This window comes from Pseudomonas sp. NBRC 111124, assembly GCF_001320245.1.
Classification (GTDB): Bacteria; Pseudomonadota; Gammaproteobacteria; order Pseudomonadales; family Pseudomonadaceae; genus Aquipseudomonas.
In genome coordinates this window covers 1-114,891 of record NZ_BCBA01000048.1, presented here as the reverse complement: position 1 = coordinate 114,891, position 114,891 = coordinate 1, and the positions used below count along the sequence as shown (strand labels likewise).

General features: G+C 62.7%; 99 protein-coding genes and 1 tRNA gene (1 of these 100 only partly in view). 45 read left to right on the top strand and 55 right to left on the bottom strand.

Going from position 1 to position 114,891, the window contains the following annotated elements; all coding sequences use genetic code 11:
* Positions 1-1,372, bottom strand: partial view of a pyruvate dehydrogenase (acetyl-transferring), homodimeric type gene (aceE, locus tag APH28_RS19655; protein ID WP_060512192.1) — the 5' portion only. It extends 1,274 nt beyond the left edge of the window; the window shows 1,372 of its 2,646 coding nt (coding positions 1-1,372); its start codon is at positions 1,370-1,372; the stop codon falls past the left edge of the window.
* A gap of 383 nt (positions 1,373-1,755) precedes the next feature.
* On the opposite strand from aceE, the gene glnE reads away from it, so the two are divergent.
* The 8 genes from glnE to APH28_RS19615 all read left to right on the top strand — a co-directional run bounded on the left by glnE (position 1,756) and on the right by APH28_RS19615 (position 11,761).
* Positions 1,756-4,689 carry a bifunctional [glutamate--ammonia ligase]-adenylyl-L-tyrosine phosphorylase/[glutamate--ammonia-ligase] adenylyltransferase gene (gene glnE, locus APH28_RS19650; RefSeq protein WP_060512191.1) on the top strand — a complete coding sequence of 978 codons (2,934 nt, stop codon included), beginning with the start codon at positions 1,756-1,758 and terminating at the stop codon, positions 4,687-4,689.
* Positions 4,690-4,800: 111 nt separating this feature from the next.
* Positions 4,801-5,850, top strand: a complete 1,050-nt coding sequence (gene waaF, locus APH28_RS19645) for a lipopolysaccharide heptosyltransferase II (protein ID WP_060512190.1) — start codon at positions 4,801-4,803, stop codon at positions 5,848-5,850.
* Positions 5,851-6,909 (top strand): lipopolysaccharide heptosyltransferase I, encoded by a 1,059-nt coding sequence (waaC, locus tag APH28_RS19640; protein ID WP_060512189.1) that lies wholly within the window; start codon positions 5,851-5,853, stop codon positions 6,907-6,909.
* A complete protein-coding gene (locus tag APH28_RS19635; protein WP_060512188.1) occupies positions 6,909-8,033 on the top strand; it encodes a glycosyltransferase family 4 protein in 1,125 nt (374 codons plus the stop codon). The genes waaC and APH28_RS19635 overlap by 1 nt, the downstream gene beginning before the upstream one ends.
* A complete protein-coding gene (rfaP, locus tag APH28_RS19630; protein WP_060512187.1) occupies positions 8,030-8,836 on the top strand; it encodes a lipopolysaccharide core heptose(I) kinase RfaP in 807 nt (268 codons plus the stop codon). The genes APH28_RS19635 and rfaP overlap by 4 nt, the downstream gene beginning before the upstream one ends.
* Positions 8,836-9,570, top strand: coding sequence for a lipopolysaccharide kinase InaA family protein (locus APH28_RS19625; RefSeq protein ID WP_060512186.1), 735 nt, complete (start codon positions 8,836-8,838; stop codon positions 9,568-9,570). The genes rfaP and APH28_RS19625 overlap by 1 nt, the downstream gene beginning before the upstream one ends.
* The gene (locus APH28_RS19620) at positions 9,567-10,319 is read left to right on the top strand and encodes a lipopolysaccharide kinase InaA family protein (protein ID WP_060512185.1); all 753 of its coding nucleotides are present in this window, start codon (positions 9,567-9,569) and stop codon (positions 10,317-10,319) included. The genes APH28_RS19625 and APH28_RS19620 overlap by 4 nt, the downstream gene beginning before the upstream one ends.
* Entirely contained in the window at positions 10,319-11,761 is a 1,443-nt protein-coding gene (locus tag APH28_RS19615) for a lipopolysaccharide kinase InaA family protein (RefSeq protein ID WP_060512184.1), read from the top strand. The genes APH28_RS19620 and APH28_RS19615 overlap by 1 nt, the downstream gene beginning before the upstream one ends.
* Here APH28_RS19615 and APH28_RS19610 read toward each other — a convergent pair.
* From APH28_RS19610 to APH28_RS19575, 8 genes are all read right to left on the bottom strand, one after another.
* Complete coding sequence (locus APH28_RS19610; protein ID WP_060512183.1) at positions 11,722-14,541, bottom strand: dermonecrotic toxin domain-containing protein; 2,820 nt, start codon at positions 14,539-14,541, stop codon at positions 11,722-11,724. The two genes, APH28_RS19615 and APH28_RS19610, sit on opposite strands and share 40 nt — an antisense overlap.
* Before the next feature lie 66 nt (positions 14,542-14,607).
* A complete protein-coding gene (locus tag APH28_RS19605; RefSeq protein WP_060512182.1) occupies positions 14,608-14,793 on the bottom strand; it encodes a hypothetical protein in 186 nt (61 codons plus the stop codon).
* A complete protein-coding gene (locus tag APH28_RS19600) occupies positions 14,790-15,902 on the bottom strand; it encodes a PepSY domain-containing protein (RefSeq protein ID WP_060512181.1) in 1,113 nt (370 codons plus the stop codon). Before APH28_RS19600 ends, APH28_RS19605 begins: the two co-directional genes overlap by 4 nt.
* 56 nt (positions 15,903-15,958) lie before the next feature.
* Positions 15,959-18,391: a TonB-dependent siderophore receptor gene (locus tag APH28_RS19595; protein WP_060512180.1), complete on the bottom strand. Its 2,433-nt coding sequence runs from the start codon at positions 18,389-18,391 to the stop codon at positions 15,959-15,961.
* A gap of 219 nt (positions 18,392-18,610) precedes the next feature.
* Entirely contained in the window at positions 18,611-19,567 is a 957-nt protein-coding gene (locus tag APH28_RS19590; protein ID WP_060512179.1) for a FecR domain-containing protein, read from the bottom strand.
* The gene (locus tag APH28_RS19585) at positions 19,564-20,082 is read right to left on the bottom strand and encodes an RNA polymerase sigma factor (RefSeq protein WP_060512178.1); all 519 of its coding nucleotides are present in this window, start codon (positions 20,080-20,082) and stop codon (positions 19,564-19,566) included. The genes APH28_RS19590 and APH28_RS19585 overlap by 4 nt, the downstream gene beginning before the upstream one ends.
* Before the next feature lie 101 nt (positions 20,083-20,183).
* Entirely contained in the window at positions 20,184-20,894 is a 711-nt protein-coding gene (locus tag APH28_RS19580; protein WP_060512177.1) for a PolC-type DNA polymerase III, read from the bottom strand.
* Positions 20,891-22,828, bottom strand: a complete 1,938-nt coding sequence (locus tag APH28_RS19575; protein ID WP_060512176.1) for a DUF294 nucleotidyltransferase-like domain-containing protein — start codon at positions 22,826-22,828, stop codon at positions 20,891-20,893. Before APH28_RS19575 ends, APH28_RS19580 begins: the two co-directional genes overlap by 4 nt.
* A gap of 207 nt (positions 22,829-23,035) precedes the next feature.
* On the opposite strand from APH28_RS19575, the gene APH28_RS19570 reads away from it, so the two are divergent.
* Entirely contained in the window at positions 23,036-23,485 is a 450-nt protein-coding gene (locus APH28_RS19570; protein WP_256250107.1) for a response regulator, read from the top strand.
* Positions 23,486-23,604: 119 nt separating this feature from the next.
* Here APH28_RS19570 and APH28_RS19565 read toward each other — a convergent pair whose 3' ends face one another.
* Positions 23,605-25,782, bottom strand: a complete 2,178-nt coding sequence (locus tag APH28_RS19565; protein ID WP_060512174.1) for a malate synthase G — start codon at positions 25,780-25,782, stop codon at positions 23,605-23,607.
* 451 nt (positions 25,783-26,233) lie between these two features.
* Here APH28_RS19565 and APH28_RS19560 point away from each other — a divergent pair, with 451 nt between their 5' ends.
* Positions 26,234-26,752: a glycine cleavage system protein R gene (locus APH28_RS19560; protein WP_054885257.1), complete on the top strand. Its 519-nt coding sequence runs from the start codon at positions 26,234-26,236 to the stop codon at positions 26,750-26,752.
* 216 nt (positions 26,753-26,968) lie between these two features.
* Here the strand turns inward: APH28_RS19560 and rarD are convergent, their stop codons facing one another.
* Genes rarD through APH28_RS19540 form a run of 4 tightly spaced genes read right to left on the bottom strand, consistent with a single transcriptional unit; the run spans position 26,969 to position 30,464 of the window.
* Positions 26,969-27,856, bottom strand: coding sequence for an EamA family transporter RarD (gene rarD, locus APH28_RS19555; RefSeq protein WP_060512173.1), 888 nt, complete (start codon positions 27,854-27,856; stop codon positions 26,969-26,971).
* Between the two features lie 55 nt (positions 27,857-27,911).
* On the bottom strand, positions 27,912-28,886 hold the full coding sequence (locus APH28_RS19550; protein ID WP_060512172.1) for a serine/threonine protein kinase: 975 nt from the start codon (positions 28,884-28,886) through the stop codon (positions 27,912-27,914).
* A 49-nt stretch (positions 28,887-28,935) separates the two neighbouring features.
* The gene (locus tag APH28_RS19545) at positions 28,936-29,700 is read right to left on the bottom strand and encodes a TOBE domain-containing protein (protein WP_060512171.1); all 765 of its coding nucleotides are present in this window, start codon (positions 29,698-29,700) and stop codon (positions 28,936-28,938) included.
* A 26-nt stretch (positions 29,701-29,726) separates the two neighbouring features.
* Complete coding sequence (locus tag APH28_RS19540) at positions 29,727-30,464, bottom strand: ComF family protein (protein ID WP_060512170.1); 738 nt, start codon at positions 30,462-30,464, stop codon at positions 29,727-29,729.
* 89 nt (positions 30,465-30,553) lie between these two features.
* Here APH28_RS19540 and bioB point away from each other — a divergent pair, with 89 nt between their 5' ends.
* The 10 genes from bioB to APH28_RS19490 all read left to right on the top strand — a co-directional run bounded on the left by bioB (position 30,554) and on the right by APH28_RS19490 (position 43,564).
* Positions 30,554-31,612, top strand: coding sequence for a biotin synthase BioB (bioB, locus tag APH28_RS19535; protein ID WP_060512169.1), 1,059 nt, complete (start codon positions 30,554-30,556; stop codon positions 31,610-31,612).
* 1 nt (position 31,613) lies between these two features.
* Entirely contained in the window at positions 31,614-32,786 is a 1,173-nt protein-coding gene (bioF, locus tag APH28_RS19530) for an 8-amino-7-oxononanoate synthase (protein ID WP_060512168.1), read from the top strand.
* Complete coding sequence (locus APH28_RS19525; RefSeq protein ID WP_060512167.1) at positions 32,779-33,510, top strand: alpha/beta fold hydrolase; 732 nt, start codon at positions 32,779-32,781, stop codon at positions 33,508-33,510. The genes bioF and APH28_RS19525 overlap by 8 nt, the downstream gene beginning before the upstream one ends.
* Positions 33,503-34,321 carry a malonyl-ACP O-methyltransferase BioC gene (gene bioC / locus APH28_RS19520; RefSeq protein ID WP_060512166.1) on the top strand — a complete coding sequence of 273 codons (819 nt, stop codon included), beginning with the start codon at positions 33,503-33,505 and terminating at the stop codon, positions 34,319-34,321. Before APH28_RS19525 ends, bioC begins: the two co-directional genes overlap by 8 nt.
* A 10-nt stretch (positions 34,322-34,331) precedes the next feature.
* On the top strand, positions 34,332-35,012 hold the full coding sequence (gene bioD / locus APH28_RS19515; protein ID WP_060512165.1) for a dethiobiotin synthase: 681 nt from the start codon (positions 34,332-34,334) through the stop codon (positions 35,010-35,012).
* 124 nt (positions 35,013-35,136) lie between these two features.
* Positions 35,137-35,433 (top strand): hypothetical protein, encoded by a 297-nt coding sequence (locus APH28_RS19510; RefSeq protein WP_060512164.1) that lies wholly within the window; start codon positions 35,137-35,139, stop codon positions 35,431-35,433.
* A 302-nt stretch (positions 35,434-35,735) separates the two neighbouring features.
* The gene (locus tag APH28_RS19505; protein WP_060512163.1) at positions 35,736-37,541 is read left to right on the top strand and encodes a phenylacyl-CoA dehydrogenase; all 1,806 of its coding nucleotides are present in this window, start codon (positions 35,736-35,738) and stop codon (positions 37,539-37,541) included.
* 498 nt (positions 37,542-38,039) lie between these two features.
* A complete protein-coding gene (locus APH28_RS19500) occupies positions 38,040-40,175 on the top strand; it encodes a cytochrome-c peroxidase (protein ID WP_156340927.1) in 2,136 nt (711 codons plus the stop codon).
* 181 nt (positions 40,176-40,356) lie between these two features.
* Positions 40,357-41,640: a diguanylate cyclase gene (locus APH28_RS19495; RefSeq protein ID WP_060512161.1), complete on the top strand. Its 1,284-nt coding sequence runs from the start codon at positions 40,357-40,359 to the stop codon at positions 41,638-41,640.
* A 145-nt stretch (positions 41,641-41,785) separates the two neighbouring features.
* Positions 41,786-43,564, top strand: a complete 1,779-nt coding sequence (locus tag APH28_RS19490; protein ID WP_060512160.1) for an acyl-CoA dehydrogenase C-terminal domain-containing protein — start codon at positions 41,786-41,788, stop codon at positions 43,562-43,564.
* A gap of 245 nt (positions 43,565-43,809) precedes the next feature.
* Here APH28_RS19490 and APH28_RS19485 read toward each other — a convergent pair whose 3' ends face one another.
* Positions 43,810-44,733, bottom strand: a complete 924-nt coding sequence (locus APH28_RS19485; RefSeq protein ID WP_060512159.1) for a LysR family transcriptional regulator — start codon at positions 44,731-44,733, stop codon at positions 43,810-43,812.
* A gap of 212 nt (positions 44,734-44,945) precedes the next feature.
* Here APH28_RS19485 and APH28_RS19480 point away from each other — a divergent pair, with 212 nt between their 5' ends.
* A complete protein-coding gene (locus APH28_RS19480; protein ID WP_060512158.1) occupies positions 44,946-46,226 on the top strand; it encodes an aspartate aminotransferase family protein in 1,281 nt (426 codons plus the stop codon).
* 139 nt (positions 46,227-46,365) lie between these two features.
* Positions 46,366-46,524: a YqaE/Pmp3 family membrane protein gene (locus APH28_RS28215; protein ID WP_033696002.1), complete on the top strand. Its 159-nt coding sequence runs from the start codon at positions 46,366-46,368 to the stop codon at positions 46,522-46,524.
* Positions 46,525-46,557: 33 nt separating this feature from the next.
* Here APH28_RS28215 and APH28_RS19475 read toward each other — a convergent pair whose 3' ends face one another.
* The 17 genes from APH28_RS19475 to rpsU form a co-directional block, all read right to left on the bottom strand.
* Positions 46,558-48,381, bottom strand: coding sequence for a S9 family peptidase (locus APH28_RS19475; protein WP_060512157.1), 1,824 nt, complete (start codon positions 48,379-48,381; stop codon positions 46,558-46,560).
* Positions 48,347-49,495, bottom strand: coding sequence for a pyrroloquinoline quinone biosynthesis protein PqqE (gene pqqE, locus APH28_RS19470; protein WP_060512156.1), 1,149 nt, complete (start codon positions 49,493-49,495; stop codon positions 48,347-48,349). The genes APH28_RS19475 and pqqE overlap by 35 nt, the downstream gene beginning before the upstream one ends.
* A complete protein-coding gene (gene pqqD, locus APH28_RS19465; RefSeq protein ID WP_060512155.1) occupies positions 49,467-49,742 on the bottom strand; it encodes a pyrroloquinoline quinone biosynthesis peptide chaperone PqqD in 276 nt (91 codons plus the stop codon). The genes pqqE and pqqD overlap by 29 nt, the downstream gene beginning before the upstream one ends.
* Complete coding sequence (gene pqqC / locus APH28_RS19460) at positions 49,739-50,476, bottom strand: pyrroloquinoline-quinone synthase PqqC (RefSeq protein WP_177334278.1); 738 nt, start codon at positions 50,474-50,476, stop codon at positions 49,739-49,741. The genes pqqD and pqqC overlap by 4 nt, the downstream gene beginning before the upstream one ends.
* 27 nt (positions 50,477-50,503) lie before the next feature.
* Positions 50,504-51,415, bottom strand: a complete 912-nt coding sequence (gene pqqB, locus APH28_RS19455; protein WP_060512153.1) for a pyrroloquinoline quinone biosynthesis protein PqqB — start codon at positions 51,413-51,415, stop codon at positions 50,504-50,506.
* An 80-nt stretch (positions 51,416-51,495) separates the two neighbouring features.
* The gene (gene pqqA / locus APH28_RS28210; RefSeq protein WP_003243383.1) at positions 51,496-51,567 is read right to left on the bottom strand and encodes a pyrroloquinoline quinone precursor peptide PqqA; all 72 of its coding nucleotides are present in this window, start codon (positions 51,565-51,567) and stop codon (positions 51,496-51,498) included.
* A gap of 169 nt (positions 51,568-51,736) precedes the next feature.
* Complete coding sequence (gene pqqF / locus APH28_RS19450) at positions 51,737-54,016, bottom strand: pyrroloquinoline quinone biosynthesis protein PqqF (RefSeq protein WP_060512152.1); 2,280 nt, start codon at positions 54,014-54,016, stop codon at positions 51,737-51,739.
* A 53-nt stretch (positions 54,017-54,069) separates the two neighbouring features.
* Entirely contained in the window at positions 54,070-54,864 is a 795-nt protein-coding gene (locus tag APH28_RS19445; RefSeq protein WP_060512151.1) for a carbon-nitrogen hydrolase family protein, read from the bottom strand.
* A 15-nt stretch (positions 54,865-54,879) separates the two neighbouring features.
* The gene (locus APH28_RS19440; protein WP_060512150.1) at positions 54,880-56,562 is read right to left on the bottom strand and encodes an NAD(P)/FAD-dependent oxidoreductase; all 1,683 of its coding nucleotides are present in this window, start codon (positions 56,560-56,562) and stop codon (positions 54,880-54,882) included.
* Positions 56,563-56,723: 161 nt separating this feature from the next.
* A complete protein-coding gene (locus tag APH28_RS19435) occupies positions 56,724-57,038 on the bottom strand; it encodes a DNA-binding transcriptional regulator (protein ID WP_060512149.1) in 315 nt (104 codons plus the stop codon).
* A complete protein-coding gene (locus tag APH28_RS19430; protein ID WP_060512203.1) occupies positions 57,016-57,378 on the bottom strand; it encodes a hypothetical protein in 363 nt (120 codons plus the stop codon). Before APH28_RS19430 ends, APH28_RS19435 begins: the two co-directional genes overlap by 23 nt.
* A gap of 170 nt (positions 57,379-57,548) precedes the next feature.
* On the bottom strand, positions 57,549-58,010 hold the full coding sequence (locus APH28_RS19425) for an Lrp/AsnC family transcriptional regulator (RefSeq protein ID WP_060512148.1): 462 nt from the start codon (positions 58,008-58,010) through the stop codon (positions 57,549-57,551).
* A gap of 122 nt (positions 58,011-58,132) precedes the next feature.
* A tRNA-Ile gene (locus tag APH28_RS19420) sits at positions 58,133-58,209 on the bottom strand.
* A 16-nt stretch (positions 58,210-58,225) separates the two neighbouring features.
* Entirely contained in the window at positions 58,226-61,969 is a 3,744-nt protein-coding gene (locus APH28_RS19415; protein WP_082432346.1) for an EAL domain-containing protein, read from the bottom strand.
* 118 nt (positions 61,970-62,087) lie between these two features.
* Positions 62,088-63,938 carry an RNA polymerase sigma factor RpoD gene (rpoD, locus tag APH28_RS19410; protein WP_060512147.1) on the bottom strand — a complete coding sequence of 617 codons (1,851 nt, stop codon included), beginning with the start codon at positions 63,936-63,938 and terminating at the stop codon, positions 62,088-62,090.
* A 67-nt stretch (positions 63,939-64,005) separates the two neighbouring features.
* Positions 64,006-65,988: a DNA primase gene (gene dnaG, locus APH28_RS19405; RefSeq protein WP_060512146.1), complete on the bottom strand. Its 1,983-nt coding sequence runs from the start codon at positions 65,986-65,988 to the stop codon at positions 64,006-64,008.
* 286 nt (positions 65,989-66,274) lie between these two features.
* Positions 66,275-66,490, bottom strand: a complete 216-nt coding sequence (gene rpsU, locus APH28_RS19400) for a 30S ribosomal protein S21 (protein ID WP_003255575.1) — start codon at positions 66,488-66,490, stop codon at positions 66,275-66,277.
* A 204-nt stretch (positions 66,491-66,694) separates the two neighbouring features.
* On the opposite strand from rpsU, the gene tsaD reads away from it, so the two are divergent.
* Positions 66,695-67,720, top strand: coding sequence for a tRNA (adenosine(37)-N6)-threonylcarbamoyltransferase complex transferase subunit TsaD (gene tsaD, locus APH28_RS19395; protein ID WP_060512145.1), 1,026 nt, complete (start codon positions 66,695-66,697; stop codon positions 67,718-67,720).
* A 15-nt stretch (positions 67,721-67,735) separates the two neighbouring features.
* Here the strand turns inward: tsaD and plsY are convergent, their stop codons facing one another.
* Complete coding sequence (plsY, locus tag APH28_RS19390) at positions 67,736-68,305, bottom strand: glycerol-3-phosphate 1-O-acyltransferase PlsY (protein WP_060512144.1); 570 nt, start codon at positions 68,303-68,305, stop codon at positions 67,736-67,738.
* Between the two features lie 74 nt (positions 68,306-68,379).
* Here plsY and folB point away from each other — a divergent pair, with 74 nt between their 5' ends.
* Both folB and folK read left to right on the top strand, forming a co-directional pair.
* Complete coding sequence (gene folB / locus APH28_RS19385) at positions 68,380-68,736, top strand: dihydroneopterin aldolase (RefSeq protein ID WP_027917471.1); 357 nt, start codon at positions 68,380-68,382, stop codon at positions 68,734-68,736.
* The gene (gene folK / locus APH28_RS19380) at positions 68,727-69,236 is read left to right on the top strand and encodes a 2-amino-4-hydroxy-6-hydroxymethyldihydropteridine diphosphokinase (protein WP_060512143.1); all 510 of its coding nucleotides are present in this window, start codon (positions 68,727-68,729) and stop codon (positions 69,234-69,236) included. The genes folB and folK overlap by 10 nt, the downstream gene beginning before the upstream one ends.
* Before the next feature lie 109 nt (positions 69,237-69,345).
* Here folK and APH28_RS19375 read toward each other — a convergent pair whose 3' ends face one another.
* The 11 genes from APH28_RS19375 to APH28_RS19325 all read right to left on the bottom strand — a co-directional run bounded on the left by APH28_RS19375 (position 69,346) and on the right by APH28_RS19325 (position 83,333).
* Positions 69,346-70,440: a multifunctional CCA addition/repair protein gene (locus APH28_RS19375; RefSeq protein ID WP_060512142.1), complete on the bottom strand. Its 1,095-nt coding sequence runs from the start codon at positions 70,438-70,440 to the stop codon at positions 69,346-69,348.
* A 54-nt stretch (positions 70,441-70,494) separates the two neighbouring features.
* Positions 70,495-72,063 (bottom strand): SpoVR family protein, encoded by a 1,569-nt coding sequence (locus tag APH28_RS19370; protein WP_060512141.1) that lies wholly within the window; start codon positions 72,061-72,063, stop codon positions 70,495-70,497.
* Positions 72,060-73,331, bottom strand: coding sequence for a YeaH/YhbH family protein (locus tag APH28_RS19365; protein WP_060512140.1), 1,272 nt, complete (start codon positions 73,329-73,331; stop codon positions 72,060-72,062). Before APH28_RS19365 ends, APH28_RS19370 begins: the two co-directional genes overlap by 4 nt.
* A gap of 142 nt (positions 73,332-73,473) precedes the next feature.
* A complete protein-coding gene (locus APH28_RS19360) occupies positions 73,474-75,396 on the bottom strand; it encodes a PrkA family serine protein kinase (protein WP_060512139.1) in 1,923 nt (640 codons plus the stop codon).
* Between the two features lie 283 nt (positions 75,397-75,679).
* Complete coding sequence (gene glpE / locus APH28_RS19355) at positions 75,680-76,009, bottom strand: thiosulfate sulfurtransferase GlpE (RefSeq protein ID WP_060512138.1); 330 nt, start codon at positions 76,007-76,009, stop codon at positions 75,680-75,682.
* A gap of 41 nt (positions 76,010-76,050) precedes the next feature.
* On the bottom strand, positions 76,051-76,890 hold the full coding sequence (locus tag APH28_RS19350; RefSeq protein ID WP_060512137.1) for a symmetrical bis(5'-nucleosyl)-tetraphosphatase: 840 nt from the start codon (positions 76,888-76,890) through the stop codon (positions 76,051-76,053).
* Positions 76,890-77,270 carry a Co2+/Mg2+ efflux protein ApaG gene (gene apaG / locus APH28_RS19345; protein ID WP_027917463.1) on the bottom strand — a complete coding sequence of 127 codons (381 nt, stop codon included), beginning with the start codon at positions 77,268-77,270 and terminating at the stop codon, positions 76,890-76,892. Before apaG ends, APH28_RS19350 begins: the two co-directional genes overlap by 1 nt.
* Before the next feature lie 142 nt (positions 77,271-77,412).
* Complete coding sequence (gene rsmA / locus APH28_RS19340) at positions 77,413-78,213, bottom strand: 16S rRNA (adenine(1518)-N(6)/adenine(1519)-N(6))-dimethyltransferase RsmA (protein WP_060512136.1); 801 nt, start codon at positions 78,211-78,213, stop codon at positions 77,413-77,415.
* A complete protein-coding gene (gene pdxA, locus APH28_RS19335; protein ID WP_060512135.1) occupies positions 78,210-79,199 on the bottom strand; it encodes a 4-hydroxythreonine-4-phosphate dehydrogenase PdxA in 990 nt (329 codons plus the stop codon). Before pdxA ends, rsmA begins: the two co-directional genes overlap by 4 nt.
* Positions 79,196-80,515, bottom strand: a complete 1,320-nt coding sequence (locus APH28_RS19330; protein ID WP_060512134.1) for a peptidylprolyl isomerase — start codon at positions 80,513-80,515, stop codon at positions 79,196-79,198. Before APH28_RS19330 ends, pdxA begins: the two co-directional genes overlap by 4 nt.
* Positions 80,496-83,333: an LPS-assembly protein LptD gene (locus APH28_RS19325; protein ID WP_060512133.1), complete on the bottom strand. Its 2,838-nt coding sequence runs from the start codon at positions 83,331-83,333 to the stop codon at positions 80,496-80,498. The genes APH28_RS19330 and APH28_RS19325 overlap by 20 nt, the downstream gene beginning before the upstream one ends.
* A gap of 130 nt (positions 83,334-83,463) precedes the next feature.
* Between APH28_RS19325 and APH28_RS19320 the strand changes: the two genes are divergently transcribed.
* From APH28_RS19320 to APH28_RS19310, 3 genes are read left to right on the top strand one after another with little or no spacing between them, the layout of a single operon-like run.
* The gene (locus tag APH28_RS19320) at positions 83,464-84,483 is read left to right on the top strand and encodes an aminoglycoside phosphotransferase family protein (protein ID WP_060512132.1); all 1,020 of its coding nucleotides are present in this window, start codon (positions 83,464-83,466) and stop codon (positions 84,481-84,483) included.
* Entirely contained in the window at positions 84,480-85,151 is a 672-nt protein-coding gene (murU, locus tag APH28_RS19315; RefSeq protein ID WP_060512131.1) for an N-acetylmuramate alpha-1-phosphate uridylyltransferase MurU, read from the top strand. The genes APH28_RS19320 and murU overlap by 4 nt, the downstream gene beginning before the upstream one ends.
* A 1-nt stretch (position 85,152) precedes the next feature.
* Positions 85,153-85,917, top strand: coding sequence for a TerB family tellurite resistance protein (locus APH28_RS19310; protein ID WP_060512130.1), 765 nt, complete (start codon positions 85,153-85,155; stop codon positions 85,915-85,917).
* Positions 85,918-85,949: 32 nt separating this feature from the next.
* On the opposite strand, the gene APH28_RS19305 is transcribed toward APH28_RS19310, so the two are convergent.
* Complete coding sequence (locus APH28_RS19305; protein WP_060512129.1) at positions 85,950-86,948, bottom strand: alpha/beta hydrolase family protein; 999 nt, start codon at positions 86,946-86,948, stop codon at positions 85,950-85,952.
* A 95-nt stretch (positions 86,949-87,043) separates the two neighbouring features.
* Between APH28_RS19305 and APH28_RS19300 the strand changes: the two genes are divergently transcribed.
* From APH28_RS19300 to trpE, 9 genes are all read left to right on the top strand, one after another.
* Positions 87,044-89,437 (top strand): PAS domain S-box protein, encoded by a 2,394-nt coding sequence (locus tag APH28_RS19300; protein WP_060512201.1) that lies wholly within the window; start codon positions 87,044-87,046, stop codon positions 89,435-89,437.
* A gap of 10 nt (positions 89,438-89,447) precedes the next feature.
* The gene (locus APH28_RS19295) at positions 89,448-90,077 is read left to right on the top strand and encodes a response regulator transcription factor (protein ID WP_060512128.1); all 630 of its coding nucleotides are present in this window, start codon (positions 89,448-89,450) and stop codon (positions 90,075-90,077) included.
* A gap of 140 nt (positions 90,078-90,217) precedes the next feature.
* Positions 90,218-91,342: an ABC transporter ATP-binding protein gene (locus APH28_RS19290; RefSeq protein WP_060512127.1), complete on the top strand. Its 1,125-nt coding sequence runs from the start codon at positions 90,218-90,220 to the stop codon at positions 91,340-91,342.
* A 40-nt stretch (positions 91,343-91,382) separates the two neighbouring features.
* Positions 91,383-92,417, top strand: coding sequence for an ABC transporter substrate-binding protein (locus APH28_RS19285; RefSeq protein ID WP_060512126.1), 1,035 nt, complete (start codon positions 91,383-91,385; stop codon positions 92,415-92,417).
* Positions 92,418-92,477: 60 nt separating this feature from the next.
* Complete coding sequence (locus tag APH28_RS19280) at positions 92,478-93,725, top strand: ABC transporter permease (protein WP_060512125.1); 1,248 nt, start codon at positions 92,478-92,480, stop codon at positions 93,723-93,725.
* Positions 93,726-93,736: 11 nt separating this feature from the next.
* Positions 93,737-94,564 (top strand): ABC transporter permease, encoded by an 828-nt coding sequence (locus APH28_RS19275; RefSeq protein ID WP_060512124.1) that lies wholly within the window; start codon positions 93,737-93,739, stop codon positions 94,562-94,564.
* 93 nt (positions 94,565-94,657) lie between these two features.
* Complete coding sequence (rpe, locus tag APH28_RS19270) at positions 94,658-95,332, top strand: ribulose-phosphate 3-epimerase (RefSeq protein ID WP_060512123.1); 675 nt, start codon at positions 94,658-94,660, stop codon at positions 95,330-95,332.
* Entirely contained in the window at positions 95,329-96,147 is an 819-nt protein-coding gene (locus APH28_RS19265) for a phosphoglycolate phosphatase (protein WP_060512122.1), read from the top strand. Before rpe ends, APH28_RS19265 begins: the two co-directional genes overlap by 4 nt.
* Positions 96,148-96,217: 70 nt before the next feature.
* A complete protein-coding gene (gene trpE, locus APH28_RS19260; protein ID WP_060512121.1) occupies positions 96,218-97,699 on the top strand; it encodes an anthranilate synthase component I in 1,482 nt (493 codons plus the stop codon).
* 117 nt (positions 97,700-97,816) lie between these two features.
* Here trpE and estP read toward each other — a convergent pair whose 3' ends face one another.
* A complete protein-coding gene (gene estP, locus APH28_RS19255) occupies positions 97,817-99,697 on the bottom strand; it encodes an esterase EstP (RefSeq protein WP_060512120.1) in 1,881 nt (626 codons plus the stop codon).
* Between the two features lie 375 nt (positions 99,698-100,072).
* Here estP and APH28_RS19250 point away from each other — a divergent pair, with 375 nt between their 5' ends.
* The 4 genes from APH28_RS19250 (at position 100,073) to APH28_RS19235 (ending at position 103,326) form a co-directional block, all read left to right on the top strand.
* The gene (locus APH28_RS19250) at positions 100,073-100,666 is read left to right on the top strand and encodes an aminodeoxychorismate/anthranilate synthase component II (RefSeq protein WP_060512119.1); all 594 of its coding nucleotides are present in this window, start codon (positions 100,073-100,075) and stop codon (positions 100,664-100,666) included.
* A gap of 9 nt (positions 100,667-100,675) precedes the next feature.
* On the top strand, positions 100,676-101,725 hold the full coding sequence (gene trpD, locus APH28_RS19245) for an anthranilate phosphoribosyltransferase (protein ID WP_060512118.1): 1,050 nt from the start codon (positions 100,676-100,678) through the stop codon (positions 101,723-101,725).
* The gene (trpC, locus tag APH28_RS19240; protein WP_060512117.1) at positions 101,722-102,555 is read left to right on the top strand and encodes an indole-3-glycerol phosphate synthase TrpC; all 834 of its coding nucleotides are present in this window, start codon (positions 101,722-101,724) and stop codon (positions 102,553-102,555) included. The genes trpD and trpC overlap by 4 nt, the downstream gene beginning before the upstream one ends.
* Positions 102,556-102,621: 66 nt before the next feature.
* Positions 102,622-103,326 (top strand): lipoate--protein ligase family protein, encoded by a 705-nt coding sequence (locus APH28_RS19235; RefSeq protein WP_060512116.1) that lies wholly within the window; start codon positions 102,622-102,624, stop codon positions 103,324-103,326.
* Here the strand turns inward: APH28_RS19235 and crp are convergent.
* Positions 103,323-103,967 (bottom strand): cAMP-activated global transcriptional regulator CRP, encoded by a 645-nt coding sequence (gene crp, locus APH28_RS19230; protein WP_060512200.1) that lies wholly within the window; start codon positions 103,965-103,967, stop codon positions 103,323-103,325. The genes APH28_RS19235 and crp overlap by 4 nt on opposite strands.
* Positions 103,968-104,158: 191 nt before the next feature.
* On the opposite strand from crp, the gene APH28_RS19225 reads away from it, so the two are divergent.
* Entirely contained in the window at positions 104,159-104,581 is a 423-nt protein-coding gene (locus APH28_RS19225; RefSeq protein ID WP_004376171.1) for an OsmC family protein, read from the top strand.
* A 38-nt stretch (positions 104,582-104,619) separates the two neighbouring features.
* Here the strand turns inward: APH28_RS19225 and APH28_RS19220 are convergent, their stop codons facing one another.
* The 6 genes from APH28_RS19220 to hemJ form a co-directional block, all read right to left on the bottom strand.
* Positions 104,620-105,660 (bottom strand): hypothetical protein, encoded by a 1,041-nt coding sequence (locus tag APH28_RS19220; RefSeq protein ID WP_060512115.1) that lies wholly within the window; start codon positions 105,658-105,660, stop codon positions 104,620-104,622.
* A gap of 10 nt (positions 105,661-105,670) precedes the next feature.
* Positions 105,671-106,318, bottom strand: a complete 648-nt coding sequence (gene coq7, locus APH28_RS19215; RefSeq protein ID WP_060512114.1) for a 2-polyprenyl-3-methyl-6-methoxy-1,4-benzoquinone monooxygenase — start codon at positions 106,316-106,318, stop codon at positions 105,671-105,673.
* 66 nt (positions 106,319-106,384) lie between these two features.
* A complete protein-coding gene (locus APH28_RS19210; RefSeq protein WP_003255518.1) occupies positions 106,385-106,723 on the bottom strand; it encodes a histidine triad nucleotide-binding protein in 339 nt (112 codons plus the stop codon).
* A 63-nt stretch (positions 106,724-106,786) separates the two neighbouring features.
* Positions 106,787-107,569 (bottom strand): SDR family oxidoreductase, encoded by a 783-nt coding sequence (locus APH28_RS19205; protein ID WP_060512113.1) that lies wholly within the window; start codon positions 107,567-107,569, stop codon positions 106,787-106,789.
* Positions 107,570-107,636: 67 nt separating this feature from the next.
* Positions 107,637-108,593, bottom strand: coding sequence for a nitronate monooxygenase family protein (locus APH28_RS19200; RefSeq protein WP_060512112.1), 957 nt, complete (start codon positions 108,591-108,593; stop codon positions 107,637-107,639).
* 23 nt (positions 108,594-108,616) lie between these two features.
* Complete coding sequence (hemJ, locus tag APH28_RS19195) at positions 108,617-109,042, bottom strand: protoporphyrinogen oxidase HemJ (RefSeq protein WP_060512111.1); 426 nt, start codon at positions 109,040-109,042, stop codon at positions 108,617-108,619.
* A 142-nt stretch (positions 109,043-109,184) separates the two neighbouring features.
* Between hemJ and argC the strand changes: the two genes are divergently transcribed.
* Both argC and erpA read left to right on the top strand, forming a co-directional pair.
* Positions 109,185-110,219, top strand: a complete 1,035-nt coding sequence (gene argC / locus APH28_RS19190; RefSeq protein ID WP_060512110.1) for an N-acetyl-gamma-glutamyl-phosphate reductase — start codon at positions 109,185-109,187, stop codon at positions 110,217-110,219.
* Positions 110,220-110,365: 146 nt separating this feature from the next.
* A complete protein-coding gene (erpA, locus tag APH28_RS19185; protein ID WP_060512199.1) occupies positions 110,366-110,716 on the top strand; it encodes an iron-sulfur cluster insertion protein ErpA in 351 nt (116 codons plus the stop codon).
* A 58-nt stretch (positions 110,717-110,774) separates the two neighbouring features.
* Here erpA and APH28_RS19180 read toward each other — a convergent pair whose 3' ends face one another.
* Entirely contained in the window at positions 110,775-111,866 is a 1,092-nt protein-coding gene (locus APH28_RS19180) for an anhydro-N-acetylmuramic acid kinase (protein ID WP_060512109.1), read from the bottom strand.
* 3 nt (positions 111,867-111,869) lie between these two features.
* The gene (locus tag APH28_RS19175) at positions 111,870-113,288 is read right to left on the bottom strand and encodes a peptidoglycan DD-metalloendopeptidase family protein (protein ID WP_060512108.1); all 1,419 of its coding nucleotides are present in this window, start codon (positions 113,286-113,288) and stop codon (positions 111,870-111,872) included.
* A gap of 215 nt (positions 113,289-113,503) precedes the next feature.
* On the opposite strand from APH28_RS19175, the gene tyrS reads away from it, so the two are divergent.
* On the top strand, positions 113,504-114,703 hold the full coding sequence (gene tyrS / locus APH28_RS19170; protein ID WP_060512107.1) for a tyrosine--tRNA ligase: 1,200 nt from the start codon (positions 113,504-113,506) through the stop codon (positions 114,701-114,703).
* Positions 114,704-114,891 lie beyond the last annotated feature (188 nt).

The window sequence follows — 114,891 nt, the reverse complement described above, 5'->3', positions numbered from 1 at the left end:
GCTGAGGCACGAAACCACCCAGGGCATTGCGGCGCTCGGCCAGGTACTTGGCTTCGGCAGAACCTTCTTCGGGCTTGAAGAACGGCAGGTTCTCAAGGTCGGCATCCTTGACCGGGATGTCGAAGCGGTCACGGAAGTGACGCAGGCTGTCGACGTCGACCTTCTTGGTGTTGTGCGCGGTGTTCTTGGCTTCGCCAGCACCGGTACCGTAACCCTTGATGGTCTTGGCCAGGATGACGGTCGGCTGGTCCTTGTGGTTCACAGCCTGGTGGTACGCTGCGTAGACCTTGTACGGGTCGTGGCCGCCACGGTTGAGCTTCCAGATCTCGTCGTCGGACAGGTCTTCGACCATGGCCTTGAGTTCTGGCGTGTTGAAGAAGTTCTCACGAACGTACGCGCCGTCTTTGGCTTTGTAATTCTGGTACTCGCCGTCGATGACTTCGTCCATGCGGCGCTGCAGGGCACCGTTGGTGTCCTTGGCGAACAGTGGGTCCCAGAAGCGGCCCCAGACGACCTTGTTGACGTTCCAGCCACCGCCACGGAACACGCCTTCGAGTTCCTGGATGATCTTGCCGTTGCCGCGAACCGGGCCGTCGAGGCGCTGCAGGTTGCAGTTGATGACGAAGATCAGGTTGTCCAGCTTCTCGCGGCCAGCCAGGGCGATTGCGCCCAGGGATTCCGGCTCGTCGCACTCGCCGTCGCCCATGAAGCACCAGACCTTCTGCTTGCCGGCCGGGATGAAGCCACGGGCTTCCAGGTACTTCATGAAGCGTGCCTGGTAGATAGCCTGGATCGGGCCCAGACCCATCGAAACGGTCGGGAACTGCCAGAAGTCAGGCATCAGCCATGGGTGCGGGTACGAAGACAGGCCGTTGCCGTCCACTTCCTGACGGAAGTTGTTCATCTGGTCTTCGTTGATGCGGCCTTCCATGAAGGCACGGGCGTAGACGCCTGGCGATGCGTGGCCCTGGAAGAAGATCAGGTCGCCGCCGTGTTCTTCCGTTGGCGCCTGGAAGAAGTAGTTGAAGCCGATGTCGTACAGGGTGGCACTGGAAGCGAAGCTGGAGATGTGGCCGCCCAGGTCCGAATCCTTCAGGTTGGTGCGCATCACCATGGCCAGCGCGTTCCAACGCACCATCGAGCGAATGCGGCGTTCCATGAACAGGTCGCCAGGCATGCGTGCTTCGTGGGTGACAGGGATGGTGTTGCGGTATGGCGTGGTGATTGCGTACGGCAGCTGGGAGCCACTGCGGGTGGCCAGCTCGCCCATGCGGGTCATCAGGTAATGAGCGCGGTCTTCGCCTTCTTTGTCGAGGACCGACTCCAGGGCATCCAGCCATTCCTGGGTTTCGATTGGATCGAGGTCTTGCATGGCTTGCTCCAGGGCGGAAAGGCCACCAGAATCGGGGGCCTGAGTTTGCGACTGGCCTTATGGGCAGACGTCGTGAATTCTTGGATTACCGGGGTGTCTCCCGGCGCCGTGTAGTTTTACTACATTTGCTCCGGCATTTCATGCTTTTGCACGTCATGGGTAGTAGTAAAACTACACAAATGCGACGTTTGGTCGCACCTTGGCTTGTGAGGAAAAACGTTCATGTTGGTTGGCGGTGTGTCGCGAACAGGTGGATCTTGATGTTTCTTGCCAATGATTCGTTTTTTTCAGCTATTTCCAACTTTTGTATGACAGTCCAACCGAGGTCCGGCTTCCTCTTGGCCGCTTTTTCCCCTCCATTTCACGCCGATCAAGGATAGACCATGCGCCTACCTTTGCCGCTCGAACTGCCTGCTTCCCTGCAACCGCTGGTCGTTCGCAACCAGCAGTTCCTGAGCGATGCCGTGGCAGGCCACGCTGATCTCTACCTGAACACTTGGTCCCCGTTGCACCGGCAACAGTTCGATCAGGTTGCCGCTGCCAGTGACTTCGTACTTGGCGTGGCCCAGCGCGAGCCGGGCATGCTCTTCGCCCTGATCGCCAGCGGTGAACTGGACCGTCGTTACGCCCCGGGCGAGCTGCGCGGGCACATCGCTGCCGTAGCCCAGGCCGCGCAGAGTGAAGATGAGCTGGCGCGTAACCTGCGCCGTGAGCGCAACCGCCAGCAGCTGCGCATCATCTGGCGTGACATTACCCGCCAGGCCGATCTCGGCGAAACCTGCCGCGACCTGTCTGACCTCGCCGACGCGGCCATCGACGAAGCCTACCAGTGGCTGTACCCGCGCCACTGTCAGCAGTTCGGCACACCGATCGGCAACCGCAGTGGCCAGCCGCAGCACATGGTGGTGTTGGGCATGGGCAAGCTGGGCGCGGTGGAGCTGAACCTGTCGTCGGATATCGACCTGATCTTCGCCTTCCCCGAAAACGGCGAAACCGAAGGGGTGAAACGCTCGCTGGAAAACCAGGAGTTCTTCACCCGCCTGGGCCAGCGTCTGATCAAGGCACTCGACCCGGTCACCGTCGACGGCTTCGTGTTCCGTGTCGACATGCGCCTGCGCCCCTACGGCTCGGCCGGCGCGCTGGTGCTCAGCTTCAATGCGCTGGAGCAGTACTACCAGGACCAGGGGCGCGACTGGGAACGCTATGCGATGATCAAGGCGCGGGTGGTGGCCGGTGACCAGGCTGCTGGCGCGCAACTGCAGGAAATGCTCAAGCCATTCGTGTACCGACGCTACCTGGACTTCTCGGCGATCGAAGCGCTGCGCACCATGAAGCAGCTGATACAGCAGGAAGTGCGGCGCAAAGGCATGGCCGACAACATCAAGCTGGGTGCCGGTGGCATCCGCGAGGTCGAGTTCATCGCCCAGGCCTTCCAACTGATCCACGGGGGCCGTGACCTGAGCCTGCAACTGCGGCCTCTGCTCAAGGTGCTGGCAACCCTGGAAGGCCAGGGATACCTGCCACCCGCCGTGGTCGCAGAGCTGCGCGAAGGTTATGAGTTCCTGCGATATACCGAACACGCGATCCAGGCCATCGCCGACCGCCAGACGCAGATGCTGCCGGACAGCGAGCTCGACCGTGAGCGTGTTGCCTATATGCTTGGCTTTGCCGACTGGCAGAGCTTCCACGATCAACTGATGTACTGGCGCGGTCGGGTCGACTGGCACTTCCGCCAGGTCATCGCCGACCCGGATGAAGACGAAGGTGAAGGCGAGCTGGTAGTGGGTGGCGAGTGGTCGCCACTGTGGGAACAGGCCCAGGATGAAGATGCCGCGGGTCGCCAGCTGGAAGAGGCCGGCTTCAAACAGCCAGCTGAAGCCCTGCGCCGCTTGGCCGGGCTGCGCGCCAGCCCGCAGCTGCGCTCGATGCAGCGCATCGGCCGCGAGCGCCTGGATGCCTTCATCCCGCGCTTGCTGGCCCAGGCCGTGGAGCATGACAACCCGGACCTGGTGCTGGAGCGCGTGCTGCCGCTGGTCGAAGCTGTGGCGCGGCGTTCGGCTTACCTGGTGCTGCTGACTGAAAACCCTGGCGCCCTGCGGCGCTTGCTGACCCTCTGCGCGGCCAGCCCGTGGATCGCCGAGCAGATCGCCCGCTACCCGTTGCTGCTCGATGAGCTGCTCAACGAAGGCCGCCTGTTCAGCCCGCCACTGGCGCCGGAGCTGGCCGCCGAGCTGCGCGAGCGGCTGACGCGTATCCCTGAGGATGATCTGGAACAGCAGATGGAAGCGCTTCGCCACTTCAAGCTGGCCCACAGCCTGCGTGTGGCCGCGTCCGAGATCAGCGGCAACCTGCCGTTGATGAAAGTCAGCGATTACCTGACCTGGCTGGCCGAAGCCATTCTCGACCAGGTGCTGGCCCTGGCCTGGCGCCAGACCGTGGCCCGCCATGGGCAGCCCAAGCGCAGCGACGGCAGCCTGTGCGACCCGGGCTTTATCATCATCGGCTATGGCAAGGTCGGCGGCCTGGAGCTGGGCCATGGTTCGGACCTGGACCTGGTGTTCATTCACGATGGCGACCCGCAAGCGGAAACCGATGGTGCCAAGCCTATCGACGGTGCTCAGTTCTTCACACGCCTGGGCCAGCGCATCATCCATCTGCTGACCGCCCAGACCAACTCCGGCCAGTTGTATGACGTCGACATGCGTCTGCGCCCGTCCGGCGCGGCGGGGCTGCTGGTCAGCTCGCTGGGGGCGTTCGAGCGCTATCAGCAGAGCGAGGCCTGGACCTGGGAGCATCAGGCCCTGGTGCGCGCCCGTGTGCTGGTGGGCTGCAAGCAGGTGGCGACGGCGTTCGAGGGCGTGCGCGCCAAGGTCCTGGGCCAGGCCCGGGACCTTGCCAAGTTGCGCAGCGAAGTGAGCGAGATGCGTGGCAAGATGCGCGACAACCTCGGCACCAAGGCCACGCTTGCCGGTACTGCGGCCAACGCCTTCGATGCCGGTGTGCCGTTCGATATCAAGCAGGATGCCGGCGGTATCGTCGATATCGAATTTATGGTGCAATACGCCGCTTTGGCCTGGTCTCACGAGCACCCGGCCATACTCCGATGGACCGATAACATCCGCATTCTGGAAGAGCTGGAGCAGGCAGGTTTGATGCCGGCCAGTGACGCGGTGCTGTTGCGTGAGGTGTACAAGGCGTTCCGCTCGGCGTCGCACCGCCAGGCCCTGCAGAAGCAGGCTGGGGTGATCGATGCGGCGCAGTTTGCCGATGAGCGCCGCCAGGTGCGGCGGATCTGGGGTGAGCTGGGGCTGACCTGAAGGCCCGGAAAGGGCCCGAGTGGTACACTGTCGTCCACATAGCCTGAATATAAAGAGGGGAGGCCAGGCTGTATGCAGCCTGTAGCCTCCCCGAGCGTTTCTGGACTAAGCATGAGAATACTGATCATTGGCCCCAGCTGGGTCGGCGACATGGTGATGGCGCAGACCTTGTTCCAGTGCCTGAAACAGCAGCACCCCGACTGCGTGATCGACGTGCTGGCGCCCGAGTGGAGCCGGCCGATCCTCGAACGCATGCCCGAAGTGCGCCAGGCCTTGAGCTTCCCGCTTGGCCACGGCGCGCTGGAGCTGGCCACGCGGCGGCGCATCGGCAAGTCCCTGGCCGGCGAGTACGACCAGGCCATCCTGCTGCCCAACTCGCTGAAGTCGGCGCTGGTGCCGTTCTTTGCCGGCATCCCCAAGCGTACTGGTTGGCGCGGCGAAATGCGTTTCGGCCTGCTCAACGATGTGCGCAAGCTGGACAAGGCCCGTTACCCGTTGATGATCGAGCGCTTCATGGCCCTGGCCTACGCGCCTGGCACCGAGTTGCCGCAGCCATATCCACGCCCGAACCTGCAGATCGAGGCGCAAAGCCGTGAAGCCGCCATGGCCAAGTTCGGCCTGGCGCTGGATCGCCCGGTGCTGGCGCTGTGCCCTGGTGCCGAGTTTGGTGAGGCCAAGCGCTGGCCGGCCGAGCACTATGCCGCCGTGGCCGACGCGATGATCCGCCAGGGCTGGCAGGTGTGGCTGTTCGGCTCGAAGAATGATCACCCGGTCGGCGAGCAGATCCGCGACCGCCTGATCCCGGGTTTCCGTGAAGAGTCGTATAACCTGGCGGGTGAAACCTCGCTGGCTGAGGCCATCGACCTGATGTCTTGCGCCGACGCCGTGGTCTCCAACGACTCCGGCCTGATGCATGTGGCCGCCGCGCTGAATCGCCCGCTGGTCGCGGTGTACGGCTCCACCTCGCCAGGCTTCACGCCGCCGCTGGCCGAACAGGTTGAAGTGGTGCGCACTGGCATCGAGTGCAGCCCGTGCTTCGACCGCACTTGCCGCTTCGGGCATTACAACTGCCTGCGCTTGCTGGAACCCGGCAAAGTCATCGCCGCCCTGCACAGCCTGGGTGGTCCGAACCTGATCGATACCGTGGCCGAGGTCGACTAAGTGCGGGTACTGATCATCAAGACCTCGTCGCTGGGTGATGTGATTCACACCCTGCCGGCGCTTACCGATGCCGCCCATGCCATCCCGGGCATCCGCTTTGACTGGGTGGTGGAAGAAGGCTTCGCCGAGATCCCCAGCTGGCACCCGGCGGTCGACCAGGTCATCCCGGTGGCAATCCGCCGCTGGCGCAAGAACATCTGGCAGACGATCAAGAGCGGCGAGTGGAAGGCGTTCAAACAGCGTGTTCGCGAGCGCAAGTATGACCTGGTGATCGATGCCCAGGGCCTGGTCAAGTCGGCCTGGCTGACCCGCTACGTCAAGGCGCCGGTGGCCGGACTGGACCGGTTCTCGGCCCGTGAAGGCTGGGCCAGCCGCTTTTACGACCGGCCGTTGTCGGTCGCTGTTGGCCAGCATGCCGTTGAGCGTGTGCGCCAACTGTTCGCCATGGCCCTGGCCTACGACCTGCCCGAAGGCCTCGGCCAGTACGGCCTTGACCTCGACCGCCTGCAATTGCCACCGGCTGCGCCCTATGTGGTGTTCCTGCATGGCACGACCTGGGCGACCAAGCACTGGCCTGAAGCCTATTGGCGCGAACTGGCCGAGCGCATGGGCCGGCGCAAGCTGCAGGTTCGCCTGCCTTGGGGCAACCCCGCCGAAAAGGCCCGGGCCGAGCGCATTGCCCAGGGCTTGAACAACTGCCAGGTGCTCCCCAAATTGAACCTTGTCGGCGTTGCCCGTGTGCTGGCGGCGGCCAAGGCCTGTGTGGCGGTAGATACCGGCCTTGGCCACCTGGCCGCAGCACTGGATGTGCCGACCATTTCGCTGTTCGGCCCGACCAACCCAGGCCTGACCGGCGCCTACGGACGGACCCAGATTCATCAGGCCAGTGATTGGCCATGCGCTCCCTGCCTGCAAAAGAAATGCACCTACAAACCGAGCGCCGACGACCTGCGCCGGTTCGATCTGAAACGCGAGTGGCCGCTGTGCTTCACTCGCCTGAATCCCGAGCATGTAGCGAGCCGCCTGAGCGCGCTGCTGCTGGCTGAGGATGTTCGTTGATGCAACTGGCTTTCGTGCTTTACAAATATTTCCCCTTCGGCGGGCTGCAGCGCGATTTCATGCGCATTGCCCTGGAATGCCAGAAGCGGGGCCACCAGATCCGCGTGTACACGCTGATCTGGGAAGGTGACATTCCGCCGGGCTTCGAAGTGCTGGTGGCGCCGGTGAAGGCGATCTTCAACCACCGCCGCAACGAGAAGCTCAGCGCCTGGATGGCCGCAGACCTGGCCAAGCGCCCGGTGGACCGCCTGATCGGCTTCAACAAGATGCCGGGGCTGGACGTGTACTACGCCGCCGACGGCTGCTTCGAAGACAAGGCGCAGACCCTGCGCGGCGGCCTGTACCGTCGCTGGGGCCGCTACCGTCACTTTGCCGAGTATGAGCGTGCGGTGTTCGCCAAGGACGCCCATACCGAAGTCCTGATGATTTCCGAAGTGCAGCAGCCGCTGTTCATCAAGCACTACGGCACCCCGGTGGAACGCTTCCACCTGCTGCCGCCAGGCATCTCCCAGGACCGCCGGGCGCCGGCCAATGCCGCCGAGATCCGCGCCGAGTTCCGCAAGGAATTCAACCTGGGCGATGATGACCTGTTGCTGGTGCAGATCGGTTCGGGCTTCAAGACCAAGGGCGTCGACCGTAGCCTCAAGGCCCTGGCCGCGTTGCCGTCGGCGTTGCGTAAGCGCACCAGATTGATGGTCATCGGTCAGGACGACCCCAAGGTGTTCCAGCTGCAGAGCGCCACCCTGGGCCTGGGCGAGCAGGTGCAGTTCCTCAAGGGCCGCAGCGACATCCCGCGCTTCCTGCTGGGTGCCGACCTGCTGATTCACCCGGCCTACAACGAGAACACCGGCACGGTGCTGCTCGAAGCGCTGGTGGCCGGCTTGCCGGTGCTGGTGTCCAAGGTCTGCGGTTATGCCCATTACATCGCCGAGGCCGACTGCGGCCTGGTGTTGGACGAGCCGTTCGAGCAGGAGCAGCTCAATGGTTACCTGCAGCGCATGCTCGAAGACGGGCAGGCCCGCGCCTACTGGTCGCGCAACGGCTTGGCCTTTGCCGACAGCGCTGACCTGTACAGCATGCCGCAGCATGCTGCCGATGTGATTCTGGGGCAGGAGAACGCATGAAGCTGATAGTGGCCGAACCCTTCAAGCGCCTGTGGGCCGGGCGTGATGCCTTCGAGGCCGTGGAAGCGCTGCAAGGCGAGGTCTATCGCGAGCTGGAAGGGCGCCGCACGCTGCGTACCGAAGTCGATGGCGAAGGCTTTTTCGTCAAGATTCACCGCGGCATCGGCTGGGGCGAGATCTTCAAGAACCTGTTCACCGCCAAGCTGCCGGTGCTCGGTGCCGGCCAGGAATGGCGGGCCATCCAGCGCCTGCATGAAGTGGGTGTGCCGACCATGACCGCCGTGGCCTATGGCGAGCGTGGCAGCAATCCGGCCAGCCAGCATTCGTTCATCATCACCGAAGAGCTGGCGCCCACCATCAGCCTGGAAGACTTCAGCATCGACTGGGTCAAGAACCCGCCCGAGCCGCGCCTGAAGCGCGCGCTGATCGCTGAAGTGGCGAAGATGACCGGCGGCATGCACCGCGCCGGGGTCAACCACCGTGACTGTTACATCTGCCACTTCCTGCTGCACACCGACCGGCCGGTGACGCCGGAAGACTTCAAACTGTCGGTCATCGACCTGCATCGCGCCCAGACCCGGGCGAAAATCAGCCGCCGCTGGCGCGACAAGGACCTGGCCGCGCTGTACTTCTCGGCGCTGGACATCGGCCTGACAAAACGCGACAAGCTGCGCTTCCTGCGCGGTTACTTCCAGCGCCCGCTGCGGCAGGTGCTGGCCGAGGAGGCCGCGCTGCTCGCCTGGCTGGAACGCAAGGCGCAGAAACTCTACGACCGCAAGCAACGCTATGGGGATGCACTCTGATGGCGAGTTGGACACTGGCGCCAGGCTACGAACATCTGGCGTCGGACTTCGGCAGCCTCGATGCGGTCTTTGCCCTCAAGGGCGAACACCTCACGCGTGACCCGCTCAGCGAGGTCATCCGCATCGAGCGTGACGGGGTCAACTACTACGTCAAGCGCTATACCGGCGCCGGCAAGCACATGCGCCGCTACCTGGGCCGGCCACGCATCAAGGCCGAATGGCAGAACCTCAAGCAGTTTGCCAAGTGGGAGATTCCCACCGCCGAAGTGGTGGCCTGGGGCTTGGAACGCAAGGGCCTGGCCTTTGGCCGGGGTGCGATGATCACCCGCGAACTGCCACGTACCGAAGACCTCTCGGCGCTGGCCGAGCGCAACGATCCGCGCCTGGCCGACCGGCTCTGGGTCGACAAGCTGAGCCGTCAGCTGGCGCGCCACACCCGGGTGATGCACGAACACCGTTTTGCCCACAACGACCTGAAATGGCGCAACCTGCTGGTTGACGACCTGGGCACGCTATTCTTCATCGACTGCCCGACGGGCGACTTCTGGCGTGGCTTCATGTGGCGCCACCGCATGATCAAAGACCTGGCCTGCCTGGACAAGGTTGCCAAATATCACCTGTCGGCGACCCAGCGGCTGCGTTTCTACCTGCAGTACCGTGGGCGCCAGCGCCTGAATGTGCGCGACAAGCGGCGCATTCGCCAGGTGCTGAGCTTCTTCGAGGGAAGGGAATGACCGATTACCTGGCCAGCGCGGACCTCGCGCTGCTCAAACGCCATGGCTTGAACGACTTCGAAGCGCTGTGGGCGCTGCAGCTCGACGCCGTGGACGAACCCAACACCGGCCGCGGCGGCTGGAGCAGCGTCTATCGCCTGGAGCTCGAAGGCAAAGGTTATTACCTCAAGCGCCAGAGCGACTACCTGACCCGCACCTTGCACCGGCCGTTTGGCGAACCGACGTTCGCTCGCGAGTTCCGCAATATCAGTCGTTACCAGAAGCTGCGCATCCCGGCCTTGCAAGCGGTGTTCTACGGCGAGCGCAAGCAGAACGGCCAGCACCGGGCGATCCTGATGACCCGGGCGCTGGACGAGTGGAGCGACCTGGAGGGCCTGCTGGCCCAGTGGCCGCAGCTCACCGATGACGCCCGGGCGGGCATTCTCAAGGGCTGCGGCCAACTGGCGCGCACCCTGCACGGTGCCGGCCAGGTGCACGGCTGCTTTTATCCCAAGCACATCTTCCTGCGCCAGCGCCGCGAAGGCTGGGAAGCGCAGCTGATTGACCTGGAAAAGACCCGGCCGCTGCTGTTCGGCATGCGCGATCGCCTGCGCGACCTGGAGCCGCTGCTGCGCCGTGCCGGCGCCTGGAGCGAAGCGGACGTGCGCCAGTTGCTGGCCGCCTACCTGCAGCAGCCTGCCGACAGCGCCTTGGTCGGCACCTGGCTGCAACGCCTGACGCAACGCCGTCGTGAAAAAGAGGCCCGCTGATGCGCTTGTCCCAACTCAAAGACGCCGGGCGCAGCCCGTCTCTGCCCTTGAGCATCACCCTGGCCGATGCCGCCGGCACGGCTGACCTGCAATTGCTCAGTCTGCTGCGGGTGCTGCCCGGCCAGCGTTATGTCGGCGCAGGTATGTGGCGTGGTACCCCGGTGCTGGCCAAGCTGTTGGTCGGCGGCAATGCCGCACGGCACTTCCAGCGCGAACTCGATGGCGTGAAGCTGCTGGCCAAACAAGGCCTCACCACGCCACAACTGCTTGCCGACGGCCTCGAAGAAGGCGAGGGCGGCTGGTTGTTGTTCGAGTTTCTCGACGGCGCCGAAAGCCTGGCCGATGCCTGGGCAGCGGTGGAAAACCTGCCAGTACTGGCTGACGAACAGCACCTGGTGCTGGGCGAGGCCCTCACTGCCGTGGCGCAGATGCATGCCCAAGGCCTATGGCAGGAAGACCTGCACCTGGACAACCTGCTGCGCCACGGCGGCAAGCTGTACCTGATCGACGGCGCTGGCATCAAGGCTGAGACGCCTGGCCAGCAGCTTTCACGCCCGCGCGTGCTGGAAAACCTCGGGGTGTTCTTCGCCCAGTTGCCCAAACGTCTGGAGCCGTTCATCGAAGAGCTGCTGGTGCACTACCTGCTGGCCAATGCCGAGCATGCGCTGCCGCTGGAAGCGCTGCAGAAGCAGGTCGACAAGGTGCGCAACTGGCGGCAGAAGGACTACCTGGAAAAGGCCGGCCGCGAGTGCAGCCTGTTCAGTGTCGAGCGCAGCCTTTCAGGCCTGCGGGCGATCTGCCGCAACGAGGTAGACGCGATGCTGCCGGTGCTGGAGCAAGCGGATGCGCTGATCGACAACGGCCACCTGTATAAAACCGGTGGTGCTGCCAGTGTGGCGCGTATCGAGGTGAACGGCCGCAAACTGGTGCTCAAGCGCTACAACATCAAGAACACCGCTCACTGGTTCAAGCGCTTCTGGCGCCCGAGCCGGGCCTGGCATTCGTGGATCGAAGGGCACAGGCTGGCGTTTCTCGACATCGCCACGCCACGCCCACTGGCGGTGCTGGAGCAACGGGTGATGGGCCTGCGTAGCCGTGCCTACCTGGTCACCGAGTATGTCGATGGCCCGGACCTGACCGCGTGCTTCGCGCCCTACGTAGACAACGGTGACGCACCTGAAGAGCAGGTCGATGCGCTGGTACGCGTGATGCAGCAGCTGATCCGCGAGCGCATCAGCCATGGCGATTTCAAGGGGCACAACCTGTTCTGGGACAAGGGCCAGTGGTCGCTGATCGACCTCGACGCCATGTGCCAGCACGCCACCCAGCTCAGTTTCGCCCCGGCCTATGCCCGTGACCGGGCGCGGTTGCTGCGTAACTGGCCAAGCGGCAGTGCTCTGCATCAGCGGCTCGACCGGCTGCTGCCACGGTTGTCGGAGTAATCTACCGGCAGTGCCAGCCAGTCACTGCTGCGACCCGGTTGGCGCACGCGGATGCGCCACTGGCCATCCTGGCGGCGCAGTACTGCCCAGGCGTGCACTGCGCCCAGGGTATGCTCGGCCAGCACCAGATGGTAATGGCCGGGCAGCAGGTGCCGGCGTACCGGTAGCTGCCTGCCGGCCAGCTGCAGATAGAGTTGCCCGTCGTCATCGAACAGATCGGCTTCTGCCGTTATCGGCAGCCCATCACGTGCGGGCTGCAAGCGACAGTCATCCAGCACTTGCTGCAGGTCCGGTAGCCCGTCGTGCCAGAGCACGGGCGAATCGACAACCCAGGTCCCATCGCGCAGGCGCTTGAGTGGCAGTTGCAGATAGGCATCCGGCTGCCTGGGGTCGAGGGCCCGCCACCGATGGCCATCGAAGTTGACGTTGTAGAGGCGGCCTTGGTTGTCTTTGACGAAGTAGCGATCGGGGCCGGGTGTCTCGCTGATCTGTTCGTACACTTCCTCCCCATGCACGCCGTCGATACGGTAGCGCAGCTTGCTGATGTCGATTGGCGCTTCAATGGTTTTGGGCAGTGGTCGCGGCGGTTGCGGCGGCAGCCCGCGCAGCGCCCTGCGCATCAGCGTCGAGCCGGCGAAACTGTTGAGCCCGTCGGTGGTGTGGCTGAGCGCCGCGATGGCGTGGTGCAGGGCCGCTTCGTGGTCATCCCTGTGCATGGCGTCCAGGCCATCCCAGATGGAAATGGCCATGCGCCCGAATGCCAGGGCCGACATGGCGGGCGCAGGCAGCACCAGGCTGACCAGGTCGAGGATCAGGCGCAGCGTGGCCAGGCCGAACTCCCCCAGCACTTCGTTGTTACTGCGGCTGTTCGCATTGGCTTCGGCCATCAGTGCTTGCACTTCGGCCTTATAGCGGGCCTCGTACAAGTTACCGGTGATGAGCGGCCGCTCGACGTAGGGGCCCAGGCGCCCCTTGCGCATGAGTTTGTCGAACCGCTCGCCATCGGCGTGCGGCGCGCGTTGAATCAGGTATTGGCGTAGCGTGGGCGTGTCGCGCAAGGTCCGCAACAGCTCACGGGTGTTGCGAAACTCGCGCCAGGCGCGGCGGTCGGGAGCGTCGGGGGTGTACACCACCAGTGAATGGACACTCGCGGCTTCGGCATTGAGCAGCAGCACGCCTTGAAGGGTATGCCCTTCGATGAGCAACTGGCGGACTACGATGCGGTGAGTCTCGATGGTCGGGCGCCAGTTGCTGTTGGGGTAGTGGATGATCGCCCTGGCCCAGCGATAGCCCTGTTCCAGCGGATCTTCGAGGAAATGCTTGGCGTAACGGGCCTTGGCCGCTTCAGCGTGCATGCGTGCGCGGTTGATGTTGCCATGGGCTTGCATGCGCCATTGTCCGGCAAAGGAGTCGAGCAACTCATGGCGCAAATAGTGGAGGTAGCCACTCCCGGCATCCAGCTCGCGCACCAACTGTTTGACCTTCAGTGGCGTAAGCCCGGGCAGGGCGCTGCCGTCTTCGTGCTGGACCCGAGCAGTCAGCCAGTAATCCACATCGAACCAGGCGATATTGAGCAGCGCCAGTTCGTCGAGCCTGTAGCTGACCGGCACCAGCTCCACCGTGTCGCCGACGTGTGGCCGGCTCGCTGCGGCAACGTAACTCGACGGTTGCAGCGGATGCAGCAGTGGGCCTCTGCGTCGGGCAAGGGTGACATGGATGCGAATGTGTTCGGCGGGTGTGTGAATACCGTGCTCGCGACGAAGGGCTTGGCCCAGCCGATCGCGGACCCAGGCCAACAGGTGGTTGCGGTTGTTGAACTGCTCAAGGGTCAGGATGCCTGGCGCTGCTGCCTGGGTGATGGCTCCGGCGAGCTCCTGCAGGGTCTGCATGATGTGCGCCAGGCCACGCGCAGAGGCGTTGCGCAGCCAGCTTGGCAGGTGTTTTTCCAGCAGCAGGGCGTAACGGGTGGCCAGCGCGCGCTGGCTGCCCATCAGACCGAGCAATGCCTGCTGCTCGTTGAGCAAGCGCTTGACGTCCTCCGGGTCGGGCGCCTGATCTGGCTCCCATGCCCCGCGCCAGGCGAGCATCAGGCGCTGGCGCTGAACATCGATCAGGTCATGCGCCTGCTGCGCGACCATGTCCTCGGCAAACCATTCATACCGCAGGCGATCGGCCCGCTGGATCAACTGCCGGTCCTCCTGGCGCGGTAGCCATTGCAGCAGCGGCTCGCTCTGCAAGGGGTCGTCCAGGCGTTCGCACAATTCCACATGCAGATCGGCCAAGCTGGCAAACGCTTCGATGCCGTGCGAGAGGCTGCACAGCAGCGCTTTGCCGGTCCTTTCGCCTGGTGTTGCAGCTGTACCTGGCAGGCCATCGGCGATCAGCACCAGCGCGCCGGGCAGTGCTAGCCGGCGATTGGGGCTGAGGCTGCTGAATACCGGGCGGTAGAGCTGGGCGCGGTGCTCTGCGGGCAAGTGCTGGCGCTGCCAGGGCAAGGGTAACGCCAGGCTTGTGCGCAGCAATGCGATGTGGTCGTCATCGAGGGTCTGGTCGGCAAGGCGCAGTTCCAGCTCTGCCAACATTTGTTCATGACGTAGTTGTTGCAGGCGCTGCTGGCGGGTCTGGCCGCTTTCGTCCGCCTCGCTCCAGAACAGCGCCAGGTCACCGAAAAAGCGCTGGCGCAGCGCTGTTGGCGCGAGCCCGGTGGCCAGCTCGGGCTGGCCTCGCTGCAGCTCCGTGATCTGGGTGTCCAGCGCTTCAAGGCGTTGTAGAGGGGTCATGCTTTGGCTCCAGGGGCAAAAGGAGCCAAGCCTGCGGGTAGGGCGCAGCGTGCCGGTGGTAACCCGTTATCGTCGACGCCGGGGCCAGAAGCCACTCAGGCCCAATACGGCCGAGAGGCCCAGGCCGAGCCAGGCGAGGCTGTCCCAGAAGCCGTCGCCAAGCAACGCGGCGAACAGCCCGGCGGCGCTGAGCAATGCAATGAGCGCTGGCCAGGCGAAAATACGCCGGGTCGATTGCGATTTGTGGCTCATGCTCGGGCCTCCCTGGGTCTGCGGTGTTTGCCCCACCACAGGTACACGCCGCTGCCCAATACGATGATGGTCAGGACGTCGAGCACCGCCCAGAGAATCTGCATTGGCCGGCCACCGTAATCGCCGAAATGCAGCGGCTGCGAAAGGCCCATGGCGTCCATGTACCAAGGGCGTTCGCCGACGGCGGTCAGATCCAGAGTGCGGGCGTCGATCAGCACAGGTGTGAACAGGTGCGCGCTCAGGTGCGTGGCACCGTTCATGAACACTGCGTAGTGGTGTTCGCTGGAGAAGCGTGTGCCAGGGAAGGCGATGAAGTCTGGGCGCATGCCGGGGGCGGCCATTTCGGCGATTTCCAGCAGGCGGGTGGCCGGTGCGCGCTCGGTAAGCGGTGGGGCGTCACGGTAAGGGGCGACCATGGCGGCCAGGCTGTCATTGCGCCAGGCCGCAATGACCAGATCGGACAGGGCGCTGATGACACCGGTCACACCCACGGTAAGCGCCCAGGCCAGGGTGACCACGCCGATCAGGTTGTGCAGGTCGAGCCAGCGCAGGCGGCGAGACTTTTCATGGCGCACGGTAGCGAAGTCGAGGCGGCGCATGAACGGTGCGTAGAGCACGGTGCCGGAGACGATCGCGACGACGAACAGCACGCCCATGAAGGCCAGCAGCAGCTTGCCGGGGAGGCCGGCAAACATGTCCACGTGCAGGCGTAGCATGAGCATCATGAAGCCGCCATTGGCAGCGGGCATGGCCACGGCTTCGCCGGTGCGGGCGTCGAGCATGAAGGTATGCGATGAGTTGGGTTCGGTGCCAGCGGTGGCGGCAGTGATTGCGAGCACGCCGTTGGGCTCGTCTTGTTCGAAGCCGAAGTACTGCACGACTTCGCCGGGGCGGTGCTGTTCGGCTTTGATGACCAGTTGTTGCAAGTCCAGATGCGGGGTGCCGGGCGGCATCTCACGCAGCTCGGGTGCGTCGCCGAGCAGGTGTTCGAGTTCGTGGTGGAAGATCAGCGGAAGGCCGGTGAGCGCCAGCAACATCATGAACACGGTGCAGACCAGGCTGCTCCAGGTGTGGATCACCGACCAGCGGCGGAGGGTGGGGCTTTTCATCACGGTACCGAATAGTGTCTGTTGGACCGTGGGGCCGCGAAGCGGCCCCCGTTCACTCAGAACTTATAGGAAGCACTGGCTACGACACTGCGCTCGTCGCCGTAGTAGCAGTAGTAGCTGTCGCAGGTGGAGATGTAGTCCTTGTTGAACAGGTTGGTCGCATTGACCGCCACCGACGCGCCCTTGAGGCTGGTGCTCAGGCGACCGAGGTCGTAGTGCACCGAGGCGTCGAACACGGTGTAGGCGTTGGCCTTGCCCAGGTAGGTGTTGGCCTGGTCGCCGTAGGTGTTGCCGGTGTAGCGCGCGCCACCGCCGATGCCGAAGCCGTCGAGCACGCCGCTGTGCCAGGTGTAGTCGGCCCACAGCGAGGCTTGCTGGTTGGGCATCAGCTGCAGGCGGTTGCCTTTGTAAAGGCCGTCCTGCACTTCTGATTTGGCCAGGGTGTAGGCGGCGGTCAGCTTGAGGTTTTCGGTGACGTCGGAAACCGCCTCCAGCTCCAAACCATGGACTTTCACTTCGCCGGTCTGGCTGGTAACGGTTATGCCGCCGACGTTGTTGGTGACCGATACGTTTTTCTGGGTCAGGTCATACACGGCTGCCGACAGCAAGGTGTTGGAGCCCGGTGGCTGGTACTTGACGCCCAGTTCCCACTGCTTGCCCTCGGTAGGCTTGAACGACTCGAAAGCGGACACGGCAGCGTTGCTGGACGGCTGGAACGACTCGGCATACGACAGGTACGGCACGAAGCCCGAGTCGAACACGTAGCTGATGGCCGCGTTGCCGCTGAATTTCTTGTCGCGCTGGGTATTGGTGGCATCGCCCTGGTTGAGGAACTTGGTGCTGGTGTGCACCCAGTCTTCACGACCACCCAGGGTCAGGCGCCAGTTGCCCAGGGCCATCTGGTCTTGGGCGTACACACCGGTCTGGTAGGTCTTCTGGTCATAGTCGTAGAACGCTGTCGAGCGGTCCGGGCGGGTGATCGGTACGCCGTAGACCGGGTTGACCACGTTGCTGTCCGGCACGTTGAAGCCGAAGATCGACAGGTAGTTGGTGTTGACGCGCTGATGGTCCAGGCCCAGCAGCAGGGTGTGGGTAATGTCGCCGGTGGCGAAGTCGGCCTGGAAGTTGTTGTCCACTGCGAACTGGCTGATGTCTTCATCAGTGTTGGTGGACATGCGGCTGACGGTGCCATCGTCCTTCACCGGCGGCGTACCCGGGTTATAGGAGCCGGGGGTGATGGTCTGGAACGCCAGGTCCGTCTTGGTGTAGCGCAGGTTCTGACGGAACTGCCAGACATCGTTGATGCGGTGCTCGAAGGCGTAGCCCAGTGCGTAGTAGGTGCGGTCGTAGAACTCGTAGTCAGGGTCACCCAGGTTCTTGTGGTGCGAGATCTTGCCGAACGGCATGTCGATCTTGGTGCCCTGGATCGGCCGGAACTGACTGGTGGCGCCGGTATCGTCGCGGGTGAACTGGGTCAGCAGGGTCAGCGAAGTATCTTCGTCGATGTTCCAGGTAAGGCTCGGGGCGATGTTGTAACGCTTGTCGTCAATATGGTCGATCTGTGTGCCGCCATCGCGAATAACACCACTGACGCCGTACAGGAACCGGCCTTCGTCATCGATCTTGCCGGTGCTGGCGAAGTTGATCTGGCGGTGGTTGTCGCTGCCGTACTGCAGTTCGATCTCGTGTTCACTTTCGGCCTGCGGGCGACGGCTGACCATGTCCAGCAGGCCACCGGGTGGTGTCTGGCCGTACAACGAGGAAGCTGGACCGCGCAGCAAGGCCAGGCGGTCGAGGTTCCAGGTCTCGGCTTTGGGGTTGGCGTACACGCCGCGTGGCAGTGGCAGGCCATCGAGAAACTGGGTTGGCTCGAAGCCGCGCACGCGCATCCAGTCGTAACGGGTGTCGCTACCGAAGCTGGCAGAGACGATGCCTGGCATGTATTTCACGGCGTCGTCGAGGCTGTGCACGCCACGGTCGCTCATCTGCTGGCGGGTGGCCACCGAGATCGAGCGCGGTACTTCGACCAGCGCGGTGTCGGTCTTGGTGCCGGCAGCGGTGCGCTTGGCCAGGTAACCGTCGACCGGGCCCCAGGCGCTTTCGGAGGCGCTGGCGGCATTCACGGTGGTTTCTGGCAGGGCCAGGGCGCCCTCCGGCACGGCGACCAGGCTGTAGCTGCCGACGCTGCTCTGCTGCAGTTGCAGGCCGGTGCCCAGCAGGGCGGCCTGCAGGGCGCCAAGGCCGTTGTACTGGCCATTGACCGGGGCCGAGGTACGGCCGCTGACCAGCGCCGGGTCGATAGCCAAGGCGATGCCCGACTGACTGGCGATCTGGTTCAGGGTGCTGGCCAGCGGCGCGGCGGGCAGGCTGTAGGCGCGCGGTGCGGACTGCTCGGCGGCGAACAAAGCGGTGCTGGACAATGGCGCGGCCATGGCGATGGCCAAGGCCATCAGGCTGGGACGCAGGATACGATCAACGGCACGGGACATGCAGCGGTTCCTCGACGGATAAGTGCTAACTGCTTCCTTGCCGAGCGAGCTTCCAGAAGTGACAGGGGGAATCGGAAAAAAAGTGAGAATTATTTGAATCTGGCTTTCGCCTGCCCCGGCCTCTTCGCGGGCTCGCCCGCTCCCACAAGAATTTCCCAGTCTTCGAAGCCGTGATGTCCCTGTGGGAGCGGGCGAGCCCGCGAAGAGGCCGATGCAGGTTTACTTGGGAACGACGGTTACCCACCAAGGCGTATGCCGTTCGATCTTCACCGGCAACGCCGGCACCAGCGAAGCCAGCGCCAGGTCGGTGTCGGTCAGCGGGAAGCTGCCGGTCACGCGCAGGTCCGCCACTTCATCGGCCACGCCGAGGTGGCCGCTGCGGTAAGGGCTTAGTTGTTTCAGCAGGTCGGCCAGGCGCACGTTGTCGACCACCAGCATGCCGCGGGTCCAGGCATCGGCACCGGCTGCTACCGGGCTTATGTGGCCCAGGCCATTGCTGCTCATCAGCACTTGCTGGCCTTCGTGCAGCACCCGTTCGTCGCCGCTGTTGTGCGGCATGGCGGCTACCGACGACTGCAGGACCTCCAGGCGCGTGCCGTTGCCTTCGCGGCGCACCAGGAAGCGCGTGCCCAGCGGGCGCAGGCGGCCATCGTCGGTACGCACCAGCAGCGGGCGTGGGTCGTCGTGGCCAGTTTCCACCGAGATTTCGCCTTGGCGCAGCACCAGCACGCGCTGGTCGCCGTCGTAGTCGATATCCACGGCGGTGTGGGTGTTCAGGCTCAACAGCGTGCCGTCTTCCAGGCGCAGAGTGCGCAGCTCGCCCGTGGCGGTGCGCAGGTCGGCAAGCCAATAGCTGGGCGCCAGTGAAGGTGTGCCGAACCCGGTCAGTACAGCGCCGAGCAGGAACAGGCCGGCCAGCCCGCTGCCGGCCTTGCCTATGCGGCGTCGCAGGCTGACGCGCGATTGCAGCAGGGCCTGACGAGCCGGGCCGGCAGCGGCGCTGACGCGTTGGTCGAGGGCGCCGAGCTGGCGCCAGGCACGGGCATGTTCTTCGCTGGCGGCATGCCAGCGGATGAAATCGCTGCGCTCATCAGGCGTGCCGCTGCCATCGTCCAGGCTCATTTTCCAGGCAATGGCGGCTTCCAGCACCTGCGACGAAACCGGTGTGTTGTTCACGTCGGTTCCCCGTACAGGGCCACGTAGCACTGGCGCATGCCCTGTGCGATGTACTGGCGCACGCGCGACACCGAAACGCCCAGGCGTTCGGCGATTTCGGCGTGGCCCAGGCCATCCAGGCGGTTGTGCAGGAAGGCCGCACGGGCCTTGCTCGATAGCTTGCCGAGCAGGCGGTCGATGGCCTTGAGGTCTTCGAGGATCAGGTGCTGGGTTTCTGGGGAAGGGTGTTCGGCTTCGGGGAGCAACGCCAGCTCGGCCAGGTAGGCCTGCTCCAGCGCTGCGCGGCGGAAGTGGTCGAACATCAGGCCCTTGGCCACGGCGGCGAGGAAGGCTCGCGGCTCGCGCGGGGTGTCCAGCTGCTCACGGCCGAGCAGGCGCACGAAGGTGTCCTGGCTCAGGTCTTCGGCACGCTGACGGCAGGCCATGCTGCGCTGCAGCCAGGCGAGCAGCCAGCCGCGATGGTCGCGGTACAGCGAGCCGACCAGTTCGCCATGTGGGCTGTGGGCAGAAGACATGCAGCGTCCCCCGGAACGAATGCATTAACTAACGATAATTATTCGCGATTGTTGCAGAGGGGAGGGGTGCGGTGCAATGGACGCTTATCGGATTGCCACTATCAGAGGCCGTGGCTATGCGCTTTGCGCCGCCGCCAGCCGGCCAATCGCTGCTCCAGCTGCAACGGGCTGTCGAGCTGCTGGCGTCGGGCCTGGCTGAACAGGATCAGCGCCAGCTCCGCTGTAACCTGCGCATCGGCGCTGGCATGGTGACGCTCGTCCACTTGCAGGCCGAAGCGCGCCACCCAGTCGTCCAGTCCGGCCTCGCGCAGCACGGTGTCGGGGTTGAGCATCGGTGCCAGTTCGGCCACGTCGAGGAAGGGCAACTGCAAGCGGTGGCCCAGGCTCTCTTTCAAGGCACGGGCAAGCATGCGCTGGTCGAACGGTGCATGGAACGCCAGCACTGGGCTGTCGCCAATGAATTCGAGCAGGTCGAGCAAAGCCTCGGCCGGGTCGCAGCCAGCGGCCAGGGCACTTGGGCCGAGGCCGTGGATCAGCACACTGGCATTGGTTTTTTGCTCAGGTCGGTGCAGGGTGCGTTCGAACTGCTGGGCGAAGTCGATGGCCCCGTCCTCGATGGCCACCGCGCCGATCGACAGCACCTGGTCACGATTGGGATTCAGGCCGCTGGTTTCCAGGTCGAGCACCACCCAGCGCTGCTCGCGCAACGCGCACACGCCCAGCGGCTTGGCTTTGGGCAACTGGGCCAGGCGCTGACGCAAGGCGTCGTCCAGCAGCGGGGCGGCCGGGCGCAGCCAGGCGAATAGGCTCATAACTGATACCGCAGCGCCAGGCTGCTCTGCAGGCGCTGGGCCTGGCGCATGGATTCACGCAGGATGCGCCGGTCCAGGTGGTTGAGGCTGTCCGGGTCGAGGCGGTTGGAATACGGCAGGTTGTCGCGGACCTGGCGCTGGTGCTGCTGCATGCGAGTCTGCTGGATGAAGTGGTAGGCCTCTTCATAAGCGGCGCCGTCGAGCGCTTCGATAACCCCTTTTTCGACCAACTGGCGCAGGCGCTCCAGGGTGTTGCAGGCGCCAATGCCATTGGCCAGGGCCAGCAGACGGGCGCCATCGACGAAGGGCGTCAGGCCCTGGACCTTGAGGTCGAGGGTGGCGGCCTTGTCGTTGCCCTGGCGGGTCAGCACGAATTCGCGCAGCCGGCCCACCGGGGGGCGCTGGCGCAGGGCGTTGTCGGCCAGCATGCGCTGGAAGATGCGGTTGTCCGCCACCTGCTCCAGCAGTTGCCGACGCAGTTGTTCACAGCCCTGTTCATCGCCCCAGACTACGCGCAGGTCGAAGTAGATACTCGAACCCAGCAGGTTCTCCGGGCTGGCCTCGCGCACGAAGCCGGCAAAGCGCCTAGCCCATTGCGTGCGTGACAGGCACAACTCGGGGTTGCCGGCCATGACGTTGCCCTTGCACAGGGTGAAACCGCACTGGGCCAGGCACTGGTTGATGTACTGCGCCAAGGGCAGCAGGCGCGCGCGAATGGCCTCGGCTTCGGTGTCGTCGGCGGCTTCAAAGAGAATGCCATTGTCCTGATCAGTGTGCAGTGTCTGCTCGCGGCGCCCTTCGCTGCCGAAGCACAGCCAGCTGAACGGCACGCCGGGGTCGCCCCGTTCGGCAATGGCCAGCTCGATCACCCGGCACACGGTGTGGTCGTTGAGCAGGGTGATGATCTGGGTGATCTGCGTCGAGGAGGCGCCGTGAGCGAGCATGCGCTCGACCAGCTGGCTGATCTCGCCGCGCAGTTGCACCAGCGAATCGAGGCGTGGCGCATGGCGGATGGTACGCGCCAAATGCACCAGGTCGACCCGCTGCAGGGAGAACAGGTCGCGCTCGGAGACCACGCCACACAGGCGCTGGTTGTCTACCAGGCAGACGTGAGCGATATGCCGTTCGGTCATTGCCATGGCCGCATCGAAGGCGCTCGCCTGGGGGCTGAGGTAGAACGGCTTGGCGGTCATGTGCTGCTCGATCGGTGCACCGAGGTCGGCATCGGCGCAAGCCACAACCTGGCGCAGGTCGCGCAAGGTGAAGATACCCACCGGGTAGCGCTGAGGGTCGACCACGACGATGCTGCCGACTTGCTGTTCATGCATCTGCCGCACGGCTTCGCGCAGCGGTGTACCGGGCGCGCAGACCACCGGGTGACGCATGGCCAGTTCGCCCAGCGGGGCATTGAGCGAGTACTGGGTGCCGAGGGTTTCCACTGCACGTTGGCGTACCTGCTGGTTGACCTGGTCGAGCAGGCTGCTGACCCCGCGCAGTGCAAAGTCTCGAAACACTTCCGACATCGAGAAGACGCGGATGAACGCGGCCTTGTTCAGCTGCAGGCAGAAGGTGTCTTCACCGGCCAGGTGCTCGGTGCGCGTGGCCCGCTCGCCAAGCAGCGCCGCCAGCGGGAAGCATTCGCCACCGGTGATCTCGAAGGTGGTTTCCACCCCAGGCTTGACCAGGTGCTGGCGCTCGCCGACCACACGGCCCTGCTTGACGATGTAGAAGTGCTCGACCGGCCCATCCGTGGGTTTGATGATGCTTTCGCCGCTGGCATAGAAACGCAGCTGGCACTGTTCCACCAGGAAAGCCAGGTGGCTCTGCTCCATCTGATTGAACGGCGGGAAACGCTGCAGGAACTGCAAGGTGCCCTGGATGTTCTGCAGTACTGCTGTTCTACCCGCCTGGCTGTAGGCGTCCTTTTTGCTCATGACACTGACCGTATCGCTACGCCGAACTATATATATCTATATATAGGAGCGGCCTTGTTGTTCTCGGGCCCCATGGTCGGCTGGCAGCGGGGTGGTGCCCATTGGACGTAAGTCTAGTGAGCGGTGGCTGTCAAAGACCCGACGAAAGGCGAGCCGGGTTAGAGAGCTTTTGCGGTCCTAACTACTAAGCGGGATTTTTTTGACGAGATGACCATGGCTGAGCATGACGAGATTCTGAGTGACGCCGAACGCGAAGCCCTGGCCGTGGTGAGTGCGCCTGTGGCGCCAAGTCCGGTTGTGCTGGTTGTGGATGACAACCGGGTAAACAGTGAGGCGCTCAAGCTGTACCTGAAAAGCAGGGGCATCGAGAGCATGACGGCTGACGGAGCGCAGGAGGCAATGCTCAAGCTGCATTACGAACCGCGCATTGCCTTGATGATCACTGATTTGCGCATGCAGCCCAACGACGGCCTGGAGTTGATCCGGCAGATTCGTGAGTCGGAGCGGGCGGCGTTGTCGATCATCGTGGTGTCGGGCGACACCGATGTGAAGGAGGCGGTGGACGTGATGCACCTGGGGGTGGTGGATTTTCTGCTTAAGCCGGTAGATCTGGGGAAACTGCTGGGGTTGGTGAAGAAAGAATTGAAGATCGAGTAGTGCAGGACTGGTGCTGCTTTGCAGCCCTTTCGCGACACAAGGCCGCTCCTACAGAAGAATGCGATCCCCTGTAGGAGCGGCCTTGTGTCGCGAAAGGGCCGCAAAGCGGCCCCCTGCGGTTACAGCCCGTTACGCGCCTTGAACTCGCGACGACGACGGTGCAGCACCGGCTCGGTGTAGCCGTTCGGCTGCTTGGCACCTTCGATCACCAGCTCGATGGCCGCCTGGAACGCGACGTTGTCGTCGAAGTTCGGCGCCATCGGGCGGTACTGGGCGTCACCAGCGTTCTGCTTGTCGACCACCGCAGCCATGCGCTTGAGGCTTTCCAGCACCTGCTCCTGGCTGACCACGCCATGGCGCAGCCAGTTGGCCAGCAGCTGGGCCGAGATGCGCAGGGTCGCGCGGTCTTCCATCAGGCCGACATCGTTGATGTCCGGTACCTTCGAGCAACCCACACCTTGGTCGATCCAGCGCACGACATAGCCGAGGATGCCCTGGGCGTTGTTGTCCAGCTCGTTGCGGATCTCTTCAGCCGACCAATTGGTATCGGCCGCCAGCGGGATGGTCAGGATGTCATCGACCGAAGCCGGGGTGCGCGCGGCCAGCTCGCGCTGACGCGCCTGTACATCGACCTTGTGGTAGTGCAGGGCGTGCAGGGTGGCGGCGGTTGGCGACGGTACCCAGGCGGTGTTGGCGCCGGCCAGCGGGTGAGCGATCTTCTGCTCGAGCATGGCAGCCATCAGGTCAGGCATTGCCCACATGCCCTTACCGATCTGCGCACGGCCTTGCAGGCCGGTGGCAAGGCCCACGTCGACGTTGTTGTTCTCGTAGGCGCCGATCCACTTCTCGTTCTTCATGGCACCCTTGCGCACCACGGCGCCGGCTTCCATCGAAGTGTGGATTTCGTCACCGGTGCGGTCGAGGAAGCCGGTGTTGATGAACACCACGCGCTCGGCGGCCGCCTTGATGCAGGACTTCAGGTTGACCGTGGTACGGCGCTCCTCGTCCATGATGCCGACCTTGACGGTGTTGCGCTTCATGCCCAGCAGGTCTTCGACGCGGCTGAAGATCTCGGCGGCGAAGGCGACTTCTTCCGGGCCGTGCATCTTCGGCTTGACGATGTACACGCTGCCGCTGCGGGTGTTCTTGCGGCTGGTGTTGCCGTTGAGGTTGTGCAGGGCGATCAGGTTGGTGAACAGCCCGTCCTGGATACCTTCAGGGATTTCATTGCCCTGGCCATCGAGGATCGCCGGGTTGGTCATCAGGTGGCCGACGTTACGCACGAACAGCAGTGAACGGCCGTGCAGGGTTACGCTGCCACCGTTAGGGGCGGCGTACTCGCGATCCGGGTTCATGGTGCGGGTGAAGGTCTTGCCGCCTTTGCTCACGCTTTCGGCCAGGTCGCCTTTCATCAGGCCCAGCCAGTTGCGATAGACGATGACCTTGTCATCGGCGTCGACGGCGGCGACCGAGTCTTCGCAGTCCATGATGGTGGTCAGTGCCGATTCCATCAGGATGTCTTTGACGCCGGCGGCATCGGTACTACCGACTGGGGTGCTGGCGTCGACCTGGATTTCGAAGTGCAGGCCGTTGTGCTTGAGCAGCACGGCGGTCGGTGCCTTGGCGTCACCGTGGAAGCCGATCAGTTGGGCGTCGTCACGCAGGCCGCTGTTGCTGCCGCCTTTCAGGGCCACGACCAGTTTGCCGCCTTCGATGCGGTAGCCGGTGGAGTCAACGTGCGAGCCGGCCGCCAGTGGCGCGGCTTCGTCAAGGAAAGCACGGGCGAAAGCGATGACCTTGTCGCCACGCAGCTTGTTGTAGCCCTGGCCTTTCTCGGCGCCGCCTTCGTCACTGATGACGTCGGTGCCGTAGAGCGCGTCGTACAGCGAACCCCAACGGGCGTTGGCGGCGTTCAGGGCAAAGCGGGCGTTCATCACCGGAACCACCAGCTGCGGGCCGGCCATGTGGGCGATTTCTTCGTCCACGTTCTGGGTGGTGGCCTGGAAATCGTCAGCTTGTGGCAGCAGGTAGCCGATTTCCTGGAGGAATGCTTTGTAGGCTACGGCGTCGTGTGCCTGGCCTTTGCGTGCCTGGTGCCAGGCGTCGATCTTGGCTTGCAGCTCGTCGCGCTTGGCGAGCAGGGCTTTGTTCTTTGGAGCGAGGTCATTGATGATCTTCTCTGCACCGGCCCAGAACTGCTCGGCGACGATGCCGGTCCCCGGCATGGCTTCGTTGTTGACGAAGTCATACAGGACCTTGGCGACCTGAAGGCCACCGACTTGAACGTATCCAGTCATTGCTTGCCTCACTCTGCTCAGCTATTTCGCTCTTCTGTATTAAGCCTGTAGCGCTTCTCTAAACACGTTCCAGTGCTTGCCCTCGTCGGATGGCACGAGCGCGGCTGGGTGCGGCCTGCCAGACGGGCTGGTAGACAGTGTGCGTATTTTCACAGGCGCCTTGGCAGACATCCAAACGACGTTTTGTAGTCCGCGCCACGGGATACTACATGAAGCAGTAGGCGAGGCAAAATCAGACTAAAAGCGCCGTTATGCGACCAGTTGGTCGCGTATGGTCACGCTGGGAGAACGTATGTTCGCAAAAAACCGGTGGATTGTTCCAGATAAATCTTTAAACAGTACACGATTGTTTGCGCTGATTGCCCTGCGGCAGGTTGCCGCGCCTTGCCTATACTGAATCGATCCCCCGTATTTACGCCGCTTTGGGCGGCCTGACGCAGAGGAAGGGCCTGTGGATCATCTTGTACTCACCGTGATTGCCCCGGACAAAGCCGGCCAGGTCGAGCGCATTGCGCAGTGCATCGCCGACCATAATGGCAACTGGCTGGAGAGCCGCATGTCGCGGATGGCCGGGCAGTTTGCCGGGATCCTGCGGGTGGCGGTGCCGGCGGAAAACTACGACGAGCTGGTGAAATCGCTGCAGGCGCTGGGGCAATACGATATTCGCGTGCTGATCGCCGAGAGTGGCATAGAACCCTCGTGCACGTGGAAACCGATTGCCATGGAGCTCGTGGGCAATGACCGCCCAGGCATCGTGCGCGATATCACCCGCTTGTTGGCGGACCAAGGCGTAAACCTGGAGCGCTTCACCACTGAAGTGCGGCCGGCGCCGATGAGCAGTGAGCCGCTGTTCCATGCCGATGCGCTGCTGGCGCTGCCATTGACCTTGTCGCTGGATGACCTGCAACAGAAGCTCGAGAGCCTGGCGGATGACCTGATGGTGGAGTTGAAGTTACGACCGGAGGACTGAGCGGGTTATCCCGATTTCACGGGGAAGGCCCTGTGGATAAGCTGGGGGCGTAACGCGCCAGCCCAAGCGCGGCAAGCCTTTCCGAGGTCTGAGCAAAAAACGTACAGGAATCAGTCGCTTGTGCACAAAGCACGGGGACGAGGGTGTGGATAACCTTTGGAGATGTTGCTGCAGGCCACGAACGACGTGGCCTGCGCAATTTTGATCGTTTTTTGATCAGGCGCGCTTGCGCAGATTCAGCCAGGCATCGACGCTATAGATCGCCAAGCCCGCCCAAATAAAGATGAACGCCACCAAGCTGCTTGACGACAGTTGCTCATCGAACAGCAGTACCGCCTGCAGCAGCACCAAGGTCGGCGCCAGGTACTGCAGGAAGCCCAGGGTGGTGTAGGGCAGGTGCCGCGCCGCCGCGTTGAAGCACACCAGTGGCACCAGCGTCACCGGTCCCGCTGCCATCAGCCACAGTGCCTCACTGCTGGTGTAGAAGTCAGCGTGTGCGCTCATCGCTGTCGGATGCAGCAGCATCCAGCCCAGCGCCAGCGGTACCAACATCCAGGTTTCCACTACCAGGCCGGGCAGCGCCGCTACCGGTGCCTGCTTGCGAATCAGGCCGTAGAAGCCAAAGCTCAGCGCCAGCGCCAGCGACACCCATGGCAGGCTGCCCACTTGCCATACCTGCTGGGCAACGCCCACCGCGGCCATGGCCACTGCCAGCCATTGCAGGCGGCGTAAGCGCTCGCCGAGCAGCAGCATGCCCAGCAGCACATTGATCAAGGGGTTGATGTAGTAGCCCAGGCTGGCTTCGAGCATGCGGCCGTTGTTCACCGACCAGACATAGGTCAGCCAATTGGCGGCGATCAACGTACCGCTCAGCGCCAGAATTGCTAGCCGGCGTGGGTTTTCACGCAGCTCGCGCCACCAGCCGGGGTGTTTCCACACCAGCAGCAACAGTGAACCGAACAGGGCCGACCAGAGCACCCGGTGGACAATGATCTCCACCGCCGGAACGCTCTGGATAGCTTTGAAGTACAGCGGGAACAAGCCCCAGATGATGTAGGCACCAAGGCCCAGAAGGTACCCGCGGCGCGGGTTTGCAGCGTGCATGGAGAGTCCTTGCTCAATAAAGCGACGCCCATTGTAGACAGAGGCGCGCGTGCATCTAGAACAATTTCAGTGGTTGTTCATCCAGCGCTGCCAGTTGCTCGCGCAAGGCCAGGATCTGGTCACCCCAGTAACGCGGCTGGCCGAACCACGGGAAGCTCGGCGGGAACGCCGGGTCGTCCCAGCGCCGCGCCAGCCATGCGCTGTAGTGCAATTGGCGCAGGGCACGTAACGGTTCGATCAGGGCCAGCTCGCGCGGGTCGAAATCGTGGAACTCATTGTAGCCGTCGACCAACTCGGCCAGTTGACCCAAACGCTCCTCGCGGCTGCCGGCGAGCATCATCCACAGGTCCTGGACGGCCGGGCCCATGCGGCAGTCATCGAGGTCGACCACGTGATACACGTCGTCGCGATGCATCAGGTTGCCGGGGTGCAGGTCGCCATGCAGGCGGATGACCTGATGTGACGTGCGGGCGTAGGCATCCTCGACCCGCTTGAGCAGGTCGCGGGCCACGGACTCGAAGGCGGGTAGCAGATCCTTGGGCACGAAACCGCCATCAAGCAGGGTGTTCAGCGAGGCGTGGCCGAAGTTGTCCACAGCCAGCGCTTCGCGGTGTTCGAACGGGCGCGTAGCGCCCACGGCGTGCAGGCGGCCGAGCAACTGGCCGAGGCGATAGAGCTGGTCGAGGTTGCCGGGCTCTGGTGCATGGCCGCCACGGCGCGGGAACAGCGTGAAGCGGAAACCCTTGTGCTCGAACAGGGTCTGGCCGCCTTGTTGCAGCGGTGCGACCACAGGCACTTCACAGTCGGCGAGTTCGGCGGTGAACTGGTGTTCTTCGAGAATCGCCGCATCGCTCCAGCGGCCAGGGCGGTAGAACTTGGCGATCAGCGGTTGCGAATCTTCGATGCCCACCTGATAGACGCGGTTCTCGTAGCTGTTCAGCGCCAGTACCCGGGCATCGCTGAGAAAGCCCAGGCTTTCCACGGCGTCAAGGACCAGGTCGGGGGTGAGGGTGTCGAAGGGGTGGGACATGGGGGCTCCGGGGTGGGCGACATGTCGGCATGGTAGCGCATTCCAGCGGTTACACCGGAACCCCCAGCAATACATAGGAAGGATGGAACTGCACCTTCACCTTGCTACCTTCCTTGACTGACTGCTCGACCAGCCAACCCGCTTCGGCAAAGGCACATAGCGTCTGCCCGTTGCCCAGCGCCAGCCGCACCTCGTTGTCGCCCTGCGAGTCTGCCAGCACCTCTTCAACGGTGGCGTTCAGCACATTGCTGCCTGCCTCGGCTTCATCACTGGCCGCCAGCAACTGCACCCACCCGGCCTTGAGCAGCGCCACCACCATGGTCCCCAGCGTCAGCTCCAGCCGCGCCGTGCTGTCATGGGTAATCAAGGCGTCGATCTCCAGCCCGCCGCCCAGCGCCAGGCTGACCCGGTCGTGCCGGCCCTCCCTGCGCAACCCGCTGACCTGGCCCTGCAACTGATTGCGCGCACTGGTGCGCAGCATCAGGCGGCCCAGCAGGTCGAGGTCGCTGGACTCTTCCGCTGCTTCCAGAATCTGTGCCTGCAGTGCCTGCACTTTCTGGTACAGGCGCAGCACCCGCTCACCTTCTGGCGAAAGCCTTGCGCCACCACCACCGCGTCCGCCCGTGCTGCGCTCGACCAGCGGTTGGCTGGCCAGGTTGTTGAGTTCATCGATCGCATCCCAGGCCGCCTTGTAGCTGATGCCGGCAGCCTTGGCCGCGCGGGTGATCGAGCCTTGATCGGCTATGTGCTGGAGCAGGGCGATGCGCTGCGGGCGGCGGGCGATGTGCTGGGTGAGGAGGGTGGGCAGGGACATGGTGGCGCCTTTTTGTAACTGACCCGTCAAGCTTGCCCCGGTTTTGCCGTACGTGCCAGGCAATACACATCGATCCTGCGTGCACCGGCCTGACGCAACAGTTGCGCAATAGCCTGCGCGGTAGTGCCAGTGGTCAGCACGTCATCGATCACGGCGACATGCCTGCCCTTGAGCGATGCCTGGTCGGCCAGCGCGAACGCCCGGCGCAGATTGTGGCGGCGGGCCCGTGCATCCAGGTGCTGCTGTGCAGGTGTCTCACGGGTGCGCAGCAGCAACCGCTCTTCGCATTTGATGAGCAGCGCTTTCGACAGCCACCGCCCAAGCATGGCGGCCTGATTGAAGCCTCGCTCGCGCAGCCGGCGCCGGGCCAGCGGTACCGGCAGCAACAAATCTGGCCTGGGCATGCCCTCCTGATAGCGATGGTGCAAGTTGAGGCCCAGCAATTCGGCCATCAAGCGGCCTAGCGGCCATTGATTGTTGTGCTTGAAGCGGCTGATCAGCGTGTCCAGTGGGAACCCATAATGCCAGGGTGCTACGACCTGATCGTAGGCCGGCGGACGTCGGCTGCACTGGGCGCAGATCAGGCCGGCCATCGGCAAGGGCAGCGCGCACCGCAGACAATATTCATCCAGCCAGGGAAGCGCTTGCTCGCAGGCGATACACAACGGGTACCGCTGTTCAGCAAGTGCGCTGCATAACGAGCAGGAGTGGTTAATATTCGTACAGTTGTAAACCAGTGCTTTTAACCAAGGTTGACAGTTCATAGGCCTTCCATGAGTATGCGAGCTATCCGTGATGCGCTGGCGGGCACTTGTGCCTCGGCGCCAGCTACAGCCTAAACAAGGAAACGCCGATGAGCGCCAGCACAACTGCAACAACACGTCACGACTGGTCCCTGCCTGAGGTCAAGGCACTGTTCCAGCAGCCCTTCAATGACCTGTTGTTCCAGGCGCAGACCGTGCACCGCGCGCATTTCGACCCGAACCGCGTACAGGTTTCGACGCTGCTGTCGATCAAGACCGGCGCCTGCCCGGAAGATTGCAAATATTGTCCGCAGTCCGGCCACTACAACACCGGGCTGGAAAAGCAGAAGCTGATGGAAGTTCAGAAGGTGCTCGAGGAAGCCGCGCGCGCCAAAGCCATCGGCTCCACCCGCTTCTGCATGGGGGCGGCCTGGAAGCACCCATCGGCCAAAGACATGCCCTACGTGCTGGAGATGGTCAAAGGGGTCAAGGCCATGGGCCTGGAAACCTGTATGACCCTCGGCAAGCTCGATCAGGAGCAGACCGCAGCCCTGGCCCAGGCTGGGCTGGACTACTACAACCACAACCTCGACACCTCGCCGGAGTTTTACGGCAGCATCATCACCACCCGTACCTACAGCGAGCGCCTGCAGACCTTGGCCTACGTGCGCGATGCCGGGATGAAGATCTGCTCCGGTGGCATTCTGGGCATGGGCGAGTCGCTGGACGACCGCGCAGGCCTGCTGATCCAGCTGGCCAACCTGCCCGAGCACCCGGAGTCGGTGCCGATCAACATGCTGGTGAAGGTTGCCGGCACGCCGCTGGCCGAGGAAGAGGACGTCGACCCGTTCGACTTCATCCGCATGCTGGCGGTCGCCCGCATCCTCATGCCGAAGTCGCACGTGCGCCTGTCCGCCGGCCGTGAGCAGATGAACGAGCAGATGCAGGCATTGGCCTTCATGGCCGGGGCCAACTCGATCTTCTACGGCGAGAAACTGCTGACCACCGCCAACCCGCAGGCCGATAAGGACATGCAGCTGTTCGCCCGCCTGGGTATCCAGCCCGAAGCGCGCGAAGAGCATGCTGACGAAGTGCACCAGGCGGCTATCGAACAAGCCCTGGTCGAGCAACGCAGCAGCGAGCTGTTCTACGACGCCGCGTCTGCCTGAGATGGCCTTCGACCTGGCGGCGCGCCTGGCCGAACGGCGCGCCGCAGACCTGTATCGGCAGCGGCCATTGCTTGAAAGCCCGCAAGGGCCTGACGTCGTGGTCGACGGCCAGCGTCTGCTGGCCTTCTGCAGCAATGACTACCTGGGGCTGGCCAACCACCCTGAGGTAATTGCCGCCTGGCAGGCTGGCGCTGAGCGCTGGGGTGTCGGTGGTGGTGCCTCGCACCTGGTGATCGGCCACAGCGCGCCGCACCATGCAGTCGAAGAGGCGCTGGCCGACCTGACCGGTCGCCCGCGGGCACTGCTGTTTTCCACAGGTTACATGGCCAACCTTGGCGCCATTACCGCGTTGGTGGGGCAGGGCGACACCGTGCTGCAGGACCGCCTGAACCACGCCTCGCTGCTCGACGGCGGGTTGCTCAGCGGGGCCCGTTTCAGCCGCTATTTGCACAACGACCCGGACAGCCTCGCCAACCGCCTGGGCAAGGCCACCGGCAACACCTTGGTGGTCAGCGACGGCGTGTTCAGTATGGACGGCGACCTTGCCGATCTGCCTGCGCTGGCCGATGTGGCTCGTGCCCGCGGCGCCTGGCTGATGGTCGACGACGCCCATGGCCTGGGCACGCTGGGTGCGCAGGGCGGCGGCATCGTCGAGCACTTCGGCCTGGGTGTCGAGGATGTACCGGTACTGGTCGGCACGTTGGGCAAGGCCTGTGGTACCGCAGGTGCCTTTGTTGCCGGCAGCGAGGAACTGATCGAAGCACTGGTGCAATTTGCCCGACCCTACATCTACACCACCAGCCAGCCGCCGGCGCTGGCCTGTGCCACGCTCAAGAGCCTGGAACTGTTGCGCCGCGAAACCTGGCGTCGCGAGCACCTGGCCGCATTGATTCGCCAGTTCCGTGAGGGTGCCGAGCAAATCGGTCTGCAGCTGATGGACAGCCCGACGCCGATCCAGCCGATCCTGATCGGCGACAGTGCCCAAGCCCTCAAGCTGTCGGGCATGCTGCGTGACCGCGGCCTGCTGGTAACCGCTATCCGCCCACCCACCGTGCCCGCCGGCAGTGCCCGCCTGCGGGTCACCCTGAGCGCGGCGCACAGCGAGGCGCAGGTGCAGCTATTGTTGAATGCATTGGCCGAGTGTTATCCACAACTGGAGGCCGCCGATGCGTAACCGTTTGATTCTTCTTCCCGGCTGGGGGCTTGGCACCGCCGCCCTCGAGCCGCTCGCTGCCAGCCTGCGGGCTCAGGATGCACGTCTGCAGGTTGAACTGATGCCATTGCCAGAGCTGGCCGATGCCGATGTGCACGCCTGGGTGGACTACCTTGACCGCAAATTGCCCAGCGATACCTGGCTGGGTGGCTGGTCGCTGGGCGGCATGCTCGCCAGCGAACTGGCGCGCAGGCGTGGCGACCACTGCTGCGGCCTGCTGACGTTGGGCAGCAACCCCAGTTTCGTCGTCCGTACCGACTGGCCTCACGGCATGGCCGAAGACACCTTCGGCACCTTTCTCGACGGTTGCCGCAGCCATACCTCGGTGACCCTCAAGCGCTTCCGCACGCTGTGCAGCGACGGTGCCCTGCAACCTCGCACACTGCTGCGCCAGCTGGGTGTCGGTGTGCCGGACACTGACCCGCTGTACCTGGCCACCGGCCTTGAGGTGCTGGCCAGGCTCGATACCCGTGAGGCCCTGCAGGCTTTTGCCGGCCCGCAGTTGCATCTTTTCGCAGGTAGCGATGCGCTGGTTCCGGCAGAGGCGGCCAAGGCGCTGAGCGAGCTGCTGCCCGACGTGGAGGTCGGCTTGGTCGAAGACAGTTCCCACGCCTTCCTGCTGGAGTACCCGCAGGAACTGGCGGCGGGCATTAAAAGTTTCCTGCATGAGAGTGGCGATGACTGACCTTTCCCGTCCAACCCTGCCCGGCGCATTGCCGGACAAGCGCCAGGTGGCTGCCTCGTTCTCCCGTGCGGCGGCCAGCTACGACAGCGTCGCGGCGCTGCAGCGTGCGGTGGGCGTGAGCCTGCTGGATCAGCTACCCGATGACCTGGCCCCGACGCGCTGGCTGGACCTGGGCAGTGGCACTGGGCATTTCAGCCGTGTGCTAAGCGAGCGTTTCGCACAGGCAACCGGGGTTGCCGTGGATATTGCCGAAGGCATGCTGTGCCACGCACGTGGCGAACAGGGTGGGGCGCAGTATCACGTGGCTGGCGATGCCGAGCGCCTGCCACTGCGTGATGCCTGTGTCGACCTGGTGTTCACCAGCCTTGCGGTGCAGTGGTGCGGTCAGTTCGCCAGTGTGCTGGATGAAGCCCGGCGAGTGCTGCGCCCAGGCGGCGTGCTGGCCTTCAGCAGCCTATGTGTCGGTACCCTTGATGAGCTGCGCGCCAGCTGGCAGGCGGTTGACGGCATGGTGCATGTCAACCGCTTCCGCAGGTTTGATGACTACCAGCGCCTGTGCGCTGCCAGTGGCTTCGCACAGGTCAGCCTGCAGCGTCAGGCCCATGTGCTGCATTACCCAGATGTACGCAGCCTGACCCATGAACTCAAGGCCCTTGGTGCGCACAATCTCAACCCCGGGCGCCCCTCAGGCCTGACCGGTCGAGCGCGCATGCAAGGCCTGTTGCAGGCCTACGAAGCATTTCGCCAGCCCCAGGGGCTGCCTGCCACCTATCAGGTGGTCTATGGTGTGTTGCGCAAGCCACAGGCATAAGAGGAGCGACATGAGCCAGGCCTATTTCATCGCCGGCACCGACACTGATGTCGGCAAGACCACCATCGCCGCCGGGCTGCTGCATGCTGCACGGTTGCAGGGGTTGAGTACCTTGGGCGCAAAGCCGGTCGCTTCGGGTTGCACCATGACGCCCAAAGGCCTGCGCAACAGTGACGCTCAGGCGTTGATCGACGAAAGCTCGATCAAGCTCGCCTATGAAGAAGTCAACCCGTTTGCTTTCGAACCGGCGATTGCGCCGCATGTGGCGGCCCGGGAAGCGGGTGTTGCGCTGGAAGTCACAGTGTTGTCAAAGACCATGCGCCATGTGCTGGAGCAGGAAGCAGACTTCACGCTGATCGAAGGGGCGGGCGGTTGGCGCGTGCCATTGTCCAACCATGCCAACCTCTCTGACCTGGCGATCGCCCTCAAACTGCCGGTGATTCTGGTGGTTGGGGTGCGCCTGGGCTGCATCAACCATGCACTGCTCAGCGCCGAGGCAATTGCCCGCGACGGGCTGCAGCTGGCAGGCTGGGTGGCGAATATCATCGAACCGCGGACGTCGCGGCTGGAAGAAAACCTGGCCAGCCTGGCGGAGCGTCTACCTGCCCCGTGCCTGGGGCGAGTGCCGAAGCTCAAGCAGGCGACAGCGGATGCGGTGGCGGAGCACTTGCATCTCGATCTACTGGATTGAGCATTGGCAGGTATGCCCGTGGCCTTTCAAGTAGCACTGGGCCATTAGCGATTTAAACGGGCCTTTTCGTGCCCGGCCTGCTTTAATTGGGCCTGTTCATATCCAGCGTCATTGGAGTTCTGACATGGAAATCACCGGCAGCACCGCGTACTACGCGGGCCTCAACGCTATCTACAACGGCCAGAACCGTGTTGACCAGGCCGCAGGCCAAATCGCCAACGCTTCGGTCGAGCGCGCCGCCACCAGCCAGTCCAGCGACTTCCAGGCCGAGCGCCTGCGCGGGGTCGACCGCAGCCAGCAAATGGACCTGGCAACCAGCACCGTGCAATTGGCCTTGGGCAAGACCGAGGTCGAACTGGGTGCAAAGGTGGCCAAGGCGTCCGACGAAATGCTCGGGCGGTTCATCGACACCTACGCCTGATCGGCCATTTTTTCCAAGTTATACACAGCCCCTGTGGGAGCGGGCGTGCCCGCGAATGCGTCAGATCAGGCAGCTCTGTTGTCTGCCCTGGCCCTTTCGCGGGCATGCCCGCTCCCACAGGGGCATTGTTTTTTCTGGGGCTGGCATAAACGCCATCTTTCGCGGCGTAAATGGCACTATAGTCCCTTCTTGACATCGGGCGGTCCTAAACGTAAGTTTCAAACAACTGTTTGACCCAAAGCCGACAAGAGCTGGTTGGCCTCAGCGGTCCCCTACCGAACTCATCACAGAGGTTCATCGCAATGCCTGATTACAAAGCCCCCTTGCGTGATATTCGTTTCGTCCGCGACGAGCTGCTCGGCTACGAGGCGCACTATCAGAGCCTGCCGGGTTGCCAGGACGCCACACCCGACATGGTCGACGCGATCCTGGAAGAGGGCGCGAAATTCTGTGAGCAGGTGCTGTCGCCGCTGAACCGTGTTGGCGACCAGGAAGGCTGTACCTGGAGCGAGTCGGGCGTGAAGACCCCGACCGGCTTCAAGGCGGCGTATGAGCAGTTCGTGGAAGGCGGCTGGCCGAGCCTGGCGCACGACGTCGAACACGGCGGCCAGGGCTTGCCAGAGTCGCTGGGCCTGGCCCTGAGCGAAATGGTCGGCGGTTCGAACTGGTCGTGGGGTATGTACCCAGGCCTGTCCCATGGCGCGATGAACACCATCTCCGCGCACGGTACCGCCGAGCAGCAGCATACCTACCTGACCAAGCTCGTGTCCGGCGAGTGGACCGGCACCATGTGCCTGACCGAGCCACACTGCGGTACCGACCTGGGCATGCTGCGCACCAAAGCCGAGCCACAGGCTGACGGCAGCTACAAAGTATCCGGCACCAAGATCTTCATCTCGGCCGGTGAACACGACATGGCCGACAACATCGTCCACATCGTGCTGGCTCGCCTGCCGGACGCTCCGGCGGGCACCAAAGGCATCTCGCTGTTCATCGTGCCGAAGTTCCTGCCCAACGCCGAAGGCGGCGTGGGTGAGCGCAACGGCGTGAGCTGTGGCTCGATCGAACACAAGATGGGCATCCACGGCAACGCCACCTGCGTGATGAACTTCGACGCTGCCACCGGCTACCTGATCGGCCCGGCCAACAAAGGCCTGAACTGCATGTTCACCTTCATGAACACCGCTCGTCTGGGTACCGCGCTGCAAGGCCTGGCCCACGCCGAGGTTGCGTTCCAGGGCGGCCTGAAATACGCCCGTGAGCGCCTGCAGATGCGTTCCTTGACCGGTCCGAAAGCACCCGACAAAGCCGCTGACCCGATCATCGTCCACCCGGACGTGCGTCGCATGCTGCTGACCATGAAGGCTTTCGCCGAAGGCAACCGTGCGATGGTGTACTTCACTGCCAAGCAGGTGGACATCGTCAAGTACAGCCAAGACGAGGAAGAGCGCAAGAAGGCCGACGCCCTGCTGGCGTTCCTGACCCCGATCGCCAAGGCGTTCATGACCGAAGTCGGCTTCGAAGCTGCCAACCACGGTGTGCAGATCTACGGCGGCCACGGCTTCATCGCCGAGTGGGGCATGGAGCAGAACGTGCGCGACAGCCGCATCTCCATGCTGTACGAAGGCACCACCGGCATCCAGGCCCTCGACCTGCTCGGTCGCAAGGTACTGATGACCCAAGGCGAAGCGCTCAAGGGCTTCACCAAGATCGTGCACAAGTTCTGCCAGGCGCAGGAAGGCAATGACGCGGTCAAGGAATTCGTCGCGCCACTGGCCGCGATCAACAAGGAATGGGGCGAGCTGACCATGAAAGTGGGCATGGCCGCGATGAAGGACCGCGAGGAAGTCGGCGCGGCGTCGGTGGATTACCTGATGTACTCCGGCTACGCGTGCCTGGCCTACTTCTGGGCTGACATCGCCCGCCTGGCTGCAGAAAAACTGGCCGCCGGCACCAGCGAAGAAGCCTTCTACACCGCCAAGCTGCAGACTGCGCGCTTCTACTTCCAGCGCATCCTGCCGCGTACACGCACTCACGTGGCCACCATGCTGTCGGGTGCCAACAACCTGATGGACATGAAGGAAGAAGATTTCTCGCTGGGTTACTAAGCCCTGGTGAAGTACTGATAAAAGCCGCTCCTTGGTGAGCGGCTTTTTTTTGCCTTGTTTTTTATCTGTTCTGTCCAGTTTTCCTGCTTTTATTTCTTAATAAGAATAGCTGTCGCAGCGCAACTTTCGTGCACGTGCGGCTCTTATTTTTCACTCATTTTAAATTTGCTATTTCTTCAAGGCTCTCCAACTTCCTCACTGCCTTAAAATATGAATTAGCAAATATATTGCCAGGTTTGACTGCGCGCCATTTTGGCGTCGAGTTCCCCAGGCTGTGGGCTTTTCATGGGGGATGTCACCCAATGTTGGGTGCGATCCCTCACCCAAAGTGAGGAAGTTTTGTGATCAGTATTTATCGGTATGGCTGTGTAAATAAACCGGTATAAAAACCGTGTAATATTTCCATCCGAAATACTTTGTTACAGCTATGGTGGCATTAAGCGCACTTAGTTGCGTGAACGATCAGCCTGAAAAACCTGAGCCGTCGGGAAGTCCATCATGGTCGACTATCTGAGTAACTTGCGAACCCCTCGTCTGGCCTGTGCGTTAGCGATGACACTCGCCGCCGGTCTTACTTTCACCAGCGTTCGGGCAGCGGACCCGGTCGGGACTACCCCGGTCGTGCCGGATGTGCCCAGCCTCCAGTCACTGCGTGGCATGACGCCGCCGGACCCCTCCGGTACCGAAGGTGGCCGCAAGGTCGACCTGATGTCCGATTACGTGATCAACCGCGGGGCAGTGGTGCTTCTGGGCAAGGCCCTGTTCTGGGACATGGCGATCGGCAGTGACGGTGCCACCGCCTGCGCTTCCTGCCACTACCACGCAGGTGTCGATCACCGGGTCACCAACCAGATCAACCCCGGCCAGGCCAATACCAATGCCAACGTGGCGTCGATCTTCAACAAGCCGTTCACGGCTGGCGACATTCCCGGTGATGTGCCGAGCTACACCACGCGCTCCGGCGGTAAGGGCGGCCCGAACTACACGTTGAAAAAAGGCGACTTCCCGACGCACGTGCTGGCCAACCCTCTGGACCGCAACTCGGCGATCGTCTATTCGAGCGATGACGTCATCGGTTCGCAAGGTGTGTTCGACGCCAACTTCGTCAAACCTCGTCAGTCGCGCTTCGACAAATGCACTCAGCAACCGGACGGCGTTTTCCAGGTAGGTGGCATCAACGTACGCCGCGCTACCGGGCGCAATGCGCCGTCGGTGATCAACGCGGCGTTCAACGTACGCAACTTCTGGGATGGTCGGGCCAACAACGTGTTCAACGGCTTGTCCCCATTCGGTAATCGCGACCCTGACGCAGGGATCTTCGTGACCAAGGACGCCAGTGGCGTGGCGGTCAAGGTACGCCTGGCCCTCAAGGATGCCTCGGCGGCCTCGCAAGCGGTCGGGCCTCCTGGCAGCGCGGTTGAAATGTCCTGTGGTGGGCGCACCTTCGCCGACATCGGCCGGCGCATGCTCGACAGCATGATGCTCAAGGGGCAGAAGATCTCGCCCACCGATTCGGTGCTCGGCCCTGTCTCCAGCGCCCGCCGACCGACCTATCGAGAACTGATCAGGAACGCCTTCCAGCCACGCCTGTGGAATGCCACGCAACAAGTCTTGCTGGGCGGCGAGCCCTACTCCCAGATGGAGGCGAACTTCCCGCTGTTCTTCGGGCTGGCGATCCAGATGTACGAGGCCACGCTGATCTCCGACCAGGCGCCGCTGGATGCCTATCTGCAGGGCGATCACACCGCCATGAACGCTCAGCAGGTGCAAGGCATGGAGCTGTTCCTGGGCAAGGGCAAGTGTGTCGCCTGCCATGGGGGGGCAGAGCTGACCAACGCGGGCAGCCGGCTGCTGTTCCAGCCGCGTGAGCGCATCGAGCGTATGGTCATGGCCGATGGCCTGACCACGCTCTACGACAACGGCTTCTACAATACCGGTGTGCGCCCGACCGCCGAAGACTTGGCGCTGGGGGGGGCGGACGCCTGGGGCAATCCGCTGTCCTTCACCCGCGAGTACAACACCCAGCTGCAAGGCGGGAATATCCCTGATCCACTGGATGTCGACGTGTGTACCTTCGAGGCACCGCTGAGTGCAGCAGTACCCTGTGACCCGACCCTCAAGCCCAGTGTCGGTTTCCGCGACTCGGTGGATGGTGCTTTCAAAACCCCGACCCTGCGCAACATCGCCTTGACCGGCCCGTACTTCCACAATGGCAGCCGGGCAACCCTGCAACAGGTGATGGAGTTCTACAACCGCGGCGGCGACCGGCGTGGCGAAGACGCCAGCAACACCAGCGGCTTCGAACACCCGGCCGTCAATCAGCACAACGGTTCCAACCTCGACCCGGACATGACCACGCTGAACCTGACCCCGGATGAAGTGGATGCACTGGTCAAGTTCATGGAAGTCGGCTTGACCGACCCGCGCGTCGCCTGGGAACGGGCACCGTTCGACCACCCGTCACTGATCCTGCCGCAGGGTGAGAAGGGCGATGAGAACTCGGTCGGGCAAAAACCGGCCAGCGCAAGCACCTCTCGGCAAGCGCAGGATGCGGAGTTCCAGCTCAATGCCGTCGGTGCCTCAGGCCGCTCCACTGCCCAGGGGCCACTGCTGCCATTCAACAACGACCTGTAATGCTCCCCAGGCAAGCGCGGCTCCCACAGGGACCGCGCCTGCTTGCAGTCCAGTTGCAAGAAAAGCTCAAGCCCTCCACCCCCGCTGCCGTTAACCCACCGGTGTACTCATCTATTCACGTGTGCTGCCGATGAAGTAAAGGCACAATGCTATTATTGATCTGCCGGGTCGGAGATTGCCCTTGTTTCGTCTAAATGCTGTTCGCGCGAGCCATTTCCTGCCTTCGCTAATTCTGTTGCTGGCTGGGCTTGCGGCGGCTTATGTGAGAGACCTCAGCGTCTTCTTCACATCACTGTTCAACGTCCTTCCCACCTTGGTGCTGCTGCTGGGTGGCGCTTACTGCGCCGTCTATCGCCGCCAGCGTGAGCTGTTCCTGATGGTCACGGTGTACATCGCGTATTTCCTGCTCGACACCCAGACCGACTACTACCGTGACAACGGCCGTGTGCGCGAGGACGCGGCGGTGATCTTCCACCTGGTGTGCCTGTTGCTGCCGGCCCTGTACGGCCTGTTCGGCGCCTGGCAGGAACGCACGCACCTGGCCCAGGACCTGCTGGCCCGCTTTGCCGTGCTGTTCGCCGTCGGCAGTGTGGCGGTGGCACTGGAACAAAGCTTCCCCGAGGCGCTGCTGGGCTGGCTGGCGGAAATCCGCTGGCCATCGCTGCATGGCCAGTGGATGAGCCTGATCCAGATGGTCTACCCGGTGTTCTTCGTGGTGTTCGCCCTGCTGGTGGTGCAATACCTGCGCGAGCCCCGGCCTTTGCATGCGGCGCAGCTGATCGGGCTGGTCGGCATCTTCTGGATGCTGCCCAAGACCTTCATCCTGCCCTTCACCCTGAACATCATGTGCAGCCAGGTGATGTTGATGATTGCCGCAGCGGTATCGCATGAGGCCTACCAGATGGCCTTCCGTGACGAACTGACCGGGTTGCCCGGGCGCCGTGCGTTGAACGAGCGCATGCAGCGCCTGGGCCGCAACTACGTGATCGCCATGACTGACGTCGACCACTTCAAGAAATTCAACGACACCCACGGTCACGATGTCGGTGACCAGGTGCTGCGCCTGGTCGCCAGCCGCTTGTCCAAGGTCAGCGGCGGTGGCCGAGCCTATCGCTACGGTGGCGAGGAGTTCGCCCTGGTGTTCGCCGGCAAGACCGCCGAAGAGTGCGTGCCACATGTGGAAGCGGTGCGCGAGATGATCGCCAACTACACCATGTACCTGCGTGACCAGAACAGCCGCCCGCAAGATGATTCTGCCGGGCGTCAGCGCCGCAGTGGCGGCGCCAGCGGTACGGTATCGGTGACTATCAGCATCGGCGTGGCCGAGCGCCAGGTCGACCATCGCAACCCGGAAGAAGTGCTCAAGTCCGCCGACCAGGCGCTTTATAGCGCCAAGGGTGCCGGGCGTAACTGTGTCATGGTCTATGGTCAACAATCCCAGCGCGGGGCGGTGCGGATGGCGTGACCGGAATAGACTATATGGTCGCGTGATGACCCTATGTCTCGCAAAAGTTGTTCGGTTACACTGGATTCAACCCCGGGTTGCTTTTTTTACCAACCCCGTGCTGCGGTCCGTGTGGCCGCCCCGACCCGACCAGCGAGAGGTTGTCATGGCTGACTATAAAGCGCCCCTGCGCGACATGCGCTTCGTACTGAATGAAGTCTTCAACGTAGCCGAGCTGTGGGCGCAATTGCCCGAACTGGCCGAGGCGGTCGACGCGGATACCGCCATGGCTGTGCTCGAAGAAGCCGGCAAGGTCACCAGCAAAAGCATCGCCCCGCTCAGCCGCGCCGCCGACGAAGAAGGCTGCCACTGGGACAACGGTGCCGTGCGCACGCCAGCCGGTTTCATCGAGGCCTACAACACTTACGCCGAAGGCGGTTGGGTGGGGGTGGGCGGCGACCCGCAGTTCGGTGGCATGGGCATGCCCAAGGCGATCTCGGCCCAGGTCGAGGAAATGGTCAACGCCTCGAGCCTGGCGTTCGGCCTGTACCCGATGCTGACCGCCGGCGCCTGCCTTTCGATCAACGCCCATGCCAGTGAAGCGCTCAAAGAAAAGTACCTGCCGAACATGTATGCCGGCGTCTGGGCCGGCTCCATGTGCCTGACCGAACCGCACGCGGGTACCGACCTGGGCATCATCCGCACCAAGGCCGAGCCCCAGGCCGATGGCAGCTACAAGGTCAGCGGCACCAAGATCTTCATCACCGGCGGCGAGCATGACCTGACCGAGAACATCATCCACCTGGTGCTGGCCAAGCTGCCAGACGCACCGGCGGGGCCCAAAGGCATCTCGCTGTTCCTGGTGCCGAAGTTCATGGTCAATGCAGACGGCAGCCTCGGCGCCCGCAACCCCGCTACTTGTGGTTCGATCGAGCACAAGATGGGTATCCAGGGGTCGGCTACCTGCGTGATGAACTTCGACGAGGCGGTCGGCTACATCGTCGGCGAGCCTAACAAGGGCCTGGCGGCCATGTTCACCATGATGAACTACGAACGCCTGGGCGTGGGCATCCAGGGCCTGGCCTCGGCCGAGCGTTCCTACCAGAATGCTGTGGAATACGCCCGAGATCGCCTGCAGAGCCGCGCGCCGACCGGGCCACAGGCCAAGGACAAGGCCGCCGACCCGATCATCGTCCACCCGGATGTGCGGCGCATGCTGCTGACCATGAAGGCGCTGATCGAAGGCGGTCGTGCTTTCTCTACCTACGTGGCGATGCAACTCGACAGCGCCAAGTACAGCGAAGACCCGGCCACGCGCAAACGCAGTGAAGAGCTGGTGGCGTTGTTGACCCCGGTGGCCAAGGCCTTCCTCACCGACCTTGGCTTGGAGTGCACGGTACATGGCCAGCAGGTATTCGGTGGCCATGGCTACATTCGCGAGTGGGGCCAGGAGCAGCTGGTGCGCGATGTGCGTATCACCCAGATCTACGAAGGCACCAACGGTATCCAGGCGCTGGACCTGATGGGGCGCAAGGTGGTGGCCAGTGGTGGTGCGTACTACAGGCTGTTCTCTGACGAGATTCGCCAGTTCATCGCCAGCGCGGGCGGCGAACTGGATGAGTTTTCCAAGCCGCTGGGCGCCTACCTGGATCAGCTCGACGGGCTGACCGAGTGGGTGCTGGAGCAGGCCAAGGGCAATCCGAATGAAATTGGTGCTGCGTCGGTCGAGTACCTGCATGCCTTTGGCTATGTGGCCTATGCCTACATGTGGGCATTGATGGCGCGGGCGGCCAAGGCAGGCGAGGGCGACGAGGCGTTCTATTCGGCCAAGCTGGGCACGGCGCGGTTCTACTTCGCGCGCTTGCTGCCGCGAGTGAACTCGCTGGTAGCCTCGGTGAAAGCGGGCAGTGAGTCGTTGTACCAGCTGGACGCCGAACAGTTCTGATCGGTGAAAGTGTTTCGAATGACTACTTCTTGTAAGCCTTTTCCTACATGACGTGGTGACTTTTCGCCACTGGTGTCAGATTGGATCCACGGTTAATCTTTCTACATGGACGTTGCGCAGGAAGCGCTAAGGACAGAACAGGGACAACGAAGGATTTCCTGCCAGGATGGTGGGGCGATAGGGATGTCACAGGGAAACAGTCTAGAGAACCCCGCTTCGGCGGGGTTTTCTTTGTCTGCGTTTTTTCAGCCATGCACATCCAGCGGCGCAGCACCCAGCAGCCGGGTGTCGGTCTCTTCCTCCAATAATGTGCGCAGCAGCTCCACCGAAGCCTGCTGGCGCTGGGCATCACGGAACACCAGGCCAACCTTCAGCGGTACCCGCGGCTCACTCAACGGTTTCCACAGCAAACCCTGGTCGCCCTCGGCAGCATCCTTGGCCCGCCCTGGCAGGATGGTCGCCAGCGCAGTGTGCGCCAGGCTGTCGAGAATCCCCGCCATGTTGTTCATCTCGGCTTGCACTTGTGGTCTACGGCCTTGGGCGGCGAGCTGTTCCTTCCAGATCTGGCGGATCTGGAATTCCTCACCGAGCATCAACATGGGCAGTTCGGCGGCCTGCTTGATCGAGACTTTCTTGAAGTCCTTCAATGGGTGGGTATCCGGGATGACAACCTGCAACTCGTCCTCGTACAGCAGTGAGCCGTGTAGCCCTGGCTGGCGCGGTGGCAGGTAGCTGATGCCGATGTCCAGGTTGCCATTGAGCAGCCGCCGCTCGATCTCCAACCCCGACAATTCGTAGATCTGCACCACGAGATGTGGCTGAGCCTTGCGCACACGCTCCAGCAACTGCGGCACGAGGCTTGGCCGCACGGTCTGCAGTACACCAATGGCCAGCGTTCGCAGTGACTGGCCTTTGAAGTTGCGCATGGCTTCATGGGCCCGTTGCAGGCCATCGAGCAACGGCAAGGCATGGTTGTAGAGGGTGTGCGCAGCCAGTGTCGGCAGCAGGCGCTTGTTGCTGCGCTCGAACAGGCTCAGGTCGAGGCTGTGCTCAAGCTGGCGAATCTGTTGAGACAGCGCCGGTTGCGACAGTGACAGGCGTTCGGCGGCGCGGCCGACATGGCCTTCTTCATACACCGCGACGAAATAACGCAGTTGGCGGAAATCCATAAGTAATGCTTATCAAAAAAGCTGAAAAAACGAAATGGCCGCAAAGGCTGCCGACGCCTAGTCTATCGCCGTATTCCAACGGGTTACAGCGATCAATCAGCTCATTGTTACCGCGTTTGAAAAACACTTTTGATAGGAAAGGCAAAATTATCCAGCGCCGGCACCAAGACCGGACCCCTGGCTGCCCTTTACCGTGATTGGTTGGAGCCCCGATGAACCTGTTCAACCTGCGCCGTTCGGCCCCTGCCGCGGTTGCCGAGCCCAAGCGTGCGCCGGTGATCGTGGCGGATGCGCCGCAGTTGTCCCGCGAGCGCCTGATGCCAAGCAACGAGCGTGCGGCGCAAGTGTTCGTGCGTGGTCAGGGCTCTTGGTTGTGGGACAACGAAGGGCATGCCTACCTGGATTTCACCCAAGGCGGCGCGGTCAACAGCCTCGGACACAGCCCGACGGCACTGGTCAAGGCGTTGGGCAACCAGGCCCAGGCGCTGATCAACCCGGGTGCGGGCTACCACAGCCGTGGCCTGCTGGCGCTGGTCAACCGCCTGTGCCAGAGCACTGGCAGCGACCAGGCCTACCTGCTCAACAGCGGCGCCGAGGCCTGTGAAGGGGCGATCAAGCTGGCGCGCAAGTGGGGCCAGCTGCACCGCAACGGCGCCTACCACATCATCACCGCCAGCCAGGCCTGCCATGGCCGCAGCCTGGGCGCGCTGTCGGCCTCCGACCCGCTGCCGTGCAACCGTTGCGAGCCGGGCTTGCCGGGGTTCAGCAAGGTGCCGTTCAACGACCTGGCCGCGCTGCATGCCGAGGTCGATTCGCGCACCGTGGCGATCATGCTCGAACCGATCCAGGGCGAGGCGGGGGTAATCCCGGCGACGCGCGAGTATCTCCAAGGGGTGGAAACGCTCTGCCGGGAGCTGGGCATCCTGCTGATTCTCGACGAGGTACAGACAGGCATTGGCCGCTGTGGGGCATTGCTGGCGGAGCAGACCTACGGCGTGCGTGCCGACATCATCACCCTCGGCAAAGGCCTGGGTGGTGGCGTGCCGCTGGCCGCCTTGCTGGCGCGCGGTACCGCCTGCTGTGCCGAACCCGGGGAACTGGAGGGCAGCCATCACGGCAATGCGCTGATGAGCGCCGCCGGCCTGGCCGTGCTGGAAACCGTGCTGGAGCCAGGCTTCTTCGAGCAGGTGCAGGACAGTGGCCGACATCTGCGCGATGGCCTGAGCCGCCTGGCTGGTCGATACGGTCTGGGGGAAGTGCGCGGCCAAGGCCTGCTTTGGGCACTGCAACTGCAGGAGAACCTGGCCAGGGAACTGGTTGAGGCCGCCTTGCACGAAGGCTTGCTGCTCAATGCGCCGCAACCCGATGTGGTGCGCTTCTCGCCGGCACTGACCGTGAGCAAGGGCAACATCGATGAAATGCTCCTGCGCCTGGCTCGGGCCTTTGCCCGCCTGCACGCGCAACAACAGGCCCGCCGCGAGATGCCGGCCTGATCACGAATTCAACGAACCGTCTGGCGTTTCTGCGCATCGCCCCGTGCCTGTTTCATTTGGCCCGGGGCGTTTTTTTTGCCTGTGGAACCTCTGCGAAGCGCAGCGGGTCTCTGTTGTAACCCCTTCAGGAGAGACACGCATGGACTTCATTCGCATCATCATCGCCATCATCTTGCCGCCGCTTGGCGTGTTTCTGCAGGTGGGGTTTGCCGGGGCGTTCTGGCTGAACATTCTGCTGACCCTGCTGGGCTACATCCCCGGGATCGTGCATGCGGTGTACATCATCGCCAAACGCTGAGGATGCCTGGGGCCGCAAAGCGGCCCCAGGCTGTCAGCTCTCCAGCACTCGGCAATAGAATTTCCACTCTTGTTCCAAAGCATGCGCCAGGTTCTCGGCCTTGCGGAACCCATGCCGTTCCCCTGCATAGAAATGCCCCTCGGCCTCGATGCCATTGGCCTGCAATGCCTTCAGCATCGAGCGCGTCTGCTCCGGCACTACCACCGCATCCAGTTCGCCCTGGAAGAAGATCACCGGCACCTTGATTTGTGCAGCATGCAGCAGCGGTGTGCGCTGGCGGTAGCGCTCGGCATCCTGTTGCGGGTCGCCGATCAGCCAGTCCAGGTAATCCCCCTCGAACTTGTGCGTGGCCCGGCCCAGGGCAACGGGGTCACTGACCCCGTACAGGCTGGCACCGGCGCGGAACACGTCGTGGAAAGCCAAGGCACACAGCGTGGTGTAGCCACCGGCACTGCCTCCGCGAATGAAGGCCTTGTCGGGGTCGACCAGCCCTAAACCGGCCAGATGCTCGACGGCGGCGCAGGCATCCTGCACATCGCTTTCGCCCCAGCGCAGGTGCAGTGCCTGGCGGTATGCCCGGCCAAAGCCGGTGCTGCCGCGGTAGTTCAGGTCAGCCACGGCGAAACCGCGTTGGGTCCAGTATTGGATGCGTGGGTCGAGCACGGGGTAGCAAGCAGAGGTCGGGCCGCCGTGGATAAATATCAGCACAGGTGAAGGGCCCTTGCTGCCGGTTGCCGGATAGAAAAAGCCATGGGCAAACGCGTCACCGCTGGCGTAATGGATCGATTGCGGCAGGCTGATCTGATGTGCAGGCAGCACTTCGGCGCCGCCGGCCAGCACGCTGACCTCATGGTTGGCGCGGGAAATGGCGATCACCGCTGGCGGGCTGATGGGCGAAGCTGCGACGGCGTAGAGGTGTTCGGCATCCATGGCCAGGTTGCGGAACCGTGTGTAGGCGCTGGCGAAGCGCTCCATGCGGCCATGTTCATTGTGCACGCCCAATTGCCCGATGCCGCCTTCAAACCAGGTGGCCAGATACCGCTGCTGACTTATCGGCAACCAGGTGCTGGTGCCCAGTTGCCAAGGTGCTGCGGCATGGTCGGCTGGCTCGGCAGGCAGCGCTTGCCAATGGCCGTTGATCTCGCCCCAGGGCTGCCAGAAGCCATTGCGGTCAGACAAACAGTACAAACGGCCTTCGGTGTCGAAGCGTGGCTGTTGCAGTGACTCGTCCGCGGCGGCGATACAGTGCGCGGCCCCCCAGTCGCCATTGGCGTCGCGTTCGCGGCACATCAGCCGTGTAAGGGTCCAGGGCTGTGCCGGGCGGTCCCATTCGACCCAGGCCAGGCGTTGGCCATCAGCGCTGACCGTTGGCGCGGCATAGAAGTCGGCGCCTTCGGCGAGCACGTCGCGCGTGGTTTCGTCCAAGGCCACCAGGCGATGCTCGACGCCTTCGGCATGGCGCTCTTCGACTGCCAGCACCTTGCCGTCGTGCCACTGCACGTCGCCATAGCGGCAGTCTGCTTCGGCGGTCAGGGCACGTGGTGCTGTGCCCGCGAGGCTCTGGGTATAGACCTGCTGATCCTTTTCGTTGACAAACAGCAGCCCGTCGCCGCCCAGGCAGAAGCTGCCGCCACCGTACTCGTAGACCCGGCTGCGCACGCTGAAGCCATCGGGGGTGAGGCAACGTGCTTGCTGGTCACGCCAATGCCAGATACGGCAGGCGCCATCGGCCGGGCGGAACTCGTTCCAAAACAGCCCCTCGGCACTGACTTTGAGTTCGGCGAAGTCGGTGCCGGCGGCGACAGCCTGGGCGGCGCTGAAGTCAGCCACGGACGATGACACGGGAGTTGCGCTCATTGCGGAAGGTCATCTCTTCGATGGCAAGTTGGGCGGTTTCCGCCTCCTCGCGGGCCTTGAGGATGATGCCGTGGTCGGCCGACTTGGCGCACACCGGGTCGGCCTTGCTGGCATCGCCGGTCAGCATGAAGGCCTGGCAACGGCAGCCGCCGAAGTCCTTTTCCTTCTCGTCGCACGAGCGGCAGGGCTCGGGCATCCAGTCGTAACCGCGGTAGCGGTTGAAGCCGAACGAGTCGTACCAGATGTGGTGCAGGTCATGGTCGCGCACGTTGGGGAACTGCACCGGCAGTTGCCGAGCACCGTGGCAAGGCAGGGCGGTGCCGTCCGGCGTGATGGTCAGGAACAGGCTGCCCCAGCCGTTCATGCAGGCCTTGGGGCGTTCCTCGTAGTAGTCCGGGGTGACGAAGATCAGCTTGCACGGGCTGCCCGCAGCCTTGAGCTTTTCCCGGTACTCATTGGTAATGCGTTCGGCACGTTCGAGCTGCGCACGGGTCGGCAGCAGGCCCAGGCGGTTGAGGTGCGCCCAGCCATAGAACTGGCAGGTGGCAAGCTCGACAAAGTCTGCCTCGAGGGCAATGCACAGCTCGATGATGCGGTCGATCTTGTCGATGTTGTGCCGATGGGTGACGAAATTGAGCACCATCGGATAGCCGTGGGCCTTCACCGCACGGGCCATCTCCAGCTTCTGGGCGAAGGCTTTCTTCGAGCCGGCCAGCAGGTTGTTGACCTGCTCGTCACTGGCCTGGAAGCTGATCTGGATATGGTCCAGCCCGGCGTCCTTGAAGGCGGCGATGCGCGCTTCGGTCAAGCCGATGCCGGAGGTGATCAGGTTGGTGTAGTAGCCCAGGCGGCGAGCCTCGCCGATCAGCTCGGCGAGGTCTTGGCGCACCAGCGGTTCGCCACCGGAAAAGCCGATCTGCGCAGCGCCCATCTCGCGGGCTTCGGCCATCACCTTGAACCACTGTGCTGTGCTCAGTTCCTGGCCCTGGGCGGCGAAGTCCAGCGGGTTGGAGCAGTACGGGCACTGCAACGGGCAGCGGTAGGTGAGTTCGGCCAGCAGCCACAGCGGCAGGCCAACCGGCACCTCAGGCGAGGGTGATCCAGTGTTCGGCACGGGCCACCTCCATGAATTGCTCGATGTCGTCGGCGACCTCGGGCGCACCAGGGAATTGTTGTTCGAGGTCGGCAATGATCGTCGCCACGTCACGCTTGCCATCGATCAGCCCGCCGATCAGGCCGGCGCTGTCGTTGAGCTTGATCATGCCTTCGGGGTAGAGCAGCACATGGCCTTTCTGTGCCGGCTCGTACTGGAAACGGTAGCCGGGGCGCCAGTTCGGCACCTGGTTGCGGTCGAAACTCATAGGGCAATCCCCTTGTGCCAGGCCCGTTGCTGGGTGACGGTGTGGTAAGGCGGGCGGTTCAGCTCGTAGGCCATGCTCATGGCATCGAGCATGCTCCAGAGGATATCCAGCTTGAACTGCAGGATTTCCAGCATACGCTCCTGGCCCGCGCGGGTGGTGTAGTGCTGCAGGGTGATCGTCAGGCCGTGCTCCACGTCACGCCGGGCCTGGCCCAGGCGGGTGCGGAAGTACTCGTAGCCGGCCGGGTCGATCCACGGGTAGTGCTGCGGCCAGCTGTCCAGGCGCGACTGGTGGATCTGCGGGGCGAACAGCTCGGTCAGCGAGCTGCTGGCCGCTTCCTGCCAGCTGGCGCGGCGGGCGAAGTTGACGTAGGCGTCGACGGCGAAGCGCACGCCGGGCAGTACCAGTTCCTGGGAACGCAGCTGGTCAGGGTCGAGGCCGACGGCCTGGCCCAGGCGCAGCCAGGCTTCAATACCGCCATCCTCGCCGGGTGCGCCGTCGTGGTCGAGCAGACGCTGGATCCACTCGCGGCGGATTTCGCGGTCCGGGCAGTTGGCCAGGATCGCGGCATCCTTCATCGGGATGTTGACCTGGTAGTAGAAGCGGTTGGCCACCCAGCCCTGGATCTGTTCGCGGCTGGCGCGGCCTTCGTACATCGCCACGTGGTAAGGGTGGTGAATGTGGTAGTAGGCGCCCTTGGCGCGCAGGGCCTGCTCGAACTCGGCAGGTGACATTGGCAATGCGTCGCTCACAGGGCCTCCTTACAACTCGATACTCATGCCGTCGAAGGCAACTTCGACGCCGCGGCGCTGGACTTCGGCGCGCTCGGGGGAGTCTTCGTCGAGGATCGGGTTGGTGTTGTTGATGTGGATAAGTACCTTGCGCTGGCGCGGGAAGCCGTCGAGCACTTCGAGCATGCCGCCGGGGCCGTTTTGCGCCAGGTGGCCCATCTCGCGGCCGGTACGGGTGCCGACACCGCGGCGCTGCATTTCATCATCCTCCCACAGCGTGCCGTCGACCAGCAGGCAGTCGGCGCCGTGCATCATCTGCAGCAACTTGGCATCGACCTGGCCGAGGCCGGGGGCGTAGAACAGCTTGCCGCCGGTGCGGGTGTCCTCGACCAGCAGGCCGAGATTGTCGCCGGGGTGTGGGTCGAAGCGGTGCGGCGAGTAGGGCGGTGCTGCGCTGCGCAGCGGGAAGGGGGTGAACTTGAGGTTGGGGCAGGCGTCGATGACGAAGCTGCCCTCGAGCTCGATGCGGTTCCACTGCAGGCCACCATTCCAGTGGCTGAGCATGTTGAACAGCGGGAAGCCGGTGGTCAGGTCCTGGTGGACCATGTCGGTGCACCATACCTGGTGCGGGCAGCCTTCGCGCAGGCTGAGCAGGCCGGTGGTGTGGTCGATCTGGCTGTCGAGCAGGACGATGGCGTTGATGCCGGTGTCGCGCAGGGCCCGCGCCGGCTGCATCGGCGCAAAGGCCTGGAGCTGGGCGCGGATGTCGGGCGAGGCATTGCACAGGATCCAGTGCTCTCCGTCGTCGGACAGGGCGATGGACGACTGGGTGCGCGCCGTCGCGCGCAGGCTGCCGTCGCGAAAACCCTTGCAGTTGACGCAGTTGCAGTTCCATTGCGGGAAACCACCGCCGGCGGCGGAACCGAGAATCTGGATGTACATGGCCACTCCTTCTGCGAAAAGCCGTATCCGAAAAACGACAACGCCCCGGCGGGCCGAGGCGTCATGCCGCAAAGCAGGGCTTAGCGGTTGGCGAAGTACATGGTCACTTCGAAGCCGATACGCAGGTCAGTGTATGCAGGTTTGGTCCACATGGGCGTTCTCCTTCTGGATGGGGTTGGGTTGCTTCAGCTATTGATTGGGTACCGCCTGGAGCAGGAGGTTCCGTTGGCTGAGATAGCGTTATCTTACAAGAAAATTCTGTACCGAAAGGTTAATTCTTTGATAAGCGCCCTTGCGGTAAACGTAACAATCCGTGCGGAATCAGTCCCAAGACGCATCGGGTGCGGCGCTGTTGGCCAGGCAAAGCCAGGTGCAATCGGTGCCGAGCAGGTCACGTAGCAAGCCGTCCAGATCCGCTTGCTCCGTCATCAGAATAGACCGCTGCAGCGCAAGCAGGTCGTCGGGTTGTGTGGCCAGGTGTGTCTGCCATGCCCATTCGGCGACCTCAGCGTTGGCCATGGCGGGTTCGTCGAACTGCTTGGCCAGGGCTTGTCGGGCGCCGATGTCGAGGGTGACCCCTTGGGCCAGAAGTGCGCGCAGGTGGTCGAGGATTTCTGCCTGGCTGGCATGAGGGGACTGCACGCCGAACAGCAGGCCACCGATGCCTTCGAGCTGACGGAAGGTACTGAATACCGCGTAGCCGAGTTGCAGTTCGACCCGCAGCCGTTGATACACCGGGCCTTGCAGCAGTTGCGCCAGCAGGCGGCCACAGGCTTGCTGCCCGGCAGGGAGTGGGCAGAACAGCAGCAGGGCATTTTCACTACCCGGCACCTTGGCATGTTGCCAGCGATGGCCAGCCCAGAGGGCGGGCGGCGTGTGCACCGCGCTTTGCCCTGGGCAGCCCTCCACGACTGCACCCAGCGCCTGCACGCCGATGCTATCGAAGCCTACGGCCAAACCTTGCCAGCGGCTGTGCTGCCAGGCGTCATCGAGCTGCGCCTGGTCGAGGGGGCATGACGGAGTTGTAGCGTGGCGAGAGCCGAGTACGGCGTCAGGCAGTTGATTGAGCAGCACCCTGATCGGTATCAGGGCGAGCGTTTCGGGTGGCGCTGGCTGCCAGTCAGAGGGCGCCTGCAAAAGCGCCAGGGCTTGGCCTGTGGCGCGTATCACGGCGGCTGGGTGGCCAGTGCAGCGCAACTGCCAGTATTCGCCCGAGGCACTGAACTGCAGTTGCACCGAGGCACGCTCGCACCGTGTTTGCAGAGGTTGCAAAGCGCGCTCAAGCAGACCCTGCAGACCCTGGCGCAACGCCGATGCCAGGTGCCAGCGCAAATAGAGTGCTGCGTACTGCCTGGCTGGCGGAAGCAGGTCGCTGATGTAGAGCGCAGGTGGTAGCTGTGTCGCTTGGGAGGGGGGCAGTTCTTCGAGCAGCAAAGGCTCGGCGGCAGGCAGTTGCCATTGCTCATAAGCGCGGCACGGCAGCTGTTCGAGCAGTGCTTCAAGCGCGGCTAGCGCTTGCGCATCCAAGGCTGCAAACGGCTGTCCAGCACTGTCGCGACGGGCCAGCTCCAGTGCGCTGGCGCTGCGTTGTCGACGCTGTTGCAAGAGGCCGAACGCGCTGTTGAGTTCAGCGAGGTCTGCCTGGCGGATGAAGTCGAACCAACCGTGCAACAGCTTCAGGACCTCATCGGTATCGGAATCCGGGGCAAGCTTCAGGTCGATGTGCCAGAGCAGTTGCTCGGCGAAGGCATACAACTTCTCGACCTTGAAGCCTTTGAGCCAGCCACGTCGCTCCAGTGCATGCAGCCAAGTGCCGGGGCGGTTGTCGCCGAGGCAGGCCATTAGCAGCTCCAGTGCCTGTTCCGCACCGTCAGGCAGGCCCTCGTGGGCGAACAGTAGCGGCTTGCTGGCGGCCAGAGCGGGTGGCAAGGCTTGCGGCACAAGGGCGCCCGTTTCGAAGATGCCTGCGTATTGCCTGCCGAGTTGTTCCAGCTCATCCAGTGGCTGCGGGCCGCAGAGACTCAGGCTGATCTGGCCGCCCTGGTAGAAGCGCTGATGAAAGCCCGTTAGCGCTTGCTGGAAGGCAATATTGCGCAAAACGAGGGAATAACGGTTGCCTGCATGAAAGCCGGTCAGCGGGTGATCACCAGCCACCGATTGCAGCAGCGCGAACTGCTCCTGCGCCTGCGGATTGCGTGACCAGGCGATGAACTCGGCGTGAATGACTTCCCGTTCGCGGTGCTGGCGTTCGATGCCCAGGTCCGGCTCAGCAAGCATCTGGCTCAGGCGCGCCAGGCCGCCAGCCAGGCCAGCGGGCGGCACTTCGAAGAAGAAGTCGGTGGTGCGCTCGCGGGTGCTGGCGTTGACTTGGCCGCCCAAGGCCTGGACGTAGCGCATCAAACCGTCTTGCAGCGGGAAGCGCGCGGTGCCGAGGAAGAACAGGTGTTCGAGAAAATGTGCCAGGCCCGGCCACTCACGAGGAGCGTCGTGGCTGCCCGCGTGCACTCGCAAGGCTGCAGCCGAGCGCTTCAGGCGCGGGGCATAGCGCAGGGTCAGCTGCAGGCCGTTGGCGAGGGTGAGGTGGCGGGTGGTGTCAGGCATGGGTACTCCCGGGCAGGTGTTCATGCTAACCCATTTGGCAGGTCCGGCCCCTTTCAGCCCTGACGCAGATGCAGCTCCTGGCGCAGATCGGTCAAGTAAGGAAACGCCTCACGCCCGCGCACCACCCGCTCATGCTCCAGCTCCGCCATTAACTGGCATTCATCACGCCCGGCCATGGCCAGCAGGCTGCCGTCGGGCCCGATGATGCTGCTCTGGCCGCAGTACTGGATTTCCTGCTCGGCCCCGCAATAGTTGGCATAGACCAGGTAGCACTGGTTCTCTTGCGCCCGCGAGCGCACGGTCACCTGGCAGACAAAATCGTAAGGCGTCATGTTCGCCGTCGGCACCACAATCAGCTCGGCACCCGCCAGTGCCAGGCGCCGGGCGTTCTCCGGGAACTCGATGTCGTAGCAGATCAGCATGCCGACCTTCCAGCCTTCCAGTTCCACTACCGGAAAGTGATCGGCGCCAGGGCTGAACATCGCCCGGTCCAGCTCGCCGAACAGGTGGGTCTTGCGGTAATTGCACAGGCTGCGGCCATGGGCATCGATCAACTGCACGCTGTTGTAGATCGCCCCGTCATCGGCACGCTCCGGGTAGCCATAGACGATGGCGATGCGGTGCGCCTGGGCGATCTCTACCACCTCCACGGCCGAGGGACCATCGTCGGCTTCGGCCAGCCGTTCGACCTGCGCCAAGCCGATGTTGTAACCGCTCAGGAACATCTCCGGGCACACCAGCAACTGCGCGCCACGCTCGGCCGCCAGTTGTGCCTGGTGGCGCAGCCGTTGCAGGTTGCCGGGCACGTTCAGCGGGTTGGGTGCGCCCTGGTACAGAGCGATGCGCATGTTGCCTCCTTGATTTCAGTCAGCCAGGGCGATCGGCCCGATCTCGTCGAACACGTCGCCCGGGCCAGGGTTGTCTGGGTGGGTGCGTCCACCGAAGTGGTTCATGATACCCCACACCGCATTGAGCGACGTCTGCACCGCGCCTTCGACCCACGCCGGGGTCCACGACACATCGTCGCCGGCGATGAACATGCCGCGGTGTTCGGCGGGCATGTCCTGCTGCATGAAGTGCGCATACATGCGCTGGTTGTAGCGGTAGTGGCCTGGCAGCGCACCCTTGAAAGCACCGAGGAAGTGCGGGTCGGCCTCCCAGGAAATGGTGATCGGGTCGCCGATGATGTGCCCGGCGATGTCGGTCTTGGGGTAGATCTTCTTCAATGCGTCCAAGGCAAGCTGCACGCGCTTTTCCACCGGATGCGGGAGCATCTTTAAGGCGTCGCTCATCCACGCGTAGGACAGGCAGATCACGCCCGGCTTGTCGTCGCCGTTGTCGAACAGGTAGGTCCCGCGGGTGAGTCGGTCGGTAAGGGTCATGCTCATCAGGTCACGGCCGGTCTGCGGGTCCTTGTCCTTCCAGAACGGCCGGTCGACCATGACGAATGTTTTCGACGATTGCATGTAGCGGGTGCGGTCCAGAGCCATCCACATCTTCTGCGAGAACAGCGACTCTTCGCAGTCGATCTGGGTGGTCAGCAGCCAGCTCTGGCAGGTGGCGAGTACCGCACCGTAGTGGCGAGTGTCGCCCCAGTTATCGGTGACCGCCAGGCGCCCATCGGCGGCGCGGGCGATGCGCTTGACCCCGGTGCGAGGCGCACCGCCATGCAGCGAACTGAGGCTGGTGCCTTCCGGCCAATGAGCGCAGCGCTCCGGCACATGGCGCCAGATGCCCTGCGGCACCTGTTCCACGCCACCGACGATCAGGTGCTGGTGGTCGTCGCAGTTGGTCATCACCACACGGAAGATTTCCAGCATCGAGTTTGGGAAGTCGGAGTCCCAGCCGCCGGTGCCGAAACCGACCTGGCCGAACACTTCGCGGTGTTGGAAGCTCAGCTGGGCGAACGAGCGCGAGGTGGCGACAAAATCGTAGAAGGTGCGGTCGTCCCACAGGGGCACCAGCTTGTTCCACAGCGCTTTCAGTCGCGGTACGTCACGGTCACGGATCGCCTGCTGGATATCGGCAAACTGTGCACCGCTTTCCAGTGCATCCGCCCAGGCGTCGGCCACTTCATGGAACAGCTTGGGCAGGTCACTGGACTTTTCGGCGTAGTACGTCTGGCCTTCAAGGTCGATCACCGTGCTGCCCGAGGCGGAGGTCAGCGGGTTGGGGAAGGGCTTGGTTTCCAGGCCCAACTTGTCGACGTAATGGTAGAAGGCGGTAGAGGACACCGGGAAACGCATGCCGCCAAGCTCGGCGATGATGCCGTCGGTACCATTGAAGGCCTGCGAACGTAGCCGTCCGCCGAGCTTCGAGGCTTCGTACACCACGGGCTTGAGGCCCAGCTTCATCAATTCGTAAGCCGCGACCAGGCCGGCGATGCCTGCGCCGACGATGGCGACTTCCTCACCCTGTCGCTCGGCCGGGATGCTGCCCAGGCCGGCTGGGTGTTCCAGCCAGTTGTCGAAGGAGAAGGGGAAGTCCGGGCCGAAGATGGTGATGGGCTGTTTGCCGTCGGCGGGGTGGCGGTTTTTCTTGTTCATGAAGTGACCTTGCCAGAGCGGCTGCGCGAGGGGCGGAGCCTGAGTATAGGAGATGCCTGGTGGTCATTTTATGAAGCGGGGCGATCGTAATTAAGGTGCAGACTGTTGACGTAATGTATTTTTTGTCGTCGAACTGACGTTAGCTACATCATTTTTGACGGTCAGCTAAGAGTGGCAAGGTGATCCACCGTTTCCGGGAATTTCTGTACCAGTCGGATCAAGGCGATTGCCTGGGCATTCGGCTTGGAGCGGCCTTGCTCCCAGTTCTCCAGGGTCCGGGCATTAGTCCGCAGATAGTTCGCGAAAAGTGCTCTGGACATGTTCAGCCGCTTGCGCAACTCAAGCAGCTCGTTAGGGGCCAGTGGAGCGAGTTCCTCGTAGGTGACCTTGTGCGAGCGCAGGGTCATTTTTCCTGCGCGCTCCTCGGCCAGGGCATCGAAGCCTTCGCTGAGTTCAGTGAAGAGGTTGCGGGGCATTGTGTGTCCTCATCAGATATTCGCGTTCGAGCATCGTTTTCAGCGCTTTACGCTGTAGATCTGTCAGATCGTCCTGCATGTCTTTCCCGTAAAGAGTAAACAGCCAGAACTGCATGCCGGACAGCCAGTAGTAGTAAATGACGCGGATGCCGCCCCGATTTCCCTTGTGTCGAAGAGGGTCAGAAAACCGGATCTTTCTAAGCCCTCCGGTTCCTCTGATGACATCGCCCGCATCTGGGCAATCTAACAATATCTGCTGTAGACAGCGAAACTGCTCATCGCTGAGAAGCTCAGACCTGTAACGTTCGAAAGGTGGCAACTCAACAAAAATAGCGTCCATGTTGTCTACGTGATCTGCGTATAGTTTGGATTGAATGGAGAGACCCGTCAATGGGCTTTCTTTCCAGCCTATACGCCTCGGCGCGCTGCGGGGGGCGGTATTGAATTTCAGCTTGTAACGCCTGTAGGAAATGTTGAATTGACTCTGCAGGACTCCGGCAGTCTGTCGTTTCAGACTGGCTGCCCGCGATCGACCTTGCTGCTGAGGATGATCGACGTGGTGGTTTTCTCTACCCCCTCGACACTGCCAATCTGGTCCAGCAACTGGTCGAGTTGCTCTGGCGAATCGCTGCGCAGCCAGGCCACATAATCGAACTCGCCACTCACCGCGCACAGCTGTTGCACCTGCCCCATGACACTCAATCGCCGCACCACTTCCTTGCCCGAGCGTGGCTGCACCTTGATCCCGACATAGGCCTGCAGCCCACCGCCAATCAGGCGCTGGCCAAGGCGCACACCGTAGCCGGTGATGACCTTGTTCTTCTCCAACCGCTCCAGACGCGAGTTGACCGTGGTGCGGGCGATGCCCAACTGGCGGGCGAGGGTGGCGACACTTTCACGGGCATTGATCTGCAGCAGGGAGAGCAGCTGGCGGTCGATTTCATCGAGGGTGATGGGGCGGGAGTCCGACATGGTGAGTCTCTATATTGGGTCCGTTAGCCTAGCCAGCCCTAGTCGAGCAGGGCAAGCCCCTAACGCTTTGCCGCCAGACGCGCACAAAAAAGCCGCGCAGTTGCGCGGCTTTTCGTCGTATCTGGTGGGCCCACACGGACTCGAACCGTGGACCAAAGGATTATGAGTCCTCTGCTCTAACCAACTGAGCTATAGGCCCTCAGTAAGTGCCCGGATTATAACGAGGGTTTTGAAAGCGTGCCATCCGAAAGATCAGATAGTGCTATACGAAGAAACGTCGCCGCGAACTCATCCGGCGGCAGTGGCAGGCTGACGATATAGCCCTGGATCTGCTCGCAGCCCTCTGCTGCCAGGAAGCGCTGTTGTGCCTGGTTCTCCACCCCCTCGGCAATGATCGTCAGCTGCATGCTGCGCCCCAACGCAATGATGGCGCGGGCAATGGCGGCGTCATGTGGGTCGTCCGGCAGGCCGCGGATGAACGATTTGTCGATCTTGAGGATGTCCAGCGGCAGGCGCTTGAGGTAGCTCAGCGACGAGTAACCGGTGCCGAAGTCGTCGATCGCCAGCTGCACGCCCAGTTGCTTGAGCTCGTGCAATACAGCCAAGGCTTCTTCGGCCTGGCTCATGATGAAGTTTTCGGTAATTTCCAGTTGCAGGTCGCCCGCTTTCAGCTGATAGATCTTCAGCAGATGCTCGATTCGTTTGGCGAGGTTCGGGTGACGTAGTTGCGCGCCGGCCAGGTTGATCGACAGGGGGCCGAAGGCTTGGTAAGCCTTTTTCCAGCGATGCATCTGCTGGCAAGCTTGCTCCAGCACCCAGTCGCCCAGTTGGAGAATGGTGCCGTTCTCTTCGGCCAGGTGAATGAAATGCTCCGGGGGTACTTCGCCGAACGTCGGGTGGCTCCAGCGAATCAATGCTTCGGCGCCGACCAAGGCTTGGGTCTTCAAGCTCAACTTGGGCTGGAAGCTCAAGCTCATCTCGTTACGTTCGATGGCGCGGCGCAGTTCATGCTCCATGGCGATACGTTCGCTGGTCTGGGTGGTCAGGTCACGGGTGTAGGCCTCTACGCGGTTGCGGCCTTTGGCCTTGGAGCGGTACATGGCCGCGTCGGCATTGCGGATCAGTGTGGCAACGTCGGTGCCGTCCTGCGGGTAGAGGCTGGTGCCAATGCTGGCGCTGGTGAAGAACTCGTGCTCGCCAGCCTGGAACGGGGCGACGAAGCAGGCCAGCAATTTGTTGGCGATAGCCTGGGCATCGCTGGGCTTGTGCAGGCCGGGTAGCAGGATAATGAACTCGTCGCCACCCAGGCGGGCCACGGTGTCAACGTCGCGCACCTGCTCCTTGAGGCGCTGGGCGATGCCTTTGAGCAACAGGTCGCCGACCGGGTGGCCAAGGCTGTCGTTGATGTGCTTGAAGCGGTCCAGGTCGAGGAACAGCACGGCGCCCTGGCGGTTGGACACTTGTGAACAGGTCAGCACGGCTTGCAGCCGGTTCTCGAAGAGGGCGCGGTTGGGCAAGCCGGTCAGCGGATCGTGGTGGGCCTGGTAATCGAGTTTGGCCTGGGCATGCTTGAGGCTGGAGATGTCGGCAAACACAGCGACGAAGTGGGTGATGTCGCGCTCGTTGTTGCGTACGGCACTGATGGTCAGCCAGCCTGGGTACAGCTCGCCGTTCTTGCGCTTGTTGTAGATCTCGCCCTGCCAGTGCCCTTCAGCGGTGAGCTGGTGCCACATGGCGGCGTAGAAGGCGCTGTCGTGCTGGCCGGAGGCGAGCAGGCGCGGGGTCTGGCCGAGGGCTTCGATCTCGCTGTAGCCGGTGATCTCGCTGAAGGCGCGGTTAACCGCGCTGATGCGCTGGTCGGTGTCGGTGATTAAAACGCCTTCAGCGGTATTCTCGAACACGGTGGCAGCCAGTTGCAGTTTTTCCTGCATCAGGTGGCGTTCGGTGATGTCGCGGGCGATGGTCAGCATGCAGTCGACACCACCGATCGGCAATGGCCGCGCCGACAGCTCGCACAGGCGAATCTGCCCGTCGCTGCGCCGCAGGTGGCAGCTGAAGTCGCGCACGAAGCCATCGCGGCCAAGCTGGTCGATCAGGCGCTTGCGCTCGTTGAGGTCGACCCAGATCCCCAAGTCGAACGAGGTCTGATCGATAGGTGGGTTGAAGTCGTAACCGGTCAGGCGGCAGAAGCCCTCGTTGACCTCCAGCAACAGACCATCGCTCTGGCGCGACAACAGCAAGCCGTCAGGCGAGGCGTGGAAAGCCTTGGCGAACTTTTCTTCGGAGGTTTGCAACTGTTGCTGGGTTTGCTTGAGCTGGCTGATGTCGCGCACGGCCACCACCAGCGCCGGGGTGCCGTCGAGCTCGAAGGTTTCGGCTGAGGTCAGGCCGGTAAATATCTGACCGTTGCTGCGGCGGAAGGTCATTTCTAGGTTGCGGATGCCGCCTTGGTGCAGGCGTTCGAGCACCTTCGGGCCCATGCCTTCGTTGCCCCACAGGTTGAGCTCGGTGGCGGTGCGGCCGATCACTTCGCCCGGCGACAGGCCGATCTGCTCTTCGAAGGCTTCGTTGACTTCGAGCAGCACGCCATCGCTGTGCCGCGCGATCAACAGAATGTCTGGGCATTGCTCAAACACCGAGGCGAACTTCTGTTCCGACAGGCGCAGGGCGTCTTCGGTGTGCTTGGTCTCGCTGATGTCGATCATCAGACCGCGCATCACCGGGCGGTGGCCGTGTTCGATCATGCTGACGATGTTGCGCACCCACAGGGGCTGGCCATCGGCACGCATCACCCGATAGTCGAGGCTGTGATCACGTCCGGCGGCGGTTTCACTCTCGCAGAAGGCCTGGGCCCACAGCGCATCGTCGGGGTGCAGAATGCTGCGCCAGAAGCCTGGCTTCAACCAATCGTTCAGTGGGTAGCCCAGCAGGTCTTCGGCATGCGGCGAGACATAGCTGTAGGTGAAGTCGTTGGCGTCGGCCTCCCAGGCGATTGCCGACAGGCTTTCGATCAGGCCGCGGTAGTGGTATTCGCTGCTGCGCAGCTCTTGCTCCAGGGCGATACGCCGGGAAATTTCCGAGCTTAGCCGGCGATTGATACGGATGACCACGGCGAGAATGGCGATCAGCAACAGCACAGCAGGCAAGCCATAGAGCAGCGTGTCCTGCCAGAAGCTGCGCTGGTCGACCACGTTGCCGACCCAGCGTTGCTGGATATGGCTGACTTCTTCGCTGGACATGTCGGCCATCACCTTGTCGAGGATGCCAATAAGTACCTGTTGGTCGCGGGGCGCGGCCATGGCCAGTTGATAGCGATAGGGGGTTTCGCCGCTCACATAGAGCCCTTCGAGCTTGAGCTGGCGCAGGCTCCAGATGCTTGAAGCTAGGTCACCGACCACGGCGTCCACTGCATCGGTGGCCAGTGCCTGCAGGGTCGAGCTGACATTGGGCATCGCCACCAGGTTGAGGTCCGGGTGGTGGGTACGCAGCAGTTCATGGGGCGCGTAGTTCTCCACCACAGCGACCTTGAGCCCGTACAAGTCCTTTAGCGTGCGCGGTTGCGGGCCGCCGTCATGGGCCAGGATGACAATGGGGAAATCGAGGTACGGGCGGGTGAATGCCAGGTAGCCCTGGCGTTCCGGTGTCGACATGATGCCGGGCAACAAGTCGATGCGGCCTTCGCGCGCCTGCTGCAGCACTTCGGTCCAGCTGCTGGGCTCGACCGGTTTCAGTGATACGCCCAGGCGGTCCTGGAGCAAGGCAATGTAATCGGCGGCCAATCCCTGGTACCGGCCCTCCTGGTCACGAAATTCGAATGGTGGCCAAGAAGCGTCGACGCCCAGCCTCAGCTGCGGGTGGGCAGCGAGCCAGGATTTTTCCTCGTCTGTCAGGGTCAGGGCGCCGGCCGTCGCGTTCCACAGCATCAGGAACAACAACAGAATGGCCGGCATCGGCAGCATAGCGGCCTCGCATTCAGTAGGTCTGAAGTCGAGTGTAGACTGGCAATCAGCCAGCCGGCCAGCCGATCACAACTATTTGTCGGATAAGAAAAACCCCGGCCTGGGCCGGGGTTTGTCATCACTCGTCGAGGAAGGAGCGCAGGTGCTCGCTGCGAGTCGGGTGGCGCAGTTTGCGCAACGCCTTCGCTTCGATCTGACGGATCCGCTCACGGGTCACGTCGAACTGCTTGCCTACCTCTTCGAGGGTGTGGTCGGTGTTCATGTCGATACCGAAACGCATGCGCAGCACTTTGGCTTCGCGTGCGGTCAGGCCCGAGAGCACGTCGCGGGTGGCTTCCTTGAGGCTTTCGACCGTGGCCACGTCGATCGGGGACTGCATGGTCGAGTCCTCGATGAAGTCGCCCAGGTGCGAGTCTTCGTCATCACCGATCGGGGTTTCCATGGAGATCGGCTCTTTGGCGATCTTCAGTACCTTGCGGATCTTGTCCTCAGGCATTTCCATGCGTTCACCGAGCTCTTCCGGGGTCGGTTCACGGCCCATTTCCTGCAGCATCTGGCGGGAAATACGGTTGAGCTTGTTGATCGTCTCGATCATGTGCACCGGAATACGGATGGTGCGCGCCTGGTCGGCGATCGAGCGGGTAATCGCCTGACGGATCCACCAAGTGGCGTAGGTCGAGAACTTGTAACCGCGACGGTATTCGAACTTGTCCACCGCCTTCATCAGACCGATGTTGCCTTCCTGGATCAGGTCGAGGAACTGCAAGCCACGGTTGGTGTACTTCTTGGCGATGGAGATCACCAGACGCAGGTTCGCCTCGACCATTTCTTTCTTGGCGCGGCGGGCTTTCGCCTCACCGATGGACATGCGACGGTTGATTTCCTTGATTTCGGCAACGGTCAGGCCGGTCTCGGTCTCAAGGTCGATCAGCTTCTGCTGGCAAGCAACGATGGCGGCGTCCTTTTCACCCAGGGCGGCAGCCCACTTGGTGCTGCGCTTGGCGAGGTCACCGGACCAGGTCTGGTCGGTTTCGTTGCTTGGGAACAGGCGCAGGAAGTCGGCACGCGGCATACGAGCGTCACGCACGCACAGCTGCATGATTGCACGCTCTTGCTGACGCAGGCGGCTCAGGGCATCGCGCACACGCTCGACCAGGACGTCGAACTGCTTCGGCACCAGCTTGATCGGCATGAACAGGTCAGCCAAGGCCTGAAGGGCCTCGATGCTTTCCTTGGCGTTGCGGCCGCCTTTTTTCAGGACCTTGTTGGTGGCCTGAAGTTGTTCGGCAACGGCGCCGAACCGCTGGGCCGCAACGACCGGATCAGGACCGCTTTCGGTCTCTTCTTCGTCGTCACTGCCTTCGCTTTCTTCTTCGTCGTCGTCCGACTCTTCCTTGGCCGCAGGCGCCTTGGCACCGGGTACCGGTACTTCTTCGGTCGGTGCGGCGATGTTGTCGTCAGGGTCGATGTAACCGCTGAGAACGTCGGACAGACGGCCACCTTCGGTGGTGACACGGTCATATTCGCCGAGAATGTAGTCGACAGTACCCGGGAAATGAGCGATGGCGCCCATGACTTCACGGATGCCTTCCTCGATCCGCTTGGCGATTTCGATCTCGCCTTCACGGGTCAGCAGCTCGACAGTACCCATTTCGCGCATGTACATGCGCACCGGGTCGGTCGTGCGGCCGATATCGGTTTCAACTGCCGCCAACGCAGCAGCGGCTTCTTCGGCCGCGGCTTCGTCGGTGTCGGCTTCCGCCAACAGAAGGGCATCCGCATCCGGAGCACTCTCGAATACGTTGATCCCCATGTCGTTGATCATGCGGATGATGTCTTCCACCTGTTCAGGATCTGAAATATCCTCAGGCAGGTGGTCGTTGACCTCCGCGTAAGTCAGGTAGCCCTGCTCACGACCGCGGGTGATCAACTCTTTGATACGAGACTGCTGTTGCGCTTTTCCGGACATAACACCCTATCCACTGAAGGTCTTGGCGGGCAAAAAACAAGCCGAGGATTATACCCGAGCATGGGCCTCACGCGCCAGATGAGGTCGGCGTTTGTGCGGGAACATTCCGGCTCAGCAGGGCGAGGAGCTGTGATTTTTCCTCGCTGGTCAATTCGCTTTGACGTGATTTCCTGAGCAGTTGTTCCAGGCTGCGCTCGCGTTGGCGGGCGGACAAGCTAGTTATAGTGTCGAAAAACTGTTGTTCAAGGTTGTCGGCCACGATCAACCATTCCTTTTCCGCCAGGGCCCGGAGCAGGCGGCCTTGTTCGGTGCCGTGCCAACGTGCGATCAGTTGCATTGAGCTTAGCCCAGGATTCTTCTGCGCAGCTTCGATCAGCGCCACCAGCAATTGGCTGTAGAGGTGCTCTTCGTCGGCGAAGTGGCTGGCGTCCTCGACCTTGCCCGCCAGCAGCGGGTGGTGCAGCAAGGTGCGCAGGGCGGCCAGGGTGGGTGGTTCGACCGGTGCCGGCACCCGTGGCGGTGCTTCGTCGCGTTGCTGCCATGGCTTGCCGCCCTTGCGGTTCTTGTCCCAAGGCTTGTCGCTCCACTGTTTCTTGCCCCCGCCTTTGTTCGGCTTCCACTCCTGTTCCTGATGAGTGGGGGTGTAGTCGTGTTGCGGCATGTCGCCGTAGTCGGGGGTGTAGCTGGCCATGGCATCGTAATCGTAGCCAGGGTCATAGTCCGGCACACTGCTGGCCGCCGGGGCCTGTTGCGTCAGTTGCTCGACCTGCTGCGGGTCCAGACCGGTAATTTCCTTCAGGCGATTGCGCATCAGCTGACGCAGGTTGGCACCGGGGATCTTTTCGATCAGCGGCGCGGCCAGGGTCGCCATGTGTGCCTTGCCTTCCAGCGAGCGCGGGTCGGCTTCGTTGCTCAGTTGCTCGAAGAAGTAGTCAGCCAGCGGCTGTGCGTGCTGGTTGATCCGGGCCATGAAGGCATCGGTGCCTTCAGCGCGTACCAGGCTGTCCGGGTCTTCGCCTTCGGGCAGGAACAGGAAGCGCGCGCGGCGGCCATCCTGCAGCGCCGAGAGGGTCGACTCCAGTGCGCGCCAGGCGGCCTTGCGCCCCGCCTGGTCGCCATCGAAACAGAACAATACGCTGGGCACCACGCGGAACAGGCGCTTGAGGTGCTCTTCGCTGGTGGCCGTGCCTAGGGTGGCCACGGCATTGCGCAGGCCCTGCTGGGCCAGGGCGATCACGTCCATATAACCCTCGACGACGATGATTTCGTCGAGGTTGCGGTTGTGCTTGCGTGCCTCGTACAGCCCGTAGAGCTCCTGGCCCTTGTGGAATACTGGGGTTTCCGGGGAGTTAAGATACTTGGGCTTGTCATCGCCCAGGACACGACCGCCAAAGGCGATGATGCGCCCTCGACTGTCGCGGATCGGGAACATCACCCGGTCACGGAAGCGGTCATAGCGTTTGCCGCTTTCAGCGTTTTCGATCAACAGGCCAGCATCGATCATTACCTTTTGCTGCAGGGTGTCGGCGCCCAGGTGCTTGAGCAGGTTATCCCAGCCCGGCGGCGCGAAACCCAGGCCGAAGTCCCGGGCGATCTCGCCCGACAGGCCGCGGCCCTTGAGATAGTCCACTGCCGCCTTGCGGGTCGGGTGGCTGCGCAGGGCCTGGCGGTAGAACTCCGAGGCGGCGTCCAGCAATGGGTACAGTGGCGAATCGGTTGGCTGGCGCGGTTTGTTGTCGCGACGGCCTTGTTCCCTGGGCACTTCCATGCCGGCGGCGCGGGCTAGCTCCTCGACGGCCTGGGGGAAGTCCAGGTTGTCGTGGTCCATGACGAAGCCAAGGGCGTTGCCGCCGGCGCCACAGCCGAAGCAGTAGTAGAACTGCTTGTCGGGGCTGACCGTGAAGGAAGGTGTCTTTTCCTTGTGGAACGGGCAGCAGGCGGAGTAGTTCTTGCCGGTCTTTTTCAGCTGAACGCGCGAGCTCACCACATCGACAATGTCGAGGCGGTTGATCAGGTCGTCGATGAAGCTTTGGGGAATCAGCCCGGCCATGGCAGTCTCGTCATCTGGCAACTGGCAAGTCTAAACGCTATCGGGGCGAGTGATGCTAGGGGAAGTGCGAGGGGGTGTGTGCTCGTCGCCAGCCTCCAGCATTACCGGGGGCTCGTCAGTCAGGACGTGCACGTCTGGTCGAAACCAGATCTGACGCTTTGAAACCATTTGCCCGCTGCAAGTTGCAACAGGCACCTTGGGCTAGCTGCTCAAGGTCAAGCAAACCGCTGCCATCGGCCCGGCAGTGAGCCGGGCAGGGCAGAAGCTCTAGCGTAGAACGTCTGTATTAGTACAGACGAACGGCGCGGCGCTGTTCGCGCTGAACTTTCTTGGCGTGACGCTTAACAGCAGCAGCTGCTTTGCGCTTACGCTCGGCGGTCGGCTTCTCGTAAAACTCGCGGCTACGAACTTCAGCCAGTACACCGGCTTTTTCGCAGGAGCGCTTGAAACGACGCAGAGCTACGTCGAAGGGTTCGTTCTCTTTAACTTTGACGGCTGGCATCCAGGGCTACCTTAATTCATTACCGGGGTAGACGTGCTCCTGGCAAAACAAAGGTGTGCTGGAGAACGTCGGTTTTCAAGGGTTGCGGATGTTAACCCTTAGTACGCCGGAATGCAAAGCCTCTGATCGAAAACCGCTGGTCGGCACCCGGCACGGGGACTATCATGCGCGGCTTCGAATTCAGCCCCCACAAGGGACGAGCCCATGCTAGTACTGGGATTGGAAACATCCTGCGACGAAACCGGCGTCGCATTATACGACAGTGAACGTGGTTTGTTAGCCGACGCGCTGTTCAGTCAAATCGACCTGCACCGCGTGTTCGGTGGGGTGGTGCCCGAGCTCGCCTCGCGTGACCACGTCAAGCGCATGCTGCCGCTGATCCGCCAAGTGCTGGAGGAAGCTGGCTGCGTTGCCACCGAGATCGACGCCATCGCCTACACCGCGGGTCCTGGCCTGGTCGGTGCGTTGCTGGTCGGCGCCTCGTGCGCCCAGGCCCTGGCCTTCGCTTGGGATATCCCGGCGATCGGCGTGCACCATATGGAAGGCCACCTGCTGGCACCCATGCTGGAAGAAAACCCGCCCGAGTTCCCGTTCGTCGCTTTGTTGGTTTCGGGCGGCCATACCCAGTTGGTGCGCGTGGATGGCATCGGCCAATACGAACTGCTGGGCGAGAGCCTCGACGATGCTGCCGGCGAAGCCTTCGACAAGACAGCCAAGCTGATCGGCCTCAATTACCCAGGTGGCCCGGAAATCGCGCGCCTGGCCGAGCAGGGTGTGCCCGGGCGTTTCGTCTTCCCGCGGCCGATGACCGATCGGCCGGGCCTGGAGTTCAGCTTCAGCGGCCTCAAAACCTTTGCGCTGAACACTTGGCAGCAATGCAAGAATGCTGGCGACGACAATGAGCAAACCCGTTGCGACGTGTCCCTGGCATTCCAGCAGGCGGTGGTGGAGACTCTGACCATCAAGTGCAAGCGCGCCCTCAAGCAGACCGGCCTCAAGCGCCTGGTGATCGCCGGTGGCGTGAGTGCCAACAAGGCATTGCGTGCTTCGCTGGAAGACATGCTGGCCGGTCTCAAGGGCAACGTGTACTACGCGCGTCCGCAGTTCTGCACCGATAACGGTGCGATGATTGCCTATGCCGGTTGCCAGCGGCTGTTGGCCGGGCAGCAGCAGGACCTGGCGATCAGCGTACAGGCGCGCTGGCCCATGGAGCAGTTGCCGCCGCTGTGAATCTCAGAGGGGGCGTCAGAAATGCCTTTCGCGCCCGGCAAACAGATCGCGCAGATTATTGCGGTGACGCCAGACGATCATCATCGTGAGCACGGCTATCGGCAGTAGCGCCTCTGGCTCGCGCCAGGCCAGCAGCGGCAAGGTCAGCGGGGTTGCGACAAGCGCCGCCAGCGAGCTGGTGCGGGTAAGGTAGAAGGTCAGTAACCAAGCGCCGATGGCCAGCAATGCCGCCGGGAAATACAGGCCCATGAGCATGCCGGCGGCAGTGGCGACGCCTTTGCCGCCGCGAAAGCGGAAATAAACCGGGAACAGGTGACCGAGCACTGCGCATACGCCAACCCAGGCCTGCTCCTGCAGGCCAAGGCCGGCAGCGCTGGCGAGCAAAACCGGCAACAGGCCCTTGCACAGGTCGCCCAGCAGGGTCAGGATCGCCAGTTTACGGCCCGCCAGGCGTAGCATGTTGGTGGCGCCGGCATTGCCCGAACCGCTGGAACGCGGGTCCGGGCTGCCCGAAAGGCGGCTAAGGACGATGGCGAAGGACAGCGAGCCGAGCAGGTAGGCGAGCAGCGCCAATAACCAAAACATGCTAACTATTCCGGGCGAGGACGCCCTGATTCTAACGGCGCCCGTCGCCCTTGTCGTGCTGTGGAGAGAAGTGCTTGGACAGAGTGTTCATCGAAGGCCTGGAAGTCGATACCGTCATCGGTGCCTATGACTGGGAACGGGATATTCGCCAGTGCCTGCGCCTGGACCTGAGTTTCGCCTGGGACAACCGCCCGGCGGCGGCCGGCGATGACCTGAACCTGGCGCTGGATTACGCCAGTGTTTCTGCGCGGGTGCAGGCATTTGCCGAACAGGCGCGGTTCGAGCTGGTGGAAACCTTCGCAGAGCGCCTGGTGGCGACGCTGATGGAAGAATTCCACATTCCTTGGGTGCGGCTCAAGCTCACCAAGCCAGGCGCAGTTCCTGCCGCGCGTGGCGGTGTTGGCGTGGAGATCGAGCGCGGATGTCTCTGAGCACGGTTTACCTGGGCCTTGGCAGCAACATCAATCGCCACCAGCACCTGTGTGCAGGGCTCGATGCGTTGGCGGCCATTCTCAGTGACATGCGATGCTCCCCGGCGTTCGAGAGCCAGGCAGTGGGCATCAAGAGTGGGCCGTTCATCAACTTCGTGGTCACCGGCAAGACCGATCTGCCACTGATGGAGCTGGATCGCCGGCTTAAGTTCATCGAGGCGGACAATGGGCGTTATGCACCTGATCGTAAGGGGCTGCCGCTGGATATCGATGTGCTCATGTATGACGACCTGCACGGCACCTTCGATGGGCTGGTACTGCCCCGGGCGGAAATTCTAAAGAATGCCTTCGTGCTGTGGCCATTGTCGCTACTGGCGCCGACGCTGGTGCACCCCGGGGCAGGGAAAAGCATGGCGCAGCTGTGGCAGGAGGCGCGGATCGACCAGGTGTTGGCGCCGGTTGCTTTCGAGTGGCGGGGGTTGCAGCTGACTCAGGCGTGAGCCTGTGCTGGCCCTTTCGCGGCTAAAGCCGCTCCCACAGGGACCGCATAAGCCTTGGCATCCTGCGGTCCCTGTGGGAGCGGCTTTAGCCGCGAAAGGGCCGGTGCGGTCAGCCCAGCTTGTAAGCCTCAAGCGCTTTGAGCCGCTCACCCTTGAGAGCCTCGCCCAGGCCTTGCCCCGTCAATCCGGCTTGCACCAGTGGCTTCACATCCACCGCCCGCGCCGCTGCTGCTGCGCCGCGCAGATAGTCGGCCTGTGGATAACCTCCTGATGTGGCCATCTCACACGCCGCAATGAAATCCTCGAAACGCTGCGGCCGGCGATAAACATCGAACTTTTGCAGCATTTCGAGCAATTTTGCAGGTGTTAGCTGCAAAGCCTCGTCGGCATTCCCTGCAAATTCTCCCACCAGCACGGCCAGTTCCTGGCATTCGCGCGGCGCCTTGAAACGCTGATTGAGCGCCTTGATCGCCGCTGGCTCCAAACCGCGAAGCAAGCACGCCCAGCGCACCGCCAGAGGTTGCTGCTGCTCAGCCGCCCGCTGCAGTGCCGCCAGGGTATGCCCGTTGTGTTCCAACTCGGGCATCAACTCCTTCAGCGCGCCACAGGCGCGCAGTACCTGAATGAACACCTGCGGCTCGCTTTCCATCAGCGCCCGTTCGATTTCCTTCCAGCTGCGTTCGGCCGTCAATGCCTGCAGTTCGCCGGATTCGGCGATCTGGCGCATCAGGGCCAGTGTTTCATCAGCAACCTTGAAACCCATGGGCGCGTAACGCGCGGCGAAGCGGGCAACGCGCAATACGCGCAAGGGATCTTCGGCGAACGCGGGGGAAACATGGCGCAGAACGCGCTGTTCAAGATCGGCTTGACCGTGGTAGGGGTCGTAGACCGTGCCGTGTTCATCCTCGGCCATGGCGTTGATGGTCAGGTCGCGCCGGATCAGGTCCTCTTCCAGGGTCACGTCGGGGCTTGCGTGGAAGGTGAACCCCCCATAACCCCGGCCGCTCTTGCGTTCAGTACGCGCCAAGGCATATTCCTCGCCCGTCTTCGGATGCAGGAATACCGGGAAATCAGCGCCGACAGGGCGATAGCCCTTGGCGTGCATTTCTTCGACCGTAGCACCCACTACCAGCCAGTCGATATCGCTGACCGGGCGCCCGAGCAGGCGGTCGCGTACTGCGCCGCCGACTTTGTAGATATGCATGTGCAGCCTCCATTACTGCCGACAGGATACCCTGTCGGCAGTAATGGCGGTGCATCAGAGGTGGTGTATAACGGCGAGGTCCATGCGCCCGTAGTCGCCGCTCTCGGCATGCTCTCCACGCGGCGGCATGTGATGGGTCTTGACCACCTGGTCGCCTTGTACGGTCTCCAGGTGGATATCAAAGCCCCACAAGCGGTGCAGGTGCTTGAGCACTTCCTCGGTGGAATCGCCCAGCGGTTTGCGATTGTGCTGCTGGTGGCGCAGGGTCAGCGAGCGGTCACCACGGCGGTCAATGCTCCAGATCTGCACGTTGGGTTCGCGGTTGCCAAGATTGTACTGGGCGGCCAGTTGTTCGCGAATGGTCCGGTAACCGGCCTCGTCATGGATGGCCGGTACCAGCAGGTCGTCGCGCTGGTCGTCATCGAGGATGCTGAACAGTTTCAGGTCACGCATCACCTTGGGTGAAAGGTACTGCAGGATGAAGCTCTCGTCCTTGAAGCTGCTCATGGCGAACTTGATGGTTGAAAGCCAGTCGCTGCCGGCAATGTCGGGGAACCAGTGGCGATCTTCTTCGGTAGGGTTCTCGCACATGCGGCGGATGTCGGTGTACATGGCGAAGCCCAGTGCGTACGGGTTGATGCCGCTGTAGTACGGGCTGTCGAAGCCGGGCTGGAAAACGACGCTGGTGTGCGACTGCAGGAACTCCATCATGAAGCCTTCGGTGATCAGGCCTTCGTCGTACAGGTCGTTCATCAGGGTGTAATGCCAAAAGGTCGCCCAACCCTCGTTCATCACCTGTGTTTGACGCTGCGGGTAGAAGTACTGGGCGATTTTGCGCACGATGCGCACCACTTCGCGCTGCCAGGGCTCGAGCAGCGGGGCGTTCTTCTCGATGAAGTAGAGGATGTTTTCCTGTGGCTCGGAGGGGAAGCGCGCGTCGTCGCGTTCCCCGCCTTTTTCGGCGCTCTTGGGGATCGTGCGCCACAGGTCGTTGATCTGCCGCTGCAGGTGTTCTTCCCGGTCTTTCTGACGTCGGCGTTCTTCCTCGGCGGAGATCGGATAAGGGCGCTTGTAGCGATCGACACCGTAGTTCATCAGCGCATGGCAGGAGTCAATCAGGTCTTCCACAGCGTCGATACCATGGCGTTCCTCGCACTGGGCGATGTACTGCTTGGCAAACACCAGGTAGTCGATGATGGACGTGGCGTCAGTCCAGGTGCGGAACAGGTAGTTGCCCTTGAAAAAGCTGTTGTGGCCATAGCAGGCGTGGGCAATCACCAGTGCCTGCATGCACATGGTGTTTTCTTCCATCAGGTAGGCGATGCACGGATCGGAGTTGATCACGATCTCGTAGGCCAAGCCCATTTGGCCTCGGCTGTAGGACTTCTCGGTACTGAGGAACTGCTTGCCATAGGACCAATGGTGGTAACCCAGCGGCATGCCGACGGAAGCATAGGCGTCCATCATCTGCTCGGCGGTGATTACCTCGATCTGGTTGGGGTAGGTGTCCAGGGCGTAACGCTCGGCCAGCCGGCTGATTTCCCGGTCATAGGTCTGGATCAGCTCGAACGTCCACTCGGACCCGGTGGAAATGGGTTGGCGTCTCTGTGCTCTGGCGGTCATGTGGCTAACCTGCGCTGGAAGAGTTCACGGAAGACCGGGTAGATATCGCCGGCCGAGACCAACTGCTGCTGAGCGAACGTGTCGGGGAAGGCCTCGCCGATGCGTTCGTACTCGTACCACAACGCCTGGTGCTCACGTGGGGTGATCTCAACGTAAGTGTAGTACTGCACATGGGGCATGATCTGCTTGGACAGGATCTCGCGGCAAATCGGCGAGTCGTCGTTCCAGTTGTCGCCGTCGGAGGCCTGTGCGGCATAGATGTTCCAGTCGGCGGCCGGGTAACGTTCGGCCATGATCTCCTGCATCATCTTCAGTGCGCTGGAGACGATGGTGCCGCCAGTTTCCCGGGAGTAGAAGAACTCTTCCTCGTCGACTTCGCGGGCGCTGGTGTGGTGTCGGATGAACACCACCTCGATGCGGTCGTAATTCCGCTTGAGGAACAGGTACAACAGTATGAAGAAGCGTTTGGCGATGTCCTTGGTGGCCTGGGTCATCGAGCCAGACACGTCCATCAGGCAGAACATCACCGCCTTGGAACTGGGGTTGGGCTGCTTGACCAGCAGGTTGTACTTGAGGTCGAAGGTGTCGAGGAAGGGCAGGCGGTTGATGCGCGCCTTGAGCCGCTCGATTTCCAGCTCGACTTCCTGGATGTCGCTGAAGTTGTCCGGTTCCTCGACTTTCAGCCGGTCGAGTTCCTTCTGGGCCTCGCGCAGCAGCGCACGGCTACTGCCGGTCAGGGCAATACGTCGGGCATGGGCCGAGCGCAGGGTGCGCACGATGTTGATGCGCGAGGGGTTGCCTTCGTTGGCGATCCCGGCGCGTACGGTCTTGAAGGTGTCGGCACCGGTGAGGTGGCGTTTGACCAGGTTGGGCAGTTCGAGATCTTCGAACATGAACTCGAGAAACTCTTCCTGGGTGATCTGAAAGACGAACTCGTCCATGCCCTCGCCGGAATTGCCGGCCTTGCCGCGGCCACTACCCCCGCCGCCACCCTGGGGCCTTGCGATATGTTCGCCAGCGGTGAATTCCTTGTTGCCCGGGTGCACGATGGTCTGCTTGCCGCCACGACCGTGGTGCAGCACCGGCTCGTCGATGTCCCGTCCCGGAATGCTGATCTGCTCGCCGTGCTCCATGTCCATGATGGAGCGGCGGCTGACCGCCTCTTCGACGGCCTTCTTGATGTGGTCACGGTAACGCCGCAGAAAGCGCTGGCGGTTGACCGTGCTCTTGTTCTTGCCGTTCAGGCGTCGGTCGATAACGTAGCTCATGGTACCTCCGGTAGCTGGGGAGCAGCTGCAAGCCACAAGCTTCAGGCTGCGGGAACGAGCAGCCACCGCTGCTGCAAGCTACGGCGCCGGGCTTGGGCCCGGCGCTGGGCAGCGTGAAGCATGCGGCTTGTAGCTTGCCGCTTTATTGCGATTTCCTGACCCGCAGGTACCATTCCGACAGCAGGCGCACCTGTTTGTCGGTGTAGCCACGCTCCACCATCCGCGTGACGAAGTCGTTGTGCTTCTGTTGATCTTCCTTGCTGGCCTTGGCGTTGAAGCTGATGACCGGCAGCAGGTCTTCGGTGTTGGAGAACATTTTCTTCTCGATCACCACCCGCAGCTTCTCGTAGCTGAGCCAGCTCGGGTTCTTGCCATTGTTGTTGGCGCGGGCACGCAGCACGAAGTTGACGATCTCGTTGCGGAAGTCTTTCGGATTGCTGATGCCGGCCGGTTTCTCGATCTTCTCCAGCTCCTCGTTGAGGGCGATGCGGTTGAGGATCTCGCCGGTTTCCGGGTCGCGGTATTCCTGGTCCTGGATCCAGAAGTCGGCGTACAGCACATACCGGTCGAAGATGTTCTGGCCGTATTCGCTGTAGGACTCCAGGTAAGCCGTCTGGATCTCCTTGCCGATGAACTCGATGTAGCGCGGTGCCAGGTATTCCTTCAGGTAGCGTAGGTAACGCTCGCGCACCTCGGCCGGGAACTGTTCCTGTTCGATCTGCTGTTCCAGCACATACAGCAGGTGCACCGGGTTGGCGGCGATCTCGTGCGGGTCGAAGTTGAAGACTTTGGAAAGGATCTTGAACGCGAAGCGAGTCGACAGGCCGTTCATGCCTTCGTCAACACCCGCCGAGTCGCGGTACTCCTGGATAGACTTGGCTTTCGGGTCGGTATCTTTGAGATTTTCACCGTCGTAGACGCGCATCTTCGAGTAGATGTTGGAGTTCTCCGGCTCTTTCAGGCGCGAGAGTACGGTGAACTGAGCGAGCATCTTCAGCGTGTCGGGCGCGCAATGGGCTTTGGCCAGCGAACTGTTGATCAGCAGCTTGTCGTAGATCTTGATCTCATCGCTGACGCGCAGGCAGTACGGCACCTTGACGATGTAGATCCGGTCGATGAACGCCTCGTTGTTCTTGTTGTTGCGGAAGGTGTGCCATTCCGATTCGTTGGAGTGGGCCAGCAGGATGCCGGTGTAGGGGATCGCCCCGAGGCCTTCGGTACTGTTGTAGTTGCCTTCCTGGGTGGCGGTGAGCAAGGGGTGCAGGACCTTGATCGGCGCCTTAAACATTTCCACGAATTCCATCAGGCCCTGGTTGGCCCGGCACAGTGCGCCCGAATAGCTGTAGGCGTCGGCGTCGTTCTGCGGGAATTCCTCAAGCTTGCGGATATCCACCTTGCCGACCAGGGCCGAGATGTCCTGGTTGTTTTCGTCGCCTGGTTCGGTCTTGGCGATGGCAATCTGGTTAAGGATCGAAGGGTAGAGTTTGACGACCCTGAATTTACTGATGTCGCCGCCGAATTCCTGCAGGCGCTTGGTGGCCCATGGCGACATGATGGTGTTCAGGTAGCGCCGAGAGATACCGTACTCTTCCTCGAGAATGGCCCCGTCTTCGGTGGCATTGAACAAGCCCAGGGGGGACTCGAATACCGGTGAGCCCTTGATTGCGTAGAAGGGCACCTTCTCCATCAGCTGCTTGAGTTTCTCGGCCAGCGACGACTTGCCGCCGCCTACCGGGCCCAGCAGGTAGAGGATCTGTTTCTTCTCTTCCAGGCCTTGGGCGGCGTGGCGGAAGTACGAAACGATCTGGTCGATGCACTCTTCCATGCCATGGAAGTCGGCAAAGGCCGGATACCGGCGAATAACCTTGTTGGAGAATATTCGCGACAGCCTGGAGTTGCTGGAGGTGTCGATCAGTTCTGGCTCACCGATGGCCAGCAACAGCCGTTCAGCCGCTGATGCGTAGGCACTGCGATCCTCTTTGCACAGCTCGAGGTACTCCTGCAGCGAAAGTTCTTCCTGGCGCGTAGACTCGAAGCGGTTTTGGAAGTGGCTAAAAATACTCATGACGTCACCTCGCTCGATACGTGGAGACGACGCCGGATCAGTCAGCTGATGCTGGCATGCAACCGGGTTCGCCGATTGCTGTATACCCCCCAGAACACCCTGAAACGCTACCGATGACCCGCACGCCGGTGTACCGGCTCTCCCCTTTTTTTGGATGGCCTGCGCTTAAGAATAGTTGGTTATCCGCAAGGTCAAGGGCGAGCGGTGGAGAAGTTGCGAACGACCGTTCGTCAGGTGGGCTGCAAGCCCGCGTGGGGCGCGGGCTGCAGTAAAAATGAAAAAATTATTCGGCAGTGCCTTGGGCGGTCTCGGCCGGGTAGGTGTTGCGCCACAGTTCGAAGCCGCCATCGACGCTGTAGACGTCGGAGAAGCCCTGGCCGACCAGGTAGGCGGCTGCGCTCTGGCTGGAATTGCCGTGGTAGCAGACCACCAGGGTCGGGGCATCCAGGTCGGCATTGCGGATGAACTCGGCAACCGAATGGTTATCCAGATGCTGGGCGCCGGTGATGTGGCCGGCGGCAAAGGCTTGCGAGTCGCGAATGTCGACGACTACCGCACCTTGCGCGCGCAGGGCCAGGGCCTGCTCGGGAGGGATGCGCTTGAATTCGCTCATGGATACAGCTTCCTTCAGGGGTGATCGATAAGTGTAGGCGTTCAGGCGGGCTGGCGTAAGTTGCCGTCGTCGGCACAGTCGCAGCGGTGGTATTCGCCGGTGTCGACGTTGTAGAGGGTCATGGCGCCACCCCACACGCAGCCAGTGTCGAGGGCAATGATGCCGGGCTCGTCAACCTGGCCCTGGAGGGCGGCCCAGTGGCCGAAAATGATCTTCACGTGGCGCGAGCGACGGTCCTTGTGCGCGTACCAGGGCTTGTAGCCCTTGGGCGCAGTGTCCAAGCCTTCCTTGCTCTTGAGGTCGAGCTTGCCTGCCGCCGTGCAGAAACGCATGCGCGTGAGGTAGTTGGTGATGACCCGCAGCCGCTCGACACCGGTGAGGCTCTTGCTCCACTTGTTCGGCTCGTTGCCGTACATGCCGTCCAGGTACAGTTGCAGGCGGGTGTCATCGCGCAGCACTTGCTCGACTTCTGCTGCCAGTTGCAGCGCCTGGCCGAGGGTCCACTGCGGCGGGATGCCGGCATGCACCAAGGCGATGCCGCGGGGCTCGTCGTAATGCAGCAGTTTCTGCTGACGCAGCCAGTCGAGCAGCTGGTCGGCATCCGGCGCCTCGATGATTTCGCGCAGGGTATCGCTTTTCTTCAGGCGCTCGACGTTGTGCCAGGCGGCCAACAGGTGCAGGTCATGGTTGCCCAGTACGCACACCAGCGACTGGCGGATCGAATAGAGGTAACGCAGGGTTTCCAGCGACTCTGGGCCGCGGTTGACCAGGTCGCCAACCAGCCACAGGCGGTCGGCCGCCGGGTTGAAGTTGACCCGGGCGAGCAGGCATTTGAGCGGTTGCAGGCAGCCTTGCAGATCGCCGACAGCGTAGGTGGCCATCAGTGCAGCGCCCCAGGGACCGCTAGGCGAAAGGGCGCGATGTCGGCTTCGAAGCGCTTGCCGTCTTCGGCGAACATCTCATAGCTGCCCTGCATGGTGCCGACGCGCGTGCTGATCACCGCGCCACTGCTATAGGTATGGCTCTGACCGGGCTCGATGGTCGGCTGCTGGCCGACGACGCCGGCGCCACGTACTTCCTCGACTTCGCCGTCACCGTTGGTGATCAGCCAGTGCCGAGACAGCAGCTTGGCTTTGACCGAGCCGTTATTTTGCACGGTGATGGTGTAGGCGAAGGCGAAGCGACTGCTTTCGGGGTCGGATTGGTCTTTGAGGTAACGGGTCACGACGCTGACGTCGATCTGATAACGAGGGTCGGACATGCAAGGGCCTTGGGCGAGCTGACGCAATAATGCAGTCTAGGCCATTGGCGGGGGGAAGGGCTAGCGGTGAGGGGCGTGGGAGTTTGTTGCCTGTACCGGCCTCTTCGCGGCTTTACCCGCGAGGAGGCCAGTACTGGCGAAATCAGGCTTGCTGGTCTGCCAGCTGATCAGCCAGGCGCACGAACGCCGCAAGGTCCAGCTGCTCAGGGCGCAGGCTGCCATCCACGCCAGCGGCCTCGATGGCGGTGCTGTCGAGCAGGCCCTTCATGGTGTTGCGCAGGGTCTTGCGACGCTGGTTGAACGCTTCGCGCACGACGTGCTCCAGCAGCCGTGCATCCTTGGCTGGGTGCGGCAGCACTTCGTGCGGCACCAGGCGCACGATCGCCGAGTCGACCTTCGGCGGCGGGTTGAACGCGCCCGGGCCAACGTTGAACAGGTGCTCCACACGACAGTGGTACTGCACCATGATCGACAGGCGACCCCAATCACCACCGCCTGGGCCGGCTGCCATGCGCTCGACCACTTCTTTCTGCAGCATGAAGTGCATGTCACGGATCAGCCCGGCGTGGCTGAGCAGGTGGAAGATCAGCGGGGTGGAGATGTTGTAGGGCAGGTTGCCTACCACTTTCAGGCTGCGCGGCGGTACGCCCAGCTGGTTGAAGTCGAACTTCAGGGCATCGCCTTGATGCAGGCGAAAATTGCCGCGGCCGGCAAACTTGTGCTGCAGGATCGGCACCAGGTCCTTGTCCAGCTCCACCACGTCCAGCTGGGCGCCACTGCCCAGCAGGCCTTCGGTCAGGGCGCCCTGGCCCGGGCCGATTTCCAGCAGGTGTTCGCCGGGCTTGGCGTTGATGGCGCGCAAGATGCGGTCGATGATGCCCGCATCGTGCAGGAAGTTCTGGCCGAAGCGCTTGCGCGCCCGGTGTTGGTATTGCTCGTTCATGGTCGGTTCTCGGCCATCTGGTAGGCGGTTTCCAGGGCGACGCGCAGGCTGCCGGTGTCGACCTTGCCGCTGCCGGCCAGGTCCAGGGCGGTGCCATGGTCAACCGATGTGCGGATGATCGGCAGGCCCAGGGTCACGTTGACGGCAGCGCCAAAGCCTTTGTACTTGAGTACGGGCAGGCCTTGGTCATGGTACATCGCCAGCACCGCGTCGCAGTGCTCCAGATATTTGGGGGTAAACAGGGTATCGGCCGGCAGCGGGCCGCGCAGGTCCATGCCTTCGGTGCGCAGGCGGGCCAGCGTCGGCTCGATGATGTCGATTTCTTCGCGGCCAAGATGGCCGCCTTCCCCGGCATGCGGGTTGAGGCCGCAGACCAGGATGCGCGGGTTGGCAATGCCGAACTTGTCGCGCATATCGGCGTGCAGGATGCGGGTGACCCGTTCCACGCGCTCGGCAGTGATGGCGTCGGCAATATCCCGCAGCGGGAGGTGCGTGGTCACCAAGGCTACACGCAAGCCACGAGTGGCCAGCATCATCACGACTTGGGCGGTGTGGGTCAGGTCGGCAAGGAACTCGGTATGGCCGGAGAAGGCGATACCGCTTTCGTTGATCACGCCCTTGTGCACCGGTGCGGTGATCATCCCGGCGAATTGCCCGTCAAGGCAACCTTGGCCGGCACGGGTCAGCGTCTCCAGGACGAACGACGCGTTGGCTTTGTCCAGCTGGCCTGCCACCACGGGCGCCGCCAAGGGGGTATCCCACACGTACAGGCTGCCAGCGGGTGCGGGCTGGTCGGGCCATTGGCCTGGCATTACCGGCAGCAGGCTGACGGCCAGCCCCAGCTGCGTGGCCCGCTCGGCGAGCAGGTCACGGCTGGTGATGGCAATCAGGGGGTGGGGTTGGGCGTCGGCGGCGAGCAGCAGGCACAGGTCGGGGCCTATGCCGGCTGGTTCGCCGGGGGTGACGGCGAAGCGCAGGGGCTTCACTGTGCGGCCTGGTCGGCGCCAGGCAGCTTGATTTCAACGTAGGCTTCGTCGCGGATCTGGCGCAGCCAGGTCTGCAGCTCTTCGTCGTACTTGCGGTTACGCAGCACGTTCATGGCCTGTTGCTCGCGCGCCTGTTCGGTGCTGTCGGTCGCGCGGCGGCCCAGCACTTCCAGCACGTGCCAGCCGTATTGGGTCTTGAACGGTTTGGTCACCACGCCTTGCTGGGCGCTGGCCATCTGCTCGCGGAACTCGGGTACCAGGCTGTTCGGGTCGACCCAGTTGAGGTCGCCGCCGTTGAGCGCGGAGCCCGGGTCTTCCGAGAAGCTCTTCGCCAGCTCGCCGAAGTCTTCGCCGTTCTGGATGCGCTCGTACAGGCGCTCGGCCAGCTGCTTGGTAGCGGCCTCGCTGCGGATCTCGCTCGGCTTGATCAGGATGTGGCGGACATGCACTTCGTCACGCAGCACGTTTTCCCCGCCACCGCGCTTCTCCTCGAGCTTGAGGAGGATGAAACCGTTGGGGATGCGGATTGGCTGGGTGATGTCGCCGACCGCCATGCTGCTGAGCATTTTGGCGAAGTCCGGTGGCAGCTGGGCAGCTTTACGCCAGCCCATCTCACCGCCCTCAAGGGCGTTTTCGCTGGCCGAGTTGGCAATCGCCACCTGGCCGAAGTCGGCGCCCTGACGCAGTTGCTGGTACAGCTCGCCGACCTTGCGCGCAGCTTTCTGGATGTCGTCCGAGTTGGCGGCTTCCGGGGTCGGGATGAGGATGTTGGCCAGGCGATACTCTTCCGACATCTGCATCTTGCCCATGTCCGAGGCGAGGAAGTTCTTTACTTCCTGCTCGGAAACCTGGATGCGCTCGGCAACGCGGCGCTGACGCACGCGGCTGATGATCATCTCGCGTTTGACCTGCTCACGGGCGTCGTCGAACGACAGGCCGTCATGGGCGAGGGCAGCACGGAACTGCTCCAGCGACATCCCATTGCGCTGGGCAATGGTGCCGATGGCCTGGTTCAGCTCTTCGTCGGTGATGCGAATGCCCGACCGCTCGCCGATCTGCAGCTGCAGGTTCTCGACGATCAGGCGTTCCAGTACCTGCTGCTCCAGTGCGCCGGTCGACGGTACGCCGCCGCCGCGCTTGGCGATGGTCTGCTGTACCTCGTGGACGCGCTGGTCCAGTTGGCTCTGCATGACCACGTCGTTGTCGACGATGGCCACCACGCGGTCGATGGGTTGTACCGCGGCATGCACCGCGCCACTCAGCAATGCAGCGCCCAGCAACACCGGGCGCAGTCGATCAATAAGCTTGGTCTTCACGTGTACGGTAACCTTGAATGCCTTGGTCGAGGAACGATTCCACCTTGTTGCCCACTACGCCGCCGAGGCCTTTCAGGACGATTTGCAGGAAGATGCCGTGGTCGCCTTTTTCGTTTTGCGGTGTCGCCTGGCTGAAGTCGTCAGAGTCGATCCAGTAACGGTTGATCAGGCGCAGCTTCCAGCAGCAGTTGTCATATTCGAAACCGCCCATGGCTTCCAGGGTACGGTTGCGGTTGTAGTCATGCTGCCAGCGGGCGATCACGCTCCATTGCGGTACGATCGGCCAGATGACCGAGAAGTCATGCTGCTGGATCTTGTAGTAATCCTTGATGAAGGTGTCGGTACCCGGTGTGCCATAGTCGCCGCCGCCCACTTTCCAGGTACCGGTAGTGGAGTCGTAAGCGATGGTGTCGTTACGGTAGCGATAGCCGAAGTTGACGATCTTGTTCGGATTGTCTTCAGGCTGGTAGTGGAACATCGCGCTGCCCGAACGGGTGCTGCGGCTGTCCGGGTCCCAGTTGAAGTCCGAATTGAAGCGCCAGTCGCGGTTGAAGTAGTAGTTGTACAGCAACGCGTACGGCGATACATCCGACTGCGAGTCCTTGCGGGTACGGTAGTCGATGCCTGGCAGCTGGACCTTGCGGTCCTTGAAGTAGTAAGCCTGACCGATGCTGAAGTTCTGGCGCTCGAAGCCGTTTTCCTCGATCCAGCGGGTGGTCACGCCCAGCGACAGCTTGTTCTCGTCGCCGATACGATCGGTGCCGGAGAAGCGGTTGTCGCGGAACAGCGAGTCGTAGCTGAACAGTGTTTCACCCGTGTCGAACAGCGGGATGTCCACCTGATCCTTGTAAGGAACGTAGAGGTAGTACATGCGCGGTTCAAGGGTCTGGCGGTAATTGGTGCCGAACAACGAGGTATTGCGGTCGAAGTAGAGCCCGCTATCTACGCTGAGAATCGGGATGTCGCGGTTCTGATTGCTCTTGAAGTCGCCGAACAGGTCGCGGGTGGCATCGTTGCTGTTGGCAACGTCAGTTTTGCCCTTGCCATCCAGGTCTAAATCATAATGGGTGTACATGTACTTCAGCTTCGGCGTGATGAAGCCATAACTGGCGTTCATCGGCAGGCTGATCGACGGTGCGACGTTCAGGCGGGTACCGTTGGCGCGCGCGACGCCGAAGATGTTGTCATCGAGTCGACGGCCCCCGATCACATTCCCATTGGCGTCCAGAACAGAACCCGCTGTGGTGTCCGGATTTCCGTCTTTATCGAATACAAGATCATTTTTCAGATCACGATCAAAGCGGACGGCTTCGGTCTCGTAGCCGAGGTTCAAGCCACCAGGTTGGAATGGCAAGGTACCGTTGAGGGTAATCTGCGGCAGCTTGTCGTACGGGGTGATCTGCGACAGGGTCGCCATCTCGTACGCTTGCGCATTCAGGCGGGCGGTGTAGGTGTCACCACGCCAGGTCAGGGCACCTTGCTGGTTGACCACGTCCCGGCTCTTGACGCCGATCTGGTCGGTTTCCAGGTCCTGGAAGTAGAACGGATCGCTGATGTCGGTGTAATCAACTTCAGTCATCAGGCGCTCATCCAAGCCACCTTTGTGCTGCCAGTTGATCATCCAGCGTTCTTTCTTGTAATCCGTCTGCAGCTTGCGGTCGTCGCTCTCGTCGCTGAGGTAGCCGCCGCCGAACTGCCCTTCGCTGGACTTGGTCAGGTAGCGGAACTCGCCTTCCATCAGCAGGCCGCGCTTGGTCATGTAGCGCGGGTACAACGTGGCGTCATAGTTGGGCGCCAGGTTGAAGTAGTAAGGCGTGACCAGCATGAAGCCGGTGTCGCTGGTGCTGCTGAACGATGGCGGCAGGAAGCCGGACTGGCGACGATCGTCGATCGGGAAGTAGATGTACGGTGTGTAGAGCACCGGGAAATCTTTGACCCGCAGGGTGACGTTGGTCGCGGTACCGAAACCGGTCGCCGGGTTCAGGGTGATGTTGTTGCCCTTCAGCTGCCAGGCGTTGCTGCCCGGTTCGCAGGTGGTGTACGTGCCGTCCTTGAGACGGATGATGGCGTTTTCGCCACGCTTGGCGTACAGGGCGTTGCCGCGGATGTGCGACTTGTGCATCACGTATTCGGCGTTGTCGACCTGGGCTTCGCCGGTGTCGAGCTGGATCTGCGCCTGGTCGCCGACAACCAGCGAGCCATTGTCGCGGATCTTGACGTTGCCCTTGAGCTCGCCACGGTTCTCGGCCTGATACAGGTTGGCCTCGTCGGCTTCGGCCTGCATGCTGCCCTGGCGCATGACCACGTCACCGGCGAGGGTAGCGATCTGCTGCTCCTGCTGGTACTTGGATACCTTGGCGTTGATGTAGGTCGGCGACTCGTCCTTCGGCGTGGCGTCGGCCATGCCTGGGCGGGTAGGCTCGATGTACGCGCCACCGCAGTACGGGCCGGTTTCGGCCAGCTGGGCGGCAGTGAGCTTCTCGCGTGGAACCCAGTCAAGGTGGCTGTAGTCTTCGCTACGCGACTTCAGGCCACGGCCTTTGGCCTCGGTGACCAGCATCGGCTTGTCGGCGCTTTGGGCCTCGGCCGGCTCGGCTTCGGTGCCGGAAGTAAGCGCGGCCCCTTCATGCACCGGGCGCGGGGGCAGGTTGTTGGCTGGGGTCTTGGGCTTGCAGTCCCAACCACCGGAGGCGGACACTTGGCAGTCGAACTGCTCGGCAGCCACTACATAGGAGGTGGCCAGAGGTTGCATGGCCAGCAGACCGCCGGTTACCAGCAACGGAAACTTTCTACGAAACGCGGGGGATTTCAATGCCATCTTATTAGTCCGGGCTTCCTGCGTGCCATCTGCCCGCGTGTGGGGCCGCACGCCTCTCGATGGTCTGAAAAAGATGCTGGATAATAAAGCATGACCCGCTTGACGGCTAGGGCCGTCGGAGACCCTTGTAATGCCTGAACACGATGTACGCCTGCAACAACTGACTGTCTGGCTCCATGAGCAGCTCAAACAACTTTTCCGCGACAACGCCTGGGGCGAGGTGCCCGAGGGCAACCTGACCGCCGCCAGCAGCGATGCCAGCTTCCGCCGTTACTTCCGCTGGCAGGGCGCAGGCCACAGTTTCGTGATCATGGATGCACCACCGCCTCAGGAAAACTGCCGACCATTCGTCGACATTGCCCACCTGCTGGCCAGTGCCGGCGTGCATGTGCCGCACATTCATGCGCAGGACCTGGCGCGCGGCTTCCTGCTGTTGGGTGATCTGGGCCACCAGACATACCTGGACATCATTCAGGCCGATAACGCCGATGGCCTGTTCGCCGATGCCATCGACGCGCTGCTTGCCTTCCAGCGCCTGCCGATGGACGCGCCGTTGCCCAGCTACGACGACGCCCTGCTGCGCCGTGAAGTCGAGCTGTTCCCGGAATGGTACGTAGGCCGTGAGCTTGGCCTGACCTTCAGCGACGCGCAGAAGACCAGCTGGCAGCGTATCAGCCAATTGCTGATCGACAGTGCCTTGGCACAGCCCAAGGTGCTGGTGCACCGCGACTACATGCCGCGCAACCTGATGCAGAGCAGCCCGAACCCGGGCGTGCTGGACTTTCAGGACGCGGTCTACGGCCCGGTCACCTACGACATCACCTGTCTGTTCAAGGATGCATTCCTCAGCTGGCCACAGGCGCAGGTCGAAGGCTGGCTGCGAAGCTACTGGGACCAAGCAAAAGCCGCTGGTATTCCGGTCCAGCCACTATTTGACGATTTCCAGCGCGCCAGCGACCTGATGGGGGTGCAGCGTCACCTCAAGGTGATCGGTATCTTCGCGCGAATTTGCCATCGTGACGGAAAACCACGTTATCTGGCCGACGTCCCGCGATTCTTCGCCTATATAGATGAAGTGGTCAGCCGTCGCCCGGAGCTTGCCGAACTGGGCCAGCTGATCGCCGAGTTGCAAGCCGGAGCGCGTGCATGAAGGCGATGATTCTTGCAGCAGGTAAAGGTGAGCGCATGCGCCCGCTGACCCTGCATACCCCCAAACCGCTGGTGCCAGTCGCAGGTCAGCCACTGATCGAGTATCACCTGCGCGCCCTGGCGGCGGCCGGGTTTACCGAGGTGGTGATCAACCACGCCTGGCTTGGCCAGCAGATCGAAGACCATCTTGGCGATGGCAGCCGGTTCGGCCTGCACATTCGCTACTCGGCCGAAGGTGAGCCGCTGGAGACCGGCGGCGGAATCTTCAAGGCCTTGCCATTGCTGGGGAACGAGCCGTTCGCCCTGATCAACGGCGATGTCTGGACCGACTATGACCTTGCCCGCCTGCGTGTGCCGCTGCACGGGCTGGCGCATCTGGTGCTGGTCGACAACCCAGGCCATCACGGGCGCGGCGACTTCCGTCTGAATGGCGAGCGGGTGGTTGATGGTGATGATGCCCCTGGCACGCTCACCTTCAGCGGCCTCTCGGTGTTGCACCCGGCTTTGTTCGAAGGTTGCCAGGCGGGCGCCTTCAAGCTGGCACCGCTGCTGCGCCAGGCGATGGCGTCAGGCCAGGTGAGTGGCGAGTACCACCCTGGCCAATGGGTGGATGTCGGCACCCACGAACGCCTGGCCGAGGCCGAGCGCTTGATCGGCGAGCGCGCCTGATATGTGGTGGCCAGGCACGGTAATCGGGTTGGGCGCAGGCTTTGCGGTCGCCAGTATCCCCGGAGCGTTGCTCGGTGCCTTGCTGGGCCAGGCGATGGACCGGCGCATCCGCTTGCAGGGCTGGGATGATATGCGCGAGCGGCTGGGCGGTCGCCCGTCCCTGCAGGACGACGAGCTGCTGTTCGTGCTGCTTGGGCGGTTGGCCAAGAGTGACGGCCGTGTGGCCGAGCAGCACATCCAGCAGGCGCGCCAGGAAATGGTCCGTCTGGACATGGCTGAGGATGCGCGTTTGCGGGCGATAGCTGCGTTCAACCGCGGCAAGGCCGGCAAAGACAGGCTCACTGGCCACCTGCGCCGCATCCGGCTGCAGCCACATGCCGCCGAGGGCACCTTGCGCGCCTGCTGGCGCATGGCCTGGGCCGACGGCAAGGCCGGGCGGCACGAGCGCGAACTGCTGCTGGAGTGGGGGCACAAGCTGGGCCTGAGCCGGCGTCAGGTGCAGGCAATGTCGCTGGAGTACGAGCCACGCAAGGCGCCGGTCTCGGGCGGCGTGATGAACTATGCGGCAGCGCTGCGCTTGCTGGGCGTCGAGGACGACACCGAAGGCGACCAGGTCAAGCAGGCTTACCGGCGCCTGGTCAGCAAGCATCATCCAGACAAGCTGGCGGGCAGCGGAGCAAGCGAGGCGCAAGTCCGCGAGGCGACCGAGCGGACCCGCGAGCTGCACCAAGCCTATGCCATCGTTCGCAAGCGGCGCGGATTCTAGGAGGGGGCGCTAAGCGCCCCTGACCATCTGCACTACTGTTGCGGGCTCATCCAGCCCCGAACCCTGCGGAACAGTTGCTCCTGCTCGCCATCCTTGTTGGCCGGCATGGCAATCAGCGACAGCTGCTTGTACTGGCTGTCCTTCTGCCGCTTGCTGGCCTGCAAGCGTTGCGCCGCGGCATTGCGGTCGCCAGTACGGGTGGCGTAGTAAAGGTCGGCCGTCGGCACTTTGAGGGTAGGCGTCAGGCTTTCCAGGTCGTGCTCGACCCGGGCCGGCGTCTGTGCGGCAACCATCACCAGTTTTTGCACCTGCGGCGGTTGCTTCTCGCTCAGGTAGCGCGCGGCCCAATAGGCGCCGCTGCCATGGCCGATCAGCACGATGCTGCGCGAGTTGTGCTGCTGGGCATAGGCCACGGCGGCATCCAGGCGGGCGAAGATGCGTTCGGCATCGGCCACGTCGTTCTGTTCGCTGGCTTGCTCGGCGTCGGTGCTTTCTGCGGCGTCGGCGTCGGCGGCGGTGGCCTGGGCGACGTTGGCGTTGGCGTCGGCCGGGGTGTCCTTGGCCGGGGCGCTTTCGCCCGCTTTCTTCTCGGGCACGGCCGCTGGCTTGGCCTCGACCCGAGCCTGCGGGGCGTCGGCGAGCAGGTCGGGCAGGCTCACGCTCAGGCTGTGCCAGCCGATATCCGGGAACTTGCGCCGCAGCGGGCCGACAGCGTCGGGCCAGTCGGCATTCTCGCCAGCACCCGGGACGATGATCACGGCACCCTTCGGATCACTGTCGTTGGCCGGCTTCCACAGGGCCAGGAAGCTGTCGGCTCCGGCCTGCAGGGTCTGTTGTTCGGCTTTTGGTGCCAGGCGTTCCAGTGCCTGAGCATCTGCCTGGCTGCGCTCCAGCAGGGGCGGGCGCGGAGCCGGGGCGGCGGGCGCCTCGGCTGCAGCGTCCGGCTTTGCAGCATCAGCGGCCAGGGCGCCGAGTGGTAGGAGTGAGGCCAGGCAGCACATTGCCAGCGTCGTGCGATAAAGTGTGGACATGAATCAACCCAAGGCCAGAATGATACCGGCAGCCTAATAGTATTTGCCCGTGACGGCCATGCTGCATGGCCGCCCTTGCCAAGACGAGCGTGAAGATGAAGCGATTGCGTCGCCTGTTGGTTATCGGCTGGTTGTGCCTGCCCTTGATCGCCCTGGCACGGCCCGAAGTGCCGCCAACGGTGACCCTCGGGCCTGCCCAGCAGCAATGGCTCGATAACCACCGCAGCTTGCGTGTCGGCCTGGTACTGCAGGCGCCTTACGCGCAGTTCGACCGCCGTCTGCAACAATTTTACGGCGCCAACGTCGAGTTGGTGAACTGGCTGGGGCAGGCGCTGGGCCTGGACCTGACCTGGCGCAACTTTGCCGACCAAGCCAGCCTTGAGCATGCCTTGCAGGCCGGTGAGATCGATTTTGCCCCGGGCCTGACGCAAACTCCGGCCAGCCTGCGCCTTTGGTTGTTCAGCGACCCTTACATGCGCGTGCCACAACTGGTGGTGGGGCCGCGCACCGGGGCGATGGCTGTGGAGCTGGAAAAACTCGATGCCGAAACCCGTGTCGCGGTGCGCATGCCCAGCGTCCTGGCCGACTACCTGCGTGCCAATTACAGCGGCCTCAACCTGCAGGGCGTGCCCAGCGAGCGCGAAGCTCTGCAACTGGTGGTCGGCGGCCAGGCCAGTTATGCCGTGCTCGATGAGGCACAGCTGAGTCGGTTGTCACGGGAAAGCGAGTTCGCCGAGCTGGTGGTGGTGGGAGATATCGGCTTGCCGCAGCTGCTGCGGGTAGGCTCGCGACGCGATTGGCCGGTGCTTGCCGATGTGCTGGAGCGCGGGCTGCAAGCCATGCCGGCCAAGGAGCTGGAGCAACTCCACCAGCGTTGGTTGCAGCCCAAGTACCCGCGCTTGAGCGAGTCGCCTGGCTTTTGGCAGAACCTGGCCTTGCTGTTCGGCATGTTGCTGCTGTGCGCAGTGGCTACGTTGATGTGGCAGCGTCGGCAGCAGCGCCAACTGGAACGCAGCCTGTTGGCAACGCGTGAGAGCCTGAGCGAACGGCAGGGGCGCGAAGAGGCGCTGCGCCTGAGCCAGTTCGCCATCGACCAGAGCACCGTGGGCATTCTCTGGGTCAACTGGGACAGCCATGTGCGCTACGCCAACCATGCGGTGGAGGCCATGCTCGGCTATGCCGAGGCCGGGCTGCTGGAGCGCCCGCTGATCGATTTCGAGCCAAACTTGACCATGGATCGCTGGCTCGAACTCTGGAAAGGGGCCCGTGCCGGCGAGGGTGGGGCCCGGCGCTTCGAAACCCAGTGCCGGCGTGCCGATGGCAGTTTGTTGCCGGTGGAGTTGTCGCTCAGTTTCTTGCGCTTTCGTGATGCCGAATACCTAGTGGTGTATCTCGCCGATGTCACCGAGCGCCACCGCGCCCTGGCAGCCTTGCGCGAAAGCGAGGCGCGGCTCAAGGGCATCGCTGGCAACGTGCCGGGCCTGGTGTTCCGCCTTGAACCCGCACCTGCCGAGGGTGAACCGGAGTTCCCCTACATCAGCGAGGGCAGCGAGGCGCTGGTCGGCTACACGCCCGCGCAGATCCAGCATCCGTTGATGGGGCTGCGCAATCTCGTTCATCCAGACGACCGGGCGAACTATCACCAGGTACAGGACCTGGCCATTGCCAGCGATCAGGACTGGTCGTGGCAAGGTCGCATTCTCACCCGCGAAGGCGAGCAGCGCTGGGCCGACATCAAGGCCAGTGCCCGCCGTTTGCCCAATGGCCGGGTTGCCTGGGACGGCATCGTATGGGACATCACCCAAGGCAAGCGCGCCGAGCTGGCCCTGGCCCTGGCCCAGTCTCAGGAACAGTTGCGCGAGCTGTCGGCGCACCTGGAAAGCGTGCGCGAAGAAGAAAAGGCCCGCATCGCCCGTGAAGTGCATGATGAGCTGGGGCAGATGCTGACCGTGCTCAAGCTGGAAGTGTCGATGTGCGAGCTGGCTTTCGCCGAACTCGACCCAGGGTTGCACGAGCGCCTGGGCAGCATGAAGCGCCTGATCGCCCAGCTGTTCCAGTTGGTACGCGACGTCGCCACGGCGCTGCGCCCGCCGATCCTCGACGCCGGCATCGCCTCGGCCATCGAATGGCAGGCGCGGCGCTTCGAAGCACGCACGCAGATACCCTGTCTGGTACAGGTACCGGATAATCTGCCAGCATTGAGCGATGCCAAGGCCACCGGCCTGTTCCGCATCCTGCAAGAGGCGCTGACCAACGTCATGCGCCATGCCCAGGCGCACAGCGTGGAGATCGAACTGGTGCGTGAAAACGGGCAGCTGCGCATGACCGTGAGCGACGATGGCACGGGTTTTTGCCGGGACCAGCCCAGGCCCACCTCGTTCGGCCTGGTCGGCGTGCGTGAGAGGGTGCTGATGCTCGGTGGCAGCATGGCGTTGGACAGTGAACCCGGCGAGGGCACCAGCCTGAGCGTGGCCATTCCCTTGGAGTAGGAGAGCGAGCGTGATTCGAGTGCTGGTGGCCGAAGACCACACCATTGTCCGGGAAGGCATCAAGCAGTTGATCGGCCTGGCCAAGGACATGCAGGTGGTAGGGGAGGCCGGGAATGGCGAGCAGCTGCTCGAAACCTTGCGCCACACACCTTGCGAGGTGGTGTTGCTGGATATCTCCATGCCGGGGGTGAATGGCCTGGAGGCGATCCCGCGTATCCGCGCGCTGCACGATGCCCCGGCGATCCTGATGTTGTCGATGCATGATGAGGCACAAATGGCCGCCCGCGCACTGAAGGCTGGCGCCGCCGGTTATGCGACCAAGGACAGCGACCCGGCCCTGCTGCTGACAGCCATTCGCCGGGTGGCGAGCGGCGGGCGTTACATCGACCCGGCGCTGGCGGACCGCATGGTCTTCGAGGTGGGGCTGACCGAAACCCGGCCGCTGCACACGCTGCTCTCCGAGCGCGAATTTTCGGTATTCGAGCGGCTGGCCCAAGGCGCTAATGTCAACGACATCGCCCAGCAGCTGGCGCTGTCGAGCAAGACCATCAGCACTCACAAGGCCAGGCTGATGCAGAAGCTCAAGGTCAATTCGCTGGCGGAGCTGGTGAAGTACGCCATGGAGCACAAACTGGTCTGATTGCGACATCCTTGTAGGGATTGCCCTACAGCAAAACGTCCACGCGGATGATGGCATTCTCTCAGCACCGCCGATTTCCGGGCGCTTGCGGCTCTTCTACTCTTTTGCCTACGCAGTCATTCCAACAAGAAGGTGCAGGCATGAGCGAGGCGAATTCGAACGCTGCCACCAGCGAGACGCTGGTCAGCTTCCGTGGTGTGCAGAAGAGCTACGACGGCGAATCGCTGATCGTCAAAAACCTCAACCTGGATATTCGCAAGGGTGAATTCCTCACCCTGCTCGGCCCCTCCGGCTCGGGCAAGACCACCAGCCTGATGATGCTGGCCGGTTTCGAAACACCCACCGCGGGTGAGATCCAGCTAGCCGGGCGCTCGATCAACAACGTGCCGCCGCACAAGCGCGACATCGGCATGGTGTTCCAGAACTACGCCCTGTTCCCGCACATGACCGTTTCCGAGAACCTGGCCTTCCCGCTGACCGTGCGCGGCCTGAGCAAGACCGACATCAGCGAGCGGGTCAAGCGGGTGCTGAACATGGTCCAGCTCGATGCCTTCGCCAAGCGCTACCCCGGCCAACTTTCCGGTGGCCAGCAGCAGCGTGTGGCCCTGGCCCGGGCGTTGGTGTTCGAACCTCAGCTGGTGTTGATGGACGAACCGCTGGGCGCCCTCGACAAGCAGCTGCGCGAACACATGCAGATGGAGATCAAGCACATTCATCAGCGCCTGGGCGTGACCGTGGTCTACGTGACCCACGACCAGGGCGAGGCGCTGACCATGTCTGACCGCGTGGCGGTGTTCCATCAGGGCGAGATCCAGCAGATCGCCGACCCGCGCACCCTCTACGAAGAACCTTGCAACACCTTCGTCGCCAACTTCATCGGCGAGAACAACCGCATCAACGGCACCCTGCTGGCCAGCGATGGCAAGCGCTGCCAGGTGCAACTGGCCCGTGGCGAGCGGGTCGAGGCACTGGCGGTGAACGTCGGCCAGGCCGGCGAGCCGGTGACCCTGTCGGTCCGCCCCGAGCGCGTGCGCCTCAACGGCCACAGCGAAAGCTGCGTCAATCGTTTCTCCGGCCGTGTGGCCGAGTTCATCTACCTGGGCGACCACGTACGGGTGCGCCTGGAAGTCTGCGGCAAGGCCGACTTCTTCGTGAAGCAGCCGATCGCCGAGCTCGACCCGGCGCTGGCCGTGGGCGATGTGGTACCGCTGGGCTGGGAGGTGGAGCACGCCCGCGCGCTCGATCCGATTGCCGAAGCCCACTGATGGATTGCTTCACCAACCCTGTACTGTGGAGAGAATAATAATGCGCAAGCAGTTGAAACTGACCGCCCTGGCCCTTGGTCTTTGCGCCGCTGGCCAGAGCATGGCGGCGGACCTGACCGTGGTCTCCTTCGGCGGTGCCAACAAGGCGGCCCAGGTCAAGGCGTTCTATGAACCGTGGGAAAAGGCTGGCAAGGGCAAGATCGTCGCCGGCGAATACAACGGCGAAATGGCCAAGGTCAAAGCCATGGTCGACACCAAGAGCGTGTCGTGGAACCTGGTGGAAGTAGAGTCGCCAGAGCTGGCCCGTGGTTGCGACGAAGGCATGTTCGAAGAGCTCGACCCGGCGCTGTTCGGCAACGAGGCCGATTATGTGAAGGGCGCCATCCAGCCATGCGGTGTGGGCTTCTTCGTCTGGTCGACGGTGCTGGCCTACAACGCCGACAAGCTCAAGACCGCACCCACCAGCTGGGCCGACTTCTGGGACACGCAGAAATTCCCGGGCAAGCGCGGCCTGCGCAAGGGCGCCAAGTACACCCTCGAGTTCGCCCTGATGGCCGATGGCGTGGCGCCGAAGGACGTGTATCAGGTGCTGGGCACCAAGGAAGGCGTGGACCGCGCCTTCAAGAAGCTCGACGAACTCAAGCCGAGCATCCAGTGGTGGGAAGCCGGCGCCCAGCCGCCACAGTACCTGGCCTCGGGTGATGTGGTCATGAGCTCGGCCTACAACGGCCGCATCGCCGCCGTGCAGAAAGAGAGCAACCTGAAGGTGGTGTGGAACGGCGGCATCTACGACTTCGACGCCTGGGCAATCCCGAAAGGTGCCAAGGATGTGGAAGAGGCGAAGAAGTTCATCGCCTACACCGTGCAGCCGGAGCAGCAGAAAACCTACTCCGAGAACATCGCCTACGGCCCGGCCAACTCCAAGGCCGTACCACTGCTGGCCGATGCGGTGAAGAAAGACATGCCGACCGCGCCTGAGAACATTGCCAACCAGGTGCAGATCGACGTGGCCTTCTGGGCCGATAACAGCGAACAGCTGGAGCAACGCTTCAACGCCTGGGCGGCGAAGAAGTAACAACCCAGGAAGCGGGGCTGCGCAGCAGCCCCTATTTCAGCCTGTATCGCGGAGTTCGCCATGGCCATTGCAGTGCCCCTCAACGAAGGCGCAGGTCCAAGCCTCAAGCAGCGCCTCAAGCATGCCGAGCGGGTCAACCGCTGGAAGGCGCAGGCGTTGATCGCGCCGCTGGCGCTGTTTCTTCTGCTGGTGTTCCTGGTGCCGATCGCGGCGCTGCTGTACAAGAGCGTCGGCAACCCGGAAGTGGTCGGCGGCCTGCCGCGCACGGTCGAGATGATCAGCCTGTGGGACGGCAAGAGCCTGCCCGGCGAAGACGTCTACAAGGCGTTGAGCCAGGACCTGGCCGAATCGCGCAAGAACCAGACCCTGGGCGACCTCTCCAAACGCCTGAACATGGAGCTGGCCGGCTACCGCAGCCTGCTGGCCAAGACTGCACGGGCGCTGCCGTTCAAGGCCGAGCCGGCCTCTTATAAAGATGCCTTGCAGGCGCTCGACGAGCGTTGGGGCGACCCGGCTTATTGGCAGGCGATCCGCCGCAACACCAGTTCGGTGACCTCGTTCTACCTGCTGGCTTCGCTCGACCACCGTATCGATGACCTCGGCGAGCTGGCCAAGGCCACGCCCGATCAGGCCATCTACCTGGATATCTTTGCCCGCACCCTGTGGATGGGTGTGGTGATCACCGCCATTTGCCTGGTACTGGCCTATCCGCTGGCCTACCTGCTGGCCAACCTGCCGACCCGGCAGAGCAACCTGCTGATGATTCTGGTGCTGCTGCCGTTCTGGACCTCGATCCTGGTGCGGGTGGCGGCGTGGATCGTGCTGCTGCAGTCGGGCGGCCTGATCAACAGCGCGTTGATGGCGATGGGCATCATCGACCAGCCGCTGGAACTGGTGTTCAACCGCACCGGTGTATACATCTCGATGGTGCACATTCTGCTGCCGTTCATGATCCTGCCGCTGTACAGCGTGATGAAGGGCATCTCGCCGAGCTACATGCGTGCGGCCATTTCGCTGGGCTGCCACCCATTCGCCAGCTTCTGGCGGGTGTACTTCCCGCAGACCTACGCAGGCGTAGGCGCCGGTTGCCTGCTGGTGTTCATCCTCGCCATCGGCTACTACATCACCCCGGCGCTGCTCGGCAGCCCGAACGACCAGATGGTCAGCTACTTCGTCGCCTTCTACACCAACACCAGCATCAACTGGGGCATGGCCACCGCCCTGGGCGGGCTGTTGCTGCTGGCGACCGTGCTGCTGTACCTGATTTATAGCTGGCTGGTTGGCGCCAGCCGCCTGCGCCTGAGCTGAGGAGCCTTGAGATGCTGAGCCCCTACATGTCGCCCGTGGAACGGGTGTGGTTCTACACCCTGCGCACCCTTTGTGGCCTGATCCTGTTGTTCCTGGTGCTGCCGATCCTGGTGATCGTGCCGCTGTCTTTCAACAGTGGCAGCTTCCTGGTTTACCCGCTGCAGGGCTTTTCGTTGCAGTGGTACCACGACTTCTTCGCCTCGGCGGAGTGGATGCGGGCGCTACGCAACAGCATCATCGTGGCACCGGCGGCCACCGTGCTGGCGATGGTCTTTGGCACGTTGGCCTCGATCGGCCTGACCCGTGGCGATTTCCCCGGCAAGTCACTGGTGATGGCGCTGGTGATCTCGCCGATGGTAGTGCCGGTGGTGATCATCGGCGTGGCCAGCTACCTGTTCTTCGCCCCGCTGGGCCTGGGCAATAGCTTCATCTCGCTGATCCTGGTGCACGCGGTGCTGGGTGTGCCGTTCGTCATCATCACCGTGTCGGCGACCCTACAGGGTTTCAACTACAACCTGGTACGTGCGGCGGCCAGCTTGGGCGCCTCGCCGTTGCTAACCTTCCGTCGGGTGACCTTGCCGCTGATTGCCCCTGGGGTGATCTCAGGGGCGCTGTTTGCCTTTGCCACGTCGTTCGATGAAGTGGTGGTGACGCTGTTCCTTGCCGGGCCAGAGCAAGCGACCCTGCCGCGGCAGATGTTCAGCGGCATCCGCGAGAACCTCAGCCCGACCATCGCGGCGGCGGCGACCTTGCTGATCGCATTCTCGGTGGTCTTGTTGCTGACCCTGGAGTGGTTGCGTGGGCGCAGCGAGAAACTGCGTACTCAACAACCGGCCTGATGCAACGGTGTAATCGGGGTTGATACCAATCAGCCCCGATCGGTTTCCCTGAGTTACAATGCGCGCCACCGTGATTCTGCCAACAGGTGCGCCATGCAGCCCTACGCTATTGCCCCCTCCATTCTCTCTGCCGATTTCGCCCGTCTGGGCGAGGACGTCGACAAGGTTCTGGCGGCGGGTGCCGACATCGTCCACTTCGATGTCATGGACAACCACTACGTACCCAACCTGACCATCGGCCCAATGGTCTGCACCGCGCTGCGCAAGTACGGCGTGACCGCGCCGATCGACGTGCACCTGATGGTCAGCCCGGTTGACCGCATCATCGGCGACTTCATCGAGGCTGGCGCCACCTATATCACCTTCCACCCGGAAGCCTCGCAGCACATCGACCGTTCGCTGCAGCTGATCAAGGACGGCGGCTGCAAGGCCGGCCTGGTGTTCAACCCGGCCACCAGCCTGGATACGCTGAAGTACGTGATGGACAAGGTCGACATGGTTCTGCTGATGAGCGTCAACCCAGGCTTCGGCGGCCAGAAGTTCATCCCCGGCACCCTCGACAAGCTGCGTGAAGCCCGTGCACTGATCGACGCCAGCGGCCGCGACATCCGCCTGGAGATCGATGGTGGCGTCAACGTCAACAACATTCGCGAAATCGCCGCCGCTGGCGCCGACACCTTCGTGGCCGGCTCGGCGATCTTCAACGCCCCGGACTACAAGGCCGTCATCGACAAGATGCGCGCCGAACTGGCCCAGGCCCGCCCATGAGTGGCTTCGAGCAGCTGTTCCCGGGGACGCTGCCCAGGCTGGTGATGTTCGATCTGGACGGTACCCTGATCGACTCGGTACCGGACCTGGCTGCCGCCGTGGACCGCATGCTGCTCGAACTGGGGCGCCCACCCGCTGGCCTGGAGGCGGTACGCTACTGGGTCGGCAATGGTGCCCAGGTGCTGGTGCGCCGCGCCCTGGCCGGTGGCATCGAGCACGATGGCGTGGACGATGCACTGGCCGAAAAGGGCCTGGCGCTGTTCATGGACGCCTATGCCGAAAGCCATGAGCTTACGGTGCTCTACCCCGGTGTGAAGGACACCCTGCGCTGGCTGCAGAAGCAGGGGGTGGAGATGGCGCTGATCACCAACAAGCCCGAGCGTTTCGTCGCGCCGCTGCTGGACCAGATGAAGATCGGCCGCTATTTCCGCTGGATCATCGGCGGCGATACCTTGCCGCAGAAGAAGCCCGACCCGGCGGCGCTGTTGTTCGTCATGCAGATGGCCGGTGTCAGCCCGCAGCAGTCGCTGTTCGTCGGCGATTCGCGCAGCGATGTGCTGGCGGCCAAGGCGGCCGGGGTGCAATGCGTGGGGCTGACCTACGGCTACAACCATGGCCGGCCGATCACCGAAGAATCCCCAAGCCTGGTGGTCGACGACCTGCGCGCACTGCTGCCTGGTTGCGCAGACCCGGCCACTGGGATAACGTTGGCGGATCTTCAAGCCTCCCAAGACAGAGAGTCCACCGTGGCGGTCACTGGCAAATTCTGGATGAAAGTCATCAAGGCCCTGGCCCGTTGGCGCTGGCGCGCCTGACTCCTGCCCGCCGGCGCCTGCCGGCCCGTCCGCTTGCCCGACCCTATTGCTGCTTGCCACGAGGCTACCCATGACCCGCGAAGAATTCCTGCGCCTGGCCGCTACCGGCTACAACCGCATCCCTTTGGCCTGTGAAACCCTGGCCGACTTCGACACGCCGCTGTCGATCTACCTGAAACTGGCTGACCAACCCAACTCCTACCTGCTCGAGTCCGTGCAGGGCGGTGAAAAGTGGGGCCGTTATTCGATGATCGGCCTGCCGTCGCGCACCGTGATGCGTGTGCATGGCTACCACGTGAGCATTCTGCAGGACGGCGTCGAGGTGGAAAGCCACGACGTCGAGGATCCGCTGGCCTTCGTCGAAAGCTTCAAGGACCGTTACAAGGTCGCCGACATCCCTGGCCTGCCGCGTTTCAACGGTGGCCTGGTTGGCTACTTCGGCTATGACTGTGTGCGCTATGTCGAGAAGCGCCTGGGCGCGAGCCCGAACCCCGACCCGCTGGGCGTGCCGGATATCCTGCTGATGGTCTCTGATGCTGTGGTGGTGTTCGACAACCTGGCGGGCAAGATGCACGCCATCGTGCTGGTCGACCCGGCCGAAGAACATGCGTTTGAACAGGGCCAGGCACAGTTGCAGGGTTTGCTGGAAAAACTGCGCCAGCCGATCACCCCACGTCGTGGCCTGGACCTGAGCGGGCCGATGGCTGCCGAGCCGGAGTTCCGCTCCAGCTACACCCGTGACGATTACGAAAACGCGGTGGGCCGCATCAAGGAATACATCCTGGCCGGCGATTGCATGCAGGTGGTGCCGTCGCAGCGCATGTCGATCGACTTCAAGTCTGCACCCATCGACCTGTACCGAGCGCTGCGCTGCTTCAACCCGACGCCATACATGTACTTCTTCAACTTCGGCGACTTCCATGTGGTCGGCAGCTCGCCGGAAGTGCTGGTGCGGGTGGAAGACAACCTGGTCACCGTGCGGCCGATTGCCGGTACCCGCCCGCGTGGCGCCACCGAGGAAGCCGACCGGGCACTGGAAGACGACCTGCTGTCGGACGACAAAGAGATTGCCGAGCACCTGATGCTGATCGACCTGGGCCGCAACGACGTGGGTCGGGTCTCGGCTACGGGCAGCGTGCGCCTGACCGAGAAAATGGTGATCGAGCGCTACTCGAACGTCATGCACATCGTGTCCAACGTGACTGGCCAACTGCGTGAAGGCCTGACCGCAATGGATGCGCTGCGGGCAATCCTGCCGGCAGGTACCTTGTCGGGTGCGCCGAAGATTCGCGCCATGGAGATCATTGATGAGCTCGAGCCGGTCAAGCGCGGCGTCTACGGTGGTGCGGTCGGTTACTTTGCCTGGAACGGCAACATGGACACCGCGATTGCCATCCGTACCGCAGTGATCAAGGACGGCGAGCTGCATGTGCAGGCCGGTGGCGGCATTGTCGCCGACTCGGTACCGGCACTGGAGTGGGAAGAGACCATCAACAAGCGCCGGGCGATGTTCCGTGCTGTGGCGCTGGCTGAGCAGACTTCTGCCAAGTAAATCGATTGGGGCTGCTTTGCAGCCCATTCGCGACACAAGGCCGCTCCTACAGGGAATCGCGATCTTTTGTAGGAGCGGCCTTGTGTCGCGAAAGGGCCGCAAAGCGGCCCCAGCAATTTAGAAGTCGACGGAGACTCCAAGGCTTACGCCTTGCTGAGTCAGCTCATCACTCTTGCGCCAGTTGTAGTTCCCGCGCAGATGCACCCCCGCCACCAGCTCATGGCTCACGCCCAGGCTCGCCCGAGTCAGATCACTGTGCGGCGTATACCCCGTCAACGTGAAATCATTGGCCGGCAACGTCGTCAGGTGCAGGGTCACATCCTGCTGGTCATCCTCGAACTCATGCTCTTGCGCCACCTCGGCGAACAGCCGGGTGCTCGGGACCACATGCACGCTACCTAGCAGCCCGAGGCCCAGTCGCCGCGAAGTCCGATCCTGGTCATCGAAGCCCAGCGCCGTCGAACGCCCGCTCTTCTCGTCATAACCATCGACCTTCACCCGTGCGTAGTCGGCACTGATGAACGGTGCCAGTTGCCAGGGGCTGCTCTCGGCTGCCAGGTTGTAGCCCAGTCGTGTGGTCACGGCCCAGGCCTCGCCATCGGTGTTGCCTTTTTCACTGCGGTCGTTGATGCCCAGTGCGAAGGTGCGCTTGAGGTCGTGGTAATCCAGATGGCCGGCGCTCAGCGCCGCATCGGCCCACCAACGGTCCTGACGGAACTGGGCGAACGCACTGGCCAGGTAGCTGTCGAGTTTATAGTCCGAGTCCTGTTCACCGGCTTCCAGCTTTTGCCGGTACACGCCACCGGCAAGACCCAGGCGCCAGGCGTCGTTTAGCCGGTAACTGCCGCCCAGACTCAGGTTGTAGCCGTGTCCGTCAGCGCTGGCAGCACTGCGTTGGTCGTCGAAGTCCAGATTCTGGGCGCTAGTGCTGACGAAGGCTTGCCATTGGCCGACCGCTTGCCAGGGTGTCTGCCACTGATTTCGCAGTTCGTCCTGATGCGCGCGCAGGCTGGCGTGGGCCATTTCTGGCAACAGGGTCAGCTCCCAAGGGGCGGAAATGATCGAGTAGGCGTAATCAGCGATCAGTTGTTGACCGGCAATGGTCGGGTGTACCGAGTCGTTGAACAGCAGTTTGGTCGGATCTGGCGCTATGCCGTTGATGCCATATATCGGGTTTTCAACGCACCCTTCGCCGCTATAGCAGGTGCCCACCAGATTCTGGTCGGCGGCCAGGCCAAACTGACCGGGACTGGCCAAAGCCTCACTCAGTAGCACGGGAATGTTCAGGGGTATGATTTCGGCATCAATTTGCCGCAGTTGGCTGAGCAGTGACTGGTTGAATGCACCGGACAGCAGCGACAGTGGGTTTTGCTGTGGTGTGCCGCTGAAGTTCGGGGTTTGTCCTAGGTCGGGCAGCAGCCAGACCATGATGTAGCGGGCTCCGCCTTGCTGCAGAGCCTGGGCACTGGCGGCCAGGCGGCCACCGGCAGCTATGGCATCGGCCGGGCTGTTCACCAGACCTTGCAGGAAATCGTTGCCGCCACCGGTCAGGTAGTACAGTGCGTTGGGATCGGCACGCAGGCCGTTGGCCAGATAGCCGGGCTTTTCACGCAGAACTTGTCCGGCACCGGGGCGACCTGGCGGGATGACCGTCTCGGATGTGCCGGTGATCGAATCCAGAATCTGCTGGGTGGTGTAGCCGCCTACCGCCCAATTGTTGCCATCGGCAATCCCCAGCGCCGGGTTGACGGGGGACGTGGAGGGGGCCAGTTCTGTCGGACTTACGCCTAATCGCCCGCCAAGAATCATCGGCGACACCGGGGCATAGTTGCCATTGGCGTCGCGGTTGGTGAAGCGCGCGCCGCCAAACTGCCCAGCATCGCTGAGGCTGTCGCCAAACACGATCAAAGTGGAATAGGGCGATGGGGCCGCGAAAGCCTGACTGCAGGCCAAGGCCAGTGTGGCCAGGGTAAAGCGTATCAAGGGTGCTTTTCGCATCGTTGAATATCCTTTTCATTGTTTTTATGAGCACAACCCACTCGACCTTAGCAAATCGCTGTGCATCGCTCCCAAGTCCATTCGTTTCCCCGTGTTTACGGGCATATTGCGCCCGCCGCCCCGGTAGGCTACTGTGCGTGCAAGTATGAGCGAGACTTATCTTGTGTTGATCGTCAGCAAACTCTTGATGCGCGTTATCAAGGCCCACGCCCGTTGGCGTTGGCGCGCCTGACTTTATCTCTTGCCGGCCCGCCCGGCCCGTCCCCGTTTGCCTTCCTGTCCGTTTAGCGACCGCCCTTCGTGGCAAAGCCGTGTCTGTGGCTGGTGTAGGAAGGTTCGTTTTTTGAAGTCAGTAGATTCAAGAGGTTTAGCCCGATGTTACTGATGATCGACAATTACGACTCATTCACTTACAACGTTGTTCAGTACCTTGGCGAGCTGGGTGCCGAGGTCAAGGTCATTCGCAACGATGAAATGACTATTGCCGAGATCGAAGCCCTCAACCCCGAGCGCATCGTTGTTTCCCCAGGCCCGTGCACGCCGAGCGAAGCGGGCGTGTCCATCGAGGCGATCCTGCATTTTGCTGGCAAGCTGCCGATCCTGGGTGTATGCCTGGGCCACCAGTCCATTGGCCAAGCCTTTGGTGGTGATGTGGTGCGCGCCCGTCAGGTCATGCACGGCAAGACCAGCCCGGTGCACCACCGTGACCTTGGCGTGTTCACCTCGCTCAACAACCCGCTCACGGTGACCCGCTACCACTCCCTGGTGGTCAAGCGTGAAACCCTGCCGGATTGCCTGGAAGTCACCGCTTGGACTGCCCATGAAGACGGTTCGGTCGACGAGATCATGGGCCTGCGTCACAAGACCTTGAACATCGAAGGGGTGCAGTTCCACCCCGAATCCATCCTCACCGAGCAGGGCCACGAGCTGTTCGCCAATTTCCTCAAGCAGACCGGCGGCCGCCGTTAAGGAACGATCATGGACATCAAGAATGCATTGAGCCGGATCGTCGGCCACCTGGACCTCAGCACCGAAGAAATGCGCGACGTGATGCGCCAGATCATGACGGGGCAGTGCAGCGAAGCGCAGATCGGCGCTTTCCTGATGGGCATGCGCATGAAGAGCGAGAGCATCGACGAGATCGTCGGTGCGGTCTCGGTGATGCGCGAGCTGGCAGACAAGGTCGAGCTGAAAAGCCTGGAGGGCGTGGTCGACATCGTCGGCACCGGTGGTGATGGCGCCAACATCTTCAACGTGTCTACCGCGTCATCGTTCGTGCTCGCCGCTGCCGGCTGCACCGTGGCCAAGCACGGCAACCGCGCGGTATCTGGCAAAAGCGGCAGTGCCGACTTGCTGGAAGCCGCCGGCATCTACTTGAACCTGACGCCCGTGCAGGTCGCCCGCTGCATCGACAGCCTGGGCATTGGTTTCATGTTCGCGCAGAGCCATCATGCGGCTATGAAGCATGCTGCAGGCCCGCGTCGCGACCTAGGGCTGCGTACCCTGTTCAACATGCTCGGCCCGCTTACGAATCCGGCTGGAGTGAAACACCAGGTGGTGGGTGTGTTCAGCCAGGCGCTTTGCCGTCCGCTGGCCGAAGTGCTGCAGCGCCTGGGCAGCAAGCACGTGCTGGTGGTTCACTCCAAGGATGGCCTGGACGAGTTCAGCCTGGCTGCACCAACCTTCGTTGCCGAGCTGAAGAACGACCAGATCAGCGAATATTGGGTCGAGCCGGAAGACTTGGGCATGAAGAGCCAGAGCTTGCACGGTTTGGCGGTCGAAAACCCACAAGCGTCGCTAGAGCTGATCCGCGATGCCCTGGGTCGGCGCAAGACTGAAAACGGCCAGAAGGCCGCCGAAATGATCGTGCTCAATGCTGGCGCGGCACTGTATGCCGCTGACCATGCGATGAGCCTCAAGTCCGGTGTTGAACTGGCTCACGACGTGCTGCACACGGGCCTTGCCTGGGAGAAGCTGCAGGAACTGGGCGCCTTTACTGCAGTATTCAAGGTGGAGAACGAAGCATGAGTGTGCCGACGGTGCTGGAAAGGATCATCGCCCGCAAGTTCCAGGAAGTGGCCGAGCGCAGCGCACGTGTCAGTCTTGCCGAACTGGAGCGCCTGGCCAAGGCGGCCGATGCCCCGCGTGGTTTTGCCAATGCGCTGATCGAGCAGGCCAAGCGCAAGCAGTCGGCGGTGATCGCTGAAATCAAGAAGGCTTCGCCGAGCAAAGGTGTAATCCGCGAGGACTTCGTGCCGGCTGATATTGCCGTCAGCTACGAGAAGGGCGGGGCAACTTGCCTGTCGGTGCTGACCGATGTGGATTACTTCCAGGGTGCAGACGCGTACCTGCAACAGGCCCGCGCCGCTGTTTCGCTGCCGGTGATCCGCAAGGACTTCATGGTCGACCCCTACCAGATCGTCGAGGCTCGCGCCCTGGGCGCTGACTGCGTGCTGTTGATCGTGTCGGCGCTGGATGATGTGAAGATGGCCGAACTGGCTTCGGTGGCCAAAGAAGTCGGCCTCGACGTGCTGGTCGAAGTGCATGACGGGGATGAGCTGGAGCGCGCGCTGAAGACGCTCGATACGCCGCTGGTGGGGGTGAACAACCGTAACCTGCACACCTTCGAGGTCAGCCTGGAAACCACCCTCGACCTGCTGCCGCGCATTCCACGTGACCGCCTGGCAATCACCGAGAGCGGTATTCTCAACCGCGCCGATGTCGAACTGATGGAGATCAACGAGGTTTACTCGTTCCTGGTCGGTGAGGCATTCATGCGCGCGCCGCAGCCGGGGCTGGAACTGCAGCGGTTGTTCTTCCCGGATCAGGTGAAGAAGACTGTTCAGCCTCTGGACTGATCGAAACGAAGCCGGCGTTATGCCGGCTTTTTTGTATGTCAGCAAAACAACATGAATGGTGGATCAATGACCGATCAACCCCTGGCCCTCACCGTTGAGCAGGGCCTGCACGCCGAGCAGGAGCTGCTCGCCGCCGTCTGCCGCGCGGAGCGTGATTGCGGCGTGCTGTTCTGGCGCCCCACCGATCACGCCTTGGTCATGCCGCGCCGTATGAGCCGACTGGGCAACTTCGAGGCCGCGTGTGCTGAATTGGCGATTGCCGGCTGGCCGGTTCTGCTGCGTGAAACGGGTGGCGAGCCGGTGCCGCAGTCGCACGCAACGGTGAACGTGGCGTTGGTGTATGTGGCCCCGCGCAGTGAAGGCGATCATGGCCGCATCGAAAGCGCCTACGAGCGCCTGTGCCTGCCGTTGTGTGATGTGCTGCGCGAGTGGGGTGGTGTTGCCTCGGTGGGTGAAATCGACGGTGCCTTCTGCGATGGCCGTTACAACGTCAACCTCAATGGCCGCAAGCTGGTCGGCACGGCCCAGCGCTGGCGCCAAGGCCTGGGTGGCAAACGCCCGGTGGTGCTGGTGCATGGCGCGCTGCTGCTGGACAACGAGCGCGAATCGATGGTCGCGGCGGTCAACCGCTTCAATGAATGCTGCGACCTGGTGCAGCGTTGCCGCGCCGACAGCCATATCGCCCTGCACGAAGTGGCGCCCGACGCGCCCTGGTTCGAGCGCCTGTCCCGGGCTTACCACGACGTGCTGGCAGCCCTGCCCAAGGATTAACGGGTGCCGTAGACCACCATGGTCTTGCCCTTGACCTGCACCAGGCTGCGTTCCTCGAGGTCCTTGAGGACTCGGCCGACCATTTCCCGCGAGCAACCGACGATACGGCCGATTTCCTGGCGGGTGATCTTGATCTGCATGCCGTCCGGGTGGGTCATGGCATCCGGTTGCTTGCACAGGTCGAGCAGGCAGCGGGCCACGCGGCCGGTGACATCAAAGAACGCCAGGTCGCCGACCTTGCGCGTGGTGTTGCGCAGGCGCTGGGCCATCTGGCTGCCCAGGGCGTAGAGAATCTCCGGGTCCTGGCGGGCCAGTTCGCGGAACTTGTCGTAGCTGATCTCTGCCACTTCGCACTCGGTCTTGGCGCGCACCCAGGCGCTGCGCTGCTGCTCGCTACCGGTCGATTCGAACAACCCCAGCTCGCCGAAGAAGTCGCCATTGTTGAGGTAGGCGATGATCATCTCGTGACCTTCGTCGTCTTCGATCAGGATGGTGACCGAGCCCTTGATGATGAACGACAGCGTTTCGGCACGGTCACCGGCGCAGATGATGTTGCTTTTGGCGGTGTAGCGGCGGCGCTGGCAGTGCACCAGCAGCTTGTCGATGTTCTTGATCTTGGCGGGTAGGGCTGAGGCAACCATCACGAAATCCTGTTCGATGCGAGGCATAGGCTCTTGTTAGACATTGTCTGACGCGACGCGCCAGTCAATTGGCGCCAGCTTATCAGACAGCGCTAGAAGTTTTGACACTAAACCGACTCGCATTGAGCTTTTCCGACAGGCATACAAGGCTTAAGCTGACACCCTTTTGCGAAATCCAGGAGTACGGACAGATGAAGGCACGCATCCAGTGGGCCGGTGAAGCGATGTTCCTCGGTGAGTCGGGGAGCGGCCACGTGGTAGTGATGGACGGCCCGCCCGAGGCCGGTGGCCGCAACCTGGGCGTGCGCCCGATGGAAATGCTCCTGCTCGGCCTCGGTGGCTGCAGCAGCTTCGACGTGGTGAGCATTCTGAAGAAGTCGCGCCAGGCGGTGGAAAGCTGCGAAGCGTTCCTGGAAGCCGAACGTGCCAGCGAAGACCCGAAGGTGTTTACCAAGATCCATATGAACTTCGTGGTCAAAGGGCGTGGGCTGAAAGAGGCCCAGGTCAAGCGTGCGGTGGAACTGTCGGCCGAGAAGTATTGCTCGGCGTCGATCATGCTCGAGCGTGCCGGTGTTGAAATCACCCATGGTTACGAAATCGTAGAGCTGGGCTGACTGTGAGCTCCCGGACCGCTTGGCGGCCCGGGCGATCTTCAGTTACGCAGTGCCGGCAGGGCCGCGAGCAACCAATGCGGCAAGCTCCCCCTGACGGCCTGGCTCAACTGCTCCCGCCGCTTCTGGTACCCCAATCCCAAGCCGATTACTCCCAGCCCGATCAAGGTCAGCACCACCGGGAACAGCAACGATTCGGCAAACACCTCGTAAGACAGATACCCCAGATAAGCCGCTACCCCCATCGCCCCGAAGACCATGAACACTGGCCGGCGCAACAGCACCGCCATGCCCATCAACCCCAGGTTGATCAGGCAGTACAGCGCCTTGCCCAGTTCACTGTCGCTTTCCATCATCGTAAGCCCGCCCCAGAATGCCGCCAGGCCGGCCAGGTAGCCCCAATGGGCATAGTCCTCGCGGGTACGCCCGTCGACGACCAGGAATGCCAGCAGCAAGCCGAGCCCGAACCACAGTGACACCGTGCGCCGCTGTTCCCAGGAAAAGGGCGAGCCATACACCCATTCGCTCAGGTCCATCGACATGAACCACAGGGCCACGGCAATAGGCATCACCACGAAGGGGTAGGGGATCAGGCGCAACATCAGCAGCCCGGCTACCACGGTGGCGGCCTCCAGCAGCAACCAGCCGCCCTGCACGTAGGTGTAGTACTGGTGATAGTCCGCTTGCGCATCATCCATCGGCCACCACCCGATCAGGCGCTCGATGGCGAACACGACCAGCGGCACGATGCTGACCGCGACGGCGGCCAGCACACCAGCAGCAACCGGTTGCTTGCGGCCCTGCAGTTTGAGGGCGAACGACGTAAGCAGAACAATATAAAGCGTGGCGACGGCCAGCAACGCCCCATCGCCAATCGTCATCCAGGCTTCGGTCAGCAGCCAGCCCATCGCGCCCATGATCAGCAGGGCGCCGAAGTAGAAGGCGACATGGGCAAGCTGGAAACTACCCCGGGCTGGCGGTTGCTGGCGCAGAAACGCCAGCAGGGCCTGGTCCTGACCTGGTTGGAGAATGCCGGCTTGCACGGCGCGCGCCAGGTCCTTGGCGTCGATACGGTCCGTCATGTGTGCGCCCTTAGATGCGGTAAGTACTCTTGGTCATGACCTTGGCTAGCAGACTCATGCCCAAGCGCACTGGCATCGGGAAGCGATAGCCGCCAGCTTCGAGTGCGGATTCTGCATGCTGCTCTTCATCCACGCGCATCTGCTCGAGGATGGCGCGGGACTTTTCGTCCTGCTGGGGGAGCTGCTCGAGGTGTTCGTCCAGGTGCTTGCACACCTGATGCTCGGTAGCGGCGACGAAACCAAGGCTGACCTTGTCGCTGACCAGGCCGGCGAGGGCGCCGATGCCGAACGACATGCCGTAGAACAACGGGTTGAGCACGCTCGGGTGGCTGCCCAGCTGGCGGATGCGTTGTTCGCACCAGGCCAGGTGGTCGATTTCTTCCTCGGCGGCATGTTCCATGGCCTTGCGCACTTGCGGCAGCTTGGCGGTCATGGCTTGGCCCTGATACAGCGCCTGGGCACAGACTTCGCCGGTGTGGTTGATGCGCATGAGCCCGGCAATGTGACGGGCCTGGTTGTCATCCAGTTCGGCATCCGGCTGGATGATCGCCGGCGACGGGCGTGACGGTTGGCCGCTGAAGGGTAGCAAGGTGCGCATGGCGGTATCGGCCTGCAGCAACAAGCGGTCGAGCGGCGAGTAGTGACGTTCGGTGGCCATCGGGCACCTCCGCTGAAGTGATGCCCGACAGTTTACCTCAATCGCTCGGAAGGGGCTTGCCTTGGGTCAGCCCGGCGGCCAGTTCATCTGGCGCTGGCCAAGCACGTGCATATGGATGTGGTAGACGGTCTGGCCGCCTTTCGGGTTGCAGTTCATGACCACGCGGAAGCCTTCTTCGCAGCCTTGTTCGACCGCCAGGCGCTGGGCAGTGAACAGGATATGGCCGGCCAGGGCCTTGTCCTCTTCGGTCAGGTCGTTGAGGGTGCGGATGTGTTTCTTCGGGATGACCAGAAAATGTACCGGCGCCGCTGGGGCGATGTCCTTGAAGGCCAGGATCTGGTCATCTTCGTAGATGATATCCGCCGGGATTTCCCGGTTGATGATTTTGAGGAATAGATCGTCCACAGCACGTGCTCCATGGTGAGTGTCGGGCCGAGTGTACTCAGCCGCGCGCCACTCGCCCAGTAGCTATTCCATGCCGATCGGGCAGTAGCGGCGGTGGATGAAACCGGCCAGCTTGCGCGTCAGCCAGCGCGGCAGCAGGCGTGGGGCGAAGGCCAGCCAGCGGTTGCGGCGTACCGGCATGATCACTGCGCGATTTTTGGCCAGTGCGCGCACGGTGTACAGCGCCACTTCTTCAGGGCTCAGGCAACGACTGTTACCTTCAAGCCTGGGTATGCGTCGGCGCGACGAGCGTACCGGGCCGGGGCAAAGTACCGATACCTTGATGCCGGCGGGCTTGAGCTCTTCGCGCAGCGCTTCGGTGAAGTTCAGCACGTACGCCTTGCTGGCGGCATAGGTGGCCATTCCCGGGCCTGGCGCAACGGCGGCCAGGCCAGCGACGTTGAGAATCTGCCCGCCACCTTGCACCGCCATCAGGTTGCCGATGGCATGACACAGGCGGCTCAGGGCGAGGATGTTGACTTCCAGCAGGTCCTGTTCGTCGGCCCATTCGTGGGCCAGGAACGGGCCGTAGGTCCGCTGACCGGCACAGTTGACCAGCAAGTCGATGCGTCGCTCGCCTTCTTCCAGTTCGAGAACGAAACCGGACAGCCGCAGGGGTTGGCTGAGATCACAGGCGCGTAGCAGCACCTCGACGCCGAAGCGCTGGGCCAGTTCGAGCGCTACCGGCTCCAGCGTTTCGCGATGGCGTGCCACCAGGATCAGGTTGCGCCCGCGCCGTGCCAGGGCTTCCGCCAGGGCCAGGCCCAAGCCGCTGGAAGCGCCGGTGATCATGGCGTAACGGGTCATGCAAGGCTCCTGGGGGCTGTAGAGGGCGCCTAGTGTACAGCCTGGCCAGGCGAGTTGTTGCCTTTTGCTATAAGGCCTTGTCGCGCAATGTCAGGGTACGCTCCAGGGCGGCGCGGTACTCGCCGTGCAGGCGCTCGATCAGTGTGGCGGCCGCAGGCAGGTCGTGGATGTCGCCTACGCCTTGGCCAGCGGACCAGACGGTTTTCCACGCCTTGGCCTCATCGTCGATCGGTTTGAGCTTGCCTTGCTCGTGCCCGGATTTCAGTGCCGCCATGTCATAGCCAGCCAGCTCCAGGCTGGGGCGCAGAAAGCTGGCCGGGATGCCAGACACGGCAGGTGTGTGGATGATATCGGCGGCGTGGGCATCGATCAGCATCTGCTTGTAACCATCCTGGGCATGGCTTTCCTGAGTGGCGATGAAGCGGGTGCCCATGTAGGCCAGGTCGGCACCGAGCAATTGCGCGGCGAGAATCTCGTGGCCGTGGTTGATGCAGCCGGCCAGTAGCAAGGTCTTGTCGAAGAACTGGCGGATTTCGGCCGCCAGGGCGAACGGGCTCCAGGTTCCGGCATGGCCGCCGGCGCCCGCCGCTACGGCGATCAGGCCATCGACGCCGGCCTCGGCGGCTTTTTCCGCGTGCCGCCGGGTGGTCACGTCATGAAATACCAGACCGCCATAGCCGTGCACCGCATCTACCACTTCCTTGACGGCACCAAGGCTGGTGATGACGATGGGCACACGGTGCTCGACGCACAGTGCCAGGTCGGCCTGCAACCGCGGGTTGGTCGGGTGCACGATCAAGTTCACCGCATAGGGCGCTGGCGCTTGCAGCTGCGCCAAGCCTGCCTCTATTTCCTCCAGCCAGCCCTTGAAGCCGGCGCTGTCACGCTGGTTCAGTGCAGGGAAGCTGCCGACCACACCGCTAGCGCAGCAGGCCAGTACCAGCTGGGGGTTGGAAATCAGGAACATCGGCGCTGCCACCACAGGCAAGCGCAGGCGTTGTTCGAGCGAAGCAGGCAGGGACATGGGTGAGGCTCCATCGTTTTATGTCAGAACGGTTTGACCACCACGAGAATCACGATGCCCAGCAGGATCAGCACCGGAACCTCGTTGAACCAACGGTAATACACATGGCTGCGAGTATTGGTGCCAGCGGCGAAGCGTTTGCGCTGGGCACCACAGATGTGATGGTAGCCGGTCAGCAGAATCACCAGGGTGAGCTTGGCATGCAGCCAGCCTTGGCTCAGCCAGCCGGGGGTGAGGTAGAGCATCCAGGCGCCGAATATATAGGTAGCGATCATTGCCGGGTTCATGATGCCGCGGTACAGCTTGCGCTCCATGGTAACGAAGCGTTCCTGGCTGATGCTGTCCTGGCTCTGGGCGTGGTAGACGAACAGCCTGGGCAGGTAGAACAGGCCGGCGAACCAGCAGACCACGCTGACGATGTGCAGCGCTTTGATCCATAGGTAAAGCATGGAGGGAGTTCCTTCAGGTAATCACGGTCGTCAGATAGTAGAGCCCAAGCGCCCGAAGGGGCACCCCAAGAGTTGTTACAGGCGCTTTGCGCCCCTATCATCGTGCGCTTTCCAGACGGCTCGTTGATAAGGGGCAAGCGTTATGATCAAGGTCGGTATTGTCGGCGGCACGGGTTACACCGGCGTCGAACTGTTGCGTCTGCTGGCACAGCATCCACAGGCCGAAGTGGCGGTCATCACTTCGCGCTCCGAAGCGGGCGTAGCGGTCGCCGACATGTATCCGAACCTGCGCGGTCACTATGACGGCCTGGCTTTCAGCGTGCCGGACACCAAGACCCTGGCCGCTTGCGACGTGGTGTTCTTCGCCACCCCGCACGGTGTCGCCCACGCCCTGGCTGGCGAACTGTTAGCTGCCGGAACCAAGGTCATTGACTTGTCTGCAGACTTCCGCCTGCAGGACGCCACCGAATGGGGCAAGTGGTATGGCCAGCCACATGGTGCACCAGAACTGCTCGAGGACGCCGTCTACGGCCTGCCTGAAGTCAACCGCGAAAAGATCCGCCAGGCGCGCCTGATTGCCGTGCCGGGCTGCTACCCGACGGCTACCCAGCTGGGCTTCCTTCCGCTGCTCGAAGCTGGCCTGGCCGACACTTCGCGCCTGATCGCCGACTGCAAATCGGGCGTCAGCGGCGCTGGCCGTGGTGCAGCTGTCGGTTCGCTGTTCTGTGAGGCTGGCGAAAGCATGAAGGCCTATGCAGTCAAAGGTCACCGCCACCTGCCTGAAATCAGCCAAGGCCTGCGCCTGGCTGCAGGCAGGGACATTGGCCTGACCTTCGTCCCGCACCTGACTCCGATGATCCGTGGCATCCACGCCACCCTGTACGCGACCGTTGCCGATAAGTCGATAGACCTGCAGGCGCTGTTCGAGAAGCGCTACGCCGATGAGCCGTTCGTCGACGTGATGCCGGCCGGCAGCCACCCGGAAACCCGCAGCGTGCGCGGTGCCAACGTCTGTCGCATTGCCGTTCATCGCCCGCAGGGTGGTGACCTGGTGGTGGTGCTGTCGGTGATCGACAACCTGGTCAAGGGGGCGTCGGGCCAGGCGGTGCAGAACCTCAACATCCTGTTCGGCCTGGACGAACGCATGGGCCTGTCCCACGCTGGCTTGCTGCCGTAAGCGCTTGTTGATGTAAAAGGCCCGCCGCGTGCGGGCCTTTTTGTTTGTCGCGACTAAAGCCGCACAATTCTTGACCAATTTTCTCGGAGAAGCGGATAATGCGCGTCATCGAGTTTTATGGCGGCAACAGCGCCGGGAGAATCAACATGAGCGTCGAAACCTTCACCCCTACGGCTTTGGAATTCACCCACGGCGCCGCGCAAAAGGTGAAGAACCTGGTTTCCGAAGAAGGCAATGACCGCCTGAAGTTGCGCGTGTTCGTCACCGGCGGCGGCTGCTCGGGCTTCCAGTACGGTTTCACCTTCGATGAAGACGTGGCCGAAGATGACACCATTGTCGAGCGCGAAGGCGTTTCGCTGGTGGTCGACCCGATGAGCTATCAGTATCTGGCCGGTGCCGAAGTGGACTACCAGGAAGGTCTGGAAGGTTCGCGCTTCGTGATCAAGAACCCGAATGCCACGACTACCTGCGGTTGTGGCTCTTCGTTCTCGATCTGAAACCCGGCTACACGAAAACGCCGCGCAATTGCGCGGCGTTTTGCATTCTAGGGTGGGATCAGCCCGGGTAGATCGCGCCGAGGACGCGTAGCCCCTTGGCCGCGGTCACGCTTGGGCGGTTGGCGGCAATGCCCTCGAGGCAACAGTGGGCGAGCCAGGCAAAGGCCATGGCCTCGACCCAGTCCGGATCCACGCCATGCGCGCCGGTGCTGGTGACATCGGTCTCTGGCAGCAGTTCGGCAAGGCGAGCCATGAGGGCGCCATTGCGCGCGCCACCGCCGCATACCAGCAGCGCCTCGGTGTCTTGCTGGGCGTTGCGCAGCGATTCGATGATGCTGCGCGCAGTCAGTTCCAGCAAGGTGGCCTGGATATCTTCATCACGGTAGGCCGGAAGGCGAGCCAGGTGGCCATCCAGCCAAGGCAGGTTGAACACTTCGCGGCCGGTACTTTTCGGGCCGCTGCCGGCGAAGAACGGGTCACTCAGCAGGCTGCTGAGCAAATCGCCTTGCATCTGGCCACTGGCAGCCCAGGCCCCATCGGCATCATAGGCCTGCCCACGCTTGCGCTCGATCCAGGCGTCCAGTAGCACATTGCCTGGCCCGCAGTCGAAGCCGTGCACGGGCTTGTCGCGCTCGATCAGGCTCAGGTTACTGAAACCACCCACATTGAGAACCGCCAGGCGTTGGCCGAGGTGGCGGAACAGGGTTTCATGGAAGGCGGGCACCAGGGGGGCGCCCTGGCCGCCTGCCGCCACGTCGCGACGGCGAAAATCAGCGACCACGCTGATGCCGGTCAGCTCGGCGAGCAGTGCCGGGTTGCCGATCTGCACAGTAAAGCCGCGAGCCGGCTCATGGCGGATGGTCTGGCCGTGGCTGCCGATGGCACGGATGGCGTCTGCCTGTAGCCCTTGCTTGGCGAGCAATTGCCGTACGCCTTCACCTGCCAGGCTGGCCCAGCGGTTTTCTGCCAGAGCAGCACGGGCAATTTCGTCAGGGCCGCTGCTGCAAAGGCTGAGCAGATCGTGGCGCAGGTCGGCCGGCATCGGCAGGTAATGGGTGGCAAGCAGTTGCAGCTGCTCGCCCTGTTCGACCAGGGCGATGTCCAGCCCATCAAGGCTGGTGCCGGACATCACCCCCAGATAAAGCGCCATGGATCAACGCTTGTTCGCTGCGAGCATGGTGGCCTTTTCCTGGTCCATGCGGGCGATCAGTGGTTGGCTCTGCTGCATGAAGCGCTGGCGCTCGTTCTTGGCAATAGGGTCTGCCATTGGAACCTTCTGGCTCAGCGGGTCCACGTGGACGCCATTGACCTGGAACTCGTAGTGCAGGTGCGGGCCGGTCGACAGGCCAGTGGTACCGATGTAGCCAATGATCTGGCCCTGCTTCACGTTGCTGCCGGTCTTGATGCCCTTCGCAAAGCCCTGCATATGACCGTAAAGGGTTTTGTAGCTGTTGCCGTGGGCGATGATCACGGTGTTGCCGTAACCGCCGCGGCGACCAGCCAGCTCGATACGACCATCACCTGCTGCCTTGATTGGCGTGCCACGCGGTGCGGCATAGTCCACACCTTTGTGTGCGCGGATCTTGTTCAGGATCGGGTGCTTGCGGCCGGCGGAGAAGCGCGAGCTGATGCGGGCGAAGTCGACCGGGGTACGGATGAACGCCTTGCGCAGGCTGTTGCCGTCGGCGGTGTAGTAGCTGGTGTTGCCCTGCTTGTTGGTGTAGCGCACGGCGGTATACGTCTTGCCGCGGTTGGTAAAACGCGCGGACAGGATGTTGCCGGTGCCGACCACTTTGCCATCCATGACCTTCTGCTCGTAGACCACGTCGAACTCGTCGCCGGGGCGGATGTCCTGGGCGAAATCGATGTCGTAACCCAGGACCTTGGCCATGTCCATGGTCATGCTGTGGGACAGGCCGGCGCGCTGGGCCGAGGCCGACAGCGAGCTCTTGATGACGCCGTGTGCGTAAGCGGTGCGGACCACCGGTTTGCTGATCTCGCGATCAAAGGTGTAGCCCTTGGCGGTCTTGGTCAGGCGGATGGTTTCGAGGTTGCTGACCTTGCTGTGCAGGCTGGCCAGTTGGCCATCCTTGTCAAGCTCGAACTGCAATACCTGGCCATGCTTGAGCTGGCTGAACTGCTTGGCCTGCTTGTTGGTGGCCAGCAGGTCATGCACCGCGTTGGCTGGGAGGCCGACCTTGGCGAAGAGGGTAGACAGGGTGTCGCCGCGGGCTACGGTCACTTCGCGATGACCTGGCTCTTTGGCTTCTGGCTTTTGCTCGGTGGCAGGCGCTTCCTGTGCTGCCTGCTCGGTGTTGGTTTCGGCGCCGTCTATCTGGGCGAAGGGGGAGCCTTGATCGCCTTGGGTCTGTACCAGCGGGGCGGCGTTGGACTCGTCCTTCAGCTGCTCGGCCGGGCTCTCCAGCTCCAGGCTGAGGGTTGTCTTCTTCGCTTCGACTTCGCTGGAAGGAAATACCAGCAGTGCCAGGCTGAGCAGGGCGGCAATGCCGCTGGCGGCCAACAGATGGCTTTTCGGATAAAGCGGGGGCGCTTTAGGCGTTTCGTTGGTCATAGGTAAGGTGACTTTGAAGAAAAATGAATATGGAAAAGATGAATGACATGATGAAGATGAAATAACTGTATAAAATATAACCAAATCTACTTTCGCGCAAGGGCGCGTAGACGCAGTGACGCGTCGGTCAGGTCACATTTCATTTCGAAACTTGTAATTGATGGCCGATCTTGTATGGTTGGCTCCCTTTGAATCTGAGCCTTGCGGGTCTGTCTATGAAGTCGGTTGAAGAGCAGCTGGCGCTTATCAAGCGCGGTGCGGAAGAGGTGTTGGTCGAGTCGGAACTGGTCGAGAAGCTCAAGCGCGGCCAGCCTCTGCGTATCAAGGCAGGCTTCGACCCGACTGCACCTGACCTTCATTTGGGGCATACGGTACTGATCAACAAGCTGCGCCAGTTCCAGGATCTGGGGCATCAGGTCATCTTCCTGATCGGTGACTTCACCGGCATGATCGGTGACCCGAGCGGCAAGAGTGCCACGCGTCCGCCGCTGACCCGCGAGCAGGTGCTGGATAACGCCGAGACCTACAAACAGCAGGTGTTCAAGATTCTCGACCCGGCCAAGACCGAGGTCGCCTTCAACTCCACCTGGATGGATCAGCTGACACCCGCCGACTTCATTCGCTTGGCGTCGCAGTACACCGTTGCGCGCATGCTCGAGCGCGATGATTTCGACAAGCGCTACACAACCAACCAGCCGATTGCCATTCACGAGTTCCTCTACCCACTGGTGCAGGGCTACGACTCCGTGGCGCTTAAGGCTGATGTGGAGCTTGGGGGTACCGACCAGAAGTTCAACCTGCTGATGGGGCGCGAGTTGCAGCGTTCCTACGGGCAGGAAGCACAGAACATCGTGACCATGCCATTGCTCGAAGGGCTCGATGGCGTGAAGAAGATGTCCAAGTCGCTGGGTAACTATGTGGGTATCCAGGAAGCGCCTGGCGTGATGTACAGCAAGCTGGTGTCGATCCCGGACACCTTGATGTGGCGTTACTTCGAGTTGCTGAGTTTCCGTTCGATGGAAGAGATCGAGCAGTTCAGGGCTGACGTTGCCAATGGTGCCAACCCGCGTGACATCAAGATCAAGCTGGCCGAAGAGATCGTTGCGCGCTTCCATGGTGAAGAAGCGGCGGCCAATGCTCACCGCGCTGCGGGTAACCGCATGAAGGAAGGCGAGCTGCCGGAAGATCTGCCGGAGATCGAAGTGGCTGCGGCTGAGGACCTGCCGATCGCCGCCGTGCTGAACCGCGCGGGCCTGGTGAAGAACTCGGCGCAGGCGCGCGACCTGCTCAGTGGCGGTGCGGTGAAGGTTGATGGTGCGGTAGTCGACAAGGACTTCATGTTTGTTCTCGGTGCGACGCATGTGTGCCAGGCGGGCAAGAAGTCGTTTGGCCGGGTAACCCTCAAGGCTGAGTGACTGCCTATTGGTGTAGCTATATAGAAGCGGGGAGGCCGGCAAGCCTCCCCGCTTTGTTTTTCAGCGACATTAAAGTTTCTTGAAATTAGAGGTTGACGGGATTTCGAATCCCCTTATAATGCGCCCCACTTCCAGCGACATCGGAACGACAAACTCCTTGAGATTCAACGAGTTAGGTTGTTAAGGAA

Coding starts and splice junctions, on each gene's coding strand:
- glnE (WP_060512191.1), top strand. CDS start 1,756: ATGCGCCTACCTTTGCCGCTCGAACTGCCTGCTTCCCTGCAACCGCTG.
- waaF (WP_060512190.1), top strand. CDS start 4,801: ATGAGAATACTGATCATTGGCCCCAGCTGGGTCGGCGACATGGTGATG.
- APH28_RS19635 (WP_060512188.1), top strand. CDS start 6,909: ATGCAACTGGCTTTCGTGCTTTACAAATATTTCCCCTTCGGCGGGCTG.
- rfaP (WP_060512187.1), top strand. CDS start 8,030: ATGAAGCTGATAGTGGCCGAACCCTTCAAGCGCCTGTGGGCCGGGCGT.
- APH28_RS19625 (WP_060512186.1), top strand. CDS start 8,836: ATGGCGAGTTGGACACTGGCGCCAGGCTACGAACATCTGGCGTCGGAC.
- APH28_RS19620 (WP_060512185.1), top strand. CDS start 9,567: ATGACCGATTACCTGGCCAGCGCGGACCTCGCGCTGCTCAAACGCCAT.
- APH28_RS19615 (WP_060512184.1), top strand. CDS start 10,319: ATGCGCTTGTCCCAACTCAAAGACGCCGGGCGCAGCCCGTCTCTGCCC.
- APH28_RS19610 (WP_060512183.1), bottom strand. CDS start 14,541: ATGACCCCTCTACAACGCCTTGAAGCGCTGGACACCCAGATCACGGAG.
- APH28_RS19605 (WP_060512182.1), bottom strand. CDS start 14,793: ATGAGCCACAAATCGCAATCGACCCGGCGTATTTTCGCCTGGCCAGCG.
- APH28_RS19600 (WP_060512181.1), bottom strand. CDS start 15,902: ATGAAAAGCCCCACCCTCCGCCGCTGGTCGGTGATCCACACCTGGAGC.
- APH28_RS19595 (WP_060512180.1), bottom strand. CDS start 18,391: ATGTCCCGTGCCGTTGATCGTATCCTGCGTCCCAGCCTGATGGCCTTG.
- APH28_RS19585 (WP_060512178.1), bottom strand. CDS start 20,082: ATGTCTTCTGCCCACAGCCCACATGGCGAACTGGTCGGCTCGCTGTAC.
- APH28_RS19580 (WP_060512177.1), bottom strand. CDS start 20,894: ATGAGCCTATTCGCCTGGCTGCGCCCGGCCGCCCCGCTGCTGGACGAC.
- APH28_RS19575 (WP_060512176.1), bottom strand. CDS start 22,828: ATGAGCAAAAAGGACGCCTACAGCCAGGCGGGTAGAACAGCAGTACTG.
- APH28_RS19570 (WP_256250107.1), top strand. CDS start 23,036: ATGACCATGGCTGAGCATGACGAGATTCTGAGTGACGCCGAACGCGAA.
- APH28_RS19565 (WP_060512174.1), bottom strand. CDS start 25,782: ATGACTGGATACGTTCAAGTCGGTGGCCTTCAGGTCGCCAAGGTCCTG.
- rarD (WP_060512173.1), bottom strand. CDS start 27,856: ATGCACGCTGCAAACCCGCGCCGCGGGTACCTTCTGGGCCTTGGTGCC.
- APH28_RS19550 (WP_060512172.1), bottom strand. CDS start 28,886: ATGTCCCACCCCTTCGACACCCTCACCCCCGACCTGGTCCTTGACGCC.
- APH28_RS19545 (WP_060512171.1), bottom strand. CDS start 29,700: ATGTCCCTGCCCACCCTCCTCACCCAGCACATCGCCCGCCGCCCGCAG.
- APH28_RS19540 (WP_060512170.1), bottom strand. CDS start 30,464: ATGAACTGTCAACCTTGGTTAAAAGCACTGGTTTACAACTGTACGAAT.
- bioB (WP_060512169.1), top strand. CDS start 30,554: ATGAGCGCCAGCACAACTGCAACAACACGTCACGACTGGTCCCTGCCT.
- bioF (WP_060512168.1), top strand. CDS start 31,614: ATGGCCTTCGACCTGGCGGCGCGCCTGGCCGAACGGCGCGCCGCAGAC.
- APH28_RS19525 (WP_060512167.1), top strand. CDS start 32,779: ATGCGTAACCGTTTGATTCTTCTTCCCGGCTGGGGGCTTGGCACCGCC.
- bioC (WP_060512166.1), top strand. CDS start 33,503: ATGACTGACCTTTCCCGTCCAACCCTGCCCGGCGCATTGCCGGACAAG.
- bioD (WP_060512165.1), top strand. CDS start 34,332: ATGAGCCAGGCCTATTTCATCGCCGGCACCGACACTGATGTCGGCAAG.
- APH28_RS19510 (WP_060512164.1), top strand. CDS start 35,137: ATGGAAATCACCGGCAGCACCGCGTACTACGCGGGCCTCAACGCTATC.
- APH28_RS19505 (WP_060512163.1), top strand. CDS start 35,736: ATGCCTGATTACAAAGCCCCCTTGCGTGATATTCGTTTCGTCCGCGAC.
- APH28_RS19500 (WP_156340927.1), top strand. CDS start 38,040: ATGGTCGACTATCTGAGTAACTTGCGAACCCCTCGTCTGGCCTGTGCG.
- APH28_RS19490 (WP_060512160.1), top strand. CDS start 41,786: ATGGCTGACTATAAAGCGCCCCTGCGCGACATGCGCTTCGTACTGAAT.
- APH28_RS19485 (WP_060512159.1), bottom strand. CDS start 44,733: ATGGATTTCCGCCAACTGCGTTATTTCGTCGCGGTGTATGAAGAAGGC.
- APH28_RS19480 (WP_060512158.1), top strand. CDS start 44,946: ATGAACCTGTTCAACCTGCGCCGTTCGGCCCCTGCCGCGGTTGCCGAG.
- APH28_RS28215 (WP_033696002.1), top strand. CDS start 46,366: ATGGACTTCATTCGCATCATCATCGCCATCATCTTGCCGCCGCTTGGC.
- APH28_RS19475 (WP_060512157.1), bottom strand. CDS start 48,381: ATGAGCGCAACTCCCGTGTCATCGTCCGTGGCTGACTTCAGCGCCGCC.
- pqqD (WP_060512155.1), bottom strand. CDS start 49,742: ATGAGTTTCGACCGCAACCAGGTGCCGAACTGGCGCCCCGGCTACCGT.
- pqqC (WP_177334278.1), bottom strand. CDS start 50,476: ATGTCACCTGCCGAGTTCGAGCAGGCCCTGCGCGCCAAGGGCGCCTAC.
- pqqB (WP_060512153.1), bottom strand. CDS start 51,415: ATGTACATCCAGATTCTCGGTTCCGCCGCCGGCGGTGGTTTCCCGCAA.
- pqqF (WP_060512152.1), bottom strand. CDS start 54,016: ATGCCTGACACCACCCGCCACCTCACCCTCGCCAACGGCCTGCAGCTG.
- APH28_RS19445 (WP_060512151.1), bottom strand. CDS start 54,864: ATGCGCATCGCTCTGTACCAGGGCGCACCCAACCCGCTGAACGTGCCC.
- APH28_RS19440 (WP_060512150.1), bottom strand. CDS start 56,562: ATGAACAAGAAAAACCGCCACCCCGCCGACGGCAAACAGCCCATCACC.
- APH28_RS19435 (WP_060512149.1), bottom strand. CDS start 57,038: ATGCCCCGCAACCTCTTCACTGAACTCAGCGAAGGCTTCGATGCCCTG.
- APH28_RS19430 (WP_060512203.1), bottom strand. CDS start 57,378: ATGGACGCTATTTTTGTTGAGTTGCCACCTTTCGAACGTTACAGGTCT.
- APH28_RS19425 (WP_060512148.1), bottom strand. CDS start 58,010: ATGTCGGACTCCCGCCCCATCACCCTCGATGAAATCGACCGCCAGCTG.
- APH28_RS19415 (WP_082432346.1), bottom strand. CDS start 61,969: ATGCTGCCGATGCCGGCCATTCTGTTGTTGTTCCTGATGCTGTGGAAC.
- rpoD (WP_060512147.1), bottom strand. CDS start 63,938: ATGTCCGGAAAAGCGCAACAGCAGTCTCGTATCAAAGAGTTGATCACC.
- dnaG (WP_060512146.1), bottom strand. CDS start 65,988: ATGGCCGGGCTGATTCCCCAAAGCTTCATCGACGACCTGATCAACCGC.
- rpsU (WP_003255575.1), bottom strand. CDS start 66,490: ATGCCAGCCGTCAAAGTTAAAGAGAACGAACCCTTCGACGTAGCTCTG.
- tsaD (WP_060512145.1), top strand. CDS start 66,695: ATGCTAGTACTGGGATTGGAAACATCCTGCGACGAAACCGGCGTCGCA.
- plsY (WP_060512144.1), bottom strand. CDS start 68,305: ATGTTTTGGTTATTGGCGCTGCTCGCCTACCTGCTCGGCTCGCTGTCC.
- folK (WP_060512143.1), top strand. CDS start 68,727: ATGTCTCTGAGCACGGTTTACCTGGGCCTTGGCAGCAACATCAATCGC.
- APH28_RS19375 (WP_060512142.1), bottom strand. CDS start 70,440: ATGCATATCTACAAAGTCGGCGGCGCAGTACGCGACCGCCTGCTCGGG.
- APH28_RS19370 (WP_060512141.1), bottom strand. CDS start 72,063: ATGACCGCCAGAGCACAGAGACGCCAACCCATTTCCACCGGGTCCGAG.
- APH28_RS19365 (WP_060512140.1), bottom strand. CDS start 73,331: ATGAGCTACGTTATCGACCGACGCCTGAACGGCAAGAACAAGAGCACG.
- APH28_RS19360 (WP_060512139.1), bottom strand. CDS start 75,396: ATGAGTATTTTTAGCCACTTCCAAAACCGCTTCGAGTCTACGCGCCAG.
- glpE (WP_060512138.1), bottom strand. CDS start 76,009: ATGAGCGAATTCAAGCGCATCCCTCCCGAGCAGGCCCTGGCCCTGCGC.
- APH28_RS19350 (WP_060512137.1), bottom strand. CDS start 76,890: ATGGCCACCTACGCTGTCGGCGATCTGCAAGGCTGCCTGCAACCGCTC.
- apaG (WP_027917463.1), bottom strand. CDS start 77,270: ATGTCCGACCCTCGTTATCAGATCGACGTCAGCGTCGTGACCCGTTAC.
- rsmA (WP_060512136.1), bottom strand. CDS start 78,213: ATGAACGAGCAATACCAACACCGGGCGCGCAAGCGCTTCGGCCAGAAC.
- APH28_RS19325 (WP_060512133.1), bottom strand. CDS start 83,333: ATGGCATTGAAATCCCCCGCGTTTCGTAGAAAGTTTCCGTTGCTGGTA.
- APH28_RS19320 (WP_060512132.1), top strand. CDS start 83,464: ATGCCTGAACACGATGTACGCCTGCAACAACTGACTGTCTGGCTCCAT.
- murU (WP_060512131.1), top strand. CDS start 84,480: ATGAAGGCGATGATTCTTGCAGCAGGTAAAGGTGAGCGCATGCGCCCG.
- APH28_RS19310 (WP_060512130.1), top strand. CDS start 85,153: ATGTGGTGGCCAGGCACGGTAATCGGGTTGGGCGCAGGCTTTGCGGTC.
- APH28_RS19305 (WP_060512129.1), bottom strand. CDS start 86,948: ATGTCCACACTTTATCGCACGACGCTGGCAATGTGCTGCCTGGCCTCA.
- APH28_RS19300 (WP_060512201.1), top strand. CDS start 87,044: ATGAAGCGATTGCGTCGCCTGTTGGTTATCGGCTGGTTGTGCCTGCCC.
- APH28_RS19290 (WP_060512127.1), top strand. CDS start 90,218: ATGAGCGAGGCGAATTCGAACGCTGCCACCAGCGAGACGCTGGTCAGC.
- APH28_RS19285 (WP_060512126.1), top strand. CDS start 91,383: ATGCGCAAGCAGTTGAAACTGACCGCCCTGGCCCTTGGTCTTTGCGCC.
- APH28_RS19280 (WP_060512125.1), top strand. CDS start 92,478: ATGGCCATTGCAGTGCCCCTCAACGAAGGCGCAGGTCCAAGCCTCAAG.
- APH28_RS19275 (WP_060512124.1), top strand. CDS start 93,737: ATGCTGAGCCCCTACATGTCGCCCGTGGAACGGGTGTGGTTCTACACC.
- rpe (WP_060512123.1), top strand. CDS start 94,658: ATGCAGCCCTACGCTATTGCCCCCTCCATTCTCTCTGCCGATTTCGCC.
- APH28_RS19265 (WP_060512122.1), top strand. CDS start 95,329: ATGAGTGGCTTCGAGCAGCTGTTCCCGGGGACGCTGCCCAGGCTGGTG.
- trpE (WP_060512121.1), top strand. CDS start 96,218: ATGACCCGCGAAGAATTCCTGCGCCTGGCCGCTACCGGCTACAACCGC.
- estP (WP_060512120.1), bottom strand. CDS start 99,697: ATGCGAAAAGCACCCTTGATACGCTTTACCCTGGCCACACTGGCCTTG.
- APH28_RS19250 (WP_060512119.1), top strand. CDS start 100,073: ATGTTACTGATGATCGACAATTACGACTCATTCACTTACAACGTTGTT.
- trpD (WP_060512118.1), top strand. CDS start 100,676: ATGGACATCAAGAATGCATTGAGCCGGATCGTCGGCCACCTGGACCTC.
- trpC (WP_060512117.1), top strand. CDS start 101,722: ATGAGTGTGCCGACGGTGCTGGAAAGGATCATCGCCCGCAAGTTCCAG.
- APH28_RS19235 (WP_060512116.1), top strand. CDS start 102,622: ATGACCGATCAACCCCTGGCCCTCACCGTTGAGCAGGGCCTGCACGCC.
- crp (WP_060512200.1), bottom strand. CDS start 103,967: ATGGTTGCCTCAGCCCTACCCGCCAAGATCAAGAACATCGACAAGCTG.
- APH28_RS19225 (WP_004376171.1), top strand. CDS start 104,159: ATGAAGGCACGCATCCAGTGGGCCGGTGAAGCGATGTTCCTCGGTGAG.
- APH28_RS19220 (WP_060512115.1), bottom strand. CDS start 105,660: ATGACGGACCGTATCGACGCCAAGGACCTGGCGCGCGCCGTGCAAGCC.
- coq7 (WP_060512114.1), bottom strand. CDS start 106,318: ATGGCCACCGAACGTCACTACTCGCCGCTCGACCGCTTGTTGCTGCAG.
- APH28_RS19205 (WP_060512113.1), bottom strand. CDS start 107,569: ATGACCCGTTACGCCATGATCACCGGCGCTTCCAGCGGCTTGGGCCTG.
- APH28_RS19200 (WP_060512112.1), bottom strand. CDS start 108,593: ATGTCCCTGCCTGCTTCGCTCGAACAACGCCTGCGCTTGCCTGTGGTG.
- hemJ (WP_060512111.1), bottom strand. CDS start 109,042: ATGCTTTACCTATGGATCAAAGCGCTGCACATCGTCAGCGTGGTCTGC.
- argC (WP_060512110.1), top strand. CDS start 109,185: ATGATCAAGGTCGGTATTGTCGGCGGCACGGGTTACACCGGCGTCGAA.
- erpA (WP_060512199.1), top strand. CDS start 110,366: ATGAGCGTCGAAACCTTCACCCCTACGGCTTTGGAATTCACCCACGGC.
- APH28_RS19180 (WP_060512109.1), bottom strand. CDS start 111,866: ATGGCGCTTTATCTGGGGGTGATGTCCGGCACCAGCCTTGATGGGCTG.
- APH28_RS19175 (WP_060512108.1), bottom strand. CDS start 113,288: ATGACCAACGAAACGCCTAAAGCGCCCCCGCTTTATCCGAAAAGCCAT.
- tyrS (WP_060512107.1), top strand. CDS start 113,504: ATGAAGTCGGTTGAAGAGCAGCTGGCGCTTATCAAGCGCGGTGCGGAA.